Source organism: Conexibacter sp. CPCC 206217, from assembly GCF_030646165.1.
In the GTDB taxonomy this organism is placed as follows: domain Bacteria; phylum Actinomycetota; class Thermoleophilia; order Solirubrobacterales; family Solirubrobacteraceae; genus Conexibacter.
In genome coordinates, this window is record NZ_JAUTDO010000012.1 from 1 (window position 1) to 112,218 (window position 112,218).

Below are 112,218 nucleotides of genomic sequence, written 5' to 3' on the forward strand. Positions count from 1 at the left end.
GCGCACGCGCACTGGTGGAGGCGCGCGGCGTGCTGATCCTGCTGCGCCACGGTGCTGACCTGCGCGTCGCCGCGGTCGCCGGCCGCCTCGGCGACGACCTGCTCGGCGTCGAGGTCCCGATCGAGGGCTCGATCAACGGCGAGGTGATGCGCACGCGGCAGGTCGCGCGCCTCGCGCGCGTGCGCGACGAGCTGCGCTTCGCGCTCGGCAAGCGGGTCGACGCGCAGACGGGCCTGTTCGCGCCGCTGGTCTTCCGCGGGCGAGCGCTGGGGGTGCTGTGCGCGTTCGATCGCGGCGGTGACGAGGGCGCCGAGTTCACCCGCGACGACGAGCGGTTGCTGGAGAGCTTCGCGGCCAGCGCCGCGACCGCCGTGGCGACCGCGCAGAGCGTCGCCGACGAAGGGCTGCGGCGCTCGATCGAAGCGTCCGAGCGGGAGCGCCAGCGGTGGGCGCGCGAGCTGCACGACGAGACGCTGCAGGAGCTGGCCGGGTTGAGAGTGCTGCTCGGCGGGGCGCGCCGCAGCGACGACCTCGACAGGGTCCACGCGACGCTCGAGCTGGCGCTGGAGCAGATCGACACGGAGATCACCGGCCTGCGCCGGCTGATCACCGACCTGCGCCCCGCCGCGCTCGACGCGTTCGGCGTGAAGTCCGCGCTGGAAGGGCTGGCGGAGCGGATCTCCGCGACCTCGGGCCTGGAGGTCGAGCTGGAGATCGACCTCGCCTACGAGGCCGGCCGCAGCGAGCAGCGTCACCCGGCCGCAGTCGAGGACGCGATCTACCGGCTCACCCAGGAGGCGCTGACGAACGTCGCCAAGCACGCCGGCGCGACGCGCGTGAGCGTCCGCGTGGCGGAGCGCGACGAGCTGATCGAGGTCGTCGTCAGCGACGACGGCCGCGGCTTCGACCCCGACGCCGCCAGCGACGGCTTCGGCCTGATCGGCATGCGCGAACGGGTCACGCTCGCGGGCGGGACGCTGACGGTGGAGTCGTCGCCGGGCGGCGGCACGACGATCACGGCGACGGTGCCGGCGCCGGGCGGTCCCGCCGCCGAGCCGCGCTCGCGCGCGGCGAGACCGTCATAACACCGGCAGCGTGACCTCGCACGGGATCGAGCCGTCGCGCCACATCTCCGGTGGGTTCAGATCCGACGCGATCGCGCTCCCCGCGAGCTGCTGGGCCAGGAACGGCGCGAGGTAGCGGCCGGCGACCTTCGTCGGCGGCCACCACAGCGGAGTCGGACTGCCCGTCGGGGCGCTGCGGCCACTCCTGTCGGCCTCCAGGTAGCGCGGGGCGCCGGCGGTCAGCAGCATCCCGCGCAGCACGCCCGCGAACGGCTCGGGTGTGACCGCCGCGCCAGCGCGGGCGGCGATCGCGCTGGCGATCGCGTCCGCCTGCTGGGTTGCGAGGCCGCCCTGCTTGATCGGCTGATCGGTCGCGTCACCGGCGGCGTAGACCCCGTACGCGCCGGTCACCGCGCCGTGACGGTCGACGGGGATGAAGCCGTCGGCGTCGTGCGGCACGCCCGGCAGCGCGGGCCCGCGCAGCGTCGGCATCGTCACGACGCGGTCGGCGGGCAGCAGCTCGCCGCCGGGCGCGATCCGCGCCTCGCCGCGCAGGATCTCCGCGACGTGGCCGCCGCCGTTGAAGGCGATCCCGAGCGCGTCGAGCTGCTCGCGCACGTGACCGCTCGCGCGGCCGCCGAACAGCTCCAGCGGCACGCGCTCGGGCGTGACGATCGAGACGGCGGTGCTGCCGCTGCCGAGCGAGCGCAGTCGCTGCACCGTCAGCGTCGCCAGCTCGTAGAGCGGCAGCGGCCAGGCGGCGCCGAGCGGCACGGCGAAGAGGATCTGCTCGACGAGGCCGGCGACGGAGTCGTCCAGCAGCGCCTGCAGCTGCCGTCGTCCGTTCGGCCCGCCGAACGTGAGCGCCCCGGCCGGCGGCGGCAGGGCGCGGGCTCCGATCGCCAGCACGAGCGCCTCGTACGGGACGATCGTCCCCTGCGAGGTCGTCACGCACTGCTCCTGCAGGTGCACCGCGGTCACGCGCTCGCGCCGGTGCAGCACCCCGAGCGTGTCGAGCGCGTCGGTCAGGTCGACCCGCGGCGGCGTCAGCCCGAACGGCTCGATCACCTCCAGCGGCGGATAGCGCAGCTCGTCGTCCGGAGCGATCAGCTCGACCTCGACGCGCATCCCCGCCAACGCCCGCAACGCCAGCACGGTCTCCAGCGCCGCGACCCCGCCGCCCACGACGACGACGCGCGGCGGCTTCCCGTCGGGACGATGCAGGCGATCAGGCATGGGCGGCTCCAGTCGTCGTGAGAATCCGCGGCTCGCGATCCGCGAGGTATGGCGCGAGATGACGCGCGGCGATCTTGTGCGGCGGCCACCACGGGCACTGGCGCGACGCGCTCGACGTGGCATGGCCGACGGCGCCGAGCGTCGCCATCAGGTAGAGCGGCTCGCCGCCGGTCAGCAGCATCGCGCGCAGGTGCGCCTGCGGAGCGTTGGTGCGATCGCCGTTTCCCACGATCAGCTCCGCGACCGCGTCGGCCTGCTGCGTCGCGAGACCGCCCTGCTTGATCGGGAAGCTGCTCGCGTCGCCGATCGCGTAGACGCCTCCGAGGCCGGGGACGCGACCGTGGTCGTCGACACGGACGAACCCGTCGCGGTCGAGCGGCAGGCCGTCGATCGCCGGGCCGCTGAGCACCGGGAGCGCGACGACGCGATCGGCTGTCAGGCGACGGTCGCCGGGAGTCAGAAGCAGTTGTGCGCCGTCGTAGCCGTGCGCGTAGGTGCTCGTCTCGACGCGGATCCCGGCGTCGTCCAGCAGCCGCGCGACGGCCGCGCTGCCCGCGCCCTGGAAGACCCCCAGCGGCGCGTCCTCGGGCGTGACGAGCGTGATCTCGACGTCGCCGGCGCCGACCGTCGCGGCGTGGTGCGCGGTCATCAGCGCCAGCTCGTAGAGCGGCAGCGGCCAGCCGCTGCCGGGCTGCACGACGAACGCGATCGAGCGCAGCGTGTGGTCCTCCAGCTCGCGCACGATCCAGCGCATGCCGTCGGTGTCGGTGTCGGCGAAGAACGTGACGGCGTTGGGCAGGCCCACGTCGGCGCAGGCGCCGGTCGCGAGCACGAGCGCGTCGTAGTGGAGCGTGTCGCCGGCGCTGGTCGTGACGGTGCGCATGTCGCCGTCGACCGCGACGGCGGCCGCCTGCACGAAGCGAGCGCCGCGGTCGGCGCAGATCTCGTCGAGCGGATAGCGGCGCAGCAGCGGCCCGCCGAACGGCTCCCCGACCGACAGCGGCCGATAGACCAGCTCGGACCCGGGCGCCACGACGGTCACGTCGAGCCCGTCGCCGCCGGGCAGCGCCCGCAACGCAAGCAGCGTCTCGACCGCCGCGATGCCGCCACCCGCGATCACGACGTGGCGGGCGGCGGAACCAGCCGCCGCGGCGCTCGCACGCAAGGCGGCAGGCCCAGCGGACCAGAGTGCGGCGTCGCCGACTCCGTGATCCGGACGACCCGCTGGGCGATCGGTGGATGGCGTGACTTGGAACATGCAGCGAGGCTACGTTCCCGAGCTCGCGCCGCCATCGGTGTGCGCTGCGTGTCGTGCGGCGGGGAACTACGGAGCCGCCATGCGCGCCGTCCGCGCCACCACCCCCACATCCTCGTACTCGACCTCAACATGCCCGGCGAACCCCAGCCTCCAAGCACCAGTGGGAAAGCCGGTCAGCTCACACGACCCGCCCGCCGCGCAGTTCGAGCGTGCGGTCGGCGCGGGCGACGACGGCGGGGTCGTGGGTGACGATCAGGACGCCGCGGTCGCCGGCGGCGCGGTCGATGTCGCGCATGACGGCGCGGGCGGTGGCCGGATCGAGGTGGGAGGTCGGCTCGTCGAGCACGAGGAAGCGGGCGTCGGAGAGCAGGGCGCGCGCGAGCAGGACCCGCTGACGCTCCCCGCCGGAGACGAGCGCGCCGTCCTCCCCCAACACGGTCGCGAGTCCGTCCGGCAGGGTCGCGAGCCAGTCACCGAGGCCGGCGTCGGTCAACGCCTCGACGATCTCCGCGTCGCTCGCGTCGCGACGCGCGAGCAGCACGTTCTCGCGCAGTGTCGTCGTGAAGATGCGCGCGTCCTGCGCGATCGCGAGCACCTGCGCGCGCACGTCCGCCTGCGCTGCCGCGCGCAGGTCGACGCCGCCGAGCGTCACGCTGCCGGCGTCGGGATCGTGCAGCCGCGCAAGCAGCCGCACGAGCGTCGTCTTGCCGGCGCCGCTGGCGCCCGTCAGCACGACCCGCTCGCCGGGGACGAGCCGCAGCGAGGCGTTGCGCAGGATCGCCGTCGAGGCTTGCGCGGCGCCTTCGCCGCAGCCGCCGGCGAGGGCGCAGGCGCCGCAGGGGGCGTGGGCCGGCTCGGCTCGCTCACGCTCGCCTCGCGCGGCAGCCTCGCGCCCGTAGCGCAGCGTCACGCGCTCGACCACCAGGTCGCCCGTCGGCGGAAGCGGGATCGGGTCCGCCGGATCGGCGACGGACGGCGCGGGGGTCGTGATCGCGTCGATCCGAGCGGCCGCCTCGGCGCAGGCATGCAGACGGCGCGCGGCCTCGCCAAGCGGCGCGACGCCCTCGAACGACGCGAGCGCGAGCAGCACGAGCGCCGCCAGCAGCACGCCGTCGAGCCGGCCGTCGTGAACCGCCGGGATGCCGATCGCGAGCACGCCGACGACGCCGAGAGCCGCCAGCAGGCCGCCGAGCGCGACGGCGATCGCGCTGGCCGCGGCGTCCCCGCGCGCGAGCCGCGCCAGGCGGGCGTCGGCCGCGCGCAGGCGGGCGCGACGCTCGTCCGCGCGACCGGCGACGGCGAGCTCCGCCCCGCCCTCGATCGCCTCCAACAGCTCGGCCGTCAGCTCGGCGCGCGCGGCCGCCTGGCGCCGCCCCGCTCCGGCCGCCGCACGCGCGGTCACGAACGGCGCGACCGTCGCCGCCAGCAGCAGCGCGACGAACAGCGCGACGCCCGCGAGCGGGACGAGCGCGACGGCCGCGCCGCTCGCCGCGAGCACGACGACGAGCGCGACGGCGGGCGGAGCGAGCGCGCGCAGGTAGAGGTGCTGGAGCGTGTCGACGTCGGCGACGAAGCGGCTCAGCAGGTCACCCGCACCGAGGCCGCCGATGTCGCCGGGAACGAGCGGGGCGAGCCGAGCGAAGGTCTTGCGGCGCAGGTCGGCGAGCACGCGGAAGGCGAGGTCGTGCGAGACGACGCGCTCGTAGTAGCGCAGCAGCGCACGCGAGATCCCGAAGAAGCGCACGGCGACGATCGCGACCATCAGCGTCAGCACCGGCGGATGCTCGGCGGCGCGGCTGATCAGGTACCCGCTCGTCGCCAGCAGCGCGATCCCGGACAGGACGGCGCCGGCTCCGAGCGCGATCGAGGCCGCGAGGCGGCCGCGGCCGGGAGGGGCGAGGCGGACGATCGCGATCAGCGGGGCGAAGCGGCCGCGCGCTGCGCTCGCGCTGCCGCCGAGCTGCGTCAGCGCGCTCATGCCGCCGCTCCGGCGGTCGCGGCGTCGTCGTGCTGCGTCGACGCGCTCGTGCCGGGCGCCGGCGTGCGCGCCGCGCCCGGCTCGCGCTCGTCGTCGGCCCGCCCACCCGCGAGGGCGATGCGCACGTCGGCGCGCGCCGCCAGCTGCGGACGATGCGCGATCAGCAGGGTCGTGCGTCCGGCGGCGAGGCGGATCAGGGCGTCGTCGAGGGCCGCGGCGGTCGCGCCGTCGAGGTGGGCGGTCGGCTCGTCGAGGATCAGCAACGGGGCGTCGCGCACGAACGCGCGCGCGACCGCGATCCGCTGGGCCTCCCCGGCCGACAGCCGCCGCCCGCGCTCGCCGACGCGCGTCGCGGCGCCGTCCGGCAGCGCGCTCACGAACCGCGCGGCGCCCGCCTGCTCCAGCGCCGCGGCGACGCGCTCGTCGGACGCGTCGGGATCGGCCAGCCGCACGTTGTCGGCGATCGTGCCGTCGAAGATCCGCGTCCGCTGCGGCACCCACGCGAGCTGCGCGCGCCACGTGTCCATGTCGATCTCGCGCAGGTCGACGCCGCCGCAGCGGATCGCCCCGCCCGACGGCTCGACCAGCCGCAGCAGCAGCGCCGCGACCGTCGACTTGCCCGCCCCGCTCGCACCGACGAGCGCGGTCAGCCGGCCCGGGGCGAGCGTCAGGGAGAGGTCGTCGAGGACGAGTCCCGCGCGTGCCGGGTAGGCGAAGCTCACGCGGTCGAACTCGATCGCTTCACGTCCAGGATCGGCTGCAGTTCGGAGTCGAGTCGGAACGACCACGACCTCCTGCTCCCCCTCGATCACCTCGAAGATCCGCTCCGCCGCCGCGAGCCCGTCGGCGGCGGCGTGGTACTGGCGGCCGACCTCGCGCAGCGGCGCGTACAGCTCGGGCGCGAGCAGCAGGACTGCGAGGCCGGCGCCGAACGCGAGCGAGCCGTCGACCAGCTGGATCCCGACCGTCACGGCCACCAGCGCGGTGCCGAGCATCGCGACCAGCTCCAGCACGAGCGCCGACATGAACGCGATCCGCAGCGTCGCCATCGTCTCGACGCGATAGCGCTCCCCGACGCGGCCGAGCGCCTCCTGCTGCGCGCCGTCGCGGCCGTGCGCGCGCAGCGTCTCCAGCCCGCGCACGACGTCGAGGAAGTGCGCGCCCAGCAGCGACAGCGCGGCCAGGCGCTGCCGCGTCGCCGCCTGCGCGGAGCGGCCGACCAGCACCATGAAGACGATCAGCAGCGGCACGGTGAACGCCAGCAGCAGCGCCGCGACGAGGTCGTGCAGCGCGATCCAGCCGAGCACGACCACCGGCACCGCGGACGCGAGCATCAGCTGCGGCACGTAGCCGGCGAGGTAGGCCTCCAGCGCATCGACGCCCTGCACGGCCGTCGTCGCCAGCTCGCCGCTGCGCTCGCGCGGGCGCAGCGGCCGCGTCACCAGCAACGCGCGCGCGAGCCGCTCGCGCAGATCGCTCATCACGCGCACGGCACCGCGCCGGCCGGCCCACTCGAAGGCACCGGCGACGCACGCCCGGCCCGCCATCGCCGCGACGAGCGCGATCAGCTCCGGGGCCACGTCCGCGAGCGCGGCGTCGCGCAGGAAGACCCGCTCGATCACGGTCGCGAGCAGGACCGCCTGCGCGACCGTCAGCAGCGCGGCGACGAGCGCGAGCGCCGCGCTCGCGCCGAGGTGACGGCGCGCCGCGCCGCTGGCACGCAGCAGGCGCGGGTCGATCGGGGCGGCCATCGCGCTCACGCCCCCGGCGTGGCGGGGCCGGCCGCACCGCCCCCGGCACCACCGGCCCCGCGTCCGCCGGCCGCGCCCCCTCCGGCGCCGCCGCTCTTGCCCCCGCCCGGCGTCCCACCGGTCACCTTCGCGACGAGGTCGATCGGGCTCTTGACCTGCTCGAAGTCGGCAACCCCGATCCGCGCGCGGAAGACCCAGTAGGTCCACGCCTGGTAGGCGACGACGAGCGGCACGAACAGAACCGCGACGACCGTCATCACCGTCAACGTGTACGAGGTCGACGAGGCCTCGCGCAGCGTCAGGTCGAAGGCGGCGCTCGTGGTCGACGGCAGCGCGTTGGGGAACAGCTGCGCGAAGAACACGCAGACGAGCAGCGCGATCGCGCCGGCTGAGAGGCCGAAGGCGAGCGCCCAGCGCTCACGACGCGCCGTCAACGGCACCGCCGCCGCCAGCCCCACCGCCGCGACAGCCAGCACCAGCGGCACCGCCGAGACCCCGCCGTCGAGCCCGAACACGGTCCAGCCGAGGAAGACGGTCAGCAGCACGCCCGCCACCGGCGCAGCGACGCGCGCGATCCGCGCGGCGCGCTCCAGCAGCTCGTCTTCGAGCCGCAGCGTCAGGAAGATCGCCCCGTGCGCGACGAACAGCGCGAGCGTCGTCAGGCCGCCGAGCAGCGCATACGGGTTCAGCAGCGTCAGCAGCGAGCCGGTCATGTCGTGCTCGGCGTTGAGCGGGATCCCACGGACGATGTTGGCCCACGCGACGCCCCACAGCAGCGCCGGCACGAACGAGCCGACCGCCGCGGCCCACTCCCACGTCGCACGCCAGCGCGGCGTGTCGTGCTTGCCCCAGAACTCGAACGCGACGCCGCGCGCGATCAGGCCGGCGAGCACGAGGAAGAGCGCGAGGTAGGCGCCGGAGAAGAGCGACGCGTACCAGCCCGGGAAGGCCGCGAAGGTGGCGCCGCCGGCGACGAGCAGCCAGACCTCGTTGCCGTCCCAGACGGGCCCGATCGTGTGGACCAGGGCGCGCTTCTCGGAGGTCGTGCGGCCGATCGCGCGCAGCAGCATGCCGACGCCGAAGTCGAAGCCCTCGAGCACGAAGTAGCCGACCCAGAGGACGCCGATCAGGACGAACCAGAGGGTCTGCAGGAAGGTTGGATCGCGATGCATCGGGCAGGCTCCTAGTAGGCGAGAGCGAGGTCGTCGGAGTCGGTGCGACGGGCGGTGCCGTCGTCGTCAGCGGAGCCGTCCGGGCCGTCGGGCCCGGCTTCCCCGTCAGGCCGCGGCGGCGGCGCCCCGTGGCGCACCTCCTTGCAGAACAGCCACCCGCCGATCGCCGCGAGCACGCCGTACAGCAGCGTGAAGCCGACGATCGTCACGATCAACGAGAAGGCGCCGACGCGCGGTGAGTTGGCGTCGCTGGTGCGCAGCAGGCCGTAGACGACCCACGGCTGGCGGCCCATCTCGGTGAAGACCCAGCCGCTGAGGTTGGCGAGCGTCGGCAGCGCCGCGCCGGCGAGTGCCGCGCGCAGGTACCAGCGGCTGCCCTCCAGTCGCCCGGCGCGTCGCATCAGCCAGACGCCGAGCAGCGCGAGCAGGATCAGCAGCGAGCCGGCGCCGACCATCAGGCGGAAGCTCCAGTAGGTGACGGCGACGATCGGCGTGTAGTCGCCGGGGCCGTACTTCGCCTGCTCCTGGCGCTGGATCTCGTCGATCCCCTCGACCTTGCCGTTCCACGTGCCCGTCGCGAGGATCGAGAGCGCGTGCGGGATCCGCAGGTCGAATGTGGTTCTGCCGGGGTTGTGCGAGAAGTCGCCGGTCGCGAAGAGCGAGAACGAGGCCGGCTGCTTGGTCTCGAACTGGGCCTCGGCAGCGGCCATCTTCATCGGCTGCTGATCCTCCATCAGCATGCCCTGGAAGTGGCCGGAGACGGCGGTCCCGAAGGCGGCGACGAGCACGATCGGCAGCGCGAGGCGCGCCGAGCGCGACCAGACCGGGTCGGCGTCGCGGCGCAGCATCCGCCAGGCGCAGACGCCGAGCACGACCGCGCCGGCCGTGGTGGCGGCGCCGAGCAGCGTGTGCGTGAGCGCGTAGAGGGCGGTGTTGTTGGTCAGCACGTGCCAGATCGAGGTCATCTCGGCGCGGCCGGTCACCTCGTTGAGTTCATAGCCGACCGGGTGCTGCATCCATGAATTGGCCGCGAGGATGAAGTAGGCGGACAGTGCGCTGCCGAACGCGAGCGCCCAGACGCAGGCGAGGTGGACGCGCGGCGAGAGCTTGCCCCAGCCGAAGATCCAGAGTCCGAGGAAGGTCGATTCGAGGAAGAAGGCGGCGAGCCCCTCCATCGCCAGCGGTGCGCCGAAGACGTCGCCGACGTAGCGCGAGTAGCGCGACCAGTTCATGCCGAACTGGAACTCCTGCACGATGCCCGTGACGACGCCGATCGCGAGCGAGATCAGCATCAGCTTGCCCCAGAATCTGGTCATCCGGAGATAGGTCTCGTCGCCGGTGCGGTGATAGCGCGTCTGGCACAACGCCACCCATGCGGCGAGCCCGATGCTGAGCGGCACGAAGATGAAGTGGAAGAGCGTCGTGACCCCGAACTGGAGGCGGGCAAGCTCGAGCGTGTTCATGGCCGGCCACGCTAAGCGCGGGCGCCGCCGCGCTCATCCGGCCAACGCCGCCGAGCGATTGCGGGAAACTACGCGCCACAAGACGTCGCGCACCGCAACCGGCCGAGGGAGCATCGTGGATCAGGACAGCAGAAGAACGGACCCCAAGAGCCTGTGGGCACTGGCGATCGGCGGCATCGGCGTGGTCGTCGCGATCGTCGCCATGATCTTTGCGATCGGCGCCAAGAACGACACCAACGACGACGTCAGAGTGACTGCTGCGGTCGAGCGACAGGTGAGAGCAGCCGTCGCGTCGGTCCAGGGAGAGCTGCAGAACGACACGAGATCCGCCGAGGACGTCATCGCGCGCCTGAGATCCGGCGCCTCCGCCGCCGCCCGCGCCCGCCGCTCGCTCCAGCGCGAGGCGAACGCCAACAGAGCCGGCGTCGCGGTCAACCAGGGTGACATCCAGAGACTCCAGGGCAGCATCGACACCCTCAACTCCCAGTACGCGAGATTGAACGACACCGTCGGCGGCCTCGTGATCGACGTCAGAGAACTGCAGATCCGCGTGAGAGCGTTGGAGACCGCTCCGAGACCGGCGGACGAGGCTGGTGGCGGCGACGGGAACTAGCCGCCTGGACGATCGGCGACCCACGAAGCACGGCGGAAAGTCGGCGCGGCGTCCGCCCGGATGTTTCGTACCGCCCGGTAACGAACCGCTAACATCCGTGGCCATGGCCCGACCTCGCGAGTTTGACGAGCAGCGCGTCCTGCGCGCCGCCGCCGGCGTCTTCCGCCGTCACGGTTACGCCGGCGCGTCGCTGCAGGAGCTGACGCAGGCGACCGGCCTCGGCAAGGGCAGCCTCTACGGTGCCTTCGGCAGCAAGCACGGCCTCTACCTCGCCGCGCTCGATCAGTACTACACGCCCGGCGAGGGGCAGGCGCTCGACCACTCCGGCGCCCCGGCGATCGAAGAACTGCGCACGTACATGGCGGACGCCGCCGCCGGCAGCAGCGACGGCTCGCCCAGCTGCCTGCTGACGAGCGCCACGGCGGAGCTGTCCGGTCGCGACGATCCCGTCTCGCAGCGCGTCAACGCGGCCTTCGACGACATCTCCGCGATGCTGCGAGCGCGCGTCGTGCGCGGCCAGACCGACGGCACGATCGCCGCCGAGGTCGATCCGCAGACCGCCGCCGACCTGCTGCTGGCGGTCGCGCGCGGGATCGAGGTGCTCGGGCACGCCGGGATCGAGCGCGAGCGGCTCGTCAATGCAGCCGAGGCGGCCGTCGCGGCGCTCACAGCCGAATAGAACGCGCGCGCCCGCTCCAGATCCCGCGCCGGGAGCCGCGTCGCGACGCGGCTGTCGTCGAGGGTCATCGTGACTGGGATCTGCGCATGCGCCGATTCTCATCGCCGCCGCGGCGGGTAGGACGGTGCGATGACCTCTCGATTTCGCCTGCTCGCCGTCCTGATCGGACTCGTCACCGTCGGCCCGGCACTGGCCATTGCCGGCAGCCCGGCGCTGGCAGCGGCCGGCCCGGAGCTGACCGTCGCCTCGGGCAACACCGCGCCCGACGGCAGCGGCTTCCCCTGGCAGGTCCGCGCCAGACGCGACGCGATCGGCGGCATCCCGTCGCTCTGCCTCGTGGCCGACCACAGCTGGGATCCCGGCGGCCAGTCGTTCGGCAACGCCTCGACTGCGTGCATGGCCGGTCGTTCCGCCGACGGCTTCACCCTCCACGCCGTCACGTGCAGAGGCATCTTCGTGGCGCTCGCGAGAGCCAGCGCGGGCGACAGAACGATCCGCAAGGTCGCGTTCGCGGTCGACAGAGGCGCGCGCAGCATCCAGCTGGCCTTCGCGGGCGGCGAGCGCATGACGCTGCGCACGCACGCGGCGCCGAAGGCGCTGCGCCTGCCCGTCCGCCTCGCATGGCTCGTCGACGGCGGCGAGGCGTACCCGACCCGCGCGACCTCATACGGGCGCAAGGGGTCCAAGCGCAGAGCCGTGCTCGGGAAGTGGACGACGCGGACGCGCTGTTAGCCCGACAGCGGATCGCTCAGCGCCGCCCGCTCAGGACTGGAACGTCGCGAGCAGCTCGACCGGTTCGTCCACCACGCCGGACCAGTGCGGTGTCCAGGTGCTGAACTGGGCCGCCTCGCCCGGCATCAGCACGCGCTCCTCGTCGCCGAGCACGAGCCGCAAGCGACCGCTCAGGACGTGCAGCCACTCGTGGCCGGCGTGGACGCGCGGGTTGGGATCGCGCTCGCGCAGGTGGGCCGGCAGCAGGATGCGGCAGGTGAGCATCCCACCGGCCGCCTCCTTCCCCACCGGCACGAACGTCACGCCGTTGGGCGATCTCCACGGTCTCGCGGTGTCCGGTCGCGACGGCCGCGCCGGTGCCGGTGCACGCGCCGCCAGCAGTTCGTCGGTCGGCACGCCGAGGGCGCGCGCGAGCGACGGCAGGTGAGCGAGCGTGAGGCGGCGGGCGCCGGATTCGAGGCGGCTCAGCATCGACGTGTCCATGCCGGCCTCCGCGGCGACCTCCGCGAGCGTCAGCGAACGCTGCAGGCGCAGCTCCCGCAGTCGCGCGCGGACGCGGCCTTCGACGTCGTCGTCGGGCCGGTGTCCGGAGCGCGCCGCGGGCTCATTCGCCGACATGGCAAGCGCTCTCGTCAGGCGGGAGGGGTAGCGAACACGCTCAAGAGCGTAGTACGCGAGACGCGGCGGATCGCTCCGATCCGAACCGCTCGCGCCCGACCGGCGGCACGACTCCACCGGCAGGACCGCTGAACGCGGCACCCGACACGCTCACCGCCCCGCGTCGCCGTCGATACGCCCGTGCGCCGCGACCTCGGTGCGGGCAAGGTGCTCCAGCATCAGGTCGTGGGCTGCGATCGGGTCGCGCGCGGCGATCGCGTCGACCAGGCGGCGGTGGTCGTCGAGCGTCTGGCGCAGGCGGCCGCGGTAGCGCTGGGTGGTGACGATCTGCTCGTCGTGGAGGTCCTGGATCGCCTCCAGGATCCTGCGCAGGACGGCGTTGCCCGAGCAGACGGCCAGCTCGACGTGCAGCTCGGTGTCGCAGGCGCGCAGGGCGTCGTAGTCGGGCGGCTCGACGGCGCTCGCCGCCTCCATCCGGGCGACGATGCTGCGCAGGCGGGCGATCCCCGCCTCGTCGGCGCGTGCGGCGGCCCACTGCGCCGAGGCCGGCTCCAGCAGGCGGCGCACGGCCAGCAGCTCGTCGAGCGCGGCGCGCTGGCGCATCATCACCGTCGTCAGCTGCTCGACCGTCGCATCGACGTTGCGCGGCGCGACGAACATGCCGCGGCGGCCGCGCACCTCCACCAGGCCCTGCGCCGACAGCGTGCGGATCGCCTCGCGGATCGGCATGCGGCTGACGCCGAGCCGCTCCGCCAGCTCGCGCTCCGTCGGCAGCCGCTCGCCCGGCGACACCTCGCCGGTCTCGATCATCGCGCGCACATGCCGCTCGATGCGGTTGTGCAGCGCGCCCTGAGAGGGCTCGGCGGCGGCGTCGCCGGCAGTCGCCGCGCGCTCGGGCGCGACGCCGGCCGCTTCGACGCTCGCGGCCGCGCGCTCATCACCGACCTGGTCAGCTCTGACGCTCACCGAACCGCACCTCCTCCCCGTCCAGCTCGAGCGTCTGGGGCATCCCCTCCGCCGGGAAGACGCACAGCAGGCGCAGCGGGGTCGCCGGGGCGACGGGGGCCGCGAGCGTCACGTGCGCGACGCCCGCCGGCACCACCACCACGTCGCCCACGCGCAGCGACCGCCGCTCGCCGGCCTGCCAGTGCTCGCCGGCTCCGCTCAGCACGTGGATCAGCTCCGCGCACGCCGGATGCACGTGCGGGCTGCGGCGCTGCTCGGAGACCTCGACGACGCGCACGGTGACACCGTGCGCGGCCGCGTCCGGGAGCGGATCGGCCGCTCGCCGTCCGGGCAGCTCGCGGAACGCGAGCTCGTCGAGGGATCCCGCGATCATGCGATCGCCGCGCCCGCTCCCTCGAGCACCTCGGCCAGCTCGACCGCCTGGCCGTTGCGCTCGGACGACAGCAGCGACGCGTGCACGACCGCCAGCGCCCGCGTCGCCTCGCGCGCGCCGACCTCGACCGTCGCCTCGCCGCGGATCGCGCGGCCGAACTCCTCCAGCTGCTCGCGGAACATGTCCGTCGGCGCGAGCGTCAGCGGCGTGCGCTCGGACTCGCCGTAGCCCTGCGACAGCAGCGTCGAGTGCGCGTCGGCCTCGTGCGACTCGTGCCAGTGCGTGAAGTCGAGGTCGTAGCGCAGGTTCGCCTTCGTGCCCTGCAGGTTGAGCGTGTAGACGCCCGGCGACGCCCAGCCGCAGCCGATGTAGCCCAGGGCACCGCTCTCGAACTCGAGGATCGCCATCACGGCGTCCGGGACCTCGGCTCTCGTGAACAGCCGGCGCGCGTGCGCGCTGACCGATCTGACCGGCCCGAGCAGGTACTGCAGGTTGTCAGCGTGATGGACACCGAGCTGAATCATCGTGCCACCGGGGCTGCGGTCGCTGAAGTAGCGCCACGTGTCGGTCGTCAGCTCGAGGCCGCGCTCGTTGGAGAAGTTCGCCTCCGCCAGCGACACGTCGCCGAGACGGCCGTCCTCGATCCACGCCTTCTGCTCGCGCGAGCCGGCGAGGCGGCGGGCGGAATGGCCGACCGCGAGCACCTTGCCGGTGCGCTCGGCGACGGCGGCGATCTCGGCCGCGTCCTGCAGCGTGTGGGCGATCGGCTTGTCGACGTAGACGCCCTTGCCGGCCTCCAGCGCCTGCACGATCAGCTCGCGATGCGTGTCGTTCGGCGTCGTGACGATGATCCCCTCGACGGCCGGATCGGCGAGCAGCTGCTCGAAGCTCGACGCCGCGTTGGGCACGCCGAACTCCTCCTGGAAGGCGGTGCGGCGGGCCTCGTCGCGGCTGAAGCAGCTGACCAGCTCGACGGCGTCGCCGCGCTGGATGCCGCGCGTCAGCACCTTCGCCCAGCGACCCAGGCCGACCGGCGCGAGCCCGATCTTCTCACCCATCTTGATCGTTCCTCTTCTCGTGCATGACGCCACTCTCGTGGCCTTGTGAGACATCCAGCACCGCGCGCACCTGGCGCGCGAGGTCGTCGGCGAGCGTCGCCGCGAAGGCCGAGGCGCGCTGCGGCGTGGCCCAGTGCGGATCGCCGTACCAGCCGGCGGGATCCAGCTCCGCGACGTCGGTGACGAAGCCGTGCACCTCGCGCCCGCGCCGCATCGCGTCGACCGCGAAGCCGCGCTCGGAGCGCTCGCTCGCCGCGACGCCGTCCAGCCGCAGCAGGTCGGGCGCGGCGGCGAGCACGGCGAGCGTCTCGATCGAGCCGCCGTGCGTCAGCTCGCCGCCGTCGCCGGCGTAGACGCGCTGGGCGGTGTAACAGGCCTGCGCGAGCACCGCGGTGACGCCGTGCTCGCGCTGCAACTCGGCGCCGACGGCTTCCAGCGCCGCGCTGTTGCCCTCGTGCCAGTTGACCCACACGAGCGTCTCGACGCCCATCGCGACGAGCTCCTCGCCGACGTCGCGCACGAGCGCCTCGAACGTCGCGCGGCGCAGCGAGACGGTGCCGGGGCGACCACGGTGCAACGGCGTCACGCCGTAGGGGCCGAGCGGGACGTTGAGCGCGTCGAGCCGCTCGGCGAGGACTTCGGAGACCAGCTCGGCCGCCAGCGTGTCGGTCGCGCACGGCAGGTGCGGACCGTGCTGCTCGATCGACCCGACCGGCAGCACCGCGATCGGCGAGCGCGCGATCGCCGCGGCGACGGCGGGGCTGGTGAGATCGCCGAGCGAGCGACTCACGACTTGCCCTCGACGCCGGCAGAAGGAGCCCGCTGGGCGAGTTCTTCGGACCGAACCCCAGGCCGCAGGCCGAGCGGTTCGGCGACGACCTCGCGCGGACGCTCCCCGCGCAGCAACCGCGCGGCCTCCTCGGCCGCGCCACGACGTTGCAGCACTTCGCTCTCCTCCGTGTACCACGACATGTGCGGCGTCAGTATGAGACGGTCGGCGACTGTTGCGGGGAAGTCGATTGCCAGCGGCTCGACGGGGAAGACGTCAAGTGCCGCCGTGAGGCCGCGATCGTCACCCAATGCGGCCACGAGCGCGTCCAGATCGATCAAGGATCCGCGCGCGGTGTTGACGAGCAGCGCACGCTCGCGCAGCAGTCCCAACTCGGCCGCGCCGATCAGTGCGCTGCCGTCGGCGTTGCCGGGCGCGTGCAGCGTGATCACGTCGCTGGCGCGGAGCAGATCTTCCAAGGAGTCGGCCTTCCTGATCTGAGGATCGTCGGCCGCTCCCGCCACCGGATCGAACACCACCACGCTGAACCCGACCCCGGCCAGCAGCGACGCGACCCGGCGCCCGATCCGGCCGTAGCCGACGACGCCCGCGGTCAGCGCCGACGGCAGGTGCAGCGGCCGCAGCCCCGCGATCCCCCAGCCGCCGCCGCGCACGTGGCGGTCGGCCTCCGTCAGCCGCCGCAACCCCGCCAGCACCAGCGTCAGCGCGTGCAGCGCGACCGCCTCGGTGCCGGCGTCGGGCACGCGTGCGACCCAGATCCCTGCGGCGCGCGCGGCGTCGAGGTCGACCGTCTCGACCCCGGCGCCCGCGCGCACGATCCCGCGACACGACAGCCGCTGCAGCACCGCCGCGTCGAAGCGCGGCGCGGAGCCGGCGACGATCACCTCGGCGTCGCCGGCGACCGCGACCAGCTCGTCGGCGTCGCCGCCCCAGCCGCGCGTCAGCTCGACGCCCAGCCCGGCGAGGACCTCCTCCTCGATCGCGAGGTCGGCGTAGCGCGAGCCGACCACCGCGACCTGTCGTGTCGCATCGCTCATCGGATCAGCCCTGCATCTCGGCGGCGGCCGGGCTCTCCGGCAGGCCGAGCGCTCTCTGCACTCTCCACAGCGGCGCGAGGTCGAAGAACTCGCGCCAATTCAGATCCGCCGGCAGCAGGTCGAGTCTCTGCTCTTCGGTGATCAGGTCGTCCATCGCTCTGACCGAGAAGCCGCCGTCGGGGCTGATCTGCTCGACCTCCTCCGGGAAGGTGTCGATGAAGTCCTGCGTGATCTCGAATCTGTTGTCTCTCATGATTCTTATGACCTCGTCGGCGTTCGCAGGGTCCGCGATGTACGAGCGGGCTCTCTGAGTGGCCGTAAGGTAACCGTCGATCAGCTCCGGGTTGTCGGCGATGTAGTCCTCGGTCGCCGCGATCGACTCCTGCGGGACGTCGACGAGTCTGCTGTAGAGGAACTTGCCGCCGCCCTCTCTCAGCGCGTTGTCGTGACGCGGGAAGAGGTTGGTCGCCTGCACCTTGTTGGCGAGCAGCGCCTGCAGACGGTCGTCGGAGCCGCCGCCGAACGGGACCAGCTTGACGTCTCTCGGGTCGACGCCCAGCGACGTCAGCATCTGCTTGACGACAGCCTCGTTGCGCCCGCCGCGGTCGCCGCCGGTGACCGTCTTGCCCTTCAGGTCGGCGGCGGAGTCGATGCCCTTCGCGACCGCCAGCTTCTGGAACTCCTTCGAGCGGTAGTTGGCGATCAGCTTGATTCTCTTGGGGCTTCTGAGCGCCGCCAGCAGCAGCTGGTCGGTGTCGCCCTGCGTGATGTTGAGCGAGCCGCCGATCAGGCCCGGGATGTAGTCGTCGGAGGTGATCACCTCGACGTCGTCGATCCCGGCGTCTCTGAAGAAGCCCTTGTCCTTCGCGACGAACGTCACCATCTGCGTCGAGTAGGTCGGGCTGTTCATGCCGATCGTCAGCTTGCCGCCGGCGGGCGCGGTCGCCTCCGTGGTGCCCGCGGCGCTGGTCGACGCAGCGGTCGAGCCGCTGTCGTCGTCGCTTCCGCACGCGCCGAAGACGAGCGCCGACCCGACCAGTGCCAGGCTGGCCGCGACGCGCAGCCGCCGGCCTATCAATGCCTGCATGTGACTGTTCCTCCGAATGAATTGATTTGCGACGGGAACGGGGACGTGCGGGGACGACGTACCTACGGACCTGCGACCTACGCTTCGACCGCTTGGCTGCGCCACGGGGCGACCCGTGCTTCGAGCACGCGCAACACCTGCACAAGCGTGAGTGAGACGATCACGAGCAGCATCAGCGCCGCGTACAGCAACGGTGAGTCGAACTGCTCACCGGCACGTTGGATGACGTACCCGAGCCCGTTGTTGCCGCCGAAGATCTCGGCGATCACCATGCCGACCAGTCCGCGCGTGAGCCCCTGGTTGAGGCCGGCGACGATGAAGGGCAACGTGTACGGGAAGACGACTCTCAAGTACATCTCAAATCTATTGGCGCCGAACACGCGGCCGGCGCGCAGCAGCGACGAGTCCACGGTCTTGGGACCCGCCATGCAGTTGATGATGATCGGGAACAGCGCCGACAGGAAGATCAGCGTCAGCTCCGCCCAGGCGGAGAAGCCGAGGATCAGGATCAGCAGCGGCGTGATCGCCACGCGCGGCAGCGACGACATCGCCCACACGTAGGGGCTCAGCAGCGCGTAGGCCGCGGGGCTCGCGCCCATCAGCAGGCCGACCGGGATCCCGACGACCGCCGCCGCGATCATGCCGATCGCGAAATATCTCATGCTCCACCACAGCGCCGTTCCGAGCGTCCCGTCGGAGAAGCCGTCCTTCATCGCCGTGACTATGTCGGTGGGCTTGGGGAAGAAGAGCGGGTTGATGATCCCGTGCGCGGCGACGTACTGCCAGATCCCGAAGAAGATCGCCAGGTTCAGCACCATCAGGCCCCAGCGGGCCGCCCGCGACTCGGGCATGTGAAAGCGTCTGAGGCGCTTCACGGCTTCACCAGCGGCCTGGCGCCGAGCGCCTCGTCGCGCAGCAGGCTCCAGACGTGCTCGCGCAATTCACGGTAGCCGGGCGCGTCCTTGACGTCGTACTCCGAGCGCGGTCGCGGCAGGTTCACGTCGACGATCTCCAAGACACGGCCGGGACGGTGGGAGACGACGACGAGCCGGTCCGCCAGCGAGATCGCCTCGTCGATCGAGTGCGTGATCAGCACGACGGTGTTGCCGGTCGCGGCGATGATCCGCTCCAACTCCCCCTGCATCGCCTCGCGCGTGAGCGCGTCGACGGCGCCGAGCGGCTCGTCCGCCAGCAGGATCTGCGGGTCGCCGACGAGCGCGCGGGCGATCCCGACGCGCTGGCGCATGCCGCCCGACAGCTCGTACGGGAACGAGCGCTCGAAGCCCGACAGGCCGACCAGCTCGATCACCTCGGCGATCTTCTGCTTCACCTGATCGCGGCTGACGCCCGTCTTGCGGGCTTGGAACTGAAGCCCGAATCTGACGTTGGACTCGACCGTCCGCCACGGCATCAGCGCATAGTCCTGGAACACCATCGCGCGATCGGGGCCGGGGCCCTCGACCTCTCTGCCGTTGATCTCGATCCAGCCGGAGGCCGGCTTGACGAGCCCGGCGACGACGTTCAGGAAGGTCGTCTTGCCGCAACCCGACGGGCCGACGATCGCGACGAACTCGCCTCTCCTGATGTCGAGGTCGACGCCGGAGAGCGCGGTCAGCTCGTCTCTCTGACGCGCGCGCTGGTATCTGACGGTGAGGCCGCGGGCCATGATCAGCGGCACCTCGGCGGGCGCCGGGGCGGGCGCCGACCCGACGCTGCGCGGCGTCGGCTCGGGTTGGGGGGATGCGTTGCCGGTCAAGAGATCTCTGGAGGGAGGGGGCGGAATTCTCGACTTACACGGCCATCTCGACCGAATAAGTATGGTATACCACATTGATAGCTTGGTAGTCCAAGAGAACTTCTTCGATGCGAGAGAGGCCGATGCACAAGTTCCTGATCCACAACCGCGGCGATCACGTCGGCGTTGCGACGTCCGCCATCGAGGCCGGCGAGACGGTCGTCGGCGTCGTGATGGAGGACGATTCGACGGTTGAGGTGGGCGCGAATGCGGCGGTGCCGCTCGGCCACAAGATCGCGATCGCGGACGTGCCCGCCGCGGGCACCGTGATCAAGTACGGCATCGCGATCGGCAAGACCGACCAGGGCATCGCGGTCGGCGACTACGTTCACACGCACAACCTCAGAAGCGCACGGTGGGCATGAGCATCCAGGGACTGACGGGCTACCGCCGCGCCAACGGCACGGTCGGCGTCCGCAACCACGTCGTGATCCTCCCGGTCGACGACATCTCCAACGCCGCCTGCGAGGCGGTCGCGGGCCAGATCAAGGGCGTCCTCGCCCTCCCCCACGCCTACGGCCGGCTGCAGTACGGCCGCGACCTCGAGCTGCACTTCCGCACGCTGATCGGCACCGGCTCGAACGCCAACGTCGCGGCCGCGATCGTGATCGGGATCGAGGAGAACTGGACGCGCAAGATCGCCGACGGGATCGCCGCCACCGGCAAGCCCGTCGCCTGGTTCGCGATCGAGGGCAACGGCGACCTGCAGACGGTCGCGAACGCCTCGCGCGTCGCCGCGCAGTTCCTGCAGGACGCCTCCGAGCTGGCGCGCGAGCCGATCGAGCTGGGCGAGCTGGTCGTCTCGATCAAGTGCGGCGAGTCGGACACGACGACGGGCCTCGCCTCGTGCCCGACGGTCGCAACCGTCGTCGACGACGTGATCGACGCGGGCGGCACGGTCCTGTTCGGCGAGACCTCCGAGCTGACCGGCGGCGAGCACCTGATCGCCGACCGCATGGCGACGCCCGAGCTGCGCGAGCAGTTCCTCGACGTCTACGGCAGATACGTCGGCTTCATCGAGGCGCAGGGGGCCGACCTGTTCGGCTCGCAGCCGACGCAGGGCAACATCGCCGGCGGCCTCACCACGATCGAGGAGAAGGCGCTCGGCAACATCCAGAAGACGGGCACCAAGCCGGTCGTCGGGGTGCTCGACAAGGCCGAGGCGCCGGACGCGGACACCAGAGGCCTGTGGTTCATGGACTCCTCCTCCGCGGCCGCCGAGTTCATCACGCTGATGGCGGCCGGCGGCGCGGTGCTGCACATCTTCCCGACGGGCCAGGGCAACATCATCGGCAACCCGATCGAGCCGGTCATCAAGATCACGGGCAACCCGACGACCGCGGCGACGATGAGCGAGCATGTCGACGTGGACGTCAAGGGATTGCTCGCACGTGAAATCGACCTGGGCCAGGCGCACGACCTGCTGGCGGCGAACGTCGCCAGCACCGTCAACGGCCGGCTGACCGCGGCCGAGGTGCTCGGGCACCGCGAGTTCGTCATGACCAAGCTCTACGAGAGCGCATGAGCGCGCCGAACCGCTCGGCCCGCGGCCTCGGGTTCGATCGGAAGGACTCGCCCTTGGGGCTCGTCCTTGCGGCGTGGAGACCGACGCATGAGTGAGCGGCGCTACATCGCGCTCGAGGAGCACGCGCTGACGCCGGGGCTGCACGCGCTGCGTGCGGCCGCCGGCGCGGCGGGCGGGGCGCGCCCGAGCGACCGGCCCGACGAGATCGTCGAGCGGATGCTGGAGATCGGCTCGGTCCGGATCGCGGCGATGGACGCGGCCGGGGTCGACGTGCAGGTGCTGTCGCACCACGCGCCGGGCGCGCAGCTCGCGGACCCGGCGCGCGCGGTCGCGGCGGCGACCGAGGCCAACGACGAGCTGGCGGCGGCGATCGCGTCGCACCCGACCCGCTTCGCCGGCTGGGCGACCGTCCCGACGATCGACCCCGACGCCGCCGCGGCCGAGCTGAAGCGCTGCGTCGAGCAGCACGGCTTCGTCGGCGCGATGGTGCACGGACAGGTCGCCGGCGGCTGGCTCGACCATCCCCGCTTCGACCCGCTGCTGCGGATGTCGACCGACCTCGGCGTGCCGCTGTACCTGCACCCCGCGCCGCCGCCGGCGGCCGTCAAGGAGGCGTACTACTCCGACCTCGACGCGGCCGGCGACGACGCCGCGCGGCTGTCGCAGGTGTTCGCGACGTCCGGTTGGGGCTGGCACGTCGAGACCGGCGGCCACGCGTTGCGGATGGTCCTCAACGGCGTCTTCGACCGCCACCCGTCGCTCGACGTGATCCTCGGCCACTGGGGCGAGCTGGTCCCGTTCTACCTGGGGCGGATCGAGGAGCGCTTCAGCCGCATGACGAGACATCTCAGAACCGCGCCCGCGGAGGTCTTCGCGACGCGCTTCCACGTCACGCCCGCGGGGCTGGAGACGATCCCGCCGCTGCTGCTGACGTTGCAGACGCTGGGCGCCGACCGGATCATGTACTCGGCCGACTACCCCTTCAGCGTCAAGCACACGAAGGGGCGCGCGCTGATCGAGGAGGCGCCGATCAGCGAGGCCGACAAGTCGAAGATCGCGCACCTCAACGCGGAGCGGCTGCTGCGGCTGCCGTAGTCGCGAGCGTGCAAGACCAGTAGTCCACTACGGATGTGCGCGTCGCTGGGGAGGGCGAGGCTGTCGAGCATGGACACCAACGCCCTTCTCCGCCGCTGTACCGCGGTCGCCGCCGGCGCCCTGCTCGCCGCGTCCGCCTTCGTCTGCACCGCCTCCGCCGCCGCCCCGAGATCGATCAGCGTCCCGCCGGGCAACCCCTACTGGTTGCTGATCAGCGCGCAGAGCGCGAGATCGATCGGCATCGGGGACACGATCGCCGGCTGCACGTTCATCCCCGAGGCGTCGTGCGCCGGGGCGCAGCTCGCCAGACAGAACCTCACCGGTGCGTTCGTCCCGTTCGGGAACTTCGCCAGAGCGAACTTCGCCGGCAGCTCGCTGTCCGGCGGGATGCTGACGCACGCGAACTTCACGGCGGCGAACTTCGGTGGCGCGAACCTCGTCGGCACCGCGCCGGTCCACGCGAAGCTGCGCGGCGCGAACCTGTCGGACACGAAGCTGACGTTCGCCGGCTTCACCGAGGCCGACATGCGCGGCGTCGACCTGCGCGGCGCCGACCTCAACTTCGGCGCGATCGTCGGCTCGGACCTGCGCGGCGCCGACATGCGCGGGATGAACGTCTCCGACTCCGACGTCAACGGCACCGACATGCGCGGCGCGGACCTGCGCGGGGCGAACCTCTCCAACGCCGACCTCAGCGGCGCGAGAATGGCCGGCGCGAAGCTGAAGGGCGCGATCTTCTGCAAGACGCTGATGCCGGACGGCAGCGTCAGAGCCCCGCGCAGAGGACTCTGCCCCGGCCAGCACGGCCTGACGCCGCCGGCCGGTGCGAGAGCGGTGCTGCTGCCGGCGTCGAGCCCGCTGTACCCGGCGGTCTACGCGCTCGAGCATGGCACGCAGGTCGCCTCCGGGACGAAGGTGCGTGACTGCGTCGTGCAGGCGTACAGCGACTGCGCAGGCGCGCGGCTGCGCGGCGTCTCGTTGCAGGGCGGCTTCCTCGCCTACTCGAAGCTGCGCGGCGCTGACGTCCGCGGCGTCAACTTCCAGCTCGGCGACATGGCGTTCGCCGACGCGCGCAGAGCGAACTTCGACAACGCCCGCCTCGGCGGCACGTCGGTCGTCGGGACCGATCTCCGCGGCGCGTCGATGCGCAACGTCTCACTCGGGCTGACGGTCGCGGCCGGAGCCGATGCGCGCGGCGCAGACCTGTCCGGTGCGGACGGTCGCAGCAGCGTCTTCGACAGCGCCGACCTGCGCAGAGCAACGCTGGCAGGGGCGAACTTCTCGCAGTCGAACTTGATCGCTGCGGACCTGCGCGGCGCCGACCTGCGCGGCGCGAACCTCACCGAGACTGCACTGATCGGGGCGAGACTCACCGGCGCGGACACGACCGGCGCGACCTTCTGCAACACGCTGATGCCCGACGGGAGCGTTGCCGGGCCGTCGAGAACGGGGTGCCCGGCGACGTAGTCAGTCGAAGCGGGGCTGGGCCGCGCGCGCCTTGGCGGCGCGGCCCTTCGGCTCCTCCCACTCCTCCTGGCGCCCGAGCGCGGTGAGGTCGAGGAAGTAGTAGGAGCCACCGGTCTGCTCCGCGCCGCGGGCATAGCTCGAATAGGTGTGGAAGACGCGCTCGCCGTCGCGCAGGAAGTAGCTCGATCCCGGCATCTCCATCGGCTGGTCGCCGAACGGGAAGTCGGTGTCGAGCTGCTCCCACGCGGCGCGGTCGCGGTAGTTGTATTCCAGCGGCGCCTTCGACTCGTCGATCGTGACGTGGAAGTCGTAGTTGAAGTCGCTGCCGTAGGACGAGTACCACGGGAACGTCCAGCCCTTACGCCGCTTGTAGTCCTCGATTCTCGCCAGCGGGGCGCGGGAGACATACGCCATCGTCGTGTCGCGCGTGTGCAGGTGGGCGCGCAGCCCGTCCGACATCTCGTCGGCGCCGGCGCTGCAACTGGTGCAGCCGTCGGTCCAGCTCGGGTCGAACATGAAGTGGCCGACGATCAGCTGGCGGCGGCCCTCGAACAGGTCGAGCAGACTCGCTGCGCCGTCGGGCCCCTCGAACCTGTAGGGCGTCGTGATCTCGACCATCGGCAGCCGGCGGCGTTCGGCGTTGAGCGCGTCGCGCTGGCGCGTCAGCTCCTTCTCCTTCACCAGCAGGCGCTTGCGGGCGGTCAGCCACTCGCCGCGGGTCGTGACGTCGGGCAGGCTCATGTCGATCCTCCGGTTCGGGTCCGGTGCTGCTGCCTCGGACCCGACCCACCCGCGAAACTCATCGGGATGCGCTGGAGGGTGTCCTGTCGCTGACCGGGCGGGCCGCGGCTGCCGGCGCCGAGGGGGATGGCGCCGGCAGCAGGCTGGACCGCGTGTCGGGTCAGACCCGACGGACAATTCCTAGCGCGACCGGAACGTTCCTGTCAACTTTCAACCGCAATAAACCGGCAAATTGGGTAGGTCGCGTGTTTTGAGGGCGGGTCGGGCGTTCAACGAATGGGAGCGGGCCGACCGCCGCCGTCGTCGGCGTCCCACCCGCGCGCGATCGTCTCGGCTGCCGCATGCAGCGCCGACGGCGCGATGTCGAGCGCGTGACACCACTTCAGCAGCAGGTCGACGCGCGGCCAATGCCGGTGCGTCTCCCAAGCGGACAGCGAATCCTGCGTGATCCCGGTGGCGTCGGCGACGTCGTACTGCGAGCGCCCGCGGTCCTCACGATGACGCTTCATCGCTACCGCCAGAGCCCGCTGGTATTTCGCCACATCGGTCACGTCGCCAAGCCCACGGACCGGCGCGTCGGCGCGCAACCGGATCGTTCCGGTCACGTCCAGGCCGCCGCCCCGCCGTTCCGTGGGACCGACGAACCTACGACCGTACGCCCGTCGTGAACACCACCCCGAGGCGGTACCCCTCCACCTACAGGCGGGATCGCTCCATCCATGGGTGGATCAGGCGCGTTCGCGGGCTTCGCGCGGAGCTGCGAACCATCAAGATCCCGGCTTGCGGCTCAGGCCGGATGCGAGCCGGCGAGGGCCTGGAGCGTCGTCGCGTCGACGCCTCTGCCGGAGACGACGCAGGTGAGGCCGTCGCGGTACCACATGACTGCGGTGTGGCCGTTGACGTCGTAGATCCACATCGGCACGCCGTTGCGTCGCGCCCAGCGGCCGTCACCGACCGGGAGCTTCTCGCCGTCGGCGATCGAGTAGCCGATCTGCTCGCCCTCCGCGTTTCTGTAGAAGACCGTCTGCACGTCGCGGCCGTCGAGGCTGTCGCTGCGCGCGCCGGTCGCCTGCCAGCCGCCGCCCGGGCCGCCGTCCCAGGTCGACCAGTCCGGGAACGAGACGCTCTGCACGGCGGCGTCGAGCTTGCCGCCCGGCAGCGCGGCGGGGGCCGACTGCGTCGGCGTGTCCAGCGCGACGCCGGCGAGATCCGCGACCGTCGGCGCGGCGCTGCCGCTGCTGCCGCCGCCGATCGCGATCACGAGCACGACCGCGAGCACCGCCGCAATCGCTCCGCCGGCGGCGACGAGCGTGCGCGGGCGCAGGCCTTCGAGCCAGCCGCGCAGCGCGCCGCGCCCGCGCGCGCTGCCGGTGTCGCCGCGGGCGCCGCCGCGCGGGTCGCCGGCGTCGGGCCGCTCCCGGCCGCGCGCGTCGCCGGTCGCCCCCTGCCGCTCCTCCGCCTCCCCCGCGGCCGCTTCCACGGCAGCGCGCAGCGACGCGGGCGCGGGGGTGTCCAGCGCGCGGATCGCCGCGGTGACGGCGGCGACCTGATCGTCGGAGTCGGGGGGCTTGGGGTCCATCTGGTCCTCTATGAGAGCAGACTCCGGGAAGAGGGCGATCCTTCCGGCGATCCGCCGGATCTGCCGGTCAGATCGGCCGTCACGCGCTCGCGCGCGCGGTGCAGGCGGCTCGTGATCGTCGCCTCGCGCGTGCCGAGCGACTTCGCCGCCTCGCGGTAGGAGAGGCCGACGACGTCGACCGCGATCAGCGCCAGGCGGAAGTCGTCGGGCAGGCGCGCGATCGCGGCGAACAGCTCGTGCGCCTCCAGCGCCGCCTCGGGCCGGCCGCCTGGACGCGGATCGCCGAGCGCGAGGTCGTCCAGCGTCGCGACCTCCTGCGGGCGGCGCGACGCCGTTCGGCGCGAGGTCAGGAAGGTGTTGCGCAGCGCGCTGAGCAGGTAGCCGAGCTCCTCCTCGCCGCGCAGCCTGCGCGGTCTCGCGAGCACGCGCGTGACCGTCTCCTGGACGAGATCCTCGGCGTCCTCGCGCGATCCGCACAGCGCCCACGCCGCACGGTAGAGCCGATCGAGGTGACGCACGACGGCGTGCGGTTCGAGTCGGCTCATATCCGGACTGTAGCCATGCGGCCGCGTTCTGGAACGTTTGGTGAGTATCTGGTCTGAGGCGGCGCGACAGCCGGGAAGGATCCGCGCGAAGCCGGCGTCTTCAGAGGGGAAGCAGCCCTCACCTCTCGACAAACGGAGACCCAGATGCGCTCCCGTCTCTTCTCCCGTGCGGCCCCCGCGGTCGCGCTGATCGTCGCTGCCCTCGTCGTCGCCGGCTGCGGCAGCTCGTCCAACGACGACTCCGGCTCCAGCGGCTCCGGCTCGACCGCCGCGTCCGCCGCCTCCGGCGGCGGCGCCTACGGCGGCAGCCCCAGCTCCAGCTCCGGCAGCTCGACCACGACCGCCACCAGAAGCACCGCCGGCAACGCGGCCGCCGTCGTCAGAACGGCGAGAACCCCGCTCGGCACGATCCTGGTCGACGCGACCGGCAGAACGCTGTACCTGTGGGAGGCCGACACCGGCATGAGCAGCACCTGCACCGGCGCCTGCGCCCAGGCCTGGCCGCCGCTCACCACCAGCGGCAGAGCGACCGCCGACGGCGGCGCGACGAGCAGCGACCTCGGCACGACCAAGCGCGCCGACGGCACGACGCAGGTGACCTACGCCGGGCACCCGCTGTACTACTTCTCAGGCGACAGCGGCGCGGGCCAGACCAACGGCCAGGACAGTGACGGGTTCGGCGCTGACTGGTTCGTGGTCATGCCCAGCGGCAAGGCGATCGAGGGCGGCGGGTCCTGAGCGACCCTCGGTTGGCGGACGGGGCGACGCGGCGCTGGCCGGCCCGCGCTCACCCCGACAGCGCCCGGCGCACGCGCAGCAGCGCGAGCGCCGGGTGCACCGCGGGCGCCAGCTGCTCGATCACCGCAGCGGCCGCGCTGCGGGCGGCCGGGCTCCCGTTCGCGCCCTCGTCGGACAGGTAGAAGCCCGCGAGGCCGGCGACGATCACGCCGTGCGTGCGAGCACGTGGCAGACCGCGAACATCCGCGGCGCTGCGCGCGGCGATCCGCGCCATCCCCGCCGCCGCGGCTGCAGCTGACGGGTACTGCGCGACGTACGAGAAGTTGCCGCTGCGGTTGTCGGCATCGACGTCGACGAGGCTGTCGAGCAACGTGCTGAGCGCGCAGACGTCGGCATATGCCAGCGCGATCCGCCGCGCGCCCGCGACGGTCGTCGCGGGATCCGCGGCGGCCGCCGTCAGCGCGTGCACCGCCAGCGACGAGATCCCCGCGGCGGCCGTCTCCCACCACTCCAGCAACGGAGCGGAGCGGTCGGCGGAGATCCCGACCGCGCCGGCCCCGACGCGGCGCGGCCGGCGGTCGGGGAGATCGGCGCGCGCCCACGCGCGCAACTCCCCCAGTTCGCCCCGCAGCATCGCCGCGTGGGTGTGGCTCTGCGCCGCCCCGCACCGCCGTGCCTCGCGCGCCGCGACCCCCGCCACCGCACGGGCGCTCGGCAGCGCCCAGAAGCGCCGCCGGCAGGTCGCGACGAGATCGGCGAGATAGCCGCCGTCGCCGGCAGTGTCGGATATCGGTCCAACGTGGGCGAACGACTCCACCAGCGCCCGATGCAGCCGCAGCGACGTGCCGAGCGGGTCGCGCACGTCGCGCTCGGTCAGCGTGTCGAGGTAGTCGAACATCAGCTGCCAGGCGACCAGCAGGTCGGTCGTCGCGTGCCGGGCGCGGCGCGGGGCGAGCAGCGCGAAGACCGCGGCCGCCTCCGCGTTCAGCCGCTCCTCCCCGACCGTGCTGAGCGCGAGCCCGCGCGCCTCCGCGTCGGGGATCCGCTGCGCGCGCTGCTGCCAGCGCGCGATCTCGGCGCGGGCCCGCGGCACGATCGTCGTGGTGTAACGAGCGAGCGCGGCGACCATCTCGGCGGTCGCGACGAGTGCGGCGAGCGGCTCGCGCGCCGCGGCGCTCCCGGCGATCGTCTCCGCGCCGGCGCCGCGTGCGGCCAGGTCGTGCTGGCGGCTCATCGTCCGACGGCCTGTCGCGGCCGTGAGACGGAGCGGCGGGCGCAGCTCACGTCTCCGGGTCGAGCACCAGCCGAGCGGGGGCCCGGATCGCACGCTGCGCGGGGATCGCCGTCAGCAGCAGCGCGACTGCGACGAGCGTGACACAGGTCAGCGCGGTCGTCGGCAGCGAGACCGAGAACGGCGCCGGATAGCCCGTCGAGCGTTGCAGCCAACGGCCGAGCAGCCACTGCCCGTAGGTGCCGGCGAGCGCGCCGGCGAGGCAGCCGGCACCGAGGATCAGCGCAGCTTCGATCAGCACGATCCGCAGCGCGCGGACCGGCGGGAAGCCCTGCAGCCGCGCCTCCGACCAGAACACGCGCCGCTGCCAGATCGTCGTGCTGAGCGCCGCCGCCAGCGCGAGTGTCGCGGCGACGAGCAGGATCAGCGCGATCTGGCTCAGGCGGGTCAAGCCCGCCCGCGCGACCGCGTTCGCGTCCTCCGCGCGCTCGTTGCGGCTCTGCACCCGCACAGCGGCCGAGACCTCCGGCCCGAGCGCCGCGCGGATCGCCGTCTGCGTCGCCGGCAGCGAGGTGCCCGGCGCGACGTCCAGCTCGATCGCGGTCGGGACCGTCGTCTCCCACGCGCGGGCGTAGTCGTCGCCGTTGAGCACGATCGCGCCCGGCCCCCACCCGAGGTTCGTCGTGATCGCCGCGACGCGCCATGCGCGCGGACCGCTCGGCGTTGGCAGCGTCAGCCGATCGCCGACCGCGACCCGCTCGTCTCTGGCGATGTGCTCGGAGACGCTGACCCAGCCGCCCGCGCGCAACCGCCGCTCCGCCGTCGCGAGATCGCCGTCCAGCAGCTGGCTCGGGGGGATCAGCACGCGGTCGCGCGGCGAGCGCGCCTGCAGCCAGACGCGGCGGTCGCCGAGGTCCGCGAAGCCGCCCTGGTACGGGCGCACGTCCGCCACGCCTGCGACTGCCGCAAGCGTCTGCGGATCGATGTCGAGCGGCTGCAGCGCGAGGTCGTCGCCGTGCTGGGTGATCCACAGGTCACCGGAGTCGATGTACTCGCGGTAGTCCTGGTAGAGGCCCGTCAGCAGATTGCGGTGTGCGCCCTCCATCGCGGTCACGCCGAAGATCGCGATCGCCGCGGTGGCGGCGAGCGCGAGCGACCGCAGCGTCGTCGCCTGCAGCCCGCGCGCGGCCGCGAGCGCCATGCTCTGGCGGTCGCGCCGCGGCCAGCGCCGCACCAGCGCCAGCAGCCCGGCGAACAGCAGCGGCAGCATCAGCAGCGTCGCGACGGCCAGCGCGGCGACCGCGGCGACCGTCGTCGCCGGTGCCAGCAGCACGACCGCGGTGGCGACGGCGAGCAGCGCCGCCCCCGCGGCCGCTGCTCGCGCGCGCGTGCGGGAATCGACCGACTGCCCCGGCTCGCCGCCCGCCTCGTGCGTGCGCCGCGCCGCGCCGCGGCGCAGGTCCAGCAGCGGTTGCGCGGCCGCCAGCAGGCTCAGCAGCGTCCCGGCCAGCAGCGAGCCGATCACGACGGTCGCGCCGACGTGCTGGCCGCTGCCCAGCGGCCACGCGAACGCGAGGTAGCCGGGCGGGTCGTGCGCGGAGCTGCGCAGCAGCAACAGGCCGGCGCCGATCGCGACGCCGGAGGCGAGCAGGCCCAGCAGCAGCGCCGGGAACAGCATCAGCTGCGCGATCCGCGCGCGCGAGATCCCCGCCAGCCGCAGCTCGCCGACGAGCCGGCGACGCTCCGGGATCGTCAGCAGCATCGCGGTGTAGGCGAGCAGCAGCCCGACCAGCACGCCGATCGCGGCGAACAGGCTCGTCGCCTGGTCGTTGGGCAGGCTCGCCTGCCGCAGCAGCGCCAGTTCGTCGTCGAGCGTGCCGACGTCCATCCGCCCGCCGGCCAGCCGCAGCAGACCGCCGCGCGCCAGCTCCTGCCGGCCCGGCCGCGCGCGCACGAGGATCCGCGTGACGCGACCGTCGAGCCCGGTCAGCGCCTGCGCACGGCCCAGCTCCATGCCGGCGACGTGTCCCGACGCGAGACCGCCGAGGACGGTCTCGTCGAGCACGCTGCTGACCGGCACCTGCTGCGCGCGGCCGCGCGCCTCGAGCGTGACGGCCGTCGTGGCGGCGCCCGCGCCGTCGCGAGCAGGCAGCGAGAGCGCGTCGGCGACCGCGGTCGGCAGGAACAGCTGCGGGAACACCAGCAGCCCCGCGAGCAGCGGGCTCGAGCTGACGCCGCCGAGCTGCGCGAGGCTCGCGTCGAGGCCGATCAGCTCGACGCCGGAGCGGTGGTCGCCGTGCCGCAGCGTGATGCGCTGCTCCAACAGCGGCACCGCCACGTCGACGCCCGGCAGCATGCGCACGTCGCCGACCAGCCGCTGCGGGATGCCCTCGCCCGAGCGGGCGGTCAGCTGCAGCTGCGCGTCGCCCGCGACGCCGACCAGGATCTCGCGCGCGCCCGCGTTGATCGAGCTGTTGGAGACGATCACGGCGAAGACGAGCGCGACGCCGGCGGCGATCCCGGCGCCGGCCAGCAGATCCTGTGCCCAGTAGCCCCGCAACCGCCACAGCTCGAACCGCAGCAGCGAGCGCAGGCCGATCATCGCGGGATGCCGGGGAGGCTGTGCGGCTGCTCGGGCGTCGGAGGCACGTCGCCCGGCGGCTGCTCCCCCGGCAGCGGCTGCGCCGCCGCGTGCGAGTGCGGCTGCGCCTGCGTCTCCGCGCTTGCGAGCGCGCCGCCGCCGGCACCGGTCAAGCGCCCGTCCTGCAGCGTCACGCAGCGATCGGCTGCCTCCGCGGCGTGGGCGTCGTGGGTCACGACCAGGACCGCGCGGCGATGCAGGTGGGCTTCCTCGCGCAGGCGCGCGAGCACGAGCGCGCCGCTGGCGCTGTCGAGGCCCGCGGTCGGCTCGTCGGCCAGCACCAGCTGGGGGTCGTTCGCGAGCGCGCGCGCCAGCCCGACGCGGCGCCGCTCGCCGCCCGACAGCTTGTGCGGCGGGTGGTAGAGACGGTCGCCGAGGCCGAGGTCGACCAGCAGCCGTTGCGCGACGCTGTGCGACTGCGACGCGCGCATCGTGCTGCCCAGCAGCCGCCACTCGACGTTCCCGATCGCGTCGACGCCCTTCAGCATGAACGGCTGCTGCGCGAGGAAGCCGACCGTCTCGCGCCGGAACGCCTCGCGCCCGCGGCGGCCGAGCTGCGCGAGGTCGCGGCCGTCCCAGCTGATCGTCCCCGAGGTCGGCCGCTCGTCACCGGTCGCCAGCCACAGCAGCGTGCTCTTGCCCGCCCCGCTGGGACCGAGCAGCGCGACCAGCTCGCCGCGCGCGACCGTCAGCTCGATCCCGCTGAGCGCGTGCACGACCTCGCCACCGTCGCGCAGCTCGTGGCCGACACCGCGAAGAGCGAGCGTCATCTGGCGCGGTCCCGGCGACGCAGCGGGACGACCGCGGCCGGCTCGCGAGCAGCGCCTGGATCGCGCACGATCCCGCGGTCGATCGTGACGTGACGCCAGCCGCCCAGGCCGCTGACGGAGACCGTGCTCATCAGGACCGCGATCCCATCCCGCGCGAACGAGCGCAGCAGTGCGAGCATCGCGTCGCGCTCGGCGCCCATCAGCCCGAGCGCCGGCTCGTCGAGGAGCAGCAGCCGCGGCTGCGTCACCAGCGCCCGCGCCAGGACGACGCGCGCGTGCTCGTCGAACGACAGCGACGCACCGCACTGCTCGCTCGCCAGCGCGAGCGCGTCGACCCGTCTGAGCGCGGCGAACGCCTCGCGCTCGGCGGCGTGCGGGCTGATGTACGCGAGCCGCGGCGCGGCGACCTGGTCGAGCACGGTCGCGCCCATCGCGGGCGAGAGACGGTCGTACGCGAGCGACAGACCGCCGCGCCGGCCGCGCTGGCGATCCGGCTCGGCGCACCCGTCGAACAGCACCTGCCCGCTGTCCGGCGCGATCACGCCGGCGGCGACCTGCAGCAGCGTCGACTTGCCGGCCCGCCGTGCGCCCGCCAGTGCGACCAGCTGCCCGGGCGCGATCTCCAGCGAGACGTCGTCGAGCACCGCGCGCGGCCCGCTGCGCACGTTGACCCGCTGCAGCGCCAGCAGCGTGCCGCTCATCCAGCCTGCGCCTCGTAGTCGTGCAAGCGCGCGCGGACGTCGCGGATCCAGGCGCGCTGGGCGTCGAGGATCGCGCCGGTCAGGTCCGCGCCGAGCAGGTCGGGCAGCGCCGCGTCGGCGTCGAGCAGCGGCTGGTGACCGGCGGCGCACGTCACGCAGGTCTCGAACGCGTCGAGTATCGCGCGCATCGTCGCGAGGTCGCCCGGCCGCACGGCGCGCAGCCGCACGAGCACGTCGACCGTCGCGCGCGTCTCGTCGAGCGGCCCCGTCAGCCAGTCGCGCCACGCCTCGACGCCGCGTCTGGTCGCGCGGAAGACGTTCCCGGTCGCACGCCCGCTGCGCGACGGAGCGAACTCGCGCACGGCGTCGGGCGCGACCGCCTCGACCAGTCCCTGGCCCTCGAGCGCGCGCAGGTGCTCGTGCGCGTGCCGGTGGCTCGATCTGACGACGCCGCCGAAGCGATCCTCCATCCGCGCGCCGACGTCGTAGCCGTGGCCCGGCCCTGCGATCACCGTCGACAGCACGGCTGCCCGTACGTTCGGCAACCGCGCGTTGTTCCCCAACTCCCTCACACCCGTTCCCCCCGAGGCGTTGATGCAGCCATGTTGAACGTAAACGACCGGAACGTTTCGTGCAACCACACGTATGTTGTAGTTACGGCAAATGGTGCGCTGGATAGTCCGGCCGGGACTATCCGGTTCGGACTAGTAACCGGTTCTTCAAGGTGGCACTGTTGCGATTCAGCTCGCGCGCCTCGTTACGACCGTCACCCCCACCGTCGCTGCGATGCCCCGAAACCGCGAGCGCGACGACCGCCGGCCCGCGAGCCTCGTATCCCCCTTTCGAGGCCGGGCCGGCGGCGTCATCCCTCGCTCAATCGAGCGAGCGGTTGCGCACGCCGCTGCGGACCGCCGGCACGAGCGCGAGCGGACCCGCTCCAGCACGAGCGCTCAGCGAATCCGCACCGGCGTGCCGGGCCCGGCCCGCGCGGCGAGCCACGCGATCACGGCGTTGTCCATCCGCACGCAGCCGTGCGACGACGCGCTCGGGAGCGGGTCGTTCAGAAGCGCGCCGGAGCGGCCGTGCAGCGCGACCCGCCCCGGGCCGCCGCCGAAGTCCTCCAGCACGTCGGAGTGCCCGGTGATGTGCAGCGCGTACGGCCCCAGCTCCGAGCCGACCGGCTGGCGCACGCGCTCGTAGACGGCGAACAGGCCGCGCGGCGTCGGCGTCGCGCGCCTGCCGATCACGACCGGCCAGCTGCGCACGCGCGCGCCCGCGTAGAAGGCGGATCCGCGGCGCGCGGCGAGGTCGATCACGATCCGCCAGCCTGTCGATCCGACCTGCGCGACGTCCGCGTCGATCCAGCCGGAGCTGCCGTTGGGCCGGTCCGGCAGCGCGACGCGCAGCCAACTGCGCTGGCCGTCGACGCGGCTGTCGAGCACCAGCAGCCGCACCTCGCCGCCGTTCCACGGCGCAACCGGAGCGATCCGCCCCGTCGGTCTGGCGTCCGCGTCCGGCACCGCGCGCACCGCCGCCGCAGCGACGATCCGCGCGGTCCAGCTGCGGGTGGCGGTCGGAGGACCCGCCACCTCCGCACTCGCGGCCGGGGCGAACACCCCGGCCGCGAGTGCGACCGCCGCGCTCACCAGCAGCGCGGCGACGCGACTAGTGGACATCGTCACTAGCCGGTGACACCGCCGCCTCTGCCGTTCGCCGGCAGCACGCCGCCGAGACCGCCGAGGCGCACCGGCGCCGATGCCTGTCTTCTGGCCGCGTTCTCAGCCGTCGCGACCGCGACGTTGACGATCCGCGGATCTCTTGCGTCGCGCAGCACGCGGGCATTCACCGTGAACCTCTTCGACGCTCGCGCGCCCAGCAGCCCGACGGTGAAGCAGAGGTCGCCGTCGCGCAGTCTGCCGCCGCTCGTCGACAGCAGCGACAGGCCCTCCGGCAGTGCGTCGCAGACGACCACGCCGGCCGCCGCGTTTCTGCTCGTGTTGGTGACCGTGATGCCGAACTTCACCGTGCCGCCGAGCTTCACCGGCTGACGGCTCAGCGTTCTCTTGGTCAGCTTCAGCGTCGCCGTCGGCATCGGGATCTTCGTCACCACGCCGGCACGGTCGTTGGCCGGGTTCACGTCGGCGGCGCCGGCCGAGACCGTCGCGGTGTTTCTGACGCTGCCCGCCGCGAGCGCTCTCACGCGCACGGTGACGACCTTGCTGGAACCGGCGTTCAACGTGCCGATCGCGCATCTGACGAGCTGACCTCTGATCGTGCATCTGCCGCCCGGCACTCTCGCCGAGCGCGCGGCGAGCGCACGCGGCAACGTGTCGGTGACCGTCACTCTCGACGCTGCCGCCGGCCCGTTGTTGGTGACCGTCAGCGCGTAGGCGAACGTGCCGCCGAGCTTCGGTCTGGCACCGGGTGCCACGCGCTTGGTCAGCACGAGGTCGAACGCCGTCGGCGGGGCCGGAGCGTCCGGCGGCGCCGGTGCGTCGATCCGCGTCGGCACCTCGCTGCGGTTGTTGTCCGGGTTGGACTCCGGCTCGTTGCCCGCGACCGTCGCGGCGTTCACGATCGTCGTGTTCGCCAGGCTCGGCGCGATGCTGCCGACGAGCTGGATCTGCACCGCCGCGCCTCTCGGCAGGTCGCCGATCGCGCAGCCGACGGCCTGGCCGGCCGCGCTGCAGGTGCCCTGCGACGGCGTCGCGGAGACGAACGTCACGCCGGCCGGCAGCGTGTCGCCGACGGTCACGCCGGTCGCCGCGCTGGGGCCGTTGTTGGTCGCGATCAGCGTCCAGGCGATCGAGCCGCCCGCGGTCGCCGTCGCCGGTCCCTGCTTGACGATCGCGAGGTCGGTCGACGGCCCGACGGTCGTCGGCGCGTCGTCGCTGTTGTCACTGGGGTCGGAATCCGGCTGGTCGCCTCTGACGGTCGCCGTGTTGACGATCGTCGTGGAGGCGAGCGCCAACGGCGCGGTCGCCGTCACCTGCACGGTCGCTCTCGCCCCGACGGGGAGGTCGCCGATCGCGCAGGTGATCGTGCCGGCGGCCTCGCTGCAGCCGCTGCTGGCGGAGACGAACGTCGTGCCCACCGGCAGCGGATCGGTCACCGTGACGCCGGTGGCGTCGTCGGGACCGTCGTTGGTGACGGTCAGGTCCCACGTCAGCTGCCCACCGGCCGCGACGGTCGCCGGGCCGTCCTTGACGATCGACAGGTCGGCGATCGGATCGACGATCACGCTCGCGTCAGCTCTGTCGGTCTCGCCGCCGCCGGGCGGCTGCGGCGTCGTGGTCGTGACGACCGCTCTGTTGAGCCAGTCGCCCGCGACCTCACCTCTGACGGTGACGTGGACCGTCACCGGTCTGTTGACGTCGAGATCGCCGAGCAGGCAGGTGATCGTCCCGCTCAGCTCGGTGCAGCTCGGGTCGTCGGCGGAGACGAACGACAGCTCGGCCGGCAGCACGTCCTGCAGCTCGACGTCGCGCGCGACCGACGGGCCGACGTTTCTGACCGTCAGCGTGAACGTCGTCTGACCGCCTCTGAGGATCTCGCCAGGCGCCGCCGTCTTCGTCACCGTGACGTCGGCGAGCGGGTCGGGCGTGAGCTCGCTTCTGGAGGAGTCGTTGCTCGGCTCCGTGTCGGTCGTGGTCGTTCTGACCTCGGCGACGTTCACCAGCGGCGCGTCGAGCGTCGCGGGGTCGACCGTCACTCTCAGCGCGTACGTTCTGTCGAAGCCGACCGGCGCCGTGGCGACTCTGCACGTCACGGTGCCCGCGGCCTCCGCGCACGGCGCGTCGGCGGAGACGAATCTGACGCCCGCGGGCAGCACGTCGCTGACCTCCACGTCCTGCGCGTCGGACGGGCCGTTGTTTCTCACCCGCAGGTTCCAGGTGACGTCCTCGCCTGGCACGTATCTGCCCGTCGCCGGGGTCTTCTCGATCGACATGTCGGTCTCGGCTCTGACGTCGAGCGAGCCGTCGTCCTCTATCGCCGTCACCAGCTCGTCGGAGATCACGCTCGATCTGTTGACGACTCTGGTGCCGTCGGCCACGTCGGCCGCGACCTGCACCGGCAGTTCGATCTCGGCGACGTCACCGGCGGAGAGGAGCGGGAAGGTCCACTCGATCGTGGTCTCCCCCGCGCCCGGTCCGGCTCTCACCGTCTCTCTGAACGCGCCGTACGTCGACGTCGCCGGTCTGTTCGCGGCGTCGTAGCTGAGACCCGCCGGCAGCACGTCGGTGATGACGACGTTGTTGGCGTCGTTGGCGCTTCTGTTCTCGACGGCGATTCTGAACGTCGATTCGGTGCCCGCGATCGCGGCGCCGCCGTCCGGCGTCTTGTCGATCGTCAGGTCCGGCAGCACGAGCGTCGCGGTCGCGTCGTCCTCGGGCGCACCGTAGTCACCATCGCCGTTGCCGCTGTTGCCGGCCTCGTCTCTGGCGGAGCTGACGAGCGCTCTGTTGACGTTCGCGTCGGCGCCCGTGCCCGGGGTCGTCTGCGCGGCCGCCGTCGGGCTCGCTCTGTAGTCGATCGTCACCGTCGCACCAGGCGCGATGCTCGCGACCGTCCAGCTGAGCACGTCGCCGGCCGGGTCGGTTCTCACGACCGGCTCGCTCGCGCCGCCGGGCGTCAGCGTCGCCGAGCTGGCGACGTAGCCCCAGTTCTGCGGCAACGTGTCGGTCACGACGACGTCGTTCGCCGTCGCGGTTCTCGACGTGTTTCTGACGACGACCTGCCACGGGAATCTCTGACCCACCGTGACGTCGCCTCTGTCGGCGTGCGGCGCGGTGCCGAGGCCCGTCGTCTTCACGAGCGTCAACGACGGGAAGTCGAGCACCACTCTGGCGCTGTCGCTGCCGCCGTCTCTGTAGTCGCGGTACTCGACCCCGCTGTTGCTGGGATCGTCACGGTCCGCTCTCGGGACGCCGAAGTAATCCGGCACCGTCGCGGTGTTGTCGATCGACTGGTCCTGTCTCAGCGAGCCGGCGTCGACCAGCACCGCTCTGTAGGTGATTCTGACGCTGGCGCCGGGCGCGATCGGCCCGTCGATCAGCCACGCCATTCTGTGGTCGCCGCTGGTCCAGACCTTCGTCTGCGTGACACCGGCCGGCAGCGAGTAGGAGACGACGTCTCTCAACTCGGCGTCCGGCTCGTCCTGCACGACGACGTCGTGCGCGGGCGAGTCGCCGCTGTTTCTGATCTCCAGCTGGTAGGCGACCGTGTCGTCGGACTGCGCCGTGAGGACGCTGTCGGAGAACGTCGTGCCGCCGTCGAGGCTGACCTGCTTGTCGATCGACAGTCTCGGCTCGAGCACCGTGACGGTCGCTCTGCCCGGCGAGGACTCCTCGTCGAAGCCGCCCGGGATCACCGTTCTGTCGAACGGCCCCTCGACGTCGGTCCGGTTGCTGGAGATGACCGCGGTGTTGACGAGCGTCTGACCGGCTGCGACCTCGGAGCCGTCGGCGTATCTGGCACGCACGTGGCCGCTGTACTGCAGCGTCACCTCCTGCGCGGTCGCGAGTCTGTTCGACGCGATGTCGCCGAAGTCCCACGCGATCGTCGTCGTGCCGTCGCCGTTGGCGACCGGGTCGTACTCCTGCACGGGGTTGATCAGCGGGCAGGTTCTCGTGCACGTGATCGTGCCGTAGTCGTCGAACGCGATGCCGTCCGGCAGCACGTCGGTCACCGTCACGTCGAACAGCGAGATGTGCGCCGGGATCGAGACGGTGAGCGTGTAGGTGGCGTGCTCGCCGACCGTGAGTCTGGCGGGGGTGACGCTCTTCGTCACCGACGCTATCTCGATTCTCACCGTGTCGTCGGCTCTGGCCTCGTAGCCGGGGAAGCCGTCGCTGCTGTCACGCCGTTCGGGCGCCGACGGCAGGCTCTCGCCGATCGTCGTCACTCTGTTGGTCAGCTCGGCGCCGCCGATCGCGGGGTCGTCGACGCTGACGCGGTATCTGATCACGTGCGTGGTGCCCGGCTGGATCGTCACGCCGGTCTCGGTGATCGTGCGCGCGTCCTCGTCCCAGACCGCGTTGCTGCCCGGGATTCTGTCGCCTCTGGCGAGTCTGCTGTTGTCGGCCGCGATCGGCGAGAGGCCGACCGGCACGTTGTCGACGATCGTCACGTTGTGCGCGGTCGAGACGCGCGCACCTCTGTTGGACGTCGTCAGCGTGTACTCGACGAAGTCGCCCGGCAGCACGCGTGCGCCGCCGGTGTCGTCGACCTTGGCCTGCGACAGCAACGGCTCGACGAGCTGGATCGAGGTCGTCTCGGAGTTTCTCGTCTGCGCTCCGACGACCGGGTCGGTCCAGGTCAGGACCGCTCTGTTGGCGAGGTCGTCGTTGTCGGCGCGCTGGTTCTGCGAGACGTTCGCGACGATCACGCTGAACGTCAGCGTGACGACGGCGTCCGGCCCGTCCGGTGGGACCGAGAAGTCGGATCTGATGCTGAACGACGGCCCCGCGGGGTCGCTGTCGTCGAGCGTCAGGTCGCCGAGCGTGATCGGACCGCTGACGGCCAGTCTCGCCGACGCCGGCACGTACGTCTGGCGCGTGGCGGAGTCGAGCGCGTCTCTGAGCACGGCGATGCCGCCGAGCGTCGTGCCCGCCGGGATCGTCGTTCTGACCGTGTAGCCGATCTGCTCGCCGATCGTCGCCTGGTTGGCGACGTTGCCGTCGGCAGACGCGTTCACCGTCGTCGTCGCCTGCTTTCTGACGAACGAGTCTCTCGTGAAGACGTCGCTCGGGTCATCGGCGGCCGGGGCGTTGTCTCTGCCCGCGTAGCTTCTGTCGACGTTGTTCGCCGGCACGTACTCGAAGAACGTTCCGACGTTCGTTCTGCCGGAGTATCTGACGACGCCGGCGGTGTTGACGAGCGTGCGCGCCGGGCCGATGTCCGCTCTCACCTGCGCGGTGTATCTGAGCGTCAGCGCGGGAGCGCCGGCCGCGAGTGACAGCCCGCTCCACTCGATGTAGTCGGGATCGCCCGGCAGCACCCCTGCGCTGCACAGACCGGCGTTGGTGATCGAGCTGATCTGCAGGCATCTGTAGTCCGCCGGCAGTACGTCGCGCACCGTGATCAGCTCGGCGTCCTGGCCGCCGCTGTTGGTGACGTCGAGACGGTAGGTGACTCTGTCGCTGGCCTGCACCTCTCTGTGGTCGACGTTCGGGCCGGCCGAGCTGCTGGTGGTGGCCGCCGCGCCGTCGACTCTGTCGACGCCCTTGACGAGGTCGAGGACCGGCGTCTCGATCACGATGTCGCGCTGGTCGCGCAGCGAGGTGGAGACACCGGCCGTGTTCTCGGAGGCGAACTTGAGCAGGTTGCCGACGATGTCGCCGTCTCTGGCGTCGGGGAAGTCGACGGTCGTCGAGAAGACGTGCTCGAAGATCTGGTTCGCTCTCGGCACGGTCCCGGACGGCGTCCATCTGAGGACCGGGTCGTCGTCGGGATCGGCCGGGAAGGCCGCGCTCTCGTCGATCGTCGCGACGACGCTGTTGCCGCCGTGCGTTCTGTCGGAGCCGGGCTCGTAGGTGACCGGTCTCGGCAGGAAGTCGGAGATGACGACCGGTCTCGTATCGACGTCGGTCGGGAACGCGACGTTGACGAGCCAGCAGACGCGGTCGCCCGGGTGGTAGGTCTGCACCGGCTGGACGTACACCGCCGCCGTCTGGCAGAAGTTCGCGGCCGACGCGTCGGCGACCGGGACCGCGACCAGCTTGGAGATTCTCGGGTCGGGCGCGAGCTGGCTCGCGGCGCTGGCGTCGGGGATCTCGACGCCGGTGCCGTAGCCGGCGTCGTGCGGGATCTCGGTGCCGGGCGTTCTGCAGTCCGGCGTGCCGGGCGTGACGCAGCGCACGACCATGTCGCCTCTGGTCTCGACCGTGTTCTCACGCTCGTCGCGCGTGAGAACCGCGCCGGCGTCGGCGAAGTTCTCCTGGTAGTGGGTGCGCGTGCGCGTCGGGAATCTGATCGTGAATCTGTCGTTGACGTCGGTCTTGGCGAGCTTCGCGAGGTCGTCTCTGTCCCACGTCAGCGTCCAGCTGCCGTCCTCGTTCTCGGTCACGCTGCCGAAGGCCGGCGTCGGGCTGAGGCCGCCGAAAGGGTCACACTCGCTGTCGCTGCCGGAGGTGTTTCTGGTGCGGTTGACGACGTCGATCGGGCAGTAGCCGTCGGGGAGCGTGTCGGTGACGGTCGCATCGACGATCGAGCGGTACTCCGAGGTCTCGAACGTCAGCAGCCAGTTCGTCACGCCGCCCTGCGCCAGCTGTCCGTCCGGGAGCGTCGAGCCGGCCTGGTCGTCCTGGCTCTCGACCTCCTTGTGCACGACCCAGTCCTCGGCGGTGCGCGTCAGCCAGTAGTCGTCGGTGACGGCGATCGGGCCTCTTCTGCTGCTCTGGTAGTCGCCGCTGGCCGTCGCGTAGTTGGTCAGCTCCTCTTCGTCGGTCGTCTCTCTGCCGGTGACGGGGTCGTTGTTGTCGAGGTTGGTGCCCTGTCTGCCGTCCGTCGCCGGGGTCCCGTTGGACCACGTCATCGTGTTCTCGTAGATCGGGATCGCGGCGCGGTATCTGATCAGCTGCGTCGATCTGCCGGCGAGCGAGCCGATGCTCCACACGACTCTCGTGTAGACGGCTCTGGGCAGCGGGCCGGCGCCGTCGGGATCGACGTTCACCGTGTCGACGAGCGTCGGGACGATGCAGCCTCTGCTGGGGATGTCGGTGATCGCGTCGACGTCGATCGCCGGGGCGCCCGTGTACTCGAACGGGGTGCCGGTCGTGGGCGATCTCGTCGTGTTGTCGTCGCTGCTGCCGATGCCGCAGCCGAGGAACTCGAGACCGGCCGGCACGTAGTCGACGACGGTGACGTCGTTGGTCGGGTTGATGCCGTTGTTTCTGACGGTGAGCGTGTACGTCGTCTGGTGATCGTGGACGCCGCGGAGGATCTCGCCCTCCCACGACGGCTCGTCCTTCTCGATCTCGATCGCTCTGATCGACGTGGTCGATCTCAGCTCGGGCGTGTAGCCGGTGTAGCTGGTCGCGCGCGGGCCGTCCGGTCTGCCGTCCGCGGCGAACTTCGGGATGTAGCGCGCGTTGTCGTTGACGAACGCCTGCGCTCTGATGTCGAAGGTGTCACCGACGTCGTAGACGCTCGTGTCGTATCTGACGGTGAAATCGAGGTTGCGCGTCTCGTTGGGTGACAGGTCGGCGACATTCTCGAACAGCAGCGTCGTCTCGCCCACACCAGGGCCGGCGATCGTCCTGGGTGAGACCGGGGCGCCGGCGTTGTAGGAGACGCCTCTCGGCAGCACCACCCGGTATGTGAGGTTGTACCCGTACGGCTGCCCGCCTGGATCGTTCACCTCGAAGTGAACCGGCACAGGATCGCCGTGCAGGACCTCCTGCGGATCGATTCTGCCGGCGATGTTCGGCGTGCCGTCGGCGCGCGCGGAGGCTGACAACGCCATCAGGCCGATGAGGCCGAGGCCGAGGGCCAGCGTCAAGAGGGTTCGTGCGCGTGCGCGCAGACGAGCATGCATCGGTGGAGCACCTCAGTGTCGGGGGTGTTGCGGGCGACCTGCTGCCCTGCCGTCGTGCGGGGGGCCGCGTTTCCCCCCTCCCTATCGGCAGGACATCTTCAGTCCCATAGGTAAGAGTGCGGACGCGCCATGCGGATCAACGGGTGGGCAGCGCGCTTCGTGAATTGGCCTGGAATTCAGAGTTGCGCTGCGCCAGGCACGACGGCCTGTTCGGCTGCGACCTCGCGTGCGATCTGCACGACTTCGTGCGCGACCGCGACGGGCGGACGGGCCGCGTTCCAGCAGACCGACAGCGTCACCGGCGGGTGTGCCACGTCGAGCGGGATCGTGCGCAAGCGCGTGGCCAGCGGCCCTTCGAGCGCACCCGCAGCGGTTGCGGCGGTGCCGAGCAGGATGCCGATCGCGTCGCCCGCCGACAGCAGCGTCAACAGCGTCAGCAGCTGCTCGCAGCGGTGCGCGATCTGCGGCTTCAGCTCCGCGCTCGCGGCGACCTCGGAGAACAGTTCGAGGCCGTCAGAGCCGTCGAGGAAGACGAACGTCTCCTGGCGGATGTCGGCGAGCGTGAGGCACCCGCGCGCGGCGAGCCGGTGGTCGTCGCGGACCAGCACCTGCAGCGTCAGCGCGGAGATCGCAACCGTCTCGATCTCGTCCGCAAGCTCGCGTTCGTCGCGCAGCGCGACGACCGCTATGTCGAGCGTGCCGTCGAGCAGCTCGTGCAGCGCCGTCGCGCTGTTGCCGTGCTCGACGAGCTGCGCCTCGACCTGCGGGTGGCGTCGGCCGAAGCTGGCGATCGCGCCGGTCACCGCGGGCAGCAGCGCGATCCCGGGTCCCAAGCCGACGACGAGCCGTCTGCCGTCGTTGCCGGCGAGCGCGCGCAGCCGGCTCCATTGGCGTTCGCCGTCGTCGAGCAGTTGCATGCACGGATCGAGGATCCGCCGGCCGGCCGCCGTCGGCACGAGCGCGCGGCCGCCGCGGCGCACGAACAGGTCGGTCCCGATCGCGGCCTCCAGCCGCTGCACCTGACGCGAGACGCTCGCCTGCGACATGTGCAGCTCGGTCGCTGCGAGGTTGACGCTGCCGGCGCGGGCGACCGCGACGAACGTGCGCAGTAGCTCGAAGTCCATCTGCTCGGTCATCGGTTCTCCTGAAGGGATCGCGCGGCCGGGCACACGGCACAAGCGCGACGGTGGTCGTGATATCCGTCGCGCGGACCTGCGTGTCTCCCCCCTCCCGGTTGGGTGCCGCGCGGCGTGCTGAGAGAGCGGACCCGAGGCGGCGCGCGCGCCAGTCACATCGCCAGCGGCGCGAGCGCGAGGCGTTCGCCCTCGATCGCGATGCCGTGCTGCTTGACGCGCCGCAGGATCGGCGACGTCTCGACACTGCTGATCTGCGGCAGCGCGCCGATCCGCTCGGTCAGATAGCGGTACAGGTGGTCGGTGTCGCGGCAGCGCACGAGCGCCACCAGCGGCGCCGGACCGGTGACCGCGGCCGCGAACGCGATCTCCGGATGGCCGATCAGCTCCCGCCCGACCAGCTCGATCGCCGCCGGCGGCACCGCGATCCACAGCTGCGCGGAGGTGCGGTGGCCGAGCATGTCGCCGGCGATCTCCAGCTCGGTCCGCAGCAGCCGGGCCGCGAACAGCGACTCGACCCGCCGCGCGACCTGCGCCTCCGGCCGCGCCGTGACGTGCGCCAGCTCCGCATACGTCGTCCGCCCCTGCACGGCCAGCCGTCGCAGCAGCGGCTCGTCGGAGGCGGTCAGGAGCGGCAGCGAGCGCTGCGGTGCGTGGTCGGCGGAGGCCCGCGCGACGCGCAGCCGCCGCAGCTGCTCGGGATCGAGCGGGTCGCCGAAGCCGCTCCAGCGCGCGCCCGTGTCGCGGCTGAACTCGTGCAGCACGGAATGCGCGGCGAGACCGAGCACCTGGCTGGAGCGCGGCAGCGAGCCCAGCAGCAGATCGTGCTCGGTCCCCGGCAGCGCGCGCAGGCGACAGGAGATCTCGGAGCCGCCCGCGACGAGGTTGATCCACGAGGTGTCCTGGCGCTTGGCGAGCGCGGCCGCGAGCGGCATCGCCGCCGACGGTCGCACCTGGATCCGCAGCACGCGCGAGCGCACGCCCGCGAGCGCGGTCGTCTGCGCGATCACGCGGATCACGCCCGCGTCGCGCAGCCGCCGGTAGCGCCGCGCGACCGTGTGCTCCGACGTCTCCAACACGTCCGCGAGCCGCCTGAACGACGCACGCCCGTCGACCCCCAGCGCGTGGATCAGCTGGCGGTCGAGACGGTCGACGGCGATCGTGCCGGAAGCGTCGTGCATCGGGCGGCCAGCCTGCCACGACGCAGCACCCGCGCCCATCGCCAAATGTCCAAGCGCGAGCGCACCGCCGGCACCGCACCGCGCGCACCGCACCGCCGGCACCGCACCGCCCGCACCGCACCGCCCGCACCGCACCGCCCGCACCGCACCGCCCGCACCGCACCGTCCGCACCGCACCGCCCGCATCGCCCGCCGCGCATCTCGATCCCGGCAGATTGCATCCAATCCATGCGTCTTTGCATTCTTCTTTATGCTTCCTGCATGTCTTCCACCGCCCTGTCGGATGCGACGGGACCGCGACGGCTCTCGGAGAGAGATGCCCACGTGCTCCTCCTGCTCGGCCTCACGCTGGCGACCGGCGCGGTCGACGCCGTCAGCTACTTCTCGCTCGACCACGTCTTCACCGCGAACATGTCCGGCAACATGGCGCTGCTGGGCGTCGGCGTCGCGACGAGCATCCACGACGTCGCGGGCAACGTCTACGCCTTCATCGGCTTCGTCACCGGCGCGATCCTGACCGGCCGCTTCGTGCGCGCGCACGACCACTGGCCGCTGCGCACCGTGACGCGCGGCCTGGCGGTCGAACTGGTGCTGCTGATCGGGCTCGCGATCGTCGCCGGCGTCGCCGACGTCCCCGGCGACAAGGCGGTCCGCTTCAGCGTCTGCTTCGTGCTCGCCGCGGCGATGGGCCTGCAGACCGGGCTTGCCCGCCACCTCGCGGTGCAGGACGTCAACACGACCGTCGCGACGATGACGCTGCACGACCTCGCCGCCGCCTCGAAGCTGGCCGGCGGCGACTCCGTCCGCTGGAAGCGCCGTGCCGGCGTCGTCTTCGCGCTCTTCGCGGGCGCCGCGATCGGCGTCGGCTGCGACCGCATCGTGCCGTGGGGCGGCCTCGCCTTCACCGCCGGCGTCGTCGCGCTGATCATGGTCCTGACCGCAAAGGCGGCCCGCATCTACGACCCGCCGCGCCGGAGCGCCTGATCCGGCCGCGCGGGGCGCCTAACCGTGTCTGCCGATGCCGTCCAACAGCGTCGCGGGCCCGACCTCGAGCGCATCGGCGAGCTTCACGAGCGTCAGCACGCGCGGCTCGCGGATCCCGCGCTCCATGCGACTGACCTCGCCGGCGGTGACGCCCGACGCGTAGGCCAACTGCTCCTGCGTCAGGTCGCGGCGAGCACGCGTCGCACGGAGGTTCTCCGCAAATGTCGTGAGCGCTCTGGAGGGTCTCGCCACATGAAAAATCCTGCTAGTGCACTCCCCCATTATCAATGGTAAACAGCACCAGTCTTTGCACGCTAGTCGTATGCCGCAAGTACGACAGCTTCCTTGCGGTTGTTTCTCAGCTCGCGCGCGAATCGTCGAGCTGGCTCTCGAACCAGCGCGCGACCAGTTCGGCCGAGGAGCGCACGTGCCGCTCCATCGCCGCGCGCGCCGCTGCCGGCTCGCGCCGTGCGATCGCATCGGCGATCGCCTCGTGCTGCGCGACGTTGTCCAGCAGCAGGCGCGAGTCGCCCGACAGCGCCGAGTAGGTGATGTTGCGCGGCAGCCGCCGGTGCAGGTCCTCGATGCTCGCGCGCAGCTGGGGGTTACCGGCCGCCTCCTGCACGATCGCGTGAAACTCGGTGTTCGCGCGCACCCAGCGCTCGCCGGCGGCGCGGCCGCGGGGACTGTCAGGCCTTCTGACGAACGTCGTGACGCCGTCGTGGTAGCCGCGCCAGGCGTTCAGCAGCCGTCTGAGCTGGCCGTCGCGGATCCGCTCGGCCGCCAGCTCCGCGGCGTAGCCCTCCAACTCGGCGCGCACGTCGCCGAGGTCGCGCAGGTCGCGCGGCGACGGCCCCCGCACGCGCGCGCCGCGGTTGCGCTCGATCTCGACGATCCCGCGCGCCTGCAAGATCCGCAGCGCCTCGCGCACCGGCGTGCGGCTGACGCCGAACTGCTCCGCGATCGCGCCGTGGCGCAGCCATGTTCCGACAGGGATCTCGCCGAACAGGATCTGGTGCTCGATCGCGCTCACCAGCTCGTCGCTCAGCGACGCGCCTCTCAACCCCGGCGCGGCTGTCAGCGGTTCGCCCATGCGCGCCGATCGTAGCGGCGACGAGGGGCGTTCGCGCGCGACGAGGGGCGTTCGCGCGCGAACGGACGCCGCGACGGGCGCGGGCGAGGCTCGGCGTCGTGCGATGACGCCGTGCCCAGCGCCACACGGACTCGTGCGGCCGCTCGGGCCGAGGCTCCCGCCGGCTCCGTCAGTCGCGCAACGCGTCGAGGCGCTGCGCCAGTTCCTGCGGGCGGCTCAGGTAGACGCAGTGGCTCCCGTCGATCTCGTCCGGCTCGATCCCGAGCCGCTCGCGTACCAGCCCCCGCATCCACTCCGTCGGGAAGAAGCGATCGTCGCGACAGAGCAGGAAGCGCGTCTCCACGTCGGGCCAGGCGTCGAGCGGCCACGGCTCGGTCATCGGCTTCCCCGCCTGGTCGCGCGACTGCTCGAGCGCCGCCGCCCCCAGGTCCGGCGGCACGTCGTGGAGGTAGAGCGCGATGTCGTCCAGCTCCGGCCGCCCACGCGTCGCCGCCATATAGCCGCTCGTCGTCCACCACTCGCCGGCCGTCTCACCGGGCAGCGGGATCATCGCCGACACGAGCACGAGCAGGTCGGCGCCGATCCGATCGCAGACGAGCGGCGCGGTGAAGCCGCCGAGCGAGTGCGCGACGACGACGAGCTGCTCGCGCGTATTCGAGGACTCCGTCACGCCTGTTGAGCCCGCGGCGGCGGCGGCTGCCGTCGCTGCCTCCTCCGCCGCCGCACCGACGGCCTCGACCACCGCGTCCGCGTACTCCGCCAGACCGGCGTCCGGGTCGTCGCACGGCAGGTCGACCGCGATGACGTCATGGCCGCGCTCGCGCAGCTCCTCAGCGACGAGGTCCCACGACGAGGCGACGTCGCCCGCTCCGTGGATCAGCACATACGTCGCCATTCGCCTCCGCCCGCCGGTGATGGACAATGCGATGCAGTATCTCCTCCACGACCCAGGAGCGATCCCATGCCGTCCGCCTCCCGACCTGCGCGCATCGTCCGATGACCGGCCCGATCCCACAGCCGGTCGTGACGCTGCTCGACGCCGCCAACGCGAACGACCTCGACGCGTTCCTCGCGGCCTTCACCGCCGACGGCGTCGTCGACGACTGGGGCCGCGAGTTCCACGGCGCCGACGCGATCAGAGGCTGGAGCGACGGCGAGTTCATCGGCGTCGAGGTCTCGCTCGCGGTCACCGCGGTCGAGCGCCAGGGCGACGAGACGATCGTGACCGCCGAGGTCGGCGGCAAGGGCTTCAACGGGCCGAGCCACTTCGCCTTCCGCGTCGAGGGCGAGCGCGTCGCGCGCATGACGATCCGCGCCTGAGGGCGCGCGCAGCGGCTTCTCGCGCGCGCCCGCGCGCGCGAGAAGCAGGCTTCCGAAACCCGTCGCTTCTGCTGGTTCCCCTCCGCCACCGGGGCGGCTATGATCCCGCGGACGCGTGGCGGTGCGAGGAAGCCGGTGAGATACCGGCGCGGTCGCGCCACTGTGATCGAACGAAGCGTCGTTCGTCAGCCAGACACTTCTCCGGCACGCGCCAATCCACGACGGGACGCGTGATCCCGAGGAGGTACAGCATGTCTGACATGACCGTCGAACGAGGATCCACTCGAATCCCCGCTCCAGTCGTCTCGCCGCGGGAGCTGCTCCCGTACGCGATCGCCGTCAGCGTGCTGATGCTCGTGCTCGTGTACTTCGTCGGCAGCGAAGAGGGCGCGCTTTCGATCATCTCCGGCACGAGCGTCCACGAGTTCGTGCACGACGCGCGCCACCTGCTCGGCTTCCCCTGCCACTAGGCAGGCGCTGACATGGCACGTTCCCTGCTCGTGCGGGGCCTGATCGCCGGCGCGCTCGCCGGTGTCTTGGCCTTCGTCTTCGCACTCATCTTCGGCGAGCCCCAGATCGACAAGGCGATCGACTTCGAGGAGGCGCTCGCCGCCCTCAGCAACGCGCCGGCGGAGCCCGAGGTCGTCAGCCGCGGCACGCAGAGCACGATCGGTCTGTTCACCGGCACGGTGATCATGGGCATCGCGCTCGGCTCGATCTTCGCGATCGTGTTCGCCTGGGCGTACGGCCGCGTCGGTGCGCTGAAGGCCCGCGCGACCTCCGCCTTGCTCGCGCTCGGCGCCTTCATGGCGATCACGCTGGTGCCGTCGACGAAGTACCCGGCGAACCCGCCGACCGTCGGCAACCCCGACACGATCGACAGACGCACGCTGCTGTTCGTCGCGATGATCGCGATCTCCGTGCTCGCGCTGATCGCCGCCTGGCGGCTGTGGCGCCAGCTCGCGCCGACGCTCGGCGCGTGGAACGGCGCGATCGTCTCGGGCCTCGTGTTCGTCGCCGTGATCGCGGTCGCGGAGCTGATCCTGCCATCGGTCCAGGAGACGCCGAGAGGCTTCCCCGCCGACGTGCTGTGGCACTTCCGGATCGCCTCGATCGGCCTCAACGCGACGCTGTGGGCCGGCATCGGCCTCGGCTTCGGCGCGCTCGCCGAGCGTGTGCTGGAGCCAGCTGCGGCACGCCGCAGCACGGTCGCCGCCAGCGCCTGAGGCGCCGGTCGGACGCGTGTCGTCATGAGCCGCACGGGGATCGTCCCCACCGTCGCACCCGGCGCCGCCACGGCGCCGGGGACGGCGAGCGGCCAAGCGGGGGACGCAGCGACGGCGCGCCCCGCGGTCGACCGCTGTCCCGGCATCCTGCGCCTGCACGATGCCGGTGACGGCGGGCTGGCCCGCGTGCGGGTGCCCGGCGGCCGGCTCTCCCGCCGCACGCTCACGACGCTCGCCGACGCGACCCGCCTCGGCAACGGCCTCGCGGAGCTGACCTCCCGTGCCAGCGTCCAGGTCCGCGGCCTGCCCGCCGACGCCGCCGCCCCGCTCGTCGCGCTGCTGGCGGCCGGGGAGCTGCTCCCGTCGCGTGCGCATGATCGCGTCCGCAACGTGCTGGCGAGCCCGCTGGCGGGGCGTGTACCGGGAGCGCTCGGCGCCGCGCACGGCTCGCTCGGCGATTTCACCGCCGCATCCGCGCACGGCTCGCTCGGCGACGTCGCCGCAGCCTCCGCGCACGGCTCGCTCCTCCCCACCGACGCGCTCGTCGCGCAGCTCGACGCCGCGCTCTGCGCCGATCCCGCGCTCGCCGCGCTGCCCGGCCGCTTCCTCTTCGCGCTCGACGACGGCGCGGGATTCGTGGACGTGGCGGCGAGCGATGTGGCGTTGGTCGCCGAGCCGATCGCCCGCGTTCCCGGTCGCAGCGCCGGCGCGGACCCGCGAGACGCCGGTGGCGGCGACCGCGCGGCCGGCGCGACCGCCGGCGCCCGCTTCCGCCTCCACCTTGCCGCCATCCCGACCACCCTCACCGTCGAGCCCGGCGACGCCGTCCCGCTCCTGCTGCGCACTGCCCTCACGTTCCTCACCCTGCGCGCCGAGCTGGCGCCGACCGCCTGGCACGTCGCCGACCTGCCCGACGGTGCAGCCGCACTCGCCGCGGCGCTCACGACCGCGCTCGCGCACGCGAGCAGCGGTCGATCGCTGGTCCAGGAGACCAGTGATCGACCGCTGCTCGCGCCGGGCGCGCTGATCCAGGCCGACGGCCGCGTCGCGATCACGGCGCTGCCGCCGTTGGCGCGGCTCGACACGCGGCAGCTCGACGGGCTGTCGGAGCTGCTCGTCGCGCACGGGCTCGACGACGCCCGCCTCTCGACCGCCCGCACGATCACCGTGCCCGACATCGAAGCGGACCGTGCCGACGCCGTCGCCGCCGGGCTGCGCGCGCTCGGGCTCGTCACGACGCCCGACTCCGGCTGGCGCGGCCTGACCGCATGCTCCGGCGCCGGCGCGTGCCGTCGCGCGCTCGTCGACGTCCGCGCCGCGGCCGCCGTCCGCGCGACCCAGCGTGGCCCGCAGGCGCCCGCCGAGCACTGGTCCGCCTGTCCCCGCAGATGTGGGATGAAGCGCGACGTGGCGGTCGGGATCGTGGCGGGGGACGACACGCTCCTGATGACCCGCGCCGGCGTGGCGCGCGGCGAGGCGACTGACGTCGAGCACGCGCTCGAACTGCTGACAACGACGGACGAGAGACCTGCCGCATGAGCATCGACTACATCCGCGACGGCGCGGAGATCTACCGCAACTCGTTCGCGATCATCCGCGCCGAGGCCGATCTCGACGGGCTCGAGCCGATTCTCGCGCGCACCGTCGTGCGGATGATCCACAGCTGCGGGATGGTCGACCTGCGCAGAGACGTCGCCGCCTCGCCCGGCTTCGGCGCGGCCGCCGTCGCCGCGCTGCAGGCCGGCGCGCCGATCCTCTGCGACACGATGATGGTCGCCTCCGGCGTCACGCGCAGACGGCTGCCGGCCGACAACGAGGTCGTCTGCACGCTCAACGAGCCGGGCGTGCCGGAGCTGGCGAGAACGCTGGGGACGACGCGCAGCGCCGCGGCGATGGAGCAGTGGCGCGACCGCCTGGAGGGCGCGCTCGTCGTGATCGGCAACGCGCCCACGTCGCTCTTCCGCCTGCTGGAGATGATCGAGGACGGCGCGCCGCGACCGGCGGCGGTGGTCGGCGTGCCGGTCGGCTTCGTCGGCGCGGCCGAGTCGAAGGTGGCGCTGGCCGAGCACCCGTCCGCGCTGGAGCACGTCGTCGTGCACGGCCGCCGCGGCGGCAGCGCGATCGCCTGCGGAGCCGTCAACGCGCTCGCGAGCGAGCAGGAGTAGGTGGCGGCGATGAGTGACCCGATTTCGTCCGGCGAGGCTTCCCGCGGCGGCGACGCGGCGGGCGAGCCGCAGCCCAGAGGCCGCCTGTTCGGCGTCGGCGTCGGTCCCGGCGATCCCGAGCTGCTGACGCTCAAGGCGACGCGCGCGATCCACGACGCCGACGTGATCGCCTACCCGAGCGCGCGCCACGGCAAGTCCGTCGCGCGCCGGATCGCGGCGCCGTATCTGCGCGCCGACCACCTCGAGGTGCTGCTGAAGTTCCCCGTCACGACGGAGCTGACCTCGCACCCGGGCGGTTACGAGGCAGCGCTGTTCGAGTTCTACGACGACGCGTCGGCGGAGCTCGCGGTCCATCTCGACGCCGGTCGCGACGTCGCGATCCTGTGCGAGGGCGACCCGTTCTTCTATGGCTCCTACATGTACTTCCACGAGCGTCTCGCGCCCAGCTACGAGACGACCGTGATCCCCGCCGTGACCGCGTTCAGCGCCGCCGCAGCGGCCGCCGGAACGCCGCTGGTCAAGCGCGAGGACATCTTCATGGCGCTGCCGGGGACGCTGCCGCAGGAGCAGCTCGCGGAGCGCTTGGCGAGCGCCGACGCGGCCGTCGTGATGAAGCTCGGGCGGACCTTCCCGAAGGTGCAGGAGGCGGCCGAGCAGGCCGGCGTCGGCGACCGCGCCGTCTACGTCGAGCGCGCGAGCGCGCCCGAGCAGCGGATCGAGGCGCTGCACGACGTGGAGGGCAGAGTGCCGTACATGTCGTTGGTGCTGGTGCCGACGGCGCAGGTGCACGAGGCGACGGCGCCTGGCGTGGCGGGGGCCGCGGCGAACGTCGAGGCGGCTGGCGGCAACGCGGCTGACGAGACCGCGCCCGCCGGGGCGAGCGGATCCGCCGCGGCGTCCTCGCGGCGCGGCTCCGTCGCCGTCGTCGGCCTCGGCCCGGGCGGCTCGGAGTGGCTCACGCCCGAAGCGCGCGCCGAGCTGGCCGCGGCGGGTGAGCTGGTCGGCTACAAGACCTATGTCGACCGCGTTCCCGGTCGCGTCGGGCAGAACCGCCACGCGACCGACAACCGCGTCGAGGCCGAGCGCGCGCGGCACGCGCTGGAGCTGGCGGCCGCCGGCAGACGCGTCGCGGTCGTCTCCTCCGGCGATCCCGGCATCTTCGCGATGGCCGCCGCCGTGATGGAGCAGCTGGAAGCGGGCGGCGCGGAGTTCCATGGCGTGGGCGTCCGCGTGGTGCCCGGCCTGTCGGCGATGCAGGCGGCCGCGTCGCGCGTCGGCGCGCCGCTGGGCCACGACTTCTGCGTGCTGTCGCTGTCGGACGTGCTGAAGCCGTGGGAGGTGATCGAGCGCCGGCTCGACGCGATCGGCTCGGCCGACCTCGCGCTGGCGATCTACAACCCGCGCTCGAAGACGCGGCCGTCGCAGCTCGACGACGCGCGCGCGGTCCTGCTGCGCCACCGCGCGCCGGAGACGGTCGTGGTGCTCGCGAGAGCCGTCGGCGCGCCGACCGAGACGATCACGATCACGACGCTCGGCGACTTCGACGCGGAGGCCGTCGACATGCGCACGCTGCTGCTCGTCGGCTCCTCCCAGACGCGCGTCTTCGGCGACGGCAACGGCACCGGCCCGACCCGCGTCTACACCCCGCGCAGCTACCCGGGGTGAGCGAGACGCGCGCGGACCCACGCAACCGCTTCGTCCACGCTCGCGACCACGGCGCTGCCCGCCACCCGCGCCGGACGGCGGACGACGATCACGGGCAGGCCGCGCTCGCGTGCGGCGTCGAGCTTCGCCTCGGTCAGCGCGCCGCCGCTGTCCTTCGTCACGACGAGGTCGAGCCGGTGGGCGTCGATCAGCTCCAGCTCGCCGGCGAGCGTGTAGGGACCGCGGTCGAGCAGCAGCTCGTGATGGGACGGCAGCGGCGGATCGGGCGGGTCGACGCAGCGCACGAGGAAGAACGCGTCCTCGACGCTCGCGAACGCCGGCAGGCCCTGGCGCCCGGTCGTCAGCAGCACGCGGGCTCCTGGCGGGATCAGCGCCGCGGCGCCGTCGAGGTCGTCGGCCCAGCTCCAGCGGTCGCCGTCGCGCGCGCTCCAGCCGGACCGCTCCAGCCGCAGGAGCGGCACGCCCACGCGAGCGCTCGCCTGCGCCGCGCTCGCCGAGATCCGCTCCGCGAACGGATGGGTCGCATCGACGATCGCGTCGATCCGCTCCTCGCCGAGCCACTCGGCCAGCTTCTCGGGACCCCCGAATCCGCCGATCCGCACCTCCCCGACGGGCAGCCGCGGCCGCGCGACCCGACCCGCGAGCGACGAGATCGCCGCTACGTTGTCGCGATGCAGCGCCGCCGCCAGTTCGCGCGCCTCGCCAGTCCCTCCGAGGATCAGAATCGGCACGGTCTGACCCTCAGGTCGAGCGTTAGAGTCGTCTGCGTATCGCCCGGTGCAGCATGAGTTCTGAGGCATCTGCACTGCGACGTGGCTGGACCACCGGCGCCTGTGCGACGGCGGCGACCAAAGCCGCCTACCACGCCCTCCTGACCGGCGGGGAGTTCCCCGATCCGGTCGCAATCAGGCTTCCGGGCGGGCAGGAGCCGGGGTTCGCGCTCGCGGTCGAGCGATTCGGTGGTTCCTCCGCCACCGCCGGCGTGATCAAGGACGCCGGCGACGATCCCGACGTGACGCACGGCGCGCTCGTGCTGGCGACCGTTCGGCATGGGGAGCCGGGTTCGGGCGTCGTCTTCCGCGCCGGCGCGGGCGTCGGGACGGTGACCCTGCCCGGACTGCAGCTCGCCGTCGGCGAGCCTGCGATCAACCCGGTCCCGCGCAGACTGATGCGCGCGGTCGTCGCGGAACTGGCCGAGCTTCACGGCGTCGCGGGCGACGCGATCGTCGAGATCGGCGTCGAGGGCGGCGAGGAGATCGCGAAGAGAACCTGGAATGGCCGGCTCGGGATCGTCGGCGGGCTGTCGATCCTCGGCACGACCGGTGTGGTGATCCCCTACTCGTGCTCGGCCTGGATCGCGTCGATCCGCCACGGCATCGACGTCGCGCGCGCAACGAGACAGCCGCACGCGATCGCCGCCACCGGCGACACCTCCGAGCGCGCCGCGCAGCGCCTCTACGACCTGCCCGGCTCCGCTCTGCTCGACATGGGCGACTTCGCCGGCGCGACGCTCAAGCACCTGGCGCGCAATCCGGTCCCGCGCCTGACGCTCGCGGGCGGCTTCGCGAAGCTGTCGAAGCTCGCCGCCGGCCATCTCGACCTGCACTCGGCCCGCTCGCAGGTCGACCTCGACCGCCTCGCCGAGGCTGCCCGCGCGGCCGGAGCCGACGACGCGCTCGTCGCCTCGATCCGCTCGGCGAACACGGCCCTCCATGCCTTCCAGCTCACGCGCGACGCCGGCGTGCCGCTCGCCGACAGCGTCGCCGCGGACGCGCTGCGGGTCGTGCAGGAGCAGCTCAGAGGGGCCGCGGTCGAGGCCGAGGTGCTCGTGGTCGACCGCGAGGGCGAGGTCGTGGCGCGCGCCGGGCGGCTGTCGCCGGTCGAGTAGACCGCCGCGGGCCGCTCCGCCGACGCGCGCTGCCGCTTGTCGCCCGCCGGTCACGCCGGCCGGTCCCGGCCCTTCGAGTAGAGGAAGCTCTCGGCGAAGTCGCGGCCGCTGAGCGCTGGGCCGACGAGGATCGCGGCGGTGCGTCTGACGCCGGACTCGGCGACCTGGGCGGCGATCGTCGCGAGCGTCCCGCGCAGGATCAGTTCGTCGGGCCAGCTCGCGCGCGCGACGACCGCGGCCGGGCAGTCGGCGCCGTAGTGCGGCACGAGCACGTCGACCAGCTCCTCCATCGCCTGCACGCCGAGGTGCAGCACCAGCGTCGTGCCGTGGGCGGCGAGCGCCGACAGCTCCTCCCCGCCGGGCATCGCGGAGGCCTGTCTGCGATAGCGCGTGAGGATCACCGACTGCGCGACGCCGGGGAGCGTCAGTTCGCGTCTGAGAGCGGCGCTGGCGGCGGCGAAGGCCGGCACGCCGGGCGTCATGTCCCAGTCGATCCCGAGCGCGTCGAGCCGGCGCGTCTGCTCCCCGAGCGCGCTGTAGATCGAGAGGTCGCCCGAGTGCAGTCGCGCGACGTCCTCGCCGTTTGTCTGCGCGCGCGTGAACTCCTCCACGATCCCGTCAAGCTCGAGGTGCTGCGTGTCGACGATTCGCGCGCCTTCCGGCGCATGTTCGAGCACCTCCGGTGGCACGAGCGCACCTGCATAGAGACAGACAGGGCTGGCAGCGATCAGGCGCTGCGCGCGCAGCGTCAGCAGGTCCGGCGCACCGGGCCCGGCGCCGATGAAGTGGACGATCATGCGGTCATGCCTCGGGTTCCTCCTGCTTGCGTGCCTCCCACTGCACGACGGGCATCTGCTGACGCCAGCCGCTGAACGAGCCGACCGGCTCGGCATGTGCGATCGCGACCTGCGTCAGGCTGCCGCCGTGCGCCGCGCGCGCCTCGAGCAGCCGCGCCTGGCTCTCCAGCGTCACAGCGTTGACGACGATCCGCCCACCCGGCCGCAGCGCCGCCCAGGCGGCGTCGAGCAGACCTGGCGCGGTCAGGCCGCCGCCGATGAAGACGGCGTCGGGGCGGGCTGCGTCGGGCACGCCGCGGTCGGCGTCGGGCACGCCGCGGTCCGCGTCAGGCGTGCCGCGGGCTGCGCCAGGCGTGCCGCGGTCCGCGTCGGGCGTGCCGCGGTCCGCGTCAGGCGTGCCGCGATCCGCGTCAGGTGCGCCACGATCCGCGTCAGACGCGCCACGATCCGCGTCAGACGCGCCACGGGATGCATCGAGCGCACCGTTCAGCTCGCGCGCGAGCACCTCCGGCGCGCGCCCGTGCACGACGCGCAGCTCCGGCACGCCAAGCGTGCTCGCGTTGGCGGCGATGCGGACAGCGCGGTCGGCGTTCGCCTCGAACGCGACCGCGCGCGTGCCGACGACAGCGCGCAGCCACTCGATCGCGATCGATCCGTTGCCGGCGCCGACGTCCCACAGCAGCTCGCCGGGCAGCGGCGCAAGCGCGGCCAGGGTGACCGCGCGCACGTGGCGCTTCGTCAGCTGGCCGTCGTGGTCGAAGGCGTCGTCGGGCAGCCCGGGCGTCGTCGCGAGCGCACGAGTGCCCGGCGCGGCGCGGGTCTCGATCGCGATCGCGTGCAGGGGGTCGGCGCAACGCTCGCGCCACCCCGCCGCGGTCGCCTCGATCAGCCGCTCGCGCGGTCCGCCGAGCTGCTCCAGCACGACGAAGCGACTCGGCCCCCAGCCGCGCTCGACCAGCACGCGGGCGACCTGCGCCGCGCCGTCGCTGCCGGTCGCGTAGACGACGAGCCGGCGCCCCGGCTGCAGCGACCGCGCCACCAGCTGCGGTGCGCGCGCGACCGTGCTCAGCAGCTCCGTGTCGGCGGCCGGCCAGCCCAGCCGCGCGCAGGCGAGTGCGAAGGCGGACGGGTGGGGGATCGCACGGAGGGTCGCCGCGGGCGCGGGTGCCGGATCGGTCGCCGCGGGCGCGCCGCCCGCAGCCGCGATCCGACGGGCCAGGCTCGCACCGATTCCGTGCAGCATCGGATCGCCGCTCGCCAGCACGACGGCGTCGCCGTGGCGACCGGTCACCAGCTCGTCGAGCAGTCGTTCGAGCGGCGACGGCCACGGCAGGCGACGCGCATCGGGCGCCGTCGCCGCGGGCGGCAGCAGCTCGAGCTGCCGCGTCGAGCCGACCACCAGCGGCGCTTCCGTCAGCGCCTGGCGCGCCGTGGCGCCGAGTCCGTCGTAGCCGTCCGCGCCGATCCCCACGACGGTGAGCTGGGCGGTCATCGCGAGCACCTCGCAGGCGCCGGCCAGTCGCGGTCGCGGTCGCGGGAATCGGCGCCAGCGTGGCGGCTCACTCGCCCACCACCTCCGCCAGCGCCTCGACCAGGCGCGCGTTCTGCTCGGGGGTGCGGGCGGTCAGGCGCAGGTGGCGCGCGTCGAGGCCCGGGAAGGTAGCCGCTTGGCGCACGGCGATCCGGCGGTCGCGCAGGCCGGCCGCGACGGCCGCCCCGTCGGCGACCTCGATGAGGCAGTAGTTGGCGGCCGCCGGCCAGGTGCGGACGCCGGCGATCGTCGCGAGCCCGCGCTGCAGGTCCTCGCGCTCCTCGCGGGCGCGCTCGGCCGCCTCCGCCAGCGCAGTGGGCCGCTCGCCGATCGCGACGAGCGCGGCGAGCGCGAGCGCGTTGACCGACCACGGCGGGCGCACCGCGCGCAGCCGCTCGGCGAGCGCCGGGACCGCGATCGCGTAGCCGGCGCGCAGGCCGGGGATCGCGAGCGACTTCGTCAGGCTGCGCAGGACGATCACGTCGTCGAGCGGCTCGCCCGCGAGCGAACCCGGCTCACCCGGGACGAGGTCCATGAACGCCTCGTCGACGGCGAGCACGCGACCCGGACGTCGCAGCGCCAGCAGCGCGGCCGCCGGGTCGAGCGTCCCGCTCGGCGACGCCGGGTTGCCGACGACGACGAGGTCGGCCGCCTCCGGCACCGCCGCGGGATCGAGCGCGAAACCACGCGCGGGATCGCGCAGGACACGCACGACTTCGACACCGTGCGCGCGCAGCGCCGCCTCGGCCTCGGTGAAGCCGGGATGGACGCAGACCGCCAGCCGCGGTCTCAGCGCCGCGGGCAACAGCCACAACGCCTGCGCCGCCCCGTTCGCCGGCACGATCTCCTCGGGCGCGCGACCGTGCAGCCCGGCGAGCGCCGCGCAAGCCGCGCGTTCGTCCGGATAGCGCGTCGCCTCGCCGTCGAGCGCGGCCTGCAGCGCCGCGCGGAGCCAGTCGGGCGGCCCGCCCGCACAGACGTTCACGGCATGGTCGGCGTCCCCCGGCCGCACGGCGGTGTCGCCGTGGGTGCGGAGGGCAGCGAAGTCGTCTGAGGCGACCGGCGCGGAGCGCGGCACGACCGGCGCGATCGCGGGCACGGGCTGCGCGAGGGGCGGAGCCGGCTGCTGCGCGGCCAGCACGATCGAGCGACCCGCGACGACCAGCTCCACGTGGTCGGCCGCGGCCGCCAGCCGCTGCGTCGCGCTGCCGAGCAGATCCAGCCAGACGCGTGAGGCACGGTCCGCCGGGAGGACGCCCTCGCCGGCCTGCTCGGCGACGACGATCGTCATGCCACCGCTCGCGCTGAGCTGAGCGGCTGCGCCGACGACCTGCCCGATCCGCTCGGCGACCGCCTTGCTCACGCGCGCGAGCGTCTCGGCGGACGGGTCGTCGAAGGCGCCCGCGCGGTGCAGCGCGGTCGCGATCCACGGCCCGAGTCCGTCGACCAGGACGCAAGCGGCGCCGGCTCCAGCGAGCGCGCCTGCCAGGTCCGCCTCGGCCGCGACGGTCTCCCACTCCGCCGGGCGTCGCGCGAGGTGCGCGGCAATCCGCCCCGCCAGCGACGGGTCCCCGCCGTCCGCTGTCGCGACGTAGCGAACCGGCAGACCGGTCGCCGCCGCGATCGCCTCCGCCCGCGCGCTCTTGCCCGACCGCGTGCCGCCGAGCAGCAGTGTGAGACTCATGCCGCCCGCTCCGCGCGCATGCCGCTGCGGATGAGAGATCGCGCGTGCGTCATCGCGTCCCGACCGCGCGACGATCGCGGGCAGCCTGCGCAAAGGCGTGTGCAAGATGTGGGAAAGCCGCCCAGTGCACATGCAGATAACTCGCCTGCACGGCGTCCGCGACGAACCCCTCGGAGCGCTCGACGCCGCGGGCGGTGAGCGTCCAGGCGGGGGTCGGAGAGGACGCCTCGCTCCCGGCCGGCGCGCGCGCGGACGACGAAGCCCCGCTTCCGGTCGGTGCCGGCACGGACGACGACGTCACGCCCCCGCCACGCGCCGGCTCAGACGCCGCCCCACTCCCCACCGGCTCCGCCTGCGAGTAGTGGAACTCGTGCCCGCGCACGCGCTCGCCCTGTGCCAGCCATGGTGTCGCGGTCGCCGCGGACGCCTCGCGGTAGCCGAGCGTGAGCCGTCTGCCCATCGCCGCGCGCACCGGCAGCACGCCGCACATCTCGTGACCGTCCAGCTCCGCGCCGAGATACAGCAAGCCGCCGCACTCCGCCAGCACCGGCCGGCCGGCCGCGGCGTGCGCGGCAACGTCGGCGCGCAGCGGAGCGTTGGCCGCCAGCTCGGCGCCGAAGATCTCGGGGAAGCCGCCCGCGAGCACGAGCGCGTCGGCGCCCTCCGGCAGCGCCTCGTCGCGCAGCGGATCGAACGACGCCAGCTCCGCCCCGGCCGCCTCGAGCAGCTCGAGGTTCTCGCGGTAGTGGAACGAGAACGCCGGCCCCTGCGCGATTGCGATCCGCAGCGGCCCGCCGACCTCGACACGGCTCCGCAGCGGTGCGCCGACCGCGCCATGGCTGGCCGCCCCCTCGCGCTCGCCGCTCCGCGCCACTCGCGTGCCGGCGCCGAGCGGAACGTTCGCGGCCGCGTCGCCGACGACCTGCGGGCTCCACGCCGGTCCCTCCTTCGCCGGCGCCGCGCGCGCCAGCGCCAGCAGCGCGTCGAGATCGGTCTGCGCAGCGATCGAGTCGGCCAACACGTCGAGCGCCTCGCGGCCGCGCGACTCGCGCTCGGCGACGGGCACGAGCCCGAGGTGGCGCTCCGGCGCGGAGATGCGCGGGTCTCGGCGCAGCGCTCCGAGCACCGGGATGCCGAGCGGCTCGACCGCTTCCCGCAACAGCAGCTCGTGGCCGTCGGATCCGACGCGGTTGAAGATCACGCCGGCGACGTCCAGCTCGGGATCGAAGCTGCGGAACCCGTGCACGATCGCCGCCGCGGAACGCGCCATCGCCGAGCCGTCGACGACGAGCACGACCGGCGCGCGCAACAGCTTCGCGACGTGCGCCGTCGAAGCCAGCTCGCCGCGGCCCGACGCACCGTCGAACAGTCCCATGACGCCTTCGATCACCGCGACGTCGGCGCCGACGGCGCCGTGACGAAAGAGCGGCGCGATCAGCTCGGCGCCGGAGAGGAACGCGTCGAGGTTGCGCCCCGCCCGCCCGGACGCGAGCGCGTGATAGCTCGGATCGATGTAGTCCGGGCCGACCTTGAACCCCTGCACCGTCAACCCGCGGCCCCGCAGCGCGCCGATCAACCCGCTCGCCACGGTCGTCTTGCCCGCGCCCGAGTTGGTCCCGGCGACGACGACCCGCGGGATCATGCCGCCACCAGCGCCCGCGGCACGAGCTCGGTGACGGGCAGCGCCGCGACGGCTCGTTCGGTGAGGCGGCCTTGCCCGGAACCTGGTCTCCCAGCGCTCCACGTCAAGCACGGCACCGGATCCGCATCGTGCAGTCCGCTCGCGGGATCGCAGCCGTGGTCCGGGCAGACGCGCAGCGTCCCGCCGACCGACCGCAGCGCCTCGCTCAACGGCGCGAGCAGGAGCGCGTCGGCGGCCTCGATCGCGGCGATCTTCGCGGCGGCGTCGCGCTCGTGCGCGGCCTCGTCCGGCGCGCCGACGTGGATGACGATCTGCTGCGCGCCCGCACGGATCGCCACGAGCGCCGCGCGCCTCTTCGCCGCGAGGTCGCTGCCCGGCCGGCCGGTCGCGCCGGCCGGCGTGACGACTCGCGCACCCATCAGCCGTGCGATTCCCGCGGCCGCGCCGGGCGCCGCGACGACGACGGTGGCCGCGTCGAGCAGCGGCGGGGGCACGATTCCCTCCGACCAGGGATGGAGGGTCACGCGCGCGGGACGTGTCGACGCAGCGGCGGCGCCCGCCGGCGCGGCCGACTCCAGCGCATGGAGCGACCAGGCGGCGAGGCCGGCCGCCAGCGTCTCGACCGACGGCAGCGCCTCCCGTCCGACCGCGAGCAGCCGGTGCCCGCCGAGCACGTGCAGCGCGTGACGCGGCAACTGCGCAGCGAGCGCGGCGCGCACGACGGAGGCGTCAGCGCGCGCCCCGTCGTCCGCGTCGCGCACGTCGATGCGCCAGGCGCGACCGTCGCGCGGCACGGCGATCTCACGCGCGGCCGCCTCGACCAGGCCGCGATCGACCGGGGCCGGCGGAACCCAGCCGAGCAGCGCGGGGATCGCGCTCTCCGAACCGGCCTCCAGCCGCGGCGCGACGGTCCGCACGCGCGCGAGCGAGCCCTCGCGCGCGAGCGTGTCGAGCGTCGGCGTCACCGCCCGCTCGAGGCTGGTCGGCGCGGCGCCGAGCGGCTCGCTCGCGCCGTCGAGGATCACGAGGACGCGCGGCGCCGACTCGCGCCCGCGGTCGTTCGCGCGTGCGACAGGACCGCGTCCGCCGACCATGTCCGCGCGCGCTGCTCTCACCACTCGATCCCCTGCTGCGCGCGGATGCCCTGGTCCATCGGGTGCTTGACCTTCGTCACCTCGGTCACGAGGTCGGCCAGCTCGATCAGCTCCGGCGCGGCGTCGCGGCCGGTGATCACGACGTGCTGGAAGCCCGGCCGCGTGCGCAGCGTCTCGACCACCTCGGCGGCGTCGATCCAGCCCCACTTGATCGGGTACGTGATCTCGTCGAGCAGCAGGAACTCGTAGCGCTCCTCGGCGATCGCGCGCTTGACCTCCGCCCAGCCCTCGCGCGCGAGGTCGGCCGACTCGTCGAGGTCTCTCGACAGCCACGACCAGCCGTCGCCCATCTTCTCCCAGTCGATCCCGCCCAGCGCCGCGGCGGCCTTCGCCTCGCCGACCTTCCACTTGCCGGACTTGACGAACTGGAAGACGCCGCATCTGTATCTGCGCGCCCACGCGCGCAGCAGCATCCCGAAGGCGGCCGTCGACTTGCCCTTGCCCTGCCCGGTGTAGACCATCACGAGCGCTCTGTCGCGCGGCTTGCGGCGCTTCGGCTCGGCGCTGCCGCGGTCCCCCGGCCGGTGCGGCACGTCGACGTCGTCGCCTCCGTGCTTGGCGAGCGGATCCGTCGTCGGCATGTCGGTCATGCGGCGCTCCTGCGGGTAGGGGGGGCGAATGCGGGCGCGAGCCGGTGCAGGTCGCCGCCCGCGGCGACCGCGACCCGGCCCGCGAGCCCGAGGCGGACGTGACCGTCTTCGGTGTCGACGACGTGGACGGCGTCCGCAGCGCGGCCGAGCGCGCGCGCCGCGGCGGGGACCGCGCCGTGCGGATCCTGCACGCGACCGTCCGTCAGCACGACCGCGACCGAGCGACGGTGCGGATCGCGCACGGCCTCGCGCCCGATCACCAGCGCCGCCTCGCGCAGCCCGGCGGCGAGCGGCGTGCGGCCCCCGGTCGGCAGCGCGCGGATCGCGGCGCCGGCCTGCTCCAACGGCGCGCCTGGTCTGACAAGCAGTTCAGCGCGCGCGTCGCGGAACGCGATCACCGCGACCCGATCGCGCCGCGCGTACGCATCGCGCAGCAGCCCGAGCAGCGCCCCCTTCACCTTCGCAAGCCGCTGCCGCGCCCCCATCGACCCGCTCGCGTCGACCACCAGGCACAACAGCACCGCCTCGCGCCCCGCGCGCACGTGCTCGTGCAGCGGGATCGGGCCGGCGGCGCGGACCACCGACATGCTCGGGTCGACATACGACCCGAGCTCGCCACGCATCGGCGGCGCACCAGCCACCAACCGCGCCCGCAGGCTGGCGACGACGGCGAGGTCGCCGGACTGAGGACCCGCGGCGCGGCTGTCGATCGCGCCGACGCCGGCGCCCCTCCCCCGCGCGCGGCGACCGGCCGGCCCGGAGCCCGCGCCGTCGAGCACCAGAGCGGCAAGCGGAAGCTGGGCGGGCGCGGGCGGATCGCGCCGCTCGCGGGCGCGGGCGGTCGGGGAGAACGAGGCGGGACCAGCCGACGCGGAGACCGAGCCGGCCTGGTCCCCCGCCCCGCTCTCCCCCCCAGACGATCCGTCGGCGCCGCCCATCCCGCTGGAAGGCCCGTCACCAGAGCCCGAGGGTGCGGGCGAACCGTCCCCCTGCGGCGACGGCGGACCATTCCCCTCAGGCTCAGGCTCCAGATCCCCGTCCCCCGGCTCCCCGTCCAGCGCCCGCTGCAGGTCCTCGTCGGTGCCGCCGTCGGGACCGCCGCCGAGCGGGTCGCGGTGGCGGCGGTGGGCGAGCGCGAGCCTGGCGGCACGGCGGACGTGATCCTCGGAGACCTCGTCGGCGCCGTCGAGCGCCGCGAGCGCCTGCGCGGCGCGGGCGCAGACGATGTCGCCGCGCACGCCGTCGATCTCCAGCTCGGCGCAGGCGCCGGTGATGCGCAGCAGCTCGCGCTCGGGCAGGCGCACGCCGCCGACGCGAGCGCGCGCCGCGGCGATCCGCTCGCGCAGCTCGTCCTCCGAGGCCGCGAAGCGTGCGGCGAAAGCGGCGGGATCACGCTCGAACGCGAGCCGGCGGCGGACGATCTCGGCCCGCACGACGCGGTCGCGCGGCGCTCTCACCTCGACGCCGAGGCCGAAGCGGTCCAGCAGCTGCGGGCGCAGCTCGCCCTCCTCGACGTTCATCGTGCCGACGAGCAGGAAGCGCGCGGCGTGCGAGGCGCTGACCGCCTCGCGCTCGACCCGCGCGACACCCGACGCGGCCGCGTCGAGCAGCGCGTCGACGAGGTGGTCGGGCAGCAGGTTGACCTCGTCGACGTAGAGGATCCCGCGGTGCGCGCGGGCGAGCAGCCCGGCCTCGAACGCCTGCTCGCCGGCGAGCGCGCGGCCGAGGTCGAGCGCGCCGACGAGCCGGTCCAGCGTCGCGCCGAGCGGCAGCTCCACCAGCGGCGCGGGCCGCGGCGCGAGCGGCGCGTCGTGCGGCACCGGGCCGTGCGGCGACTGCTCCCCGGGCGCGAACGCGAACGCCTGGTCGACCGCCGCGTCGACCGCCGGCAGCAGCGGCGCGAGCGCCCGCACCGCGGTCGACTTCGCCGTCCCGCGCTCGCCGCGCACGAGCACGCCGCCGACGTCGGGCGCGACGGCGTTGACGAGCAGCGCCTCGACGAGCGCCTCCTGGCCGACGAGCGCGGACAGCGGGAAGACGTGCGCCGTCCCGCTCACGGCGCGACCTCGCCGCTGGAAGACCGAGCCCCCTGGGCGAGATCTTCCGACGCAACCCGAGGCCGCAGGCCGAGCGGTTGCGCCGCCTCCTCCAGCTCGCCCTCCAGCGCCAGGAACCGCTCGCGGATCGCGTCGAGGGTCGACGATTCCGGCGCCGCCCACATGCCGCGATCGGCCGCTTCGAGCAGCTTCTCGGCGATCGCGCGACCGGCCCACGGGTTCGACTGCGCGACGAACGCCGCGACGTCCTCGTCGAGCAGATACTTCTGCGCGACCTGCTCGTACATCCAGTCCTCGGCGACGCCGGCGGTCGCGTCGTAGCCGAACAGGTAGTCGACCGTCGCCGACAGCTCGGCGGCGCCCTTGTAACCGTGGCGGATCATCGAGGCGATCCAGCGGGGGTTGGCCACGCGCGCGCGGAAGACCCGCTTCGTCTCCTCCTCCAGCGAGCGGGCGACCGCGCGCGAGGGGTCGGAGGAGTCGCCCAGATACGCCGCGGGCGCGCGGCCGGTGAGCGCCCGCACGGTCGCGATCATGCCGCCGTGGTACTGGTAGTAGTCGTCGGAGTCGAGGATGTCGTGCTCGCGCGAGTCGACGTTCTTGACCGCCACGTCGATGCGCCCGAACGCCTCGCGCATCGCCTCGCGCGCGGGCGCGCCGTCGAGCCCGCGACCGTACGCGTACCCGCCCCACGCCTCGTAGACCTCGGCGATGTCGGCGTCGTTGCGCCAGTCGCGCGTCTCCAGCAGCTGCAGCAGGCCGGCGCCGTAGGTGCCCGGCTTGGAGCCGAAGATCCGCGTCGTCGCGCGGCGCCAGGCGGCGTCTCCGCCCAGCTCGGCGGCGAGCCGCTCGGCATCGGCGCGCGCGTGCGCGGCGACGTAGTTGTCGGCGTCCTGCTCGTCCAGCGCCGCGACCCGCGCGACGGCGTCGTCGAGCAGGTTGACGAGGTGCGGGAAGGCGTCGCGGAAGAAGCCGGAGATCCGCACGGTCACGTCGATCCGCGGGCGGCCCAGCTCGGCGAGCGGGATCACCTCGATGCCCGTCACGCGGTGCGACTCCGGATGCCACTTCGGCCGCACGCCCAGCAGCGCGAGGATCTCCGCGACGTCGTCGCCCTGCGTGCGCATCGCCGCGGTCCCCCACGCCACCAGGCCGACCGTTCTCGGCAGCGCGCCGTGGTCGCGACGGTGACGCTCCAGCAGCGCGTCGGCGAGCTTCACGCCGACGCCCCACGACAGCTCCGACGGCAGCGCGCGCGGATCGACCGAGTAGAAGTTGCGCCCGGTCGGCAGCACGTCGATCCGCCCGCGCGTCGGCGCGCCCGACGGCCCGGCGGGAATGTGTCGCCCGTTCAGCGCCGCGACGACGTGCTCCAGCTCCTCGGTCGTGCGCAGCACGCGCGGGAGGACCTCGATGCAGGCGAAGCGAAGGGTGCGGGCGACCTGGGTCGTTCTCCCGCTGGCCAGGCCGCCGCCCGCCGCGCCGCTGCCCGCCGTGACCCCGAGCACGTCCGCGACGACGTCATCGATCGCCCCCACGTCCCACCCGCGCTCCGCCAACCCGTCCAACAGCGCCATCTGCGCGCTCTCCAACCGGTCCACCAGGTCCCCGTTGCTCGCCGCCGGACCGCGGAAGCGCTCCACCAGAGCGGCCGGCACGTCGCCCGCGAAGGGCGCGCCCGCGGCCGCCACGAGCGCTTCCTCGTCGAGCCCGTACGCGAGCCCGACCGCGCGGCGCAGGCCGACCACAGACCCTGATCCGAGGCGCAGGAGCGCGCTCACGAGCCCGCGCAGCTGTTCACCGGCCGGCACGCGGCCGAGCACGTGCAGGCCGTCCTTGATCTGGATGTCCTTGACCTCGCAGAGGTAGCCGTCGATGTGCTCGACCAGCTCACCGAGGTCATCGGGGCCGAGCTCCGCGACGCCCAGCTCCGCCTGCAGGTTCGCCTTCTCGATCGCGGTCCAGATCCGCGCCGCCAGCGCCGGCAGCTTCGGCGGGTCGAGCACCTCCAGCCGCGCGTACTCGTCGAGCAGCGCCTCCAGCACGGCCATCTCGTCGTAGGAGTCCGCGCGCATCATCGGCGGGATCAGGTGGTCGACGATCACGGCGTGCGCGCGGCGCTTGGCCTGCACGCCCTCGCCCGGGTCGTTGACGACGAACGGGTAGATCAGCGGCAGCTCGCCGAGCGTCGCGTCCGGCGCGCAGCCGCGCGACAGCGCCAGCGTCTTGCCCGGCAGCCACTCCAGCGTGCCGTGCTTGCCGAGGTGGACGATCGCGTCCGCTCTCCATGCCTGCTCGATCCACCAGTAGACCGCCAGGTAGTGGTGCGTCGGCGGCAGCTCGGGGTCGTGGTAGATCCCGACCGGATCCTCGCCGTAGCCGCGCGGAGGCTGGATCGCGACCAGCACGTCGCCCAGCTCCAGGCCCGCGATCACGAAGTCGTCGCCGTCGAGGTAGCGGTCGCCGGGCGGCGGGCCCCACTTCTCCTCGATCGACGCGCGCAGCTCCGCTTCGAGCGTCGCGTAGCGCGCCAGGTAGTCCGCGACCGGCATCCGCAGCGGCGCGGCGGCGAGCTGCTCGTCGGTGAGGAACTCGGGGTCGTGGCCGCCGGAACCGATCAGCGCGTGCATCAGCGCGTCGCCGTCGGCGAAGGGATGCTCGACGTTCATGCCGTCCGCTCTCAGCGCCTCGAACAGCGTGATCGCCGACGCCGGCGTGTCGAGCCCGACGGCCATGCCGACCTTCGCGTGCTTGGTCGGGAAGCTCGTCAGCAGCACCGCGACTCTGCGCTGCGCCGCCGGCAGGAAGCGCAGTCGCGCGTGTCTGACGGCGAGCCGCGCGACGTGGCCGCAGCGCTCGGCGTCCGGCACGTAGCGCGGGACCGCGACGCCGACCGGCGAGTCCTCCGCCGCGTCGCGCTCCTTGAACGAGATCACGCCGCCGAGCAGGCGCCCGTCGAACTCCGGGATCGCGACCTGCGTCGCGGAGTCCAGCGGCGACAGCCCGGTGTCCGACGCCTCCCACGCCGCGCGCGACGCGGTCGCGGTGATCGCCTGGATGACCGGCACGTCAAGCGCCGCGAGCGCGGTCGCGTCCCACTCCTGCCAGTCGTCGGCGGCGCCGTCGGTCTCGGCCTCGGCCGCCGTCCGCGCTGCATCCCCCGCGTTCGACCCGCCGGTCGCGAGCATCGTCGTGACGAGTGCGTCGACGTGGCCCTCGAGCAGCGCCAGCGCCGGGACGTGGCCGTCGGCGTCGCGCCGCAGCGTGTAGCTCCAGACCGCGAGCGGGTTCGCCCCCGCGCGTTCGACCTCGGCGCAGAGCGTGTCGACGAAGGCGGTGTTGCCGGTGAGGCGGTGAGAGCGGTAGAAGCAGATCCCGACGGTCGGGCGGTCGGGCTCGTGCCCGGCGGTCGCCTCCTCCAGCGTCACGTCGCCGACGCCCGGCAGGTACACGCCGAGGTCCGGCGTCTCGTGCGGCGGCTCGAAGCCCCAGCCCTCCAGCAGGAACGTGTCGGCGAGGAAGCGCAGCAGCTGCTCGACGTTGGAGACGTCGCCGTGGCGCAGGTACTCGCCGGCCTGCGCGACGGCGCCGGTCGGCGCGGTTGACAGCGCGGTCATCTCGGCGTCGGGCTCGGCCTCGCCGCCGAGCGCGAGCAGCGGCACGCCCGCGGCTGCGCAGCGCTCGGCCAGCAGCGGCAGCCCGTCGGGCCAGCCGCGTCTGCCGCCGAGGACCCGCACGAGCACCACGCGCGCGCCGTCCATCACCTCGTCGACGAGCTGCGCGGCGTCCACGCCGTACGGGTTGGCGCAACGCACCTGGGGGAATTCGCTGGGCAGCGCCTGCACCGCCGCCGCTGTGGCGAGGATCTCGGTGTCGGCGGTCGTCACGAAACGGAGCACGTGCGCACCTCTGTGTGGACGGTCGGAAGGCCGGCGGGAACTCCGCCGCTGATGAGGTCGGTGAGACGGTCGGTGTCGACGTGGCGCTCGATCAGGTCGCCGAGCACGTCGAGGCGGCTCTCGCGCGCCGCGGCGAAGTTGACGTCGCCGGGGCGGAAGTCGCGCTCGCGCACGCGCGCGACGTGCAGCAGCAGCGCGCGCCGGAACGCGTCGTGCTCCAGCGCGCCGTGCCACGAGGTGCCGATCACGGCGCCGGAGCGGCAGCCGTCCGGCTCCTGGTCGCCGGCGTCGCGCAGCAGCGGTTCGCCGCCGTGGCGGGTGACGCGGCCGTGGCGGATCTCGTAGCCGGCGACCGGCGACATCAGCCACGCGCACGAGCCGGAGCGGCGGCGCAGCAGCTTGTCGGGGTGGAAGGCGGTCATGACCGGCAGCAGGCCGAGGCCGTCGACGACGCCCAGTCTCGACTCGACCCGGTCCTCGATCCGCTCCCCGAGCAGCTGGTAGCCGCCGCAGACGCCGAGGATCGGCAGGCCCGCCGCCGCGCGCGCCGCGAGCACGCGGTCGAGGCCGTCGTCGCGGATCCGCTGCAGGTCCTCGACGGTCGCCTTCGTGCCGGGGATCACGACGAGGTCGGCGCGCTCGAGGTCGACGGCGGAGCGCGTGAAGCGGACGCGCACGCCCGGCTCGCTCGCGAGCGCGTCGACGTCGGTGAAGTTGCTCATCCAGCGCAGCCGCAGGACCGCGACGTCGAGCGTCTCGCCGAGCGCCGGCAGCTCCGGCCGCGGCGATTCCAACGCCAGCGAGTCCTCGACGTCCATCCACAGGTCCTCGACGTGCGGCAGGACCCCGAGCGTCGCGCGGCCGGTCTGCCGTTGCAGTTGGTCGAGCCCGGGTTGCAGGATCGACGCATCGCCGCGGAACTTGTTGATCAGGAAGCCTGCGATGTGCGACTGGTCGCGTTCGTCCAGCAGCGCGAGCGTCCCGAACAACGACGCCATCACGCCGCCGCGGTCGATGTCGCCGACGACGAGGACCGGCAGGTTCGCCGCGGTCGCGAGGCCCATGTTCGTCAGGTCGCCCTCGCGCAGGTTGATCTCCGCAGGGCTGCCGGCGCCCTCGCAGACGACCACGTCGAAGCGCTCGCGCAGATCGGCCAGCGCGGCGCCGACGATCGGCTTCAGCTCGTGCTTGAGCTGCTGATAGGAGCGCGCGTCGGCGTCCGCGTACGGCTTGCCCATCACGACGATCTGGCTGTGCCTGTGTCCCGACGGCTTGATCAGGACCGGGTTCATCGCCGCCTCGGTCTCGATCCCGCACGCCGCCGCCTGCGCCGCCTGCGCCCGCCCGATCTCGCTCCCGTCCTGCGCGACGACGGAGTTCAACGCCATGTTCTGCGCCTTGAACGGAGCGACCTTGACCCCCTGGCGCGCCAGCCACCGGCAGATCCCGGTCGTCACGACCGACTTCCCGGCGTCGGAGTGAGTGCCGGCGATGAGAATCGCGCCTCTCATGTGGTGGCTCCGTTGCGCGATTCGGGGCGGACCGACGGATTGCTGCCGTGGAGCGGCAGGAGACGTGCGGTCCTCAGGGCGGCGGCGCGCGCGAGCGCCGCAACCGCCGCTGCGCCCGCCCCGACCGCCAGGCTCAGCCGTGCGGCCCGGACCGCGTCGGCGGCCTGCGGGGCGCGGCCGTCGCCGAGCGTCGGGCGGTCCTCGTGGCGGGTGCCGTACTGCAGCGGCCCGCCGAGGCGCAGGTCCAGCGCGCCGGCGAAGGCGGCCTCCATGCGGCCGGCGTTGGGGCTCGGGTGGGCGGCCCCGTCGCGGCGCAGGATCCGCCAGGCGGCGCGCGGGGAGCCGCCGGCGACGGGCGCGGTGGCGACAGTCAGCAGCGCGCCGAGGCGGGCGCCGGGCCAGCCGATCGCGTCGTCGAGCTTGGCGGCGGCGAAGCCGAAGCGCTCGTAGCGCTCGCTGTGGTGACCGACCATCGCGTCGAGCGTATTCGCCGCGCGGTAGCCGGCGATGCCCGCGGGACCGGCGACCGCGCCCCAGACGAGCGCGCCGACGACGGCGTCGGCCGTGTTCTCCGCGAGCGACTCGACGACCGCGCGGCTGATCCCGCTCGCGTCGAGCTGCGACGGATCGCGTCCTGCCAGCGCCGGCAGCGCGGCGCGGGCGCCGTCGATGTCATCGGCAGCAACGCGCCCCGCGATCCGCTTCCCCTCGCGCGTGAGGCTGCGCCCTCCCAGCGCTCCCCACGTCAGCGCGACGAGCACGAGCGCCCGACCACGCCGCGGCGCGACCCGCTCCGCCACGCGCGCAGCACCCTCCGCGGCGACCGCGGCTGCGCCGACGAGCGTCGCGGTGAACACCGCCCCGCGCAGCCGGCTCGGCGCGTACAAGACCCGCTCGAGCGCGAGCGCCACGCGCCCGAACCCGGCGACCGGATGAAACCGCCGCGGATCCCCGAACGCGAGATCGGCGGCCCAGCCGGCGGCGAGCGCGACGCCGGTCACGCGCGCGCCACCCCGCTCGCCGCCGCCGCGGCGCCAGCCGGCTCGTGTGCCTCACCGGGCACGCGCGCCGCCCCGCTCGCCGCCGCCGCGGCGCCAGCCGGCTCGTGTGCCTCACCGGTCCCGCTTGCCACCCCCGGTCGCCGCCCAGCCTGCTCCAGCGGGCAGTTCGTGCGGGAGACCGTCCAGCGGCCGTCGTGGGCGTGCAGTTCGGTGACCGTGAGCGGGGCGACGTCGAGGCGCCAGAAAGCGTCGAGCGGAGCGCCGAGCGCGTGCACGAGCGCAGCCTTCACGACGCCGCCGTGGGTGATCGCGAGCGTCGCGCCGTCGCCGGCAGCCTGCTCGTCAAGCCAGCCGCCGACGCGCGCCGCGAACGCGCGCAGGCTCTCGCCGTCGTGCGGCGCTGCATCCGGATCGCCCATCCAGGCCGCGACCGCGGCGGGATCGTCCGCGTGGACCTCCGCGAGCGGGCGCCCGGCCCAGGCGCCGAAGTCGGACTCGGCGATCCGCGGTTCGACCTGCGGCGACAGCCCCGCGGCGGCAGCCGTCTGCGCGCAGCGCAGCGCGGGGCTCGCGAGGATCTGCGTCGCCGCGCTCCCCACCAGCCCGGCAACCCCGGCCGCGAGCGTCTCCGCGCCCGGCTCGATCGGCTCGTCAGCCGGGAACGCAGCAGCCCGCGTCGCGCTCGTCGCGGCGTGGCGCACGAGCAGCAGGCGCCTCACGTCGTGCGCGCCGAGGGGTCGGATGCGGCAGGGCGCCGACCAGGCTGCGGCGGAGTCGAACGGTGCATCGGCGGTACCTCCTCGGGATCCAGCGTCCCGATCGTGGAAGGAGTTGCAGTGGCGGAGTTCCTGACTTCCGGCTGTGGAGCCGGACACAGTGGCGCGACCGTCCCGGATTCCCACCGGGTTCCTTCCACCACCACACTGACGGCCGCATCGTATCGCCTGCACCGATGCGTCCGTCCCCGCCAGGCGGGTGCCGATCGTCCGCGACCGCTCTAGGCTGTCGAGCCGTGAGCAGCGATCTGCGACCACCACGGCCGGCGACGCCGGAGGGCTTCGACGCCTCGCGCGCCGCCGAGCGCGCCGCCGACCCGAGCGGCTGGCGCTTCAGCGACGACGAGCGCGCGAGCGTCTACCGCGTGATCGCGCAGCGGCGCGACATCCGCCGCTTCCGCCCCGACCCGGTGCCGCAGGAGGCGCTGGAGCGGATCCTCGCCGCCGCGCACCAGGCGCCGTCGGTCGGCCTGATGCAGCCGTGGCGGCTGATCGTCGTGAGCGAGTTGGAGACGAAGCTGGAGCTGCGTCGCCTCGCCCAGCGCGAGCGGCTGCTGCAGGCGGACAAGTTCGACGACAGGGCGCGCCACTTCCTCGACCAGAAGATCGAGGGGATCGTCGAGGCCCCGCTCGGGATCTGCGTCTGCTGCGACCACGGCGACCCCGGCGCCGAGATCCTCGGTCGCGGCACGATCCCGGAGACGGACGTCTACAGCGCCGCCTGCGCGATCGAGAACCTGTGGCTGGCAGCGCGCGCGGAGGGGCTCGGGATCGGCTGGGTCAGCTTCTACCGCCCCGACGACCTGCGCGCGCTGCTGCAGATCCCCGCCCGCGTCGACCCGATGGCGTGGCTGTGCGTCGGCTGGCCCGACGAGCGCCCCGTCCGCCCCGGCCTCGAAGCCGCCGGCTGGTCGAAGCGGATGCCGTTGGAGGACGTGGTGATGGAGGAGCGGTGGCGTGAGGATGCCAGCGTTCCCCTTGCCGGAACAGTTTCGGTGGGCCCCGACCGCGCCGCCGCGATCGCCGCGCGCGATCGCTCGGATCAGCTCGTCAAGCCGGCCGGGAGCCTCGGCGCGCTGGAGGCGCTGATCGAGCGGTGGGCGTCGATCACGGGCGCGGCGCCGCCGAGCCGGCCGCGCGCCGGCGTGCTCGTCTGCGCCGCCGATCACGGTCACGTCGTGCACGGCACCAGCCTCTTCGACGCCGCCGTCTCGGCGCAGGTCGCGGGCGCCGCGGCGCGCGGGCAGAGCGCGGTCGGCGTGCTCGCGCGGCGCGACGACCACGAGCTGCTGATCGCCGACGTCGGCCTCGTCGCCGCGACGCCCGCGGGCGTGCGCGATGCGAAGCTCGCCGCCGGCTCCGCCGACATGACCGTCGCCCCCGCGCTGACCGACGCGCAACTCGACGCGGCGCTCGCGCTCGGCGCCCAGCTCGTCGCCGAACTGACCGAGCGCGAGCGCGGCATCGAGTGCATCGCGCTCGGCGAGATCGGCATCGGCAACACGACGACGACCGCGGCGCTCGCGAGCGCGCTGCTCGGCGTCGAGGCGCAGCGCACGGTCGGCCGCGGCACCGGCGTCGATGCGGCGGGGCTGGAGCGCAAGCGGGCGGTCGTGAGCGCCGCGCTGACGCGGGCGGGGATCAGACCCAAGCGCTCGGAAGGCTCTCGTGCAGACGCCCGCACCGCCCTGCTCCAAGTCGGCGGCCTCGAACTCGCCGCGCTCGCCGGGGCGGTCGCCGAGGCGGCGCGGCGGCGACTGCCGGTCGTGCTCGACGGGTACGCGGTCGCGACGGCGGCGCTTGCCGCGGTCGGGCTCGATCCGGCCGTCGCCGAATCGCTGATCGCCAGCCACCGCTCAGCCGAGCCGGGCCACGCGCTCGTGCTCGCGGAGCTGGGTCTGGAGCCGATCCTGGATCTGCGCCTGCGGCTCGGCGAGGCGTCCGGCGCGCTGCTCGCGCTGCCCGTCCTCGCAGCGGCCGGCGCCCTTCACCGCGAGATGGGCACGTTCGCCGAGTCGGGCGTCGACGGGCCGCGGTGACCGGCTCGGACCGCACCGCACCCGCGTCCAGACCGCCCGCCGCCGACGGAGCCGCGTCCGCGCCGCGCAGCTCCAATCCGCTCCGCGCCACCCTCTCCGACATCGCCCTCGCGCTCTCCTTCCTGACGCTCGTCCCGGTCCCGGCGGCAGCGCTCAGCGCCGGCAGCATGGCGCGCGCGGCGGGCTGGTTCCCGCTCGTCGGAGCCGGGATCGGCACGGCCGCGGGCGGTGTCCGAGCGGCGACGGCCCCCCTCTTCGGCGACGCTCCCGCGACCGTCATCGCGCTGATCGTGCTCGTCGGGATCACCGGCGCGCTGCACCAGGACGGGCTCGCCGACAGCGCCGACGGACTCGGCGTCCGCGGCGACCGCGAGCGGCGCCTCGCCGTCATGCGCGACTCCGCGATCGGCGTCTTCGGGATGCTCGCGCTGCTCGGCTGGGGCCTGCTGCTGCTCACGACGCTCACGCCGCTGAGCGACGCGCACGTGCTCGCCGCGCTGATCGCCGCGGGCGCCCTCAGCCGCGCCGCCGCGCTCCTGCACGCGAAAGCGACGCCGCCCGCGCGCCGCGACGGGCTCGGCGCCGGCTTCACGGTTCACCCCGGCGCGCTCGCGGCCGGCGCCGCCACCGGCGTCGCAGCCGCACTGCTCGCAGCCGGCCCGGCCCGCGGCGCGCTGGCGATCGCGACCGCCGCGCTCGTCGCCGCCGCGTCAGTCGTCTGGGCCCGTCGCACGCTCGGCGGCCGCACCGGCGACACGCTCGGCGCGACGGTCGCGCTGTGCGAACTCGCCGTCTGCCTCGCGCTCGCCGCTAGCTGGCAGTAGCCGCGGCACGCTCCAACGGCAGCTCCGTCAACGACGCGAGCAACCGCATCGCCTGCTCGGATCTCGACCCCGGCTCGACGTTGTAGATGAAAAGCGTCTGCTCGGGATCGTCGGGCAGTCTCAAAGCCTCGTAGGTGATCTCCAGAGCGCCGACGAGCGGGTGGCAGAAGCGCTTGACGCCATGGCTGCGTCTCAGCACGTCGTGCTCCGCCCACCAGCGGCGAAACAGCTCGCTCTTGACCGACAGCTCGCCGACGAGCGCCGACAGCTCCCGGTCGTCGGGGTAGCGGCCGGCCTCCAGTCGCAGCACCGCGACGTCGTCGCGCGCGATCGCCTCCCAGTCGGGCGACAGCTCGCGCGCGCTCGGGTCGAGGAAGAGCCAGCGCGCGTGGTTGCGCACGGTCGGCTCGGGCGTGTCGAAGTCGGCCATCAGCGCACGCGCCATCCAGTTCGACGCGAGGATGTCGAGGCGGCGGCCGATCACGAACGCCGGTGTCTGCTGCGCGTCGATCAGCAGGCGCACGCCGGGGCGCACGCGCTGCTGCGGCGACGCCGGCGCCCGCCGCCGCACGCGCGCCGGCTGCGCGAGGTCGAACAGGTGCGCGCGCTCGGTCTCGTTCAGCTGCAGCGCTCGCGCGACCGCTTCGAGCACCGTCTCCGAGACGTTCGCGCCGCGGCCCTGCTCCAACCGCATGTAGTAGTCCGGGCTGACGCCCGCGACGCGCGCCAGCTCCTCCCGCCGCAGCCCCGGCACGCGCCGATGGCCGGGCGTCGGCTCGATCCCGACGTCGGCCGGCTGCAATCGCGCCCGGCGCGAGCGCAGGAACTCGCGCAGTTCGTCGTTCGGTTCCATCACTCCAGTATGCAACGGCGCGCACTACGGGATCGAGGGACGAGCTTCGCCACACGGTCGCTCACCTCCGCGATCGTGTGCTGCCCGCCCGTCTCGCCTTGATCGTGACCTTCACCGCGCGGGTCGTCGTTCTGCCGCCGTGCGTGACCTTCAGCCGCAGCTTCACGACCGCTCTGCGTCCCTTCAACCGGGCCGCGGCCGGCTTCGACAGCCGCACCCGCAGCGCCGCGCGCTTGCCGGCCTTCAGCGTCTTCGGCCACAGCACGACGAGCGTGTAGCGCTTGCCGCCGATCTTGACTGTCACGCGCTTGGGCGCGGAGAGTCTGCACGCGCCGCCGCTCGCCGGGCACGTCACCGTCGCAAGCGTCGCGATGCGCTTGGCGCCGACCGTCTGCGCCCCCTTCGGCAGCTTGAACGAAGGCGGCTTCACGACCGGCTGCGGCTTCGGTTGCGGCTGGGGCTGCGGCTGCGGTTGCGGCTGCGGCTGCGGCTGCGGCTGCGGGTCCGGCCCGGTCTCCGGCGCCAGCGCCGTGCCGTCGAAGTCGACGACGAACGGTGCCGGCGACTTGGACGCGTCCGCCGCGCCGCCGGAGGAGTACCAGTAGGAGCCGAGCCCGGTCTTGACCTGGAAGTCGACGAACGGCTGCGGCCACGCGCCCCAGTCCGTCGCGCTGCGGCTCTGCGGCGTCAGCCCGGCCGGCAGGCTGACCTCGACGCCCGCGTAGTCCGGCGCGATCGTGATCGCGCCCGCGGGATCCAGCTCGACCCCGGAGAAGGTCGCGACCGTCACGCCGGCGACCGGCGCCAGCGGCGTGCGCTCGTTCGGGTTCGCCTGGCTCGACGCGTAGCCCGAGAGGTCCGCCGTCAGCGCCCCGGTCCCGCTCGCGTCGATCGTCAGCCGCGGATCGGTCAGCGTGAACGGGACCAGCCCGCCGTAGAAGTTGACCGTGAACGCGCCGCTCCAGCGCACCGTCGCGGACCCGTCCGGCTCGATCCGCCCGCTGCCGCCGAGCAGCCGCACGAGCTGGTCGTCTTCGCCGCTGACGTGGTCGGCGCGCGTGGCCCAGCTCGCCGCCGTCTCTGCCCCAGAGGTCGACACGTGCAGGATCTGGACGGTCCGCGAGTGCGCCGCGTACGTCGTCTCGCTGCCGTCGGAGACGCCCGCCGAGAAGTAGTTGCTGCCGCCGAACGGCGGCGCCTTCTGCAGCTCGGCGTTGCCGCGCCAGTCGAGGTCGACGCGCGTCAGGTCGATGCCGCCCGCTGGGATCGTCGTTCTCGGGTTGACGGTCAGCTTCACGGTGCGCGAGTAGACCGTGCCCAGGTCGTTGGACAGCCGTGCGCGGAACAGCGCGCCGGACTGGTCGACGTTCGTCGCCTTGACGATCAGCGTCCCGTCGTCGACCTCGACGTCGTCGTCGGAGACAACCGGCTGCCAGAAGCCGGCGACCCGCCGCTGCCACTCGATCGTGGGCTCGGGCGCGCCGTCGCCGAGCAGCTGGAGGGTCGCATCGCGCCCGGCGGTCGTGACGACATCGAGCGGCTGGAACGTCACGCGCGGCGCGTAGTCGACCCCGAGCGTCGCCGGCTCGCTCGCGAGCTGTCCCGCCGCGTTGGAGAACAGCGCGCGGTACTGCGTCCCGTCCATCCCACGCTGCGCGGCGACGGTCAGCGACGCGTTCGTCGCGCCCGCGATCGTTCTGAAGCGCGACGAGCCCGGCGTCTTGACCTGCCACTGCTGGCCGGGCGCGGGCGTCGCGGTCGCCGCGGCGGTGAACGTCACGTCGGCGGACGGCTGGTCAGCCGCGAGCGCCACGTCTCTGTCCTGCGGATCGGTCGCGACCGTCGGCGTGATGCCGAGACGGGTCAGCTTCGCGAAGCCATAGCTGGTGGCGCCGACGGTCGCCCCTCTGCCGTCCTCGGACTGCATCCAGAGCGTGTGATCGGGACCCGCGGCGAGCACTCCGAGGCGGGTGTTGCGCGTCTGGAACGTCTGCTCACCGGCAAGCCGCCCGTCGCGCACCGCGACGATCCGCTTCGTCTTCAGGCCTGCCGCCCAGACCGTGCCGTCCTCGGGATCGATCGTCAGGCCCGTGCTCGGGAGGTCGGACACCCCGGTCGCGGGGAAGCCGAGTCTGACCGCCGGCTCGGCCGTGATCGGCCCGCTCGCCGGCGTCACGTCGAAGCGCTGGACGGTCCCGCCGGCACCGATGTTGACCAGCCCGACGGTCCCGTCGCCGGCTGCCAGCGCGACCGTGTAGCGGGCCGTGTTCGCGTTCGTGACGTCGGTCCCGGGGATCGCGGCGGCCGTGGCGGTGCCGTCGCTGTTCGTGACGACCCGGTAGGCGCCGGGAACCGTCGTCGGCGGCGTGACCGCCCCGGCCGGCCGGCTCTGCTGTTGGTCGCCGAGGAGGATCAGCGAACCGTCGCTCGCCACGGCGCCGAGACGCTGGTAGCGGAAGAAGTTGAGGTTGGCGGGGCCGTTGGGCAGGTCGTACGTTCTCAGCTGCCAGGTGTCGTCGGACTGCGCGGTGTACGTGCGCAGCTGCCATCTGTGGTTGTCGTAGTCGGTCGCGCCGACGCCGTCCGGGACGGTGCGCACGACCTCGAACGCCCGCTGCCCGATCGGATCCCACGCAAGGTTGGCGTTGTCCTGAAAGGTCGGGATCGGCTCTCTGTCCTCGCCTTGGACGTATCTGCCCTGGGCGCGGTCGAAGCGGATCCAGCGCTGTGGATATGCGTTCTCGTCGGTGCTCGCATAGATCTTGCCGCTGCTGGTGTCGTTCAGCAGCACGTTGCCGAACTCCGAGAGCGGCAGTCTCAACGGCTGGCCGAGCTTCGCCATCGTCTGCAGGTCGAACGCCTGGTAGGTCCAGTATTCGACGTCAGCCTCGTCGCTCGACCACGTCGCGTAGTGCGCCAGCCCGTGCTGCGGATCGACCGCGACCGTCTGGAAGTTGCCGTTGGGCGTGTCGGCCGGCGCGAGCACCTCGTTGTGGTCGAGCGCGAGCTTCACGCTGCCGGCGGCGTCGAACGTCTCGGAGAAGTCCGGCGCACCGCCCGGGCCGGTGTACGCGACGTCGACGCGGTCGACGTCGATCCCATTCGGATAGGAGTCGGCGAAGACCGGGCTCGAGTTCGCATTCGTCGTCGCGCGGATACCCGACCACGTCGTCGTGCCGCCGGCGACCGTCGGCGTGATGCCGTCGACGGCGAGGTCGACGAGCGCGATCCGGCCGTAGTCGATGATCCGCCAAGTCGCGAGGCTGCGGCTCGTCGTGACGGCGGAGACGGCCGCCTCGTCCCGGCTGATCGTGACGACGGGATCGGTGACGGTGACGTCGAGCAGGTCGATCGGGAGCGGACCGTCGTAGCCGGCCGGCGGGGCGGGCAGACCCGGCTCCAGCGCCGTGTTGTGCTTTCTCCAGCGCGCGGTGCCCTTGTATCTGAGCACCGTCGTGCCGGTGTCGGCGTCGTAGCTGCCGGAGTCGAACGCCCAGCCGACGTTGAAGCCGACGGTGCTGGCGTCGGGCACGATCGTCGCGCCGTCGGTGACGGCTGGCTGCTGTGCGTACTGCCGCCACGAGAGCTTGAATCCCCACGCGAGCGGTTCGCCCTGCGTGATCGCGACCGGCGCGGCGGACGCGTCGCGGACGGGACCGGCTGCTGCCAGGCCGAGGACGACGAGCAGCGCGGCGAGCAGAAACTGCCAGCGCGCGCGAGCGGAGCTGCGTCCTGACGACGCGGACGGTGCGAGGGGAATCATCGGGCTCTCGTGGGTCGGGGGGAGTGGGCGATACGTCGAGGCGCGCCGCGGGGTGCGCCCGGAAGACTCGATCGGTGGCGTGACCGGTGCCGCCCAGGGGCGGCACCGGTCACTCCGATGGGATCAGGCGATCAGAACGTGAGCGGTGCGGCCTCGGCTCCGAGCGGCGTGAAAATCGCGTCGTAGTACGACACGACGACCGCACAGGGATCGGTGCCGAAGCTGCTTCTGCAGGCGGTCGACGCAAACAGGGGCGTGCCGCCAGGCACGAACGACACGTCGTCGAACGTGCCGTTGACGGTCACTCTGCCTCTGGTCGTGGCGATCGGCGTCGGCGCCGTGAAGCTGCCGGCCGCGCCGTTGCAGTCGAGACCCCAGTTGAGCGGGGTCGCGTTGGTGATGTTGCATTCGGCAAGCGTGTACTGCGTGGCTCTCGCCGGCGGCGACGAGATCGTGGCGGTCAGCGTCTGACCGTCTGTCGGGGTGTTGTCGTTGACAGTGACCGTCGCCCCGGCGGTCGTGGCGCCGAGCGCAAGGATCGTGCCGGCCGCAACGGCCAGGCTGGTGAGACGTCGTGTGATGCGACTCACGGGTCTGCTCCTCTTCGTGGTCGGACGCGAGCGCCGGACGGCGCTCGCGCGATGCCAAGGGGAGGGCCGGCCGCGGGGCCCCCTAGGGCGCGACCTTCCCCAGTGAGTTAGGGCGCCCTAACTCGACCGGAAACATATGCGTTCGCCGCGCGCGCGTCAAGGCGCCTATACGTCGTTCGTCGAGATCCGCGAATCTCGTCTTCCGGCTATCGGGCCCAGCACATGAACATAGGCCTGCTGGAACCAGGCTCAGCCCACCACTCATGCTGCGGACATGCGCGTGGTCTCCTCGCTGCATGAGCACGAACGCACCCATTTCAACCCGTCCCCTCGCCGGCCGCGTCGCGGTCATCACCGGCGCCTCCAGCGGAATCGGCGGCGCGACCGCCGAGGCGCTCGCCGCCGACGGCGCGGCCGTCGCGCTGCTGGCCCGGCGCGGCGACCGCATCGACGCGCTCGCGACCCGCATCGAGCAGTCCGGCGGCAGCGCGCTCGGGATCGCGACCGATGTGACCGACGCCGACGCCGTCGAGCGCGCCGGCGCGCAGATCCGCGAGCGGCTCGGTCGTCCCAGCCTGCTGTTCAACAACGCCGGCGTGATGCTGCCCGCCCCGATCGAGGAGCTGCGCCGCGACCAGTGGAACCAGCAGATCGACCTCAACCTGAAGGGCCTGATGAACGCGATCGGCACCTTCGTCCCCGACCTCGTCGCGTCCGCGGCCGACGGCGGCCCGTCCGACCTGATCAACACGTCGTCGATCGGCGCGCAGAACATCTTCCCCAACTTCGCCGTCTACACCGCCACGAAGGCGTTCGTGACGCACCTCTCGCGTCACCTGCGCGTCGAGCTGGGCCCGAAGTTCGTGCGCGTGATGGCGCTGGAGCCGGGGATCGTCCTGACCGAGCTGAGCGACCACGTCACCGACGACAACGTGAACGCGTGGCTGGCCGACACGCGCGAGCGGATCGAGCTGCTGCAGCCGCAGGACGTCGCGCGGACGGTCGCCTTCGCGGCCGGTCTGCCCCGCCACGTGAACCTGCAGCAGCTGACCGTGATGCCGACGCAGCAGCAGAGCTGACCGCCCGAAGACCGTCACCGTGACGTTGACGGGTCCGCCTGTCGCTTCAGCGCGCGTGCGCTGAGCTGGAGGTTCGACCTGCGCAGCCTGCGCGTTGTCGGCGCTTCGCCAACAGCGCGCAGGGCTGCGGTAGGGTCGCGAGACCAGCGGCAATCAGGGAGACACCCCGTGGGACTTGACGAGCAGACCGACACCGGGCGCGAGATCAGCGTCCCCGAGCGCTACTTCACGCAGCCTGCGCCGGTGCGGGAGATGCCCGAGCACAGCCGTGACCCGCGCGTGGCGCTCCAGATCCTGGAGTCGGAGATGATCCTCGACGGGGATCCGGCGAAGAACCTCGCGACGTTCGTCACGACGACGATGGAGCCCGAGGCGCGCTACGTCATCGAGAACAACCTCCACCGCAACTGGATCGACCACGCCGAGTACCCGCGCACGGCCGAGATCGCGAACCGCTGCGTGCGGATGCTGCACCATCTCTTTCACGGCGTCGAGTGCCCCGAGGTGCCCGGCACCGCGACAGCCGGCTCGTCGGAGGCCGTGATGCTCGGCGCGCTCGCGATGAAGTGGCGCTGGAAGAACGCGCGCGAGAAGGCCGGCAAGTCGACCGACAAGCCGAATCTCGTCTACGGCGCCGACGTGCACGTCGTGTGGGACAAGTTCTGCCGCTACTTCGACGTCGAGCCGCGCCAGGTGAACCTGCCGAAGGGGCGCTACACGGTCGGCGCCGAGGATCTCGCGCCGCAGATCGACGAGAACACGATCGGCGTCGTCGCGGTCGTCGGCACGACGTTCACGGGCGAGTGCGACGACGTCGCCGGGATCGACGCGATGCTGAGAGAGCTGGCGAGCACGAGAGGGCTCGACGTGCCGATGCACGTCGACGCGGCCAGCGGCGGCTTCGTCTTCCCGTTCAGCCTGCCGGAGTTCGAGTGGGACTTCCGCCTCGACACGGTCAAGTCGATCAACGTCTCGGGCCACAAGTTCGGGCTCGTCTACCCGGGCGTCGGCTGGCTCGTCTTCCGCGACGAGCACCAGTTGCCCGAGCAGCTGGTCTTCTACGAGGACTACCTCGGCGAGCGCGACGCGACCTTCACGCTCAACTTCTCCGGCAGCTCGTCGTTCATCCTCGCGCAGTACTACAACTTCGTCCGCTACGGCAAGCAGGGCTACGCGTCGCTGGTGCGCGCGATGGACATGAACGCGTCGGCGTTGTCGGAGCGGCTGGCGGGCGAGGACGCGCTCGAGCTGGTCGGCGGCGAGCCGCGCCTGCCGCTCGTGATCGCGAAGGTGCGCCCGGAGGAGAGATTCACCGGCACCGACCTCGTCGCCGAACTGGCCCAGCGGCGTGCCTGGATGGTCCCGGCCTACCAGCTGCCGCCGGACAACGACGACCAGCAGATCATCCGCATCCTCGTGAAGATCAACCAGTCACGCGAGCTCGCCGACGCCCTCGCCGAGGACTTCGCCGCCTCGATCGCCGACCTGCGCAAGCGCGCCGCCGGCCACCACGTGCACAAGAAGGTGCACAGAGGACACGGGTACTAAGAGAGCATCGTCGCGCAGCTGTCGCAGCGCCCGCCGACGACGGCGGACGCGCCGCCGTTGACGTCGCGGCCGCGAACCGGCCGCAACGCCCCCTCGCACAGCGGGCACTGCACGGCGGCCTGAGCGGCGAGCCCCTCCCACGCCCCGACGATCAACTCGTCGAGCGTCGGCTCACCGCCCACGCCGCCGTGCGTGTGCGCCGTGCCACCGGCGTCCGTGCCCGCGTCCTGCTCGTCCGTCGCGGGTGCGGTTGCCTCCCAGCCCTCCGCCTCCCGGACGTACGTCTCACGTTCGCGCAGCAGTCGACGCTCCAGCGCCGTCGGCTCGCCCGCCGGACGCGCCGGCGCCTGCTGCGGCGCCTCGACCACGTCGAGCGAGTCGAACAGCGACGGCGGGCGGTCGACGCGCTCGGCCACAGCGACACTCATCACATACTCCGCATGAGGCCGATGACCTTCCCAAGGATCTGGACCTCCTTGGTCCGGATCGGCTCCATCGCGTCGTTCTCCGGCTGCAGCCGGATGTGGTCCGACTCCTGGAAGAAGCGCTTCACGGTGGCCTCCTCGCCGACCAGCGCGACGACGATCTCACCGTCGCGGGCGGTTTCCTGTCTGCGCACGACGACGAGGTCGTCGGGCAGGATGCCGGCGTCCTTCATCGACTCGCCGCGCACGCGCAGGAGGTACTCGCCTTCGTCCCCCCCGGCGACCGACGGCGTCTCGATGTAGTCCTCGATCTCCTCCTCGGCGAGCACCGGCTGACCGGCCTGGACCTGGCCGACGAGCGGCAGCCCAGCGGGCTTGACGATGTTCTTGATCCCGTCGACGGCCTTGTCGAGCAGCTCGATCGCCCGTGGCTTCGACGGATCGCGCCGCAACAGCCCGACCTTCTCGAGGTTCGCCAGATGAGCGTGCACCGTCGAAGACGACGCCAGGCCCACGGCCTTGCCGATGTCCCGCACCGTGGGTGGGTACCCATGCCGAGACGAGTACGACTTGATGAACTCGAAGATCTCCTGCTGGCGCTTCGTGAGGTCCACCATCAGGCGACAAGCTCCTCATTGCTAGGGGTCGAGACGAACATGTGTTCGACATGATACGCATGCCCCGGACGGATGCAAAGCACACCCCCGCCGACCACGCGCCCCCGCCCGCCGGCCACGGCTATACTCCGCCTCCCCACGCGGTCGTGGCGGAATTGGTAGACGCGCAAGGTTGAGGGCCTTGTGGGGGATAACCCCGTGGAGGTTCGAGTCCTCTCGACCGCATTTTCCTCGAAAGGTCCGCACGCACGTGCGGGCCTTTCTTGTTGGTGCTGCCGCAGCGACTGCAACCATCCGGCGATGCCACCGGCTCTGACGTTTCACGCGAAGCTGGAGAATGCTCCTCGTGTCAGTGCGTGGGTCGCCGTGCGCGACGACCAGGACCTGATCGCACTGCACACCGCGATCCAGGAGGCGTTCGGCTGGGAGGACGATCACGAGCCGACCAGAACCGCCGACGTCTCCCTGGCCTCGCTCCCGCTGGCGGTCGGCAGCAGAATCGCGTACGTCTTCGACTTCGGCGATGAGTGGCGGGTGCGATTGACGCTGAGAGCGACCGAGGAGGACGACGGCGGCGACTATCCGCGGGTCGTCAGACGCCTTGGCGAGGTGCCGCCGCAGCATCCCGACGACGACTGATCCCCGCCCGCGGCGCATCCGTCGCGAGGCGGCGACATCCCGTAGCACGCGTGCTACATTCAACTGATGGGTCGGACGATCACGCAGCGCGAGCTGCGCAACTCCAGCGGGGACGTCATGCGCGCTCTCGATCGGGGCGAGAGTTTCGTCGTGACGCGTAACGGCATCCCGGTGGGCGAGCTGACGCCGGTGCGCCCGCGTCGGTTCGTGAGCGCCGAGGACGCCGTCGTCGCGTTCGGCGGCGCCGCTCCACTCGATTCCGCGCGCTTCCGCGACGACGTCGACGCGCTGCTCGACCAAGATCACGCGCCGCGTGCCTGACAGCCGCCACCCGCGCGGCCTGCTCGACACGTCGGTCGTCATCGATCTCGACCGGATCAGCCCGAGCCAGCTGCCGCACGAGCTTGCAATCTCCGCGATCACGCTCGCAGAGCTCGCCGCGGGTCCGCTCGCGACCGACGACCCACGCGAGCGCGCACGGCGCCAGGACCGGCTCCAACGCGCCGAGGCGACGTTCGACCCGCTCCCGTTCGACACCGACGCTGCCCGCGCCTACGGACGCATCTACGCATCGGTCGTCGAGGCGGGTCGAAAAGCTCGCGGACGACGGGCAGTCGACCTGCTGATCGCCGCCGCCGCACTCGCCGCCGAGCTTCCGCTCTACACCCGGAATCCCGACGACTTCGCCGCGCTCCCAGAGATCGAGGTCGTCGCGGTCTCTGCCGAGGCCTGATCGCGCAGCCGGCTGACAAGCCTCTGCCTCCCCACACGATCCGTCGGCGCCAGCAGCAGCTCGATCAACCTGTCGAGGTCGTCGCGGTTTGAGTGTCGTTCTCCCACCTGCACCTGTGAGCAGCACCCAGAAGGCCCCGCCACCGCGGGGCCTTCGTCGTTCTCGCTGAGGCGAACGCGCGTAGCACGGGTGCTACGAGCTTTGTGGTGACTCGCAACGCCGTTCCCGTGGGAGAGCTGACCCCGGTCCGCCCGCGACGGTTTGTCAGTGCGGAGAGCGCCGTGGCCGTCTTCAGCGGCGCGCCACCGATCGATCCGACGCGATTCCGCGACGACGTCGATGCGCTGCTCGATCGGCGCGCGGCCTCGGCGCTCGCTGCGGTCCAAGCGTGGCGAGAGCGCGCCGGTGCTGCCCCTCGGGCCGTCTCACCCCCTCCCACCCCACATCCGCAGATGCCGCGCATGCGCGGCCGCGCGTTCCTGCTCGTAGCGCTGCCTCGTCGACGCGGCGGCCTCGCGTGCGGCGCTGCGCTCGGCGGACAGCGCGCTACGGCGCTCTTGGTGGACTTGGAGGATCGCGGCGAGGCGGCCGATCGGCTTGTGGCTGTCGCGGCGCAGGCGCAGGCCGGCGACGATGCTCTTGCCCAGTCCGGCACGCTTGCGCGGCGGGGCGGAGATCGCGGTCGGCGGCGGCGGCGTGAAGATCAGGCCGCGGTCGCGGGCGAGCGGCCACGTCGTGCGGTCGCCGTTGTTGACCACCGTGACGACGTCGAAGTGGCCGGCCTGACGCGCGCTCCTGCGGCAGATGAACAGCAGCCACTCGCCCGCCTGCATGTACGCGTCGGCAGCGTTGGAGGAGCGATACCACTTCGGCGGGCGCGCCACCACGCGCCCCTCCTGCAGCAGCAGGTCGCGCGCGATCGGCTCGATCCCCTGCCGCCCCGCCACCGAAAGCCCGGCCCGCTCGCCGAAGCGCGCGATCGCATGGTCCGTGAAGCCGACGCGCCCGAGCGTCTTCCGATCGATCACCCGAGTGCTCGCCGCCATCGGGGCGGATCGTAGTGGCAGGCGGCCGCGCGCATCCGGCCCCACCACCCGCAACCGACGTGTGAACGGTCGCCTGTGCGCGCAGGACCCGGACCCAATATGTGGAAACCTGCGGTGGATGGATCCGCTCGTTACGAGGGAGTGGCTGGCTGTACGGCTGGAGGAGCCGCGGCTGCGCGTGGTCGACTGCCGCTTTCGGCTCGGCGACCCCGCCGCTGGGCGCGCGGCATACGCGGCCGGGCACATTCCGGGGGCGGTCTTCCTCGACCTCGACGAGGACCTCTCGTCGCCGCCGGGCGCCGAAGGCCCTGCGGGAAGAGGCCCGATCGGCGGCCGCCATCCCCTCCCCGACCTCGCCACCTTCGCGGCCGCCGCGCGCCGCGCGGGGATCGGCTCCGGCACCACCGTCGTCGCCTACGACGACGCGATGAGCGGCGGCGCCGCGCGGCTGTGGTGGCTGCTGCGGCACTGGGGCTTCGAGAACGCGGCCGTGCTCGACGGCGGGCTCAGCAGCTGGGACGGCCCGCTGCGCGCCGGCGCCGAACCTGACCCGCCGCCGCACGGCGACTTCGCGCCGGACGAAGGCCAAGCCCGCACCGACGACCTGATCAGCGCCGAGCAGATCGTCGCAGACATCGATCGCGCCCCCGCCGCCCGCGAGCTGCTCGTGCTCGACGCCCGCGCACCGGAGCGCTTCAGCGGCCGACACGAGCCGGTCGATCCGGTCGCCGGGCACATCCCCGGCTCGCGCAACCTGCCGCTCGCTACCGCCTTCCCCGCCCCCGCCGAGCTGCTGCACGACGACGGCAGGACGCTCGTCGCCTCGTGCGGCTCGGGCGTCAGCGCCACCGCGCTGGTGCTGTCGCTGGCGGCGGCCGGCAGGGAAGACGTGAAGCTCTACGCGGGTTCGTGGAGCGATTGGGTCGGGCGCGGTCTTGCAGCCGCAACCGGCGAAGCAGGCGAATGAGCGGGATAGGCTCCACGATGATGAGTGAGGAGCTCGAGCAGCTGCGGGAGGAGCTGGCACGACTGCGTGCCGCGCTTGCGCTGCGCGAGCGGGAGGCGGACGAGCGGGCGCGGGAGTTGCAGCGCTATTCCGACCAGTTGCGACGCGCCTCCGAGCTCGAGCACACACGCGCGCAGGAGCTGCGACGCTCCTACGACGCGACGGTGCGCGCGCTCGCGGACGCCGTCGAGGCGCGCGACGCCTACACCGGCAAGCACGCCGAGCGGGTCGCGGCATACGGGCTCGCGCTCGCGCGCGAGTGCGGGATGTGCGTCGAGGAGCCGCAGATCGAGTTCGGCTTCCTGCTGCACGACATCGGCAAGGTCGCGATCTCCGACGCGATCCTGCACAAGCCCGGGACGCTGACCGTGCCGGAACGGGACCTGATGCGCCGCCACCCGGTGATCGGCGACGAGATCGTCAGCGGGATCGAGTTCCTGAGCGAGGCGCGGCACGTCGTGCGCTCGCACCACGAGCGCTGGGACGGGACCGGCTACCCCGACCGTCTCGCCGGCGAGAAGATCCCGCTCGCCGCGCGCGTCTTCGCCGTCGCCGACACGTTCGACGCGCTCACCAGCGACCGTCCCTACCGCGCCGCGGCGTCGTTCGCGACCGCCCGCGACGTGATCGCGCAGGAGGCCGGGACGCAGTTCGACCCCGACGTCGCGCAGACGTTCCTGTCGCTGCCCGACGAAGCGCTGGAGCAGATCCGCCTCACGCTGCTCTGAACGCACGACGGGCGCCTCTGAGGGCGCCCGCGGAAGAAGCACGGCAAGGGCGCGCGCAAACCGCGCGCCCGTGTTCAGCCGAGTTTCAACAGGATGATCGTGTTGATGCCGAACGCGATCGCGAAGCCGAGCGTCCAGCGGTTCAGGTTGCGCTCGACGAGCGAGCCGCCGCCGAACGGACCGGAGCCTGTGCCGACGCCGAACGCGCCGGAGAGACCGGTGTCTCTGCCCGAGTGCATGAGGATCAGCAGCACGAGGACGATGGCGATGAAGATCTGGACTATCGACAGAAGCGTGTACATGGCTCAGCGCATCGTAGCCGACGACGCGTCCTCACGTGGCTTGTCCTGCTCGTCCGCCGCGACGGGAGCCACCGGGGCGGACGTCGCGGGCTCGAGCGAGTCGATCCGCCGCAGCAGCTGGATCGCCTCCGCGCGCAGCTCGCGATCCATCACGCGGTGGTCCTCCTTCGACAGCTTGCCGGTGCGGAAGTCCATCTCGGCGTCGCGGATCTCGCGGTACTTCGCCTCCTTCGCGGCCTCCAGCTCCGCCAGCTCGGCCGCCTCGCGCCGCTCGGCCTGCTCGATGTGACCGCCGCGCAGCGGCGCGGAGACGATCCACACGACCAGCAGGAACGCCGCCAGGATCAGCACGAACTCGATGAACACGCGCGCGCCTTCAGGTCCGCGCCAGGTCGCGGGCGAGCCGCGCGGCGTAGGTCGCGGTGACGCGACGGCGGGCCGTCGCGGGCGCGGGCCAGAGCGCGATCGCCCCGCCGCAGAAGGTGATCAGCGCGCCGATCCAGATCCACGTCGCCATCGGCGAGACGATCAGGCGGAAGTCAGCCGTCCACGGTCTCTCGACCCACCGTCTCGACAGCCCCGCGACCGCCTGGTCGCGCAGCGCGAAGAGCTGGTCGATCCCGGCCTGGTCGGGTCCTCTCGGATTCGCCAGCTCCGTTCTCATCGCCGCGGCGAACGTTCTGTTGCCCTCGTCGATGATTCTCTGCAGCGGCAGCAGGTCCGGGTTGATGACGGTCCAGATGTCGCGGCCGAAGCCCGCGCGCAGGCCGACCTCGCTCTCCGCCTCGCCCTGGAAGAAGCGCCCGAGGATCCCCAGCGAAGGGTCCTGCGACGGGTAGAAGCCGCGCGTCGTTCTGAGCGTCGCGACGTGCTTGCCCTGCTTCGAGACGTCGAGCACGGCGCCGAAGACGATCTTCTCCGGCAGCGCTCTGGAGTAGGCGCGCTGGTATCTGACGTCGAAGCCGTCGATCTTGGCCGACTGACCCGGTCTCAGCGCGACGTCCTTGGAGTGCGCGAACGACGACGAGATCGCGACGCCGAACAGCAGGATCGCGAAGCCGGCGTGGACCGTGTAGCCGCCGTAGCGGCGGCGGTTGCGGCGCACGAGCGAGATCAGCGCGAGCGGCGCGATCTCCGACGACATCGCCTGCCGGGCGCGCATGCCGCGGAACAGCTCCTGGCCGACGCCGGCGAGCACGAACGCGACCAGCGACGCGAACACGAGCGCCTTCGGCTGCTCGGTCGCGCCGGAGACGAACAGCAACGCGATCAGCGTGACGACGCCGGCGCCGATCGGGAAGACGAAGTTGCGGCGCAGGTTCGCGGCCGTCGCGCGGCGCCACGAGATCAGCGGCCCGATCCCGATCAGCGCGACCAGCACGAACGCGATCGGCGTCACGTAGCGGTCGAACCACGGCGGTCCGACGGACGCCTTCGTGCCCGTCACCGCCTCGGAGATGAGCGGGAAGAAGGTGCCCCAGAAGATCACGAAGCAGAGCCCGACGAGCAGGATGTTCTGCAGGATGAAGGCGGCCTCGCGCGACAGCAGCGAGTCGATCGAGTGCTCCGATCGCAGCGAGTCGCGGCGGTAGACGACGAGCCCGATCGAGCCGAGGATCATCGCGCCGATCAGGATCAGGAACGGGACGCCGAGCGTCGAGGCCCCGAACGCGTGGATCGAGTCGAGGATCCCCGAGCGCACGAGGAACGTGCCCATGATCGCAAGCGTGCCGGTCGCGAGCACGAGCGACACGTTCCAGACCTTCAGCATGCCGCGCTTCTCTTGGATCATGATCGAGTGGATGAACGCGGTGCCGCACAGCCACGGCATCAGCGACGCGTTCTCGACCGGATCCCAGGCCCAGTAGCCGCCCCAGCCCAGCTCGGTGTAGGACCAGCGCGCGCCGAGCACGATGCCGATCCCGAGGAACAGCCAGGCGGCGAGCGCGAAGCGGCGCGTGCCCTGGATCCACTCGGCGCCGAGCCGGTTGGAGATCAGCGCACCGATCGCGAACGCGAACGGGATCGAGAAGAGCGTGTAGCCCGAGTACAGCGCAGGCGGGTGGAACATCATCGCCGGATGGCGCAGCAGCGGGTTGAGGCCCGTGCCCTCGGAGGGCACCGACGCGAGCGTCGTGAAGGGGCTCTCTCTCCAGACGATCAGGAGCAGGAAGAAGGTCGCGAAGCCGAGCAGGATCGCTTGCGCGTAGGGCGCTATCTCGCGCAGGCTGCGGCGCGTCATGTACAGCACGAGGCTGGACCACAGCGACAGCAGCCAGACCCACAGCAGCAGCGAGCCTTCCTGCGAGGACCACGCCGCGGTCGCCTTGTAGAAGGTCGGTGTCGTCGTGCTGGAGTGCGAGGCGACGAGCGAGTAGGAGAAGTCCGAGCGCAGGAACGCGGCCTCGAGGATCGCGAACGTCAGCGTCAGCGTGCCGGCGAGCGCGTAGACGGCGCGACGACCGGAGTCGGTCCATGCGCGTCTGCGCTTGACGCCGCCGTAGATCGAGGCGCCGATGCCATAGATCGCGACGCCGAAGGCGAGGATCAGGAGCGCTCTGCCGACGGTGGCCATCAGCGCGCTTCGGTTGCGGCGCGACCGGCCCGCATCAGGAGGACGGCGACGCTCTCATGAGTTCCTCCGGAGCGCCTCTGGGCAGCGCCTCGGGCGCGACCTGGAACTTCGACGGGCACTTGGTGACCATCGAGTCCTTCTCACCCACGAAGACGGTGTTGGCGCTGTCGCTCAACCCTTCTCTGCCGAGCTGGACCTTGACCATCACGCCGCGTCCCTCGCGGAACGGGTCCGGGACGAGGCCCGTGTAGCGGACTCTCGCCGAGACTCTTCTGTGCGGGTCGAGGATGCGGAAGTACAGCACCCCGTCCCCGCGCACGACCGATCTCGGTGCGACGGTGCCGGCGAGCGTGTAGGTCTCGCCCGCTCTCGCCGTCTCGAGCAGTTGGCCCGCAGTCTTCTCGTCGCTGCCCGCGCTGAAGCTCGTGTAGACGAGCGCGCTCGCCAGCAGCAGAGCGGCCGTCGCGGCGACGACGAGGCGGATGCGGCGTTTGCGACTGGGGTCCATCAACGAGCCAGTATCGCACGCTCGGCTTCTCCACCCGTCCCCCCTTCCAGCGGCGTCCGCGCCATGACGTGAGGGTTTCAGCTCAATACCGCGAAACCATCTGCCGATCTCACTGTTAACGCTCATGACCGTGCAACTTCGACAGCCCCGTACATCCAAGCGCTCCGGCGGCGTGCGCAGCTTCGGACGGACGGCGACGGTGCAGGCACCGCGCCCGGCCCCCGAGCAGCGCCCGCGTCAGGATCGCGATGCAGGCGGCCCCGAGGATCGCGCGCTCTACCACTGCCACTGCGGCTTCGTCTTCCAAGCCAACGTGTCCGCCAGCGTCGGCTGCCCGCATTGCGGCAGCGCGCAGGCCTGGTAGCGCGCCCGCCCGTCCGGACCCAGCCCCGTTCAGTTTCGCGCCGCGTCGATCGCGGGCGTGATGATCCCGACCGATCGCATCACGAGATCCTCGCGCGGCACCTCGGGATGGCGATACCACCAGCTCGCGAGCCCGTGTATCGCCGACTTCAGCAGCTCGGCGAGGATCCGCAGCTGGCGTTCGCGGTCGGGATGGCCGCCGAAGATCGTCGGGTCGTTGCCGAGCGTCGCGCTGAGCCCCTCCGCGACGCGCTCCTCCAACTGGCGCACGATGTCGACGACCTCGGTCGTGCCCTGCACCTCCAGGAACAGCAGCCGGCAGGCGTCGGGGTACTGCTCGACGAAGCCGAAGAAGACGTCGATCGCGCCGTAGACGCGCTGCTCGCCCGCCAGCGGCGCGATCGTCGTCGCGACGAGCCCGTCGATGTCGGCGCGGATCGCGTCGAGCAGGACCGTGTACAGCTCCCGCTTGGAGGCGAAGTGGTCGTACACGACCGCCTTCGAGATCCCCGCTGCAGCGGCGATCCCGTCCATCGACGCCGCGTGGTAGCCGCGCTCGGCGAAGAGCCTCACAGCAGCCCTGAGGATCAGCTCGCGGCGTTCGGGCGCGGGCAGGCGGCGGCGCTGCTCGAGCGCGCCCTGCGCCGCCGGATCGGGCCTTGTCCCCCAGTTCGTCACGTCGAGATTCTTACCGATCGCGGCGACAGACAGAAATGTCGTGCTAAAAGGCGGATGCGGCCCGTCGCGCGAACCAGTCCAGCGCCGTGGGATTCGCCAGCGCGTCGCGGCTGGCGGCCTGCGCGGGCGCCACACCGGAGAGGATCCGCTTGACCGGGACCTCCAGCAGCTTGCCGGAGAGCGTGCGCGGAACCTCGGCGATCTGCTCGATCGCGTCCGGCACGTGGCGCGGCGAGCAGTCGCTGCGGATCTGGCGGCGGATCGCGCCCGCCAGCTCGTCGTCCAGCCGCAATCCCTCGCGCAGCACGACGAAGAGCGCGATCCAGCCCTCCGTGCCGGGCTTCGGCAGGTCGACGACGAGCGCGTCTGTGACCGCTTCGAGCGCCAGCACGGAGCGGTACAGCTCCGCCGTGCCCATCCGCACGCCGCCGCGGTTGATCGTCGAGTCCGAGCGCCCGGAGATGATCGCGGTGCCGCGCGGCGTGATCTCGATCCAGTCGCCGTGGCGCCAGACGCCCGGGAACATGTCGAAGTACGCCTCGCGGTAGCGCGAACCATCGGCATCGCCCCACAGGAACAGCGGCATCGACGGCAGCGGCTCGGTCAGCACCAGCTCGCCGACCGCGCCGATCAGCGCGTGGCCGTCGGGATCGAACGCCTCGATCTTCGCGCCGAGCGCGCGCGCCTGCAGCTCGCCGCGGTAGACCGGCAGCGTCGGCACGCCGCCGACGAACGCGCTGCAGACGTCGGTCCCGCCGGAGGTCGAGAACAGCCACACGTCGGAGCCGAGGTGACGGTAGACCCACTCGAAGCCCTCGGGCGCCAGCGGCGAGCCGGTCGAGCCGACGGCGTGCAGGTGGCTGAGGTCGTGGCTGGCGCCGGGCGCAAGCCCGTCCTTGATGCACGCCGCGATGTAGGAGGCGCTCGTGCCGAAGGTCGTGATCCCGGCGTCCTCGGCCAGCTGCCACAGGCGATCGAGCGTCGGATGGCCGGGATTGCCGTCGTAGAGGACGATCGAGGCCGGCGTCAGGAGACAGCCGACAAGGAAGTTCCACATCATCCAGCCGGTCGTCGTGAACCAGAAGATGCGGTCGTCCGGTTGCGCGTCGACGTGCAGGTTCTGGTGCTTGAGCTGCTCCAGCAGGATCCCGCCGTGGCCCTGCACGATCGCCTTCGGCAGCCCCGTCGTGCCGGAGCTGTAGAGGATCCACAGCGGGTGGTCGAACGGGAGCGGGGCGAATTCGAGCACGGGCGCGGGCACCTGCTCGTCGGCCGCGGGCGACTCGCCGGCGGCAGGGTCGCTGCTGCCGGTCGCGCCCGCGACGAACGCGTCGAACCCGACGGCGTCCGCCAGGCCGCCGAGGTCCGCGTGCGGATCGAGGTAGCGCAGCACGACGGTCCGTCTCAGCGTCGGCAGCTCGCGCTGCAGCTCGGCGACGACGGCGAGGCGGTCGAACGGCTTGCCGCCGTACCGGTAGCCGTCGACCGTCAGCAGCAGCGACGGCTCGATCTGCGCGAAGCGGTCGGCGACGCCTCTGGCGCCGAAGTCCGGCGAGGCGCTGGACCAGATCGCGCCGATCGAGGCGCACGCGAGCAGCGCCGCGACGGTCTCCACCACGTTCGGCATGTACGCGACGACGCGGTCTCCGGAGCCGATCCCCTCCGCCCGCAGCGCGGCCGCGACCCGGGCGGTCAGATCGCGCAGCTCGCCCCACGTCGTCTCCGCCAGCGGCCGCAGCTCGCTCGCGTGGCGGATCGCGACGGCGTCGTCGTCGCGGTCGCGGAAGACGTGCTCGGCGTAGTTGAGCGTCGCGCCGGGAAACCACTGCGCACCCGGCATCTCGCGGCGGCCGAGGACGCGCTCGTAGGGCGTGTGCGCGATCACCTCGAAGTAGTCCCAGATCGCCGCCCAGAACGCCTCCGGCTCGTCGACCGACCACTGCCACAGCGCCGCGTAGCCGTCGGCGCGCACGTCGCGCTCCTGCGCCAGCCAGCGCGCGAAGCGGGTCAGCTGGGCGCGCTGCGCCCGCGCGAGCTCGGGCGTCCACAGGACCGGCGGGGTGGTGTCGTTCGCAGCGGCCATCTCTCCGCGCCGGAATCTACGGCATCGGCGCGCGCCGCTCGCCGGCAGAAACGCTGCGGTTGCAGGCGCAACGACCGGTGTACGATCGGGCGATGCGACTGACGCTGCCGGCCACGGCCGAGAGCGTGCCCGTGGCACGGCATGAGGTCGCGCGGCTCGTGCGAGCGAGCGGCGCGAGCGAGCGAGCGCTCGCCGACGTCGCGCTGGCCGTCAGCGAGGCCTGCACGAACGTCGTGCTGCACGCCTACCGCGACCACGACGTGCCCGGCACGCTGTCGCTCGACGCGACGCTGCACGACGGCGAGCTGGAGGTCGTCGTCTCCGACGAGGGCAGCGGCGTGCACCCGCGCGACGACAGCCCGGGGCTCGGGATGGGGATGGCGCTGATGGCGGCCGTCGCGACCGGCGTCCAGCTCGACCACGACGGTGCCGCGACGCGCGTGCGGCTGACGTTCGACCTCCGCCTCGCGCACGCTGACACCGGCGAGCAGCCGGCCGAATCGGTCGCCGCCGAGCCGGGCAGACCACTGGTCGACGCGGATCGATCCGCGCCACAGGTCACCGATCGCGATTGACCTCCGTGGGGCCCGGGTAATCGTGTGACACATGGGACCTGCTCCGAATCTCGCAACCAAGCCGGCCGCGTCGCCTCGTCAGCGCTCGGCCTCCTCGCTGCTGCGCACCCGCATGCTGGCGGCGAGAGCACGCAAGGGCGATTCGCAGGCGCGTGAGGCGCTGATCGCCGAGCACCTTCCCCTCGCGCGAGCGCTCGCACGGCGATATCGGCGCGGCAGCGAGAGCCTCGACGACCTCGTGCAAGTCGCGTCGGTCGGGCTGATCAAGGCGGTCGACCGCTTCGATCCCGATCGCGGGCATTCCTTCTCCACCTTTGCGCAGCCTACGATCGTCGGCGAGCTGCTGCGCCACTTCCGCGACACCGGCTGGGGCGTCCACGTCGCCCGCGGCACGCAGGAGCTGGCGCTGAAGGTCCGCAACGCCGCCGAGGCGATCGAGACCGAGACGGGCGCCTCCGCGACCCCGCGCCAGCTGGCAGCGCGCACCGGCGCCGACCTTGAGGCCGTCGTCGAGGCGCTCGGCGCGCTCGCGAACCGCACCGCGCTGTCGCTCGCGACGCCGGCCGGCCACGACGACGAGGGCGACGCGACGATCGCGGACACGCTCGGCACGACCGAGGACGGCTACAAGATGGCCGAGGCGCGCGCGCTGCTGACGCCGGCGCTGCGACATCTTCCCGAGCGCGAGCAGCGGATCCTGCGGATGCGCTTCGTCGACGACCTGACACAGAGCGAGATCGCGACCGAGATCGGCGTCTCGCAGATGCAGATCTCGCGGCTGCTGCGCCAGTCGCTCGACCGCCTGCACGAGCTGACGCGCTGACCCGCGACGGCGGGGAGCGTCGCGCGCGACCTGCGCGCCGCTCCCCGCCATCGCCCCGGGACGGAATCCGCATTGCCACGATATGCGCAGTTCGCGCGCATCTCTACGCGCGGTCCGCACGCAAGCGGCGCCCGCTTCATAGGTTTCCTCTAGTTTCTGCGTGATGCCGACAGCTCCGCGCGAGCAGATCGCCGGGCACCTGCGCGCGAGCGCCGACGCGCTCGCCGACGCGGTGCTCACGCGCGTCCAGGCCTGCGCGCCCGGGAACGCCTCGCCCGACGCGGCGACGCTGCGCAACCTGCGGCTCGGAGCGAGAGCGGCGGTCGACTTCTTCCTCGCGCGCCTGGCGGTCGACGACGAGCCCGACACCGCCCTGTTCGTCGCGCACGGACGGGCGCAGCAGGCGGCCGGGCGGTCGCTGCCGGAGCTGCTGGCGTTCTACCGGCTCGGCGGAATGGCGATGTGGGAGGGCGCGCAGGCGCTGCCGATCAGCCACGAGCTGGCGCCGGAGGCGATCTTCATGCTCGGCGCCGAGGCGCTCGGCACCGTCGACGCGCTGTCGGTCGCCGCGGTCGAGGGCTTCACGACGCAGGAGGCGGAGACGCTGCGGCGCGAGCTGGCGCGGCGCGAGCGGCTCGCCTCGCTGCTGCTGAGCGACCGCCCGAGCGCGCCGGAGCAGCTGCTCGCCGCCGCCGAGGCGGCCGGCTGGACGCTGCCGCCGCGCGTGCGCGTCGCGGTCGCCGCGCTGCCGATCGAGCCGCCGCCCGGCAGCACCCGCGCGGGGCCGGCGCGCGTGCTCGGCGCGACCGTCGACGGCGGCCGCCGGGCGCTCGTCGTCGCCGCCGACGACGACGCCGAGGCCGAGCCGTGGCTGCTGCGCGCCGCCCGCGCCCAGCACCTGGAGCCGCCGCTGGCGATCGGCCCGGCCGTCGCCCCTGCCCATGCCGCCCGCAGCCTCGCCCGCGCGGCAGCGCTGCTGGACCAGGCGCCGGCGCTCGCCGCCGCGCCCGTCCCCTTCCCCCTCCTGCGCTGCGACGACCACGAGATCGACCTGCTGCTCGGCGCCGCGCCGGAGCTGGCGCGGGCGGTCGTGACGCGGCGACTCGCCGCATTCGACGGACTCGCCGCGACGCAGCGCGAGCGGCTGTTGGAGACGCTCGCCGGCTGGCTCGCCCACCCGGCGCGGCCGCAGGCGATCGCGGACGAGCTGGGCGTCCACGTGCAGACGGTCCGCTATCGCCTGCGCCAGCTGCGCGAGCTGCTCGGGACCGCGCTCGACGACCCCGAGGCCCGCTTCGAGCTGAGCGTCGCGCTGCGGGCGCGTCAGCTCACCGTCTGAGGCTCAGTCCTCAAACTCGCGCAGGTAGCGCTCGAACTGCCGCATGTGGCCTTCCTCGTCGCGCAGCACGTCGATCACCATGTCCTGCGTCGCCCAGTCGACGCCGTCACACACCTCGATGATGCGCGTGTAGTGCTCGATCGCACCGGCCTCCGCTTCGATCACGCCACGAATCACCGTCACGACGTCGGTCGCGTCGTCGGGCGGCTGCAGGAAGGTCTGCTCGGCGACGAACTGCAGCGAGCCGGGCGGGGTGCCGTACAGCTCCTTGATCCGCTGCGCGAACGCTCTCGCGTGGCCGAGCTCCTCGGTCACGTCGGCGGCAAGCGCTTCGGCGACCTCTTCCGCGCGGATGCCGTCGAGGTTGGCGGCGTTGGCGAGGTAGCTCATCACCGTCTCCATCTCCATCCAGTACGCGCGCGTCAGCAGCTGGACGATCTCCTGCCGCTTGTCGGCGTGTCTGTCGGCCAGGATCCCGGCCGAGGCGTTGCGCGTCGTGGGCATGGTCCGCTCCTTCGTTGGCAGGCGGCCGGGCCCGGCCGCGACGAATGGAGGTGACGCTAGCGCTACAGCTCTGAGCTGTCGAGCGGCGCGAGCGGACCGGCGGCCACCTGCTGCGCGGCGCACCAGGCCGTGAAGCGGCCTTCCGGCGTCGCGAGCCAGTCGTGCAGATCGCGTTCGAAGCGCAGCCAGCGGCGTGCGCGGAAGCCGACGAGGGGGAAGTCTTCGGTGTGGTCGATCGTCGTGTCAGGCATGGTGGTTAGGTCGCCCTAAGAAGGTCGCCCTAATGTAGCAAGCCCGGCACGTCAGGATGCAGACGCCCCGCCGCAGCCACGACCGACGACAGGTAGGGACGCCCGGCGACGGGTCAGCCCCCGCCTACCGCGCGTCCTTGGCCTCGTACAGCCGCAGGTCCGCGCGCGCGAGGCAGGCGTCGAGCGACTCGCCGCGCTGCCACGCGGCCACGCCGACCGACCAGCTCGCGTCGTGCGCCTCGCGCATCCGCGCCAGCGGTCTGCGCGCGTCCTCCTCCGAGGTCGCGGGGAACAGCACGACGAACTCGTCGCCGCCGAAGCGCGCGAGCAGGTCGCCCGGCCGCAGCGCCCGACCCCATTCGCGCGCGAGGTCTCTCAGCAGACGGTCGCCGGCGGCGTGGCCGTGCGCGTCGTTGACCTCCTTGAAGCCGTCGAGGTCGACGAGCGCGATCGTCGCCTGGTAGCCGGTCCGCCCCGCCAACGCCAGCTCGCGCGTCGCCGCCTTCGAGAAGCCGTTGCGGTTGAGCAGGCCGGTGAGGTGGTCGCCGTCGGCCTGCGAGCGCAGCCGTTCGCTGATCGTCCCGAGCGCGATCGCCGACGCCCACAGCGTCACGACGATGATCACGAACTGCGCCCCGGTTCTCGGCACGTCCGCGACGACGAAGGCGGCCGCGAGCCCGACCGTCATCAGCGCGACGTGCACCCGGATCGCCTGCCGCTCGAAGAAGATCGCGACGTAGACGGTCAGCCAGATCAGCGACCACGCCGTCATCATCATGCCGCCGTTGGTCGCCGCCTGGCTGATCAGCAGACAGGCGCAGCCGCCGACGAACACGATCCCCGCGTGCAGCACCCACTGCGGGGCGCGCGCGCCGGCGGCCAGCACCCCGATGCCGACCACGAAGCCGATCGGCGTCAGCACGGCACCGAGCCGCACGGGCGCTCTGTCGGTCAACGGGAAGAGCGTCCCGAGCAGGCAGCAGAAGGCCGCCACGAGCAGCAGCAGGCCGAGCATCGCGACCTCCGGCGGGAGGCTCGCGCGCCAGTGGCTCAGTCGTCGCAGGTATCGGGCAGAGACCGGCATGCGCGCGGTCTCCCGTGCGCTCGCCCGGAATCGTTCCATCGCCTGGAGGATTCGGCACGGATCGCCTTGGGCTTGAGCGAACGTCTGTGCGCCGACAGGCGGCGCACGGTCGCAGTCAGTCTTCAGGGTGGGTCGCGACGCGTCAGGACGACGCGTCGGAGAACTCCTGGAACAGCCCGGTGACGACGAACGCCGTCTGCTCGCCGATGTCGACGGCGTTGTCGCCGACGCGCTCCAGCGCACGCGCGACGAGGATCATGTGCGTCGCCCACTCGCGCGTGTCGGGGTCGTCGCCGATCTCGATCGCGAGCTGGAAGATCTCGCGCTGCAGGCGGTTGATCTTGCCGTCCTGGCGCACGAGGTCGCGCGCCAGCTCGACGTCACGCGCGGCGAACGCCGCCTTGCTCTGGCGCACGAGGCTGTCCGCCAGCGTCCCCATCTGCAGGATCTTCGACAGCAGCGGCGGATGCACCGGCGCTTCGTAGCCCGTCAGCGGGATCAGCTTCGCGATGTTGACGCACTGGTCGCCGATCCGCTCGATGTGCTTGATCACGTGCAGCAGCGCCGCGATCAGGCGCAAGTCTCCGGCGACCGGCGCCTGCCGCGCGAGCAGCGACAGGACGCCCTGGTTGACCTCCAGGTAGCGGCCGTCGACGCGATCGTCCTCGACTATCACCAGCTCGGCCAGCTCGACGTCCTGATGCTCCAGCGCCTGCAGCACGCGACCGAGCTGCCCCGTCACGAGGTCGACGCCGCCGAGCGCCTGGTGCTCGAGCTCGGCGAGCTCGTCCTGGAAGTGTCTGCGTCCGTCGTTGGCGATGGCCACGACGCTATCCGAACTTGCCCGTCACGTACTCCTCCGTGCGCGAATCGTCCGGGTTCGTGAAGATCTTCGTCGTCGGGCCGTGCTCCACCAGCTCGCCGTCGAGCATGAACGCCGTCGAGTCGGCGACACGGGCCGCCTGCTGCATGTTGTGCGTGACGATCACGATCGTGATCGAGTGCTTCAGCTCCTCGACCAGCTCCTCGATCTTCAGCGTCGAGATCGGGTCCAGCGCCGACGCCGGCTCGTCCATCAGCAGCACGTCGGGGTTGACCGCGAGCGCACGCGCGATGCAGAGGCGCTGCTGCTGGCCGCCGGAGAGGCCGATGCCGGGCTGGTCGAGACGGTCCTTGACCTCTTCCCACAGGCCCGCGCCGCGCAGCGCTCTCTCGACGTTCTCGTGCTCGACCTTGCGCGCCGTCAGCTTCAGGCCCGAGCCGACGTTGTCGAAGATCGACATCGTCGGGAACGGGTTCGGCTTCTGGAACACCATGCCGATCGAGCGGCGCACGGCGACGACGTCGACCTTCGAGTCGTAGACGTCGACCTCGTCGAGCGTCACCCGACCCTGGGCTCTGGCGCCGGGGATCTCCTCGTGCATGCGGTTGATGCAGCGCACGACGGTCGACTTGCCGGAGCCCGACGGGCCGATCAGCGCCGTCGCCTTGTTCGCCTCGAACACCAGCGACAGATCCTTGACGGAGTGCATCCCGCCATACCAGGCGTTCAGTCTCTCCAGCTTGACGCCGGGCGCGACGCGCGTGACGGTGCCCGCCTCGCGCGCCTGCACGACCGGCCGCTCCGGCGCGACGTGCTGCTCGAAGTCGGGCGCCGGCAGCGGGTTCTGCGAGCCGCCCACGGCGGTGTCCTCGCGCAGCGGATTCGTAAGGTCTTCGCTCACGACAAACGGCTCCTTCGCTGGATCAGTCGCGCCAGCAGGGTCAGGATCAGGATCATCACCACGAGGGTGAGTGCGGCACCCCAGGCGATCGCGACAAGGCGGTCCTGCGCCTGTCCGACGTTCTGGAAGATCAACAGCGGCAGCGAGTTCATGCGGTCGTCGAGGTTGAACGTCGTCGCATTGACGAACGCCGCCGTGAACAGCAGCGGAGCGGTCTCGCCGGCCGCGCGCGCGACCGCGAGCAGCATGCCCGTGACCATGCCCGGCAGCGCCGCCGGCAGGACGACCCGCATGATCGTGCGCCAGCGTGGTGCGCCGAGCGCGTACGACGCCTCGCGCAGCGTGTTGGGCACGAGCAGCAGCACGACCTCGGCCGAGCGCGTCACGACCGGCAGCATCAGCAGCGCGAGCGCGATCGAGCCCTTGTACCCGGCGAACGACGTGCCGCCGAAGCCGGAGATCACCAGCGTGATGTAGACGAACAGGCCGAAGACGATCGACGGCACGCCCGTCATCACGTCGATGAAGTAGCGGACCGCGTGCGCGAGCTTGGACTCTCTGCCGTACTCGACGAGCCAGACCGCGACGCCGATGCCGATCGGGATCGCGACGACGGCCGCGAGCGCGACCATCAGGACCGTGCCGACGATGGCGCTCTTGATGCCGCCCGGATCGCCGAGGAACGAGCCGCTTGGGTCGGTCGTGAAGAAGCTCCAGCTGATCGCGCCGAGGCCCTTCTTGAGCAGGTAGTAGACGACCAGCACGAGCGGCACGAGCGCGACGAGCGTGAGCGCGAGCACGAAGCCGCGCCAGCCCTTGTCGACGCGCTGGCGGCGCGGGCTGACGGATTCGATCTTGAACGCGCTCATCCCGCCATCCCCGCTGCCGGCTTGCGGGCAGCGCGCGTACCGCGCTCGGCCCGCACGACGAAGGTGCGTGCGATCGCGTTGACCAGCAGCGTCAGCACGAACAGCACGAGGCCGGCCGCGATCAGCGCGGCGCGGTGCTGCGGATCGGAGGCCGCCTCGCCGAACTCGTTCGCGATCACGGCCGCGAGCGTGTAGCCCTGCTGGAAGATCGAGTCACCGATCACCGGCGCGTTGCCGATCACGAGCGTGACGGCGATCGTCTCGCCGATCGCGCGGCCGAGGCCGAGCATCGCGCCACCGGCGATGCCGGCGCGCGAGTACGGGATCACGGCCATGCGGATCATCTCCCAGCGCGTCGCGCCGAGCGCGAGCGCCGCCTCCTTGTGCTCGCGCGGGACGGTCGACATGACCTCGCGTGAGATCGCCGAGCAGATCGGCAGGATCATGATCGCGAGGATCAGCCCGGCGATGAAGTAGTTCGGTCCGGCGACCGTCCCCCCGACGAACGGGATGAACGAGAAGGTGTCGGCGAACCATCTCTCGGCCGGCTGCAGCTTGGGGATCAGGAAGAAGAAGCCCCAGAGGCCGTAGACGACGGAGGGGACCGCGGCCAGCAGCTCGACGAGCACCGTCATCGGCTGTCTGATGCGGCGCGGCGCGAGCTCGGTGACGTAGAGCGCGGTCGCGACCGCGACCGGCACGCCGATCACCAGCGCGATCACCGACGTTATGAGCGTGCCGGCGATCAGCGGAACTGCACCGTAGATCTGTCTCGACGGAATCCAGTCGGCGCCGAAGAGGTAGCTGAAGACCCCCTCGTCGGAGAAGACCGGCTCCGACTCGATGATCAGTCGGATGAAGAAGAACGCGATGAGGACGATGACGCCGACCGACAGCGCCGTCAGTCCCCATTTCAGAACGCGATCGGGAAGCCGGGCCGCCGGAGAGCCCTCCAGCTGCTCTCTTCGGCGTTCCCCGGCGGCTTTGAGTGTTCCGGCTCCCATGTCAGATCAGCCCGCGGGAACCTCGATCGGGGCGCCGTCGCACTGCAGTGCGTCGACTCTGGCCTGCGCTCTGGTCTTGATCGAGTCGGGCAGCGGCGCGTACGCGAGGTCCGGCGCGACTTCCTGGCCGGTGCCGAGGGCGTAGTTCAGCCACGCCTTCGTGTTGATCGCGACCTGTCTGTCGAGCCCGGCTCTGCAGGCGTCCTGCCACACGAGCAGGAACGTGACGGCGGTGATCGGGTAGACCTGATCGCCGTCGGCGTTGATCGTCGCGAAGCGCAGGTCGGCGGGCGGGTTGGCGCCCTCGCCGGCGGCCGAGGTGGCCTCCAGCGTCGGCTCGACGAAGTTGCCGGCCTTGTTCTGCACGGCAGCGGTCGTGAAGTCGTTCTGCAGGGCGTAGGCCTGCTCGACGTAGCCGACCGCGCCGGCCGTCTGCTTGACGCAGCCCGCGACGCCGTCGTTGCCTCTGGCGCCCGTTCCGGTCGGCCACTGGACGCTCTTGTCCGTGCCCGGGCCGTCTCTCCAAGCTCTGGAGTAGTCGCTCAGGAAGAGCGTGAAGTTCGCCGTCGTGCCCGACTCGTCGGAGCGGTGGCAGACGGTGATGTCCGTGTCAGGAAGGTCGATGCCGTCGTTCAGTCTCGCGATCGCGGCGTCGTTCCACTTCGTGATTCTGCCGAGGAAGATGTCGGCGATCGTCGGACCGTCGAGTCTCAGACCTCTTTCGAGACCATCGACGTTGTACGAGACGGTGACGGCGCCGAGGACGGTCGGAACGTGGACCGGCTCGCCCTTTCTCTGGGCCGCTCTGAGCTCGTCCTCGTCGAGCGCCGCGTCGGTCGCGCCGAAGTCGACGGTGCCCTCGGTGAACTGGGCGATGCCGCCACCGGAGCCGATGCCCTGGTAGTTGACGGTGACGCCAGACTCCTCGCCGAATCTGCTGGCCCACTCGCTGTAGACCGGCTGCGGGAAGGTGGCGCCCGCGCCGTTGAGCGTGCCGCTCAGCTGAGCCGTGTCGGCCGAGCCGGAGCTGGAGCTGGTGCTGCTGCCGGTGTCGCTGCTGCTGTCGTCATTGCTGCCGCATGCCGCCATGCTCAGCGCGATCGCGCCAGCTGCGGCCGCAGCGAGAATTCTCGAGTACCTCATGTAGTCCTTTCTCCGTGCGACGGTGTTGGCAGCGTCACAGGGGATGGACTGCATCCTGTTATCGCGCAGTGTCCGGACTGTTTAAACATTGTGAACCCGGCGATAACATGTCCGGCCACACGCTCTTTTCGGCCGATACACAGTTTGGTAACAAGCTGGCAACCGGCGCGCACCATCCTTGTCCAATGGCACGCGTGCCCAGAGACGAGGAGTTGAGAGCAGGTCCGCTGCGAGTCTTCCCCAACGGATACACGGCTCGAACCGACGCGGGCGTGATTCCCTTGACCCCGCGCGAGTTCGAGCTGCTGGTCGAGTTGATGCGCCGTCCTGACGAGGTGCTGTCACGCACCTGGCTGTACGAGCAGTGCTGGGGACATGCGATGGATCCGACGGATCGTGCGGTCGACGTCTATGTGCGCAAGCTGCGCGCAAAGCTTGACATCGCGCTGCCGGCCTGGCGCTTCATTCATACGCATTACCGACTCGGTTACCGCTTCTCGCCACAGCCGAGCGAGCTCGCACAGGAGCAGGACGAGGCCGGCGACGCCGGCGCGCGCCGCGTCGGCGGCCATCTCGAGATGAGGGTGTGATGGCCCGGGTGGCGCCGTCAAGAACCGGCGAGCGCTTCCAAGAACGGCTGGACGGACTCGAGTCGCTGGCGCTCTACGGGCTCGACCTCGCGCGCGACCAGCTCGTCAGCGTGACCGACGCGATCGAGCACCAGGACGTCGCGCTCGCGCGCGCGGTGGTGCACGGCGACGACGAGATCGACCGCCTCTACGCCGAGCTGCACGCCGGCATCCTCGAGCTGCTGGCGCTGCGCGCGCCGGTCGCGAGCGACCTGCGCCGCGCGATGGCGCTGTTCCACGTCGGGCGCACGCTGGAGCGGATGGGCGACCAGTGCGTCAACGTCGCCAAGCTCGTGCCGCTCGACGGCTACCACCCGCCCGTCCACGTGATCCTGCTCGAGGAGCTGGGCGTGATGGGGAGGCTCGTGGCCGCCGAGATGGAGCAGTGCAAGCGCGCGTTCCAGACGCGCGACCTGCTGCTCGCGCGCGACCTGCTGCACCAGGACCGCGACGTCAACGAGCTGAACCGTCGCGTCTTCCACTTCGCCTGGCTGAGCGGGACCGACGTCGACACGCGCGAGTGGGCGATGCACATGATCCTCGCCGCGCGCGCGATCGAGCGGATCGGCGATCAGACGATCGACGTCGGCGAGCAGCTCGCGTTCATGATGACGGGCAACTTCGAGGAGTTCCGCGACTCCTCGCACCCGTCGCCGAGCGACGCCGCCGACGCGATATAGGCGCTACGGCACCGCCGTGACGCTGCCGCCGTCGACCTGCACCGCGGCACCGCTGACGTAGGAGCCCGCGTCCGACAGCAGGAAGGCGACGAGACGGCCCAGCTCGGCCGGGTCGCCGTAGCGGCCCAGCGGGATCGTCGCCTCGACGGCGGCGCGCGCCTCCTCCACGCTGATCCCCTCTCGCTGCGACCGCGCCGTGTCGAGCGAGCGGCCGCGGTCGGTGTCGAAGCGGCCGGGGCCGACGCTGTTGACACGGATCTCCGGCCCCAGCTCGCGCGCGAGCACCTTCGCCAGCGCGGCGACGCCCGGGCGCAGCACGTTCGACGTGTCGAGGCCGGGGATCGGCTGGCGGACGCTGGAGGAGGTGATGAAGACGACCGAACCGCCGTCGTCGGCCTTCAGCGTCGGCACGAGCGCGCGCAGCAGCCGCAGCGGGCCGCCGATCAGCAGCTCGTACGCTCCCAGCCACTGCTCGTCGCTGAGCGCGAGCGCTCTGCCGGCCGGCGGGCCGCCGCCGTTGATCACGACGCCGTCGAGCCGTCCGCCGGCGTCTGCGACGGCCCGCTGCACCGTCGCGACCGCGTCCGGCGCGGCGATGTCGGCGGCGAGCGGAAGAACCGCGTCGCCCAGCTCCTCGCGCAGCGCGTCGAGCGTCTCCCGCGTGCGCGACAGCGCCAGCACGCGCGCGCCGCCCGCGACCAGCTCCGCCGTCACCGCGCGCCCGAGTCCGCGGCTCGCGCCGCCGACGAGGTGGGTCCGTCCTTCGAGGTCGAGCTTCATGCCGGGCAGGGTAGCCGCGATGCCGCGGCAGCGCCTCGAAACGACTCCGGCCCGCCCGTCTGGTCGACGGCCGGGCCGGGGTTCGTGCGGGGACGCAACTCGTGGGTGGTGCCGTTCGCTTACGCGGCGACCGGCTCCTGCACCGCGCTCGGCTCGATCGTCAGCGCGATCTCGCCGTCGGCGTCGGCGGCGGCGACACGGTCGCCGTCCTTCAGGCGACCCTCGATGATCGCCTTCGTCAGCTCCTTCTCCAGCGTGCGGCGCACGTGGCGCTGCAGCGGGCGGGCGCCGTACTGCGGGTCGAAGCCCTCACGCGACAGGCGCGCGACCAGCTCCGGCTCGACGTCGAGGCGGATGTTGCGCTCCTCGTACAGCCGGTCCTCGACGCGTCCGACGATCAGCTCGCCGATGCGGTCGATCTGCTCGCTCTCGAGCGCGTCGAACACGACCAGCTCGTCGATCCGGTTGACGAACTCCGGCAGGAAGGCGCTCTTCGCCGCCGCCAGCATCCGCTCCGACGCCTCTTCGCGGTCCGTCTGTCCCGCGCCGTCGTCGGCGGTGAAGCCGATGCCGCGCTTCTTCGCCGCGCCGGCCCCGAGGTTCGACGTCATCACCAGGATCGCGTTGTTGAAGTCGACCGTGCGGCCCTCGCCGTCGGTCAGCCGTCCGTCGTCCATCACCTGCAGCAGCACGTTCCAGACCTCGGGGTGGGCCTTCTCGATCTCGTCGAGCAGGATCACGCTGTACGGGCGCCGGCGCACCGGCTCCGTCAGCTGTCCGCCCTCGCCGTAGCCGACATAGCCGGGCGGCGATCCGATCAGCCGCGCAACCGTGTGGGCCTCGCGGAACTCGGACATGTCGATCCGGACCAGCGAACGCTCGTCGCCGAACAGCCGCTCCGCCAGCGCCTTCACCAGCTCGGTCTTGCCGACGCCGGTGGGGCCGAGGAAGAGGAAGCTGCCGACCGGGCGGTCGCCCTCCGACAGGCCGACCCGGCTGCGGCGGATCGTGTCGGACACGACCTCCACGGCACGGTCCTGGCCGATCACGCGGGCGTGCAGCTCGGACTCCAGCTCCTGCAGCTTCTCCAGCTCGCCTTCGACCAGCTCGCCCAGCGGGATCCCGGTGCGGGCCGCGACGACCGCCGCGACGTCCGTCTCGGTCACTGCCAGGCCGCCGATCGCGACATGGGGGCGCTCGCCCTCGCGCGCGACGGTCTCGTGCGGCTCCAGCGTCTCGATCTGCTGCTCCAGCTGCGCGATCCGCGTCTTCAGGTCCGACGCGTCCTCGTACGCCTCCGCGTCGACCGCCGCCTGCTTCTCAGCCTGCAGGTGGTCGAGCTCGCGCCGCAGCTTCGCGACGTCGCTGCGCTCGCCGTGCAGACGCACGCGGGCCGCCGCCTGGTCGACCAGGTCGATCGCCTTGTCGGGCAGGTGGTACTCGGTCACGTAGCGGTCGGACAGCTTCGCCGCGGCTTCCAGCGCCGCGTCGGCGATCTTGACGTCGTGGTGCTGCTCGTACGCCGAGCGCAGGCCGCGCAGGATCTCGACCGTCGCCTCGACGCTGGGCTCGTCGACGTGGACCGCCGCGAACCGCCGCGCGAGCGCGTGGTCCTTCTCGATCTTGCGGTACTCCGCCAGCGTGGTCGCGCCGACGACGCGGACCTCGCCGCGTGCCAGCAGCGGCTTCAGCAGGTTGGCGGCGTCCATCGCGCCCTCCGCCCCACCGGCGCCGACGATCGTGTGCAGCTCGTCGATGAACAGGACGACCCTGCCCTCGGTCGCGACGACCTCCGCCAGCGCCGTCTTCAGGCGCTGCTCGAACTGGCCGCGGAACTGGGCGCCGGCGATCATCCCGCCGAGGTCGACGGAGACGATCCGCACGTCGCGCAGGGTCTCGGGCACGTGGCCCTGGGCGATGCGCAGCGCGAGTCCCTCCGCGATCGCGGTCTTGCCGACGCCGGCTTCGCCGATCAGCACGGCGTTGTTCTTGCGCCGGCGCGCCAGCACCTCGATCGTCTGCTCGATCTCGTCGTCGCGGCCGATCACCGGGTCGACGCGGCCGTTGCGCGCGTCCTCGGTCAGGTCGCGACCGAACTGGTCGAGCGTCGGGGTGTCGGAGCCGTTGCCGCCGCCGTTGACGGGGGCGACGCCGCGCTGGTTGGGCGCCCAGGCGGGACTCGCCTGCGGCAGGCCGTTGCGCGCGGCGCGCGGTGCGCGGGGGTCACGCGGATCGTCGGGACCGCTCGGCGGGAACTGCCCGAACGGGCGCGGAGCGGAGCCGTTGCCGGCGGTGGTCGGGCCGGCCAGCAGCGTGCGCGCGCACATGTCGCAGAGCGCCCCATCGACGCGCTGCCCCTGCGCGGACCAAGCGACCGGAACGGTCCCCGGACGCTTTCCGCAGACGGCGCACAGCTCAGCGCCGGTGTTGGAATGCTCGTGGTTCGCCATGAAACTCATCACTCTCTTCAGAACGATCCGCAACGGGATCTAAGTCGTGTTCGCTTAGATTAGCACGTGTGCTTGCACATGCAACTATCTGTGAGCGGGTGCACACAAGTGCGCGATCACCGCCGCGGACTGGGTTTCCTGCTGCTCTGAACGGCGCCGGGCGTCGAGCAGACGCCCGCCGGCTATGGCGTCGTCGTCGTGTTGCCGGGCGCGGTCGCGCCTCTGTCCGGCACGAACACGGTGCGGCCGTCGGCGAGTCTGTAGACGCGGCCGAGCTGCTCGCCCTGGCCGATCGCTCTCTCCCCCGGTCTGACCTCGATCGTTCTGACGCTCTCGCCTCTTCTGATCAGGATCGAGCCGGCCGGAGCGGTCTGACCGCTCTGCGATCTGCCGTCTCTGCGGATCAGGTCGTCGGTCAGGTTGAGCGAGGAGAGCGACGACAGCAGGAACGCGATCGACAGCACGATGCCGAGGTCGAAGAGGTTGACGAGGCCGTCGAGCGGGTCGCCGGCGCGGTCTTCGCGCGAGCGCGCGCGGGCGCGGATGGTCGGCTGACCGGGCGCACCCGGCGGGCCGTATTGCGTCACGACGGCGCCTCCGCGGACAGCTTCTCCGCCGCCGACTCCATCCCGACGCTCTGGCGCGGATGCGTGTGCAGCGGCGTCGCGGTCACGGCGTAGTTGGCGAGTTGGGCGTTGACGTACTCGACGTCGGAGTAGTCCTGGTCGTACATGCGGTCACGCATCAGCGAGACCGCGAACGCGACCGCGCCGATCAGCAGGCCCGCGACCGTGACGCTGAAGGCGACGCGGAGGTCGTCGGTGAGGCGGTTGACGTCGCCGTCGCCGAGCGCGGCGAGCGCTGGCGAGAGCGGGATCAGCGTCCCCATCAGGCCCAGCGCCGGCCCCATCCGCACGAGGATCCGCGTGCGCTCCAGCCGCTTGACGGAGCGGTAGTCGTATTCCGCCAGGCGCTTGGCGATGCGGTTGGCGGCATCGGGATGGCCGCGCTGCTCGACGATCGCCGCGAGCGCCTCGTTCATCGCCTCGTTGTAGCCGACGCTCGTGACCGCGCGCAGGGCCGTCGCTCTGTCGCCGGCGGCGAGCGCCTCGCGCGCGAGGTCGACGGCGTGCTCGGTGCGCGCGACGCTGCGGACCTTGCGGCGGCGCTGCTCGCCGATCAGGATGCCGACCTCGGCGATCACGACGACCAGCGCGAGGATGGCCAGGATCAGCACCGGAACGCGGAGCGCGTCGGAGATCTCGAAGAGGATGTTCTCGATCGTCATGGCTTGAAGTACGGCAGGGTCGTGCGGGACTCGAGGCCCCATCCAAGCATGACGAGCGCCGCGAGGCCCGCCAGCACCCACACGGCGGCCGGCACGTGCAGCGGCTTCGACGCCTCCTCGGGCGGCTTGCCGGCGAGCGCGGCGGCCGACGGCAACGGCAGCGGCAGGTCGGCCGAGGCGAGCAGGTAGCCGTCGACGGTCTCGCCCTGCGGCGCGGTCGTCACGGGCGCTCTTCTGGCCGGATCCGGCTTCGGCTTCGGCGTCTTTCTCGGCTTGGGCGACGGGGTCGGAGCCGGCGTCGGCGCCGCGGGCGTGGCGGGCGGCGGCGTGGCGGCCGACGGCGCCGGGTCGGAGGACGCCGGCGGCGTGTAGCCGTCGTCGTACGTCGGCGGCTCGACGGGCGGCGGCGTGTCGTCCTCGCTCGCGTCGTCTCTCGACGGCGTTCTTCTCGCGCTTCTGGCTCTTCTTCTGTCTCTTCTGTCGGGCTTGTTCGGGTTCGGCACGACACCCTCGACGGCGTCGCCCTCTCTGCTGACGATCTCGACCGTCGCGAACGGCGCGATCTCCTGCGTCCACGCTCGCCCGTCGACGATGAACGTCGCCAGCACGTTGTAGACGCCGGGCTTCTTGAACGCATGCGACACGACCGAGTCGCCCGTTCTGAGCAGCTCGCCGTCGTCGTTGAACTCCCACTCGTACCTCGTGCGCGCGGGATCGACGCCGGGCGGCAGCGTCGCGGAGAACTTGACCGTCTGGTCGACGTACGCCTCCGCGCGCGACGCGGTCACCTTCGGCTCCCGCGCGAGCCTGATCGTCAGTCTGCCGTCGACCACGCCGGCGAGGTCGCTCAACGCCGCCGGGAACGACGTGATCGAGCGGAACACCTTCGGCGCGCCGTCTCTGTCCCGGAAGATGCCCGCGACCGCGCCGCCGCTGATCAGCATCGACTCACTCGTGATCGCCATCGGCCCACCATCCGGGCGGTCGACCGCGATCGCGCTCCACGACGTCGGCGCGATCCCGAAGCGCGCGAAGATCGCCCCCAGCGACATCGCCTCGTCACTGCTCGCGTTGCCGTTCTCGTCGACGAAGTGGGCGCCGGCGTCGCGGTGCTGCACGAGGCTCGACCACAGCTCCGACTTCGGCGGGCTGCCGTCGGCTGGCACGACCACGACGAGCGGATCGACCGGAGCGACGCCCTCCTGCGCCTGCGCCGGCAGCGCGACCGCGAGCAGCAGCGCGGCGAACGCCAGCAGCATCCGCAGCGGATGCCGGCTGACCGGGGTGCTTGGACGGGAGAGCGAGCGGCGCATGCGAAGTTGACGCACCGACGTTGCATCGGCCGACGGTTGCGTCGTCAAGACCTTAACACGGATTAGGCACCCCTAATGGGGTAGCAGGGCGCCGCTACGCGGGCCGCGGCTGCACGCGCAGACTGAGCCGCGCAGCCTGCGCGGCGGACGACCCCGCTGCGCAGGCCGAGGCTCAGGCGCGCGCCTCGGCCCGCTGGCGACGCGCCGCACGGGCGAAGACCCAGCTCTTCAGCGCGACGTAGCGCGTGATCGTCGCGGCGAGGCCGGCGAGCACGAGCACGGTCAGCTGGACCCAGCGCGCGGGGTGCGGGTCGAGGCCGTGCAACGTCGCGAGCGCGCCGCTGGTGAGCGCGAGCGTCAGCGCGAAGACGACGACGCCGAGCGCGTACTGGCGCGCGCGCTCGGCGCGACCGCGGATGCCGAACGTCCAGCGGCGGTTGGCGGCCGTGTTGGCGACGGCGGTCATGGCCAGCGCGAGCACGTTCGCGAGCGCCGCGCCGAGCGCGAGCCCGGCCGTCAGCACCACGAACAGCAGCGCGTAGGCGAGCGTCGAGGCGACGCCGACCGACATGAAGCGCACGACGGGGCTGTCGAGCAGCAGCCGCCAGACGCCGCGCAGGTCGGCGAGCGCGGTCGCGACCACGTCCACGCGCGAGTCGGGGTCGTCGACCCAGTCGACCGGCACCTCGTGGATCCGCAGCCCGCGCCGCTGCGCGAGCACCAGCAGCTCGGTGTCGAAGAACCAGCCCTCGTCCTTGACGTGCGGCAGCAGCGTCGCGAGCGCGTCGGCGCGGACGGCTTTGAAGCCGCACTGCGCGTCGCTGAACCGCGCGCGCAGGACCGTGCGCAGGATCACGTTGTAGGCACGCGAGATCAGCTCGCGCTTCGGTCCGCGCACGACGCGTGCGCCGTGCGCCAGTCGTGTTCCGATTGCAACGTCGCTGTGTCCCGACAGCAGCGGCGCCAGCAGCGGCAGCAGCGCGCGCAGGTCGGTCGAGAGGTCGACGTCCATGTAGGCGACGACGCGTGCGTCGCTGGCCGACCAGGCGGCGCGCAGCGCCCGGCCGCGGCCCTTCTGCGCCAGGCGCACGTACGCGACGTCGCGCAGCTCAGTTGCGAGCGCGCGGCCGATCGGCTCGGTGCCGTCGGTCGAGGCGTTGTCGGCGACGACGATCCGCCACGAGAACGGCAGCTCGGCGGAGAGGAAGCGATGGAGGCGTCGCACACAGGTCTCGAGCGCCGCCTGCTCGTTGTACACGGGCACGACGATCTCGACCTGGGGCGCCGTTGCGATGGCGGCGTTGTTCATGCACCCCACCGTCGCCCCCGCCCGTGCGAGCCCCGTGGGATCGGGCTGGGAGATCGCTGAGAGGCGCCACGAGCGAGGACCGAAGGTCTACTGCTGCTGAGCAGCAGTAGACCTTCGGTCCTCCGGCGAGCCGGCGTGCGCCGCCGGCCGGGTCACCGCGCCGGCAGCGAGACGGTGAACTCCGCGCCGCCGCCGGGCGCGTTGCGGGCCTGGACACGGCCGCCGTGGGCCTCGACGATGCCGGCGACGATCGCGAGGCCGAGGCCCGCGCCCGCCTGTCCGCGCGTGCGGCCGCCCTCCGCGCGCCAGAAGCGCTCGAACAGCTCCTCCGGCGCGACGTCCGCCGGCAGCCCGGGCCCGTGGTCGCGCACGACGACCCGCGTCGTCGCCGCGCTCCCCACCCCCGGCTCGACCGACACCTCGATCGCCGACGCCTCCGGCGTGTGCACGAGCGCGTTGCGCAGCAGGTTGCCGAGCACCTGGCGCAGCTGATGCGCGTTGCCGGCGACGATGACC

At 72.5% G+C, this 112,218-nt stretch carries 102 protein-coding genes, 1 tRNA gene and 2 riboswitches (1 of these 105 only partly in view); of the genes, 33 read left to right on the forward strand and 70 right to left on the reverse strand.

Going from position 1 to position 112,218, the window contains the following annotated elements; all coding sequences use genetic code 11:
- On the forward strand, positions 1 to 1,085 hold a 1,085-nt coding region (locus tag Q7L65_RS24335), incomplete at its 5' end, for a GAF domain-containing sensor histidine kinase (RefSeq protein WP_304725387.1).
- Here the strand turns inward: Q7L65_RS24335 and Q7L65_RS24340 are convergent.
- The 6 genes from Q7L65_RS24340 to Q7L65_RS24365 all read right to left on the reverse strand — a co-directional run bounded on the left by Q7L65_RS24340 (position 1,080) and on the right by Q7L65_RS24365 (position 9,922).
- Complete coding sequence (locus Q7L65_RS24340; RefSeq protein WP_304725390.1) at positions 1,080 to 2,300, reverse strand: FAD-dependent oxidoreductase; 1,221 nt, start codon at positions 2,298 to 2,300, stop codon at positions 1,080 to 1,082. The two genes, Q7L65_RS24335 and Q7L65_RS24340, sit on opposite strands and share 6 nt — an antisense overlap.
- Positions 2,293 to 3,465 carry an NAD(P)/FAD-dependent oxidoreductase gene (locus Q7L65_RS24345; RefSeq protein WP_304725392.1) on the reverse strand — a complete coding sequence of 391 codons (1,173 nt, stop codon included), beginning with the start codon at positions 3,463 to 3,465 and terminating at the stop codon, positions 2,293 to 2,295. The genes Q7L65_RS24340 and Q7L65_RS24345 overlap by 8 nt, the downstream gene beginning before the upstream one ends.
- Positions 3,466 to 3,736: 271 nt before the next feature.
- Positions 3,737 to 5,536, reverse strand: coding sequence for a thiol reductant ABC exporter subunit CydC (gene cydC / locus Q7L65_RS24350; RefSeq protein WP_304725394.1), 1,800 nt, complete (start codon positions 5,534 to 5,536; stop codon positions 3,737 to 3,739).
- Positions 5,533 to 7,287 carry a thiol reductant ABC exporter subunit CydD gene (gene cydD / locus Q7L65_RS24355; RefSeq protein ID WP_304725396.1) on the reverse strand — a complete coding sequence of 585 codons (1,755 nt, stop codon included), beginning with the start codon at positions 7,285 to 7,287 and terminating at the stop codon, positions 5,533 to 5,535. The genes cydC and cydD overlap by 4 nt, the downstream gene beginning before the upstream one ends.
- A 5-nt stretch (positions 7,288 to 7,292) precedes the next feature.
- Entirely contained in the window at positions 7,293 to 8,459 is a 1,167-nt protein-coding gene (gene cydB / locus Q7L65_RS24360; RefSeq protein ID WP_304725398.1) for a cytochrome d ubiquinol oxidase subunit II, read from the reverse strand.
- An 11-nt stretch (positions 8,460 to 8,470) separates the two neighbouring features.
- Complete coding sequence (locus Q7L65_RS24365) at positions 8,471 to 9,922, reverse strand: cytochrome ubiquinol oxidase subunit I (protein WP_304725401.1); 1,452 nt, start codon at positions 9,920 to 9,922, stop codon at positions 8,471 to 8,473.
- Between the two features lie 115 nt (positions 9,923 to 10,037).
- On the opposite strand from Q7L65_RS24365, the gene Q7L65_RS24370 reads away from it, so the two are divergent.
- The 3 genes from Q7L65_RS24370 (at position 10,038) to Q7L65_RS24380 (ending at position 11,946) form a co-directional block, all read left to right on the forward strand.
- Entirely contained in the window at positions 10,038 to 10,535 is a 498-nt protein-coding gene (locus Q7L65_RS24370) for a hypothetical protein (protein WP_304725403.1), read from the forward strand.
- 103 nt (positions 10,536 to 10,638) lie between these two features.
- Positions 10,639 to 11,214, forward strand: coding sequence for a TetR/AcrR family transcriptional regulator (locus tag Q7L65_RS24375; protein WP_304725406.1), 576 nt, complete (start codon positions 10,639 to 10,641; stop codon positions 11,212 to 11,214).
- A gap of 129 nt (positions 11,215 to 11,343) precedes the next feature.
- On the forward strand, positions 11,344 to 11,946 hold the full coding sequence (locus Q7L65_RS24380) for a hypothetical protein (RefSeq protein WP_304725408.1): 603 nt from the start codon (positions 11,344 to 11,346) through the stop codon (positions 11,944 to 11,946).
- A 30-nt stretch (positions 11,947 to 11,976) separates the two neighbouring features.
- Here Q7L65_RS24380 and Q7L65_RS24385 read toward each other — a convergent pair whose 3' ends face one another.
- The 9 genes from Q7L65_RS24385 to Q7L65_RS24425 all read right to left on the reverse strand — a co-directional run bounded on the left by Q7L65_RS24385 (position 11,977) and on the right by Q7L65_RS24425 (position 19,631).
- The gene (locus Q7L65_RS24385) at positions 11,977 to 12,564 is read right to left on the reverse strand and encodes a helix-turn-helix domain-containing protein (RefSeq protein ID WP_304725410.1); all 588 of its coding nucleotides are present in this window, start codon (positions 12,562 to 12,564) and stop codon (positions 11,977 to 11,979) included.
- Positions 12,565 to 12,714: 150 nt separating this feature from the next.
- Positions 12,715 to 13,530 (reverse strand): FadR/GntR family transcriptional regulator, encoded by an 816-nt coding sequence (locus tag Q7L65_RS24390; protein ID WP_304725412.1) that lies wholly within the window; start codon positions 13,528 to 13,530, stop codon positions 12,715 to 12,717.
- The gene (locus tag Q7L65_RS24395) at positions 13,514 to 13,903 is read right to left on the reverse strand and encodes a cupin domain-containing protein (protein WP_304725414.1); all 390 of its coding nucleotides are present in this window, start codon (positions 13,901 to 13,903) and stop codon (positions 13,514 to 13,516) included. The genes Q7L65_RS24390 and Q7L65_RS24395 overlap by 17 nt, the downstream gene beginning before the upstream one ends.
- Entirely contained in the window at positions 13,900 to 14,961 is a 1,062-nt protein-coding gene (locus Q7L65_RS24400; RefSeq protein WP_304725417.1) for a Gfo/Idh/MocA family protein, read from the reverse strand. The genes Q7L65_RS24395 and Q7L65_RS24400 overlap by 4 nt, the downstream gene beginning before the upstream one ends.
- Complete coding sequence (locus Q7L65_RS24405) at positions 14,954 to 15,751, reverse strand: creatininase family protein (protein WP_304725419.1); 798 nt, start codon at positions 15,749 to 15,751, stop codon at positions 14,954 to 14,956. The genes Q7L65_RS24400 and Q7L65_RS24405 overlap by 8 nt, the downstream gene beginning before the upstream one ends.
- The gene (locus tag Q7L65_RS24410) at positions 15,748 to 16,788 is read right to left on the reverse strand and encodes a C-terminal binding protein (protein WP_304725422.1); all 1,041 of its coding nucleotides are present in this window, start codon (positions 16,786 to 16,788) and stop codon (positions 15,748 to 15,750) included. The genes Q7L65_RS24405 and Q7L65_RS24410 overlap by 4 nt, the downstream gene beginning before the upstream one ends.
- Before the next feature lie 4 nt (positions 16,789 to 16,792).
- The gene (locus Q7L65_RS24415; RefSeq protein WP_304725424.1) at positions 16,793 to 17,875 is read right to left on the reverse strand and encodes an ABC transporter substrate-binding protein; all 1,083 of its coding nucleotides are present in this window, start codon (positions 17,873 to 17,875) and stop codon (positions 16,793 to 16,795) included.
- A gap of 77 nt (positions 17,876 to 17,952) precedes the next feature.
- Positions 17,953 to 18,750, reverse strand: a complete 798-nt coding sequence (locus tag Q7L65_RS24420) for an ABC transporter permease (protein ID WP_304725426.1) — start codon at positions 18,748 to 18,750, stop codon at positions 17,953 to 17,955.
- Entirely contained in the window at positions 18,747 to 19,631 is an 885-nt protein-coding gene (locus Q7L65_RS24425) for an ABC transporter ATP-binding protein (protein ID WP_304725428.1), read from the reverse strand. Before Q7L65_RS24425 ends, Q7L65_RS24420 begins: the two co-directional genes overlap by 4 nt.
- Positions 19,632 to 19,753: 122 nt before the next feature.
- Here Q7L65_RS24425 and Q7L65_RS24430 point away from each other — a divergent pair, with 122 nt between their 5' ends.
- The 4 genes from Q7L65_RS24430 (at position 19,754) to Q7L65_RS24445 (ending at position 23,757) form a co-directional block, all read left to right on the forward strand.
- Positions 19,754 to 20,035 (forward strand): UxaA family hydrolase, encoded by a 282-nt coding sequence (locus tag Q7L65_RS24430; protein ID WP_304725430.1) that lies wholly within the window; start codon positions 19,754 to 19,756, stop codon positions 20,033 to 20,035.
- Positions 20,032 to 21,195 (forward strand): UxaA family hydrolase, encoded by a 1,164-nt coding sequence (locus Q7L65_RS24435; protein WP_304725432.1) that lies wholly within the window; start codon positions 20,032 to 20,034, stop codon positions 21,193 to 21,195. Before Q7L65_RS24430 ends, Q7L65_RS24435 begins: the two co-directional genes overlap by 4 nt.
- 87 nt (positions 21,196 to 21,282) lie before the next feature.
- Positions 21,283 to 22,290: an amidohydrolase family protein gene (locus tag Q7L65_RS24440; RefSeq protein ID WP_304725434.1), complete on the forward strand. Its 1,008-nt coding sequence runs from the start codon at positions 21,283 to 21,285 to the stop codon at positions 22,288 to 22,290.
- Between the two features lie 69 nt (positions 22,291 to 22,359).
- Positions 22,360 to 23,757 (forward strand): pentapeptide repeat-containing protein, encoded by a 1,398-nt coding sequence (locus tag Q7L65_RS24445; protein ID WP_304725436.1) that lies wholly within the window; start codon positions 22,360 to 22,362, stop codon positions 23,755 to 23,757.
- Here Q7L65_RS24445 and Q7L65_RS24450 read toward each other — a convergent pair whose 3' ends face one another.
- From Q7L65_RS24450 to Q7L65_RS24465, 4 genes are all read right to left on the reverse strand, one after another.
- A complete protein-coding gene (locus Q7L65_RS24450) occupies positions 23,758 to 24,498 on the reverse strand; it encodes a DUF899 domain-containing protein (RefSeq protein ID WP_304725440.1) in 741 nt (246 codons plus the stop codon).
- Positions 24,499 to 24,767: 269 nt separating this feature from the next.
- On the reverse strand, positions 24,768 to 25,103 hold the full coding sequence (locus tag Q7L65_RS24455) for a helix-turn-helix domain-containing protein (RefSeq protein WP_304725441.1): 336 nt from the start codon (positions 25,101 to 25,103) through the stop codon (positions 24,768 to 24,770).
- Between the two features lie 182 nt (positions 25,104 to 25,285).
- Positions 25,286 to 26,077, reverse strand: a complete 792-nt coding sequence (locus Q7L65_RS24460; protein WP_304725442.1) for a hypothetical protein — start codon at positions 26,075 to 26,077, stop codon at positions 25,286 to 25,288.
- Between the two features lie 8 nt (positions 26,078 to 26,085).
- Positions 26,086 to 26,622: an RNA polymerase sigma factor gene (locus tag Q7L65_RS24465; protein WP_304725444.1), complete on the reverse strand. Its 537-nt coding sequence runs from the start codon at positions 26,620 to 26,622 to the stop codon at positions 26,086 to 26,088.
- Positions 26,623 to 26,766: 144 nt separating this feature from the next.
- Between Q7L65_RS24465 and Q7L65_RS24470 the strand changes: the two genes are divergently transcribed.
- Complete coding sequence (locus Q7L65_RS24470) at positions 26,767 to 27,360, forward strand: hypothetical protein (RefSeq protein WP_304725446.1); 594 nt, start codon at positions 26,767 to 26,769, stop codon at positions 27,358 to 27,360.
- Positions 27,361 to 27,409: 49 nt separating this feature from the next.
- Here the strand turns inward: Q7L65_RS24470 and Q7L65_RS24475 are convergent, their stop codons facing one another.
- From Q7L65_RS24475 to Q7L65_RS24515, 9 genes are all read right to left on the reverse strand, one after another.
- Positions 27,410 to 28,594 (reverse strand): DUF2600 family protein, encoded by a 1,185-nt coding sequence (locus tag Q7L65_RS24475; protein WP_304725448.1) that lies wholly within the window; start codon positions 28,592 to 28,594, stop codon positions 27,410 to 27,412.
- Positions 28,595 to 28,640: 46 nt separating this feature from the next.
- The gene (locus tag Q7L65_RS24480; RefSeq protein ID WP_304725450.1) at positions 28,641 to 31,193 is read right to left on the reverse strand and encodes an FtsX-like permease family protein; all 2,553 of its coding nucleotides are present in this window, start codon (positions 31,191 to 31,193) and stop codon (positions 28,641 to 28,643) included.
- On the reverse strand, positions 31,190 to 32,002 hold the full coding sequence (locus Q7L65_RS24485; RefSeq protein ID WP_304725452.1) for an ABC transporter ATP-binding protein: 813 nt from the start codon (positions 32,000 to 32,002) through the stop codon (positions 31,190 to 31,192). Before Q7L65_RS24485 ends, Q7L65_RS24480 begins: the two co-directional genes overlap by 4 nt.
- Complete coding sequence (locus Q7L65_RS24490) at positions 31,999 to 32,703, reverse strand: ATP-binding cassette domain-containing protein (RefSeq protein WP_304725454.1); 705 nt, start codon at positions 32,701 to 32,703, stop codon at positions 31,999 to 32,001. The genes Q7L65_RS24485 and Q7L65_RS24490 overlap by 4 nt, the downstream gene beginning before the upstream one ends.
- Positions 32,700 to 33,227 (reverse strand): helix-turn-helix transcriptional regulator, encoded by a 528-nt coding sequence (locus tag Q7L65_RS24495; RefSeq protein ID WP_304725457.1) that lies wholly within the window; start codon positions 33,225 to 33,227, stop codon positions 32,700 to 32,702. The genes Q7L65_RS24490 and Q7L65_RS24495 overlap by 4 nt, the downstream gene beginning before the upstream one ends.
- A 426-nt stretch (positions 33,228 to 33,653) precedes the next feature.
- Complete coding sequence (locus tag Q7L65_RS24500) at positions 33,654 to 34,379, reverse strand: L,D-transpeptidase (protein ID WP_304725459.1); 726 nt, start codon at positions 34,377 to 34,379, stop codon at positions 33,654 to 33,656.
- 5 nt (positions 34,380 to 34,384) lie between these two features.
- On the reverse strand, positions 34,385 to 42,241 hold the full coding sequence (locus Q7L65_RS24505) for a hypothetical protein (RefSeq protein WP_304725461.1): 7,857 nt from the start codon (positions 42,239 to 42,241) through the stop codon (positions 34,385 to 34,387).
- Positions 42,242 to 42,417: 176 nt separating this feature from the next.
- The gene (locus Q7L65_RS24510) at positions 42,418 to 43,377 is read right to left on the reverse strand and encodes a LysR family transcriptional regulator (protein WP_304725463.1); all 960 of its coding nucleotides are present in this window, start codon (positions 43,375 to 43,377) and stop codon (positions 42,418 to 42,420) included.
- A gap of 152 nt (positions 43,378 to 43,529) precedes the next feature.
- Entirely contained in the window at positions 43,530 to 44,555 is a 1,026-nt protein-coding gene (locus Q7L65_RS24515; RefSeq protein WP_304725465.1) for an AsnC family transcriptional regulator, read from the reverse strand.
- A 261-nt stretch (positions 44,556 to 44,816) separates the two neighbouring features.
- On the opposite strand from Q7L65_RS24515, the gene Q7L65_RS24520 reads away from it, so the two are divergent.
- Positions 44,817 to 45,539 carry a YoaK family protein gene (locus Q7L65_RS24520; protein WP_304725467.1) on the forward strand — a complete coding sequence of 241 codons (723 nt, stop codon included), beginning with the start codon at positions 44,817 to 44,819 and terminating at the stop codon, positions 45,537 to 45,539.
- Between the two features lie 18 nt (positions 45,540 to 45,557).
- On the opposite strand, the gene Q7L65_RS24525 is transcribed toward Q7L65_RS24520, so the two are convergent.
- The 3 genes from Q7L65_RS24525 to Q7L65_RS24535 all read right to left on the reverse strand — a co-directional run bounded on the left by Q7L65_RS24525 (position 45,558) and on the right by Q7L65_RS24535 (position 47,527).
- Entirely contained in the window at positions 45,558 to 45,791 is a 234-nt protein-coding gene (locus Q7L65_RS24525; RefSeq protein WP_304725470.1) for a helix-turn-helix domain-containing protein, read from the reverse strand.
- 106 nt (positions 45,792 to 45,897) lie between these two features.
- Entirely contained in the window at positions 45,898 to 46,632 is a 735-nt protein-coding gene (locus Q7L65_RS24530) for a GntR family transcriptional regulator (protein ID WP_304725471.1), read from the reverse strand.
- Positions 46,633 to 46,801: 169 nt separating this feature from the next.
- Positions 46,802 to 47,527 carry an alpha/beta hydrolase gene (locus Q7L65_RS24535; RefSeq protein ID WP_304725473.1) on the reverse strand — a complete coding sequence of 242 codons (726 nt, stop codon included), beginning with the start codon at positions 47,525 to 47,527 and terminating at the stop codon, positions 46,802 to 46,804.
- 101 nt (positions 47,528 to 47,628) lie between these two features.
- On the opposite strand from Q7L65_RS24535, the gene Q7L65_RS24540 reads away from it, so the two are divergent.
- From Q7L65_RS24540 to Q7L65_RS24565, 6 genes are all read left to right on the forward strand, one after another.
- A complete protein-coding gene (locus Q7L65_RS24540; RefSeq protein WP_304725476.1) occupies positions 47,629 to 47,952 on the forward strand; it encodes a nuclear transport factor 2 family protein in 324 nt (107 codons plus the stop codon).
- Between the two features lie 127 nt (positions 47,953 to 48,079).
- Positions 48,080 to 48,149: riboswitch (cobalamin riboswitch) on the forward strand.
- A gap of 54 nt (positions 48,150 to 48,203) precedes the next feature.
- On the forward strand, positions 48,204 to 48,422 hold the full coding sequence (locus Q7L65_RS24545; RefSeq protein WP_304725478.1) for a CbtB domain-containing protein: 219 nt from the start codon (positions 48,204 to 48,206) through the stop codon (positions 48,420 to 48,422).
- Positions 48,423 to 48,434: 12 nt separating this feature from the next.
- A complete protein-coding gene (locus Q7L65_RS24550; RefSeq protein ID WP_304725480.1) occupies positions 48,435 to 49,178 on the forward strand; it encodes a CbtA family protein in 744 nt (247 codons plus the stop codon).
- Positions 49,179 to 49,202: 24 nt separating this feature from the next.
- On the forward strand, positions 49,203 to 50,717 hold the full coding sequence (locus tag Q7L65_RS24555) for a hypothetical protein (protein WP_304725482.1): 1,515 nt from the start codon (positions 49,203 to 49,205) through the stop codon (positions 50,715 to 50,717).
- Positions 50,714 to 51,343: a precorrin-8X methylmutase gene (locus Q7L65_RS24560; protein WP_304725484.1), complete on the forward strand. Its 630-nt coding sequence runs from the start codon at positions 50,714 to 50,716 to the stop codon at positions 51,341 to 51,343. The genes Q7L65_RS24555 and Q7L65_RS24560 overlap by 4 nt, the downstream gene beginning before the upstream one ends.
- Positions 51,344 to 51,352: 9 nt before the next feature.
- A complete protein-coding gene (locus Q7L65_RS24565; protein ID WP_304725486.1) occupies positions 51,353 to 53,008 on the forward strand; it encodes a precorrin-2 C(20)-methyltransferase in 1,656 nt (551 codons plus the stop codon).
- Here the strand turns inward: Q7L65_RS24565 and Q7L65_RS24570 are convergent.
- The gene (locus Q7L65_RS24570; RefSeq protein ID WP_304725489.1) at positions 52,996 to 53,739 is read right to left on the reverse strand and encodes a cobalt-precorrin-6A reductase; all 744 of its coding nucleotides are present in this window, start codon (positions 53,737 to 53,739) and stop codon (positions 52,996 to 52,998) included. The genes Q7L65_RS24565 and Q7L65_RS24570 overlap by 13 nt on opposite strands.
- Before the next feature lie 53 nt (positions 53,740 to 53,792).
- Between Q7L65_RS24570 and Q7L65_RS24575 the strand changes: the two genes are divergently transcribed.
- On the forward strand, positions 53,793 to 54,896 hold the full coding sequence (locus tag Q7L65_RS24575; RefSeq protein ID WP_304725493.1) for a cobalt-precorrin-5B (C(1))-methyltransferase: 1,104 nt from the start codon (positions 53,793 to 53,795) through the stop codon (positions 54,894 to 54,896).
- 50 nt (positions 54,897 to 54,946) lie between these two features.
- On the opposite strand, the gene cobM is transcribed toward Q7L65_RS24575, so the two are convergent.
- The 11 genes from cobM to Q7L65_RS24630 form a co-directional block, all read right to left on the reverse strand.
- A complete protein-coding gene (gene cobM, locus Q7L65_RS24580) occupies positions 54,947 to 55,693 on the reverse strand; it encodes a precorrin-4 C(11)-methyltransferase (RefSeq protein WP_304725495.1) in 747 nt (248 codons plus the stop codon).
- A 4-nt stretch (positions 55,694 to 55,697) separates the two neighbouring features.
- Positions 55,698 to 57,185, reverse strand: coding sequence for a precorrin-6y C5,15-methyltransferase (decarboxylating) subunit CbiE (gene cbiE / locus Q7L65_RS24585; protein ID WP_304725497.1), 1,488 nt, complete (start codon positions 57,183 to 57,185; stop codon positions 55,698 to 55,700).
- 67 nt (positions 57,186 to 57,252) lie between these two features.
- Positions 57,253 to 58,908: a bifunctional adenosylcobinamide kinase/adenosylcobinamide-phosphate guanylyltransferase gene (locus Q7L65_RS24590; RefSeq protein WP_304725499.1), complete on the reverse strand. Its 1,656-nt coding sequence runs from the start codon at positions 58,906 to 58,908 to the stop codon at positions 57,253 to 57,255.
- A 49-nt stretch (positions 58,909 to 58,957) separates the two neighbouring features.
- Positions 58,958 to 60,550 carry a cobyrinate a,c-diamide synthase gene (locus Q7L65_RS24595; protein WP_304725503.1) on the reverse strand — a complete coding sequence of 531 codons (1,593 nt, stop codon included), beginning with the start codon at positions 60,548 to 60,550 and terminating at the stop codon, positions 58,958 to 58,960.
- Positions 60,547 to 61,665, reverse strand: a complete 1,119-nt coding sequence (locus tag Q7L65_RS24600) for a hypothetical protein (protein ID WP_304725506.1) — start codon at positions 61,663 to 61,665, stop codon at positions 60,547 to 60,549. The genes Q7L65_RS24595 and Q7L65_RS24600 overlap by 4 nt, the downstream gene beginning before the upstream one ends.
- Positions 61,662 to 62,294, reverse strand: a complete 633-nt coding sequence (cobO, locus tag Q7L65_RS24605) for a cob(I)yrinic acid a,c-diamide adenosyltransferase (RefSeq protein ID WP_304725510.1) — start codon at positions 62,292 to 62,294, stop codon at positions 61,662 to 61,664. The genes Q7L65_RS24600 and cobO overlap by 4 nt, the downstream gene beginning before the upstream one ends.
- Positions 62,291 to 64,351, reverse strand: a complete 2,061-nt coding sequence (locus Q7L65_RS24610; protein ID WP_304725513.1) for a VWA domain-containing protein — start codon at positions 64,349 to 64,351, stop codon at positions 62,291 to 62,293. Before Q7L65_RS24610 ends, cobO begins: the two co-directional genes overlap by 4 nt.
- Positions 64,348 to 68,250, reverse strand: a complete 3,903-nt coding sequence (gene cobN / locus Q7L65_RS24615; RefSeq protein WP_304725515.1) for a cobaltochelatase subunit CobN — start codon at positions 68,248 to 68,250, stop codon at positions 64,348 to 64,350. Before cobN ends, Q7L65_RS24610 begins: the two co-directional genes overlap by 4 nt.
- Entirely contained in the window at positions 68,235 to 69,761 is a 1,527-nt protein-coding gene (locus tag Q7L65_RS24620) for a cobyric acid synthase (RefSeq protein WP_304725517.1), read from the reverse strand. The genes cobN and Q7L65_RS24620 overlap by 16 nt, the downstream gene beginning before the upstream one ends.
- Complete coding sequence (locus tag Q7L65_RS24625; RefSeq protein WP_304725518.1) at positions 69,758 to 70,762, reverse strand: cobalamin biosynthesis protein; 1,005 nt, start codon at positions 70,760 to 70,762, stop codon at positions 69,758 to 69,760. The genes Q7L65_RS24620 and Q7L65_RS24625 overlap by 4 nt, the downstream gene beginning before the upstream one ends.
- Positions 70,759 to 71,481 carry a histidine phosphatase family protein gene (locus Q7L65_RS24630; protein ID WP_304725520.1) on the reverse strand — a complete coding sequence of 241 codons (723 nt, stop codon included), beginning with the start codon at positions 71,479 to 71,481 and terminating at the stop codon, positions 70,759 to 70,761. The genes Q7L65_RS24625 and Q7L65_RS24630 overlap by 4 nt, the downstream gene beginning before the upstream one ends.
- 73 nt (positions 71,482 to 71,554) lie before the next feature.
- Positions 71,555 to 71,698, reverse strand: a riboswitch (adenosylcobalamin (AdoCbl) riboswitch).
- Positions 71,699 to 71,774: 76 nt separating this feature from the next.
- On the opposite strand from Q7L65_RS24630, the gene bluB reads away from it, so the two are divergent.
- Positions 71,775 to 73,577: a 5,6-dimethylbenzimidazole synthase gene (bluB, locus tag Q7L65_RS24635; protein WP_304725523.1), complete on the forward strand. Its 1,803-nt coding sequence runs from the start codon at positions 71,775 to 71,777 to the stop codon at positions 73,575 to 73,577.
- Positions 73,574 to 74,401 (forward strand): adenosylcobinamide-GDP ribazoletransferase, encoded by an 828-nt coding sequence (cobS, locus tag Q7L65_RS24640; protein WP_304725525.1) that lies wholly within the window; start codon positions 73,574 to 73,576, stop codon positions 74,399 to 74,401. Before bluB ends, cobS begins: the two co-directional genes overlap by 4 nt.
- On the opposite strand, the gene Q7L65_RS24645 is transcribed toward cobS, so the two are convergent.
- From Q7L65_RS24645 to Q7L65_RS24655, 3 genes are all read right to left on the reverse strand, one after another.
- Complete coding sequence (locus Q7L65_RS24645) at positions 74,388 to 75,254, reverse strand: helix-turn-helix transcriptional regulator (RefSeq protein ID WP_304725527.1); 867 nt, start codon at positions 75,252 to 75,254, stop codon at positions 74,388 to 74,390. The genes cobS and Q7L65_RS24645 overlap by 14 nt on opposite strands.
- A gap of 61 nt (positions 75,255 to 75,315) precedes the next feature.
- Positions 75,316 to 79,017, reverse strand: coding sequence for an HtaA domain-containing protein (locus tag Q7L65_RS24650; RefSeq protein WP_304725529.1), 3,702 nt, complete (start codon positions 79,015 to 79,017; stop codon positions 75,316 to 75,318).
- A 131-nt stretch (positions 79,018 to 79,148) separates the two neighbouring features.
- A complete protein-coding gene (locus tag Q7L65_RS24655) occupies positions 79,149 to 79,607 on the reverse strand; it encodes a hypothetical protein (RefSeq protein ID WP_304725531.1) in 459 nt (152 codons plus the stop codon).
- A 296-nt stretch (positions 79,608 to 79,903) separates the two neighbouring features.
- Between Q7L65_RS24655 and Q7L65_RS24660 the strand changes: the two genes are divergently transcribed.
- Positions 79,904 to 80,686: an SDR family oxidoreductase gene (locus tag Q7L65_RS24660; RefSeq protein WP_304725533.1), complete on the forward strand. Its 783-nt coding sequence runs from the start codon at positions 79,904 to 79,906 to the stop codon at positions 80,684 to 80,686.
- A 168-nt stretch (positions 80,687 to 80,854) separates the two neighbouring features.
- Positions 80,855 to 82,234, forward strand: coding sequence for a glutamate decarboxylase (locus Q7L65_RS24665; protein WP_304725540.1), 1,380 nt, complete (start codon positions 80,855 to 80,857; stop codon positions 82,232 to 82,234).
- On the opposite strand, the gene Q7L65_RS24670 is transcribed toward Q7L65_RS24665, so the two are convergent.
- Positions 82,231 to 82,662 (reverse strand): hypothetical protein, encoded by a 432-nt coding sequence (locus Q7L65_RS24670; RefSeq protein WP_304725542.1) that lies wholly within the window; start codon positions 82,660 to 82,662, stop codon positions 82,231 to 82,233. The genes Q7L65_RS24665 and Q7L65_RS24670 overlap by 4 nt on opposite strands.
- Positions 82,662 to 83,276, reverse strand: a complete 615-nt coding sequence (gene lexA / locus Q7L65_RS24675) for a transcriptional repressor LexA (RefSeq protein WP_304725543.1) — start codon at positions 83,274 to 83,276, stop codon at positions 82,662 to 82,664. Before lexA ends, Q7L65_RS24670 begins: the two co-directional genes overlap by 1 nt.
- A gap of 140 nt (positions 83,277 to 83,416) precedes the next feature.
- Between lexA and Q7L65_RS24680 the strand changes: the two genes are divergently transcribed.
- From Q7L65_RS24680 to Q7L65_RS24695, 4 genes are all read left to right on the forward strand, one after another.
- Positions 83,417 to 83,501 (forward strand) — tRNA-Leu (locus tag Q7L65_RS24680).
- Positions 83,502 to 83,576: 75 nt separating this feature from the next.
- Positions 83,577 to 83,915: a hypothetical protein gene (locus Q7L65_RS24685; RefSeq protein WP_304725545.1), complete on the forward strand. Its 339-nt coding sequence runs from the start codon at positions 83,577 to 83,579 to the stop codon at positions 83,913 to 83,915.
- A 66-nt stretch (positions 83,916 to 83,981) separates the two neighbouring features.
- Entirely contained in the window at positions 83,982 to 84,236 is a 255-nt protein-coding gene (locus Q7L65_RS24690; protein ID WP_304725548.1) for a type II toxin-antitoxin system Phd/YefM family antitoxin, read from the forward strand.
- Positions 84,229 to 84,648, forward strand: coding sequence for a type II toxin-antitoxin system VapC family toxin (locus Q7L65_RS24695; RefSeq protein ID WP_304725550.1), 420 nt, complete (start codon positions 84,229 to 84,231; stop codon positions 84,646 to 84,648). The genes Q7L65_RS24690 and Q7L65_RS24695 overlap by 8 nt, the downstream gene beginning before the upstream one ends.
- Before the next feature lie 425 nt (positions 84,649 to 85,073).
- On the opposite strand, the gene Q7L65_RS24700 is transcribed toward Q7L65_RS24695, so the two are convergent.
- Positions 85,074 to 85,694 (reverse strand): hypothetical protein, encoded by a 621-nt coding sequence (locus tag Q7L65_RS24700; protein ID WP_304725552.1) that lies wholly within the window; start codon positions 85,692 to 85,694, stop codon positions 85,074 to 85,076.
- A 118-nt stretch (positions 85,695 to 85,812) separates the two neighbouring features.
- On the opposite strand from Q7L65_RS24700, the gene Q7L65_RS24705 reads away from it, so the two are divergent.
- Both Q7L65_RS24705 and Q7L65_RS24710 read left to right on the forward strand, forming a co-directional pair.
- Positions 85,813 to 86,661, forward strand: a complete 849-nt coding sequence (locus Q7L65_RS24705; protein WP_304725554.1) for a sulfurtransferase — start codon at positions 85,813 to 85,815, stop codon at positions 86,659 to 86,661.
- Between the two features lie 20 nt (positions 86,662 to 86,681).
- Positions 86,682 to 87,428, forward strand: a complete 747-nt coding sequence (locus Q7L65_RS24710) for an HD-GYP domain-containing protein (protein ID WP_304725556.1) — start codon at positions 86,682 to 86,684, stop codon at positions 87,426 to 87,428.
- A 74-nt stretch (positions 87,429 to 87,502) separates the two neighbouring features.
- Here Q7L65_RS24710 and secG read toward each other — a convergent pair whose 3' ends face one another.
- From secG to Q7L65_RS24730, 4 genes are read right to left on the reverse strand one after another with little or no spacing between them, the layout of a single operon-like run.
- On the reverse strand, positions 87,503 to 87,730 hold the full coding sequence (secG, locus tag Q7L65_RS24715; RefSeq protein ID WP_304725558.1) for a preprotein translocase subunit SecG: 228 nt from the start codon (positions 87,728 to 87,730) through the stop codon (positions 87,503 to 87,505).
- A gap of 3 nt (positions 87,731 to 87,733) precedes the next feature.
- Entirely contained in the window at positions 87,734 to 88,096 is a 363-nt protein-coding gene (locus tag Q7L65_RS24720) for a hypothetical protein (protein WP_304725561.1), read from the reverse strand.
- A 10-nt stretch (positions 88,097 to 88,106) separates the two neighbouring features.
- Entirely contained in the window at positions 88,107 to 90,305 is a 2,199-nt protein-coding gene (locus tag Q7L65_RS24725; protein WP_304725563.1) for a heme lyase CcmF/NrfE family subunit, read from the reverse strand.
- A gap of 34 nt (positions 90,306 to 90,339) precedes the next feature.
- The gene (locus Q7L65_RS24730; protein WP_304725565.1) at positions 90,340 to 90,813 is read right to left on the reverse strand and encodes a cytochrome c maturation protein CcmE; all 474 of its coding nucleotides are present in this window, start codon (positions 90,811 to 90,813) and stop codon (positions 90,340 to 90,342) included.
- A gap of 130 nt (positions 90,814 to 90,943) precedes the next feature.
- Between Q7L65_RS24730 and Q7L65_RS24735 the strand changes: the two genes are divergently transcribed.
- Entirely contained in the window at positions 90,944 to 91,177 is a 234-nt protein-coding gene (locus Q7L65_RS24735; protein WP_304725569.1) for a hypothetical protein, read from the forward strand.
- A gap of 29 nt (positions 91,178 to 91,206) precedes the next feature.
- On the opposite strand, the gene Q7L65_RS24740 is transcribed toward Q7L65_RS24735, so the two are convergent.
- Entirely contained in the window at positions 91,207 to 91,854 is a 648-nt protein-coding gene (locus Q7L65_RS24740) for a TetR/AcrR family transcriptional regulator (RefSeq protein ID WP_304725571.1), read from the reverse strand.
- A gap of 43 nt (positions 91,855 to 91,897) precedes the next feature.
- Positions 91,898 to 93,937 carry an acetoacetate--CoA ligase gene (locus Q7L65_RS24745; protein WP_304725572.1) on the reverse strand — a complete coding sequence of 680 codons (2,040 nt, stop codon included), beginning with the start codon at positions 93,935 to 93,937 and terminating at the stop codon, positions 91,898 to 91,900.
- 92 nt (positions 93,938 to 94,029) lie between these two features.
- Between Q7L65_RS24745 and Q7L65_RS24750 the strand changes: the two genes are divergently transcribed.
- The 3 genes from Q7L65_RS24750 (at position 94,030) to Q7L65_RS24760 (ending at position 96,674) form a co-directional block, all read left to right on the forward strand.
- Complete coding sequence (locus Q7L65_RS24750; RefSeq protein ID WP_304725575.1) at positions 94,030 to 94,512, forward strand: ATP-binding protein; 483 nt, start codon at positions 94,030 to 94,032, stop codon at positions 94,510 to 94,512.
- 31 nt (positions 94,513 to 94,543) lie between these two features.
- Complete coding sequence (locus tag Q7L65_RS24755; protein WP_304725577.1) at positions 94,544 to 95,335, forward strand: SigB/SigF/SigG family RNA polymerase sigma factor; 792 nt, start codon at positions 94,544 to 94,546, stop codon at positions 95,333 to 95,335.
- A gap of 163 nt (positions 95,336 to 95,498) precedes the next feature.
- Positions 95,499 to 96,674 carry a CdaR family transcriptional regulator gene (locus Q7L65_RS24760; protein WP_304725578.1) on the forward strand — a complete coding sequence of 392 codons (1,176 nt, stop codon included), beginning with the start codon at positions 95,499 to 95,501 and terminating at the stop codon, positions 96,672 to 96,674.
- Between the two features lie 3 nt (positions 96,675 to 96,677).
- On the opposite strand, the gene Q7L65_RS24765 is transcribed toward Q7L65_RS24760, so the two are convergent.
- From Q7L65_RS24765 to pstS, 8 genes are all read right to left on the reverse strand, one after another.
- Positions 96,678 to 97,178, reverse strand: a complete 501-nt coding sequence (locus Q7L65_RS24765; RefSeq protein WP_304725580.1) for a ferritin-like domain-containing protein — start codon at positions 97,176 to 97,178, stop codon at positions 96,678 to 96,680.
- A gap of 62 nt (positions 97,179 to 97,240) precedes the next feature.
- Positions 97,241 to 97,429: a hypothetical protein gene (locus Q7L65_RS24770; RefSeq protein WP_304725581.1), complete on the reverse strand. Its 189-nt coding sequence runs from the start codon at positions 97,427 to 97,429 to the stop codon at positions 97,241 to 97,243.
- Positions 97,430 to 97,553: 124 nt separating this feature from the next.
- Positions 97,554 to 98,552 carry a diguanylate cyclase gene (locus Q7L65_RS24775; RefSeq protein WP_304725583.1) on the reverse strand — a complete coding sequence of 333 codons (999 nt, stop codon included), beginning with the start codon at positions 98,550 to 98,552 and terminating at the stop codon, positions 97,554 to 97,556.
- Positions 98,553 to 98,655: 103 nt separating this feature from the next.
- Positions 98,656 to 99,339: a phosphate signaling complex protein PhoU gene (phoU, locus tag Q7L65_RS24780; RefSeq protein WP_304725585.1), complete on the reverse strand. Its 684-nt coding sequence runs from the start codon at positions 99,337 to 99,339 to the stop codon at positions 98,656 to 98,658.
- A gap of 4 nt (positions 99,340 to 99,343) precedes the next feature.
- The gene (gene pstB, locus Q7L65_RS24785) at positions 99,344 to 100,126 is read right to left on the reverse strand and encodes a phosphate ABC transporter ATP-binding protein PstB (protein WP_304725631.1); all 783 of its coding nucleotides are present in this window, start codon (positions 100,124 to 100,126) and stop codon (positions 99,344 to 99,346) included.
- A 107-nt stretch (positions 100,127 to 100,233) separates the two neighbouring features.
- Complete coding sequence (pstA, locus tag Q7L65_RS24790) at positions 100,234 to 101,106, reverse strand: phosphate ABC transporter permease PstA (protein WP_304725587.1); 873 nt, start codon at positions 101,104 to 101,106, stop codon at positions 100,234 to 100,236.
- Entirely contained in the window at positions 101,103 to 102,110 is a 1,008-nt protein-coding gene (gene pstC, locus Q7L65_RS24795; RefSeq protein WP_304725588.1) for a phosphate ABC transporter permease subunit PstC, read from the reverse strand. Before pstC ends, pstA begins: the two co-directional genes overlap by 4 nt.
- 6 nt (positions 102,111 to 102,116) lie before the next feature.
- Positions 102,117 to 103,253, reverse strand: a complete 1,137-nt coding sequence (gene pstS, locus Q7L65_RS24800; RefSeq protein ID WP_304725590.1) for a phosphate ABC transporter substrate-binding protein PstS — start codon at positions 103,251 to 103,253, stop codon at positions 102,117 to 102,119.
- A gap of 107 nt (positions 103,254 to 103,360) precedes the next feature.
- Between pstS and Q7L65_RS24805 the strand changes: the two genes are divergently transcribed.
- Both Q7L65_RS24805 and phoU (Q7L65_RS24810) read left to right on the forward strand, forming a co-directional pair.
- Entirely contained in the window at positions 103,361 to 103,843 is a 483-nt protein-coding gene (locus tag Q7L65_RS24805; RefSeq protein ID WP_304725592.1) for a response regulator transcription factor, read from the forward strand.
- Positions 103,843 to 104,562, forward strand: a complete 720-nt coding sequence (phoU, locus tag Q7L65_RS24810) for a phosphate signaling complex protein PhoU (RefSeq protein ID WP_304725596.1) — start codon at positions 103,843 to 103,845, stop codon at positions 104,560 to 104,562. The genes Q7L65_RS24805 and phoU (Q7L65_RS24810) overlap by 1 nt, the downstream gene beginning before the upstream one ends.
- A gap of 3 nt (positions 104,563 to 104,565) precedes the next feature.
- Here phoU (Q7L65_RS24810) and Q7L65_RS24815 read toward each other — a convergent pair whose 3' ends face one another.
- The 7 genes from Q7L65_RS24815 to Q7L65_RS24845 form a co-directional block, all read right to left on the reverse strand.
- On the reverse strand, positions 104,566 to 105,342 hold the full coding sequence (locus Q7L65_RS24815; protein WP_304725598.1) for an SDR family oxidoreductase: 777 nt from the start codon (positions 105,340 to 105,342) through the stop codon (positions 104,566 to 104,568).
- A 119-nt stretch (positions 105,343 to 105,461) separates the two neighbouring features.
- Positions 105,462 to 107,792 carry an ATP-dependent Clp protease ATP-binding subunit gene (locus tag Q7L65_RS24820; RefSeq protein WP_304725599.1) on the reverse strand — a complete coding sequence of 777 codons (2,331 nt, stop codon included), beginning with the start codon at positions 107,790 to 107,792 and terminating at the stop codon, positions 105,462 to 105,464.
- A 182-nt stretch (positions 107,793 to 107,974) separates the two neighbouring features.
- Positions 107,975 to 108,379 (reverse strand): DUF2149 domain-containing protein, encoded by a 405-nt coding sequence (locus tag Q7L65_RS24825; protein WP_304725600.1) that lies wholly within the window; start codon positions 108,377 to 108,379, stop codon positions 107,975 to 107,977.
- Positions 108,376 to 109,080, reverse strand: a complete 705-nt coding sequence (locus Q7L65_RS24830) for a MotA/TolQ/ExbB proton channel family protein (protein WP_304725602.1) — start codon at positions 109,078 to 109,080, stop codon at positions 108,376 to 108,378. Before Q7L65_RS24830 ends, Q7L65_RS24825 begins: the two co-directional genes overlap by 4 nt.
- Positions 109,077 to 110,408 (reverse strand): PKD domain-containing protein, encoded by a 1,332-nt coding sequence (locus tag Q7L65_RS24835; protein WP_304725604.1) that lies wholly within the window; start codon positions 110,406 to 110,408, stop codon positions 109,077 to 109,079. The genes Q7L65_RS24830 and Q7L65_RS24835 overlap by 4 nt, the downstream gene beginning before the upstream one ends.
- 157 nt (positions 110,409 to 110,565) lie before the next feature.
- Positions 110,566 to 111,702, reverse strand: coding sequence for a bifunctional glycosyltransferase family 2/GtrA family protein (locus Q7L65_RS24840; protein WP_304725605.1), 1,137 nt, complete (start codon positions 111,700 to 111,702; stop codon positions 110,566 to 110,568).
- 152 nt (positions 111,703 to 111,854) lie between these two features.
- On the reverse strand, positions 111,855 to 112,218 hold the end of the coding sequence (locus tag Q7L65_RS24845) for a cell wall metabolism sensor histidine kinase WalK (protein WP_304725606.1). It continues 1,217 nt past the right edge of the window; the window shows 364 of its 1,581 coding nt (coding positions 1,218-1,581); the start codon falls outside the window, past its right edge — the gene reads right to left on this strand; the stop codon is at positions 111,855 to 111,857.

What these genes read in the sequence shown, in the direction of transcription:
- Q7L65_RS24340 (WP_304725390.1), bottom strand. Translation starts at nt 2,300, where the DNA reads ATGCCTGATCGCCTGCATCGTCCCGACGGGAAGCCGCCGCGCGTCGTC.
- cydC (WP_304725394.1), bottom strand. Translation starts at nt 5,536, where the DNA reads ATGAGCGCGCTGACGCAGCTCGGCGGCAGCGCGAGCGCAGCGCGCGGC.
- cydD (WP_304725396.1), bottom strand. Translation starts at nt 7,287, where the DNA reads ATGGCCGCCCCGATCGACCCGCGCCTGCTGCGTGCCAGCGGCGCGGCG.
- cydB (WP_304725398.1), bottom strand. Translation starts at nt 8,459, where the DNA reads ATGCATCGCGATCCAACCTTCCTGCAGACCCTCTGGTTCGTCCTGATC.
- Q7L65_RS24365 (WP_304725401.1), bottom strand. Translation starts at nt 9,922, where the DNA reads ATGAACACGCTCGAGCTTGCCCGCCTCCAGTTCGGGGTCACGACGCTC.
- Q7L65_RS24375 (WP_304725406.1), top strand. Translation starts at nt 10,639, where the DNA reads ATGGCCCGACCTCGCGAGTTTGACGAGCAGCGCGTCCTGCGCGCCGCC.
- Q7L65_RS24380 (WP_304725408.1), top strand. Translation starts at nt 11,344, where the DNA reads ATGACCTCTCGATTTCGCCTGCTCGCCGTCCTGATCGGACTCGTCACC.
- Q7L65_RS24385 (WP_304725410.1), bottom strand. Translation starts at nt 12,564, where the DNA reads ATGTCGGCGAATGAGCCCGCGGCGCGCTCCGGACACCGGCCCGACGAC.
- Q7L65_RS24395 (WP_304725414.1), bottom strand. Translation starts at nt 13,903, where the DNA reads ATGATCGCGGGATCCCTCGACGAGCTCGCGTTCCGCGAGCTGCCCGGA.
- Q7L65_RS24400 (WP_304725417.1), bottom strand. Translation starts at nt 14,961, where the DNA reads ATGGGTGAGAAGATCGGGCTCGCGCCGGTCGGCCTGGGTCGCTGGGCG.
- Q7L65_RS24410 (WP_304725422.1), bottom strand. Translation starts at nt 16,788, where the DNA reads ATGAGCGATGCGACACGACAGGTCGCGGTGGTCGGCTCGCGCTACGCC.
- Q7L65_RS24415 (WP_304725424.1), bottom strand. Translation starts at nt 17,875, where the DNA reads ATGCAGGCATTGATAGGCCGGCGGCTGCGCGTCGCGGCCAGCCTGGCA.
- Q7L65_RS24430 (WP_304725430.1), top strand. Translation starts at nt 19,754, where the DNA reads ATGCACAAGTTCCTGATCCACAACCGCGGCGATCACGTCGGCGTTGCG.
- Q7L65_RS24435 (WP_304725432.1), top strand. Translation starts at nt 20,032, where the DNA reads ATGAGCATCCAGGGACTGACGGGCTACCGCCGCGCCAACGGCACGGTC.
- Q7L65_RS24440 (WP_304725434.1), top strand. Translation starts at nt 21,283, where the DNA reads ATGAGTGAGCGGCGCTACATCGCGCTCGAGGAGCACGCGCTGACGCCG.
- Q7L65_RS24445 (WP_304725436.1), top strand. Translation starts at nt 22,360, where the DNA reads ATGGACACCAACGCCCTTCTCCGCCGCTGTACCGCGGTCGCCGCCGGC.
- Q7L65_RS24450 (WP_304725440.1), bottom strand. Translation starts at nt 24,498, where the DNA reads ATGAGCCTGCCCGACGTCACGACCCGCGGCGAGTGGCTGACCGCCCGC.
- Q7L65_RS24460 (WP_304725442.1), bottom strand. Translation starts at nt 26,077, where the DNA reads ATGGACCCCAAGCCCCCCGACTCCGACGATCAGGTCGCCGCCGTCACC.
- Q7L65_RS24465 (WP_304725444.1), bottom strand. Translation starts at nt 26,622, where the DNA reads ATGAGCCGACTCGAACCGCACGCCGTCGTGCGTCACCTCGATCGGCTC.
- Q7L65_RS24470 (WP_304725446.1), top strand. Translation starts at nt 26,767, where the DNA reads ATGCGCTCCCGTCTCTTCTCCCGTGCGGCCCCCGCGGTCGCGCTGATC.
- Q7L65_RS24475 (WP_304725448.1), bottom strand. Translation starts at nt 28,594, where the DNA reads ATGAGCCGCCAGCACGACCTGGCCGCACGCGGCGCCGGCGCGGAGACG.
- Q7L65_RS24480 (WP_304725450.1), bottom strand. Translation starts at nt 31,193, where the DNA reads ATGATCGGCCTGCGCTCGCTGCTGCGGTTCGAGCTGTGGCGGTTGCGG.
- Q7L65_RS24485 (WP_304725452.1), bottom strand. Translation starts at nt 32,002, where the DNA reads ATGACGCTCGCTCTTCGCGGTGTCGGCCACGAGCTGCGCGACGGTGGC.
- Q7L65_RS24490 (WP_304725454.1), bottom strand. Translation starts at nt 32,703, where the DNA reads ATGAGCGGCACGCTGCTGGCGCTGCAGCGGGTCAACGTGCGCAGCGGG.
- Q7L65_RS24500 (WP_304725459.1), bottom strand. Translation starts at nt 34,379, where the DNA reads ATGTCCACTAGTCGCGTCGCCGCGCTGCTGGTGAGCGCGGCGGTCGCA.
- Q7L65_RS24505 (WP_304725461.1), bottom strand. Translation starts at nt 42,241, where the DNA reads ATGCATGCTCGTCTGCGCGCACGCGCACGAACCCTCTTGACGCTGGCC.
- Q7L65_RS24510 (WP_304725463.1), bottom strand. Translation starts at nt 43,377, where the DNA reads ATGACCGAGCAGATGGACTTCGAGCTACTGCGCACGTTCGTCGCGGTC.
- Q7L65_RS24515 (WP_304725465.1), bottom strand. Translation starts at nt 44,555, where the DNA reads ATGCACGACGCTTCCGGCACGATCGCCGTCGACCGTCTCGACCGCCAG.
- Q7L65_RS24520 (WP_304725467.1), top strand. Translation starts at nt 44,817, where the DNA reads ATGTCTTCCACCGCCCTGTCGGATGCGACGGGACCGCGACGGCTCTCG.
- Q7L65_RS24530 (WP_304725471.1), bottom strand. Translation starts at nt 46,632, where the DNA reads ATGGGCGAACCGCTGACAGCCGCGCCGGGGTTGAGAGGCGCGTCGCTG.
- Q7L65_RS24535 (WP_304725473.1), bottom strand. Translation starts at nt 47,527, where the DNA reads ATGGCGACGTATGTGCTGATCCACGGAGCGGGCGACGTCGCCTCGTCG.
- Q7L65_RS24540 (WP_304725476.1), top strand. Translation starts at nt 47,629, where the DNA reads ATGACCGGCCCGATCCCACAGCCGGTCGTGACGCTGCTCGACGCCGCC.
- Q7L65_RS24545 (WP_304725478.1), top strand. Translation starts at nt 48,204, where the DNA reads ATGTCTGACATGACCGTCGAACGAGGATCCACTCGAATCCCCGCTCCA.
- Q7L65_RS24550 (WP_304725480.1), top strand. Translation starts at nt 48,435, where the DNA reads ATGGCACGTTCCCTGCTCGTGCGGGGCCTGATCGCCGGCGCGCTCGCC.
- Q7L65_RS24555 (WP_304725482.1), top strand. Translation starts at nt 49,203, where the DNA reads ATGAGCCGCACGGGGATCGTCCCCACCGTCGCACCCGGCGCCGCCACG.
- Q7L65_RS24560 (WP_304725484.1), top strand. Translation starts at nt 50,714, where the DNA reads ATGAGCATCGACTACATCCGCGACGGCGCGGAGATCTACCGCAACTCG.
- Q7L65_RS24565 (WP_304725486.1), top strand. Translation starts at nt 51,353, where the DNA reads ATGAGTGACCCGATTTCGTCCGGCGAGGCTTCCCGCGGCGGCGACGCG.
- Q7L65_RS24575 (WP_304725493.1), top strand. Translation starts at nt 53,793, where the DNA reads ATGAGTTCTGAGGCATCTGCACTGCGACGTGGCTGGACCACCGGCGCC.
- cobM (WP_304725495.1), bottom strand. Translation starts at nt 55,693, where the DNA reads ATGATCGTCCACTTCATCGGCGCCGGGCCCGGTGCGCCGGACCTGCTG.
- cbiE (WP_304725497.1), bottom strand. Translation starts at nt 57,185, where the DNA reads ATGACCGCCCAGCTCACCGTCGTGGGGATCGGCGCGGACGGCTACGAC.
- Q7L65_RS24590 (WP_304725499.1), bottom strand. Translation starts at nt 58,908, where the DNA reads ATGAGTCTCACACTGCTGCTCGGCGGCACGCGGTCGGGCAAGAGCGCG.
- Q7L65_RS24595 (WP_304725503.1), bottom strand. Translation starts at nt 60,550, where the DNA reads ATGATCCCGCGGGTCGTCGTCGCCGGGACCAACTCGGGCGCGGGCAAG.
- cobO (WP_304725510.1), bottom strand. Translation starts at nt 62,294, where the DNA reads ATGACCGACATGCCGACGACGGATCCGCTCGCCAAGCACGGAGGCGAC.
- Q7L65_RS24620 (WP_304725517.1), bottom strand. Translation starts at nt 69,761, where the DNA reads ATGAGAGGCGCGATTCTCATCGCCGGCACTCACTCCGACGCCGGGAAG.
- Q7L65_RS24645 (WP_304725527.1), bottom strand. Translation starts at nt 75,254, where the DNA reads ATGGAACCGAACGACGAACTGCGCGAGTTCCTGCGCTCGCGCCGGGCG.
- Q7L65_RS24650 (WP_304725529.1), bottom strand. Translation starts at nt 79,017, where the DNA reads ATGATTCCCCTCGCACCGTCCGCGTCGTCAGGACGCAGCTCCGCTCGC.
- Q7L65_RS24660 (WP_304725533.1), top strand. Translation starts at nt 79,904, where the DNA reads ATGAGCACGAACGCACCCATTTCAACCCGTCCCCTCGCCGGCCGCGTC.
- Q7L65_RS24670 (WP_304725542.1), bottom strand. Translation starts at nt 82,662, where the DNA reads ATGAGTGTCGCTGTGGCCGAGCGCGTCGACCGCCCGCCGTCGCTGTTC.
- lexA (WP_304725543.1), bottom strand. Translation starts at nt 83,276, where the DNA reads ATGGTGGACCTCACGAAGCGCCAGCAGGAGATCTTCGAGTTCATCAAG.
- Q7L65_RS24685 (WP_304725545.1), top strand. Translation starts at nt 83,577, where the DNA reads ATGCCACCGGCTCTGACGTTTCACGCGAAGCTGGAGAATGCTCCTCGT.
- Q7L65_RS24690 (WP_304725548.1), top strand. Translation starts at nt 83,982, where the DNA reads ATGGGTCGGACGATCACGCAGCGCGAGCTGCGCAACTCCAGCGGGGAC.
- Q7L65_RS24700 (WP_304725552.1), bottom strand. Translation starts at nt 85,694, where the DNA reads ATGGCGGCGAGCACTCGGGTGATCGATCGGAAGACGCTCGGGCGCGTC.
- Q7L65_RS24705 (WP_304725554.1), top strand. Translation starts at nt 85,813, where the DNA reads ATGGATCCGCTCGTTACGAGGGAGTGGCTGGCTGTACGGCTGGAGGAG.
- Q7L65_RS24710 (WP_304725556.1), top strand. Translation starts at nt 86,682, where the DNA reads ATGAGTGAGGAGCTCGAGCAGCTGCGGGAGGAGCTGGCACGACTGCGT.
- secG (WP_304725558.1), bottom strand. Translation starts at nt 87,730, where the DNA reads ATGTACACGCTTCTGTCGATAGTCCAGATCTTCATCGCCATCGTCCTC.
- Q7L65_RS24725 (WP_304725563.1), bottom strand. Translation starts at nt 90,305, where the DNA reads ATGGCCACCGTCGGCAGAGCGCTCCTGATCCTCGCCTTCGGCGTCGCG.
- Q7L65_RS24730 (WP_304725565.1), bottom strand. Translation starts at nt 90,813, where the DNA reads ATGGACCCCAGTCGCAAACGCCGCATCCGCCTCGTCGTCGCCGCGACG.
- Q7L65_RS24745 (WP_304725572.1), bottom strand. Translation starts at nt 93,937, where the DNA reads ATGGCCGCTGCGAACGACACCACCCCGCCGGTCCTGTGGACGCCCGAG.
- Q7L65_RS24750 (WP_304725575.1), top strand. Translation starts at nt 94,030, where the DNA reads ATGCGACTGACGCTGCCGGCCACGGCCGAGAGCGTGCCCGTGGCACGG.
- Q7L65_RS24755 (WP_304725577.1), top strand. Translation starts at nt 94,544, where the DNA reads ATGGGACCTGCTCCGAATCTCGCAACCAAGCCGGCCGCGTCGCCTCGT.
- Q7L65_RS24760 (WP_304725578.1), top strand. Translation starts at nt 95,499, where the DNA reads ATGCCGACAGCTCCGCGCGAGCAGATCGCCGGGCACCTGCGCGCGAGC.
- Q7L65_RS24765 (WP_304725580.1), bottom strand. Translation starts at nt 97,178, where the DNA reads ATGCCCACGACGCGCAACGCCTCGGCCGGGATCCTGGCCGACAGACAC.
- Q7L65_RS24770 (WP_304725581.1), bottom strand. Translation starts at nt 97,429, where the DNA reads ATGCCTGACACGACGATCGACCACACCGAAGACTTCCCCCTCGTCGGC.
- Q7L65_RS24775 (WP_304725583.1), bottom strand. Translation starts at nt 98,552, where the DNA reads ATGGAACGATTCCGGGCGAGCGCACGGGAGACCGCGCGCATGCCGGTC.
- pstA (WP_304725587.1), bottom strand. Translation starts at nt 101,106, where the DNA reads ATGAGCGCGTTCAAGATCGAATCCGTCAGCCCGCGCCGCCAGCGCGTC.
- pstC (WP_304725588.1), bottom strand. Translation starts at nt 102,110, where the DNA reads ATGGGAGCCGGAACACTCAAAGCCGCCGGGGAACGCCGAAGAGAGCAG.
- pstS (WP_304725590.1), bottom strand. Translation starts at nt 103,253, where the DNA reads ATGAGGTACTCGAGAATTCTCGCTGCGGCCGCAGCTGGCGCGATCGCG.
- Q7L65_RS24805 (WP_304725592.1), top strand. Translation starts at nt 103,361, where the DNA reads ATGTCCGGCCACACGCTCTTTTCGGCCGATACACAGTTTGGTAACAAG.
- phoU (WP_304725596.1), top strand. Translation starts at nt 103,843, where the DNA reads ATGGCCCGGGTGGCGCCGTCAAGAACCGGCGAGCGCTTCCAAGAACGG.
- Q7L65_RS24815 (WP_304725598.1), bottom strand. Translation starts at nt 105,342, where the DNA reads ATGAAGCTCGACCTCGAAGGACGGACCCACCTCGTCGGCGGCGCGAGC.
- Q7L65_RS24820 (WP_304725599.1), bottom strand. Translation starts at nt 107,792, where the DNA reads ATGGCGAACCACGAGCATTCCAACACCGGCGCTGAGCTGTGCGCCGTC.
- Q7L65_RS24830 (WP_304725602.1), bottom strand. Translation starts at nt 109,080, where the DNA reads ATGACGATCGAGAACATCCTCTTCGAGATCTCCGACGCGCTCCGCGTT.
- Q7L65_RS24840 (WP_304725605.1), bottom strand. Translation starts at nt 111,702, where the DNA reads ATGAACAACGCCGCCATCGCAACGGCGCCCCAGGTCGAGATCGTCGTG.